100 protein-coding genes (2 of these 100 only partly in view) are annotated in these 111193 nt (G+C 73.5%); 38 read left to right on the top strand and 62 right to left on the bottom strand.

The window, feature by feature from the left end; translation table 11 throughout:
• Positions 1–514, bottom strand: partial view of a M6 family metalloprotease domain-containing protein gene (locus ACH4OW_RS09470; protein WP_398026295.1) — the 5' portion only. It extends 1511 nt beyond the left edge of the window; only the first 514 of its 2025 coding nucleotides appear in the window; its start codon is at positions 512–514; its stop codon lies off the left edge, out of view.
• Between the two features lie 121 nt (positions 515–635).
• Here ACH4OW_RS09470 and ACH4OW_RS09465 point away from each other — a divergent pair, with 121 nt between their 5' ends.
• Together ACH4OW_RS09465 and ACH4OW_RS09460 are read left to right on the top strand one after the other, a co-directional pair.
• Complete coding sequence (locus ACH4OW_RS09465) at positions 636–2063, top strand: tetratricopeptide repeat protein (protein WP_398026293.1); 1428 nt, start codon at positions 636–638, stop codon at positions 2061–2063.
• Between the two features lie 162 nt (positions 2064–2225).
• Positions 2226–2969, top strand: coding sequence for a thioesterase II family protein (locus tag ACH4OW_RS09460; protein ID WP_398026291.1), 744 nt, complete (start codon positions 2226–2228; stop codon positions 2967–2969).
• A gap of 9 nt (positions 2970–2978) precedes the next feature.
• On the opposite strand, the gene ACH4OW_RS09455 is transcribed toward ACH4OW_RS09460, so the two are convergent.
• The 12 genes from ACH4OW_RS09455 to ACH4OW_RS09400 form a co-directional block, all read right to left on the bottom strand.
• Positions 2979–3653, bottom strand: coding sequence for a hypothetical protein (locus tag ACH4OW_RS09455; protein ID WP_398026289.1), 675 nt, complete (start codon positions 3651–3653; stop codon positions 2979–2981).
• 49 nt (positions 3654–3702) lie between these two features.
• Entirely contained in the window at positions 3703–4941 is a 1239-nt protein-coding gene (locus tag ACH4OW_RS09450; protein ID WP_398026287.1) for a cytochrome P450, read from the bottom strand.
• A gap of 20 nt (positions 4942–4961) precedes the next feature.
• Positions 4962–6203, bottom strand: a complete 1242-nt coding sequence (locus tag ACH4OW_RS09445) for an MAB_1171c family putative transporter (RefSeq protein WP_398026285.1) — start codon at positions 6201–6203, stop codon at positions 4962–4964.
• An 8-nt stretch (positions 6204–6211) separates the two neighbouring features.
• On the bottom strand, positions 6212–6736 hold the full coding sequence (locus ACH4OW_RS09440; RefSeq protein WP_360123642.1) for a hypothetical protein: 525 nt from the start codon (positions 6734–6736) through the stop codon (positions 6212–6214).
• 173 nt (positions 6737–6909) lie between these two features.
• Positions 6910–7413 (bottom strand): XRE family transcriptional regulator, encoded by a 504-nt coding sequence (locus tag ACH4OW_RS09435; RefSeq protein ID WP_360123639.1) that lies wholly within the window; start codon positions 7411–7413, stop codon positions 6910–6912.
• Between the two features lie 286 nt (positions 7414–7699).
• Positions 7700–8878: an Ig-like domain-containing protein gene (locus ACH4OW_RS09430; protein ID WP_398026282.1), complete on the bottom strand. Its 1179-nt coding sequence runs from the start codon at positions 8876–8878 to the stop codon at positions 7700–7702.
• 223 nt (positions 8879–9101) lie between these two features.
• Positions 9102–10736 carry an amino acid permease gene (locus tag ACH4OW_RS09425; protein WP_360123633.1) on the bottom strand — a complete coding sequence of 545 codons (1635 nt, stop codon included), beginning with the start codon at positions 10734–10736 and terminating at the stop codon, positions 9102–9104.
• Positions 10733–12202, bottom strand: a complete 1470-nt coding sequence (locus ACH4OW_RS09420; protein ID WP_398026280.1) for an aldehyde dehydrogenase family protein — start codon at positions 12200–12202, stop codon at positions 10733–10735. The genes ACH4OW_RS09425 and ACH4OW_RS09420 overlap by 4 nt, the downstream gene beginning before the upstream one ends.
• 195 nt (positions 12203–12397) lie before the next feature.
• On the bottom strand, positions 12398–13972 hold the full coding sequence (locus ACH4OW_RS09415; protein WP_360123627.1) for an AMP-binding protein: 1575 nt from the start codon (positions 13970–13972) through the stop codon (positions 12398–12400).
• A gap of 440 nt (positions 13973–14412) precedes the next feature.
• Complete coding sequence (locus tag ACH4OW_RS09410) at positions 14413–14718, bottom strand: putative quinol monooxygenase (RefSeq protein ID WP_360123624.1); 306 nt, start codon at positions 14716–14718, stop codon at positions 14413–14415.
• A 123-nt stretch (positions 14719–14841) separates the two neighbouring features.
• Positions 14842–15123, bottom strand: coding sequence for a hypothetical protein (locus ACH4OW_RS09405; RefSeq protein ID WP_398026277.1), 282 nt, complete (start codon positions 15121–15123; stop codon positions 14842–14844).
• A 58-nt stretch (positions 15124–15181) separates the two neighbouring features.
• On the bottom strand, positions 15182–15604 hold the full coding sequence (locus tag ACH4OW_RS09400; RefSeq protein WP_360123621.1) for a hypothetical protein: 423 nt from the start codon (positions 15602–15604) through the stop codon (positions 15182–15184).
• Positions 15605–15769: 165 nt separating this feature from the next.
• Between ACH4OW_RS09400 and ACH4OW_RS09395 the strand changes: the two genes are divergently transcribed.
• Positions 15770–16231, top strand: coding sequence for an SCP2 sterol-binding domain-containing protein (locus ACH4OW_RS09395; protein ID WP_360123618.1), 462 nt, complete (start codon positions 15770–15772; stop codon positions 16229–16231).
• Between the two features lie 323 nt (positions 16232–16554).
• Positions 16555–17070 carry a lytic polysaccharide monooxygenase auxiliary activity family 9 protein gene (locus ACH4OW_RS09390; protein ID WP_398026274.1) on the top strand — a complete coding sequence of 172 codons (516 nt, stop codon included), beginning with the start codon at positions 16555–16557 and terminating at the stop codon, positions 17068–17070.
• Positions 17071–17174: 104 nt separating this feature from the next.
• On the opposite strand, the gene ACH4OW_RS09385 is transcribed toward ACH4OW_RS09390, so the two are convergent.
• Positions 17175–17822, bottom strand: coding sequence for a response regulator transcription factor (locus ACH4OW_RS09385; protein ID WP_360123612.1), 648 nt, complete (start codon positions 17820–17822; stop codon positions 17175–17177).
• Positions 17807–19069, bottom strand: a complete 1263-nt coding sequence (locus ACH4OW_RS09380) for a sensor histidine kinase (RefSeq protein WP_398026272.1) — start codon at positions 19067–19069, stop codon at positions 17807–17809. Before ACH4OW_RS09380 ends, ACH4OW_RS09385 begins: the two co-directional genes overlap by 16 nt.
• 185 nt (positions 19070–19254) lie before the next feature.
• Between ACH4OW_RS09380 and ACH4OW_RS09375 the strand changes: the two genes are divergently transcribed.
• Both ACH4OW_RS09375 and ACH4OW_RS09370 read left to right on the top strand, forming a co-directional pair.
• Positions 19255–19695 carry a hypothetical protein gene (locus tag ACH4OW_RS09375; protein ID WP_398026270.1) on the top strand — a complete coding sequence of 147 codons (441 nt, stop codon included), beginning with the start codon at positions 19255–19257 and terminating at the stop codon, positions 19693–19695.
• Between the two features lie 43 nt (positions 19696–19738).
• Complete coding sequence (locus tag ACH4OW_RS09370; RefSeq protein WP_360123603.1) at positions 19739–20545, top strand: SDR family oxidoreductase; 807 nt, start codon at positions 19739–19741, stop codon at positions 20543–20545.
• A 36-nt stretch (positions 20546–20581) separates the two neighbouring features.
• Here the strand turns inward: ACH4OW_RS09370 and meaB are convergent, their stop codons facing one another.
• The 3 genes from meaB to ACH4OW_RS09355 are packed head-to-tail and all read right to left on the bottom strand — an operon-like array spanning position 20582 to position 25734.
• Entirely contained in the window at positions 20582–21616 is a 1035-nt protein-coding gene (gene meaB, locus ACH4OW_RS09365; RefSeq protein WP_398026267.1) for a methylmalonyl Co-A mutase-associated GTPase MeaB, read from the bottom strand.
• 9 nt (positions 21617–21625) lie between these two features.
• Positions 21626–23851, bottom strand: coding sequence for a methylmalonyl-CoA mutase (gene scpA / locus ACH4OW_RS09360; RefSeq protein ID WP_398026265.1), 2226 nt, complete (start codon positions 23849–23851; stop codon positions 21626–21628).
• Complete coding sequence (locus ACH4OW_RS09355) at positions 23851–25734, bottom strand: methylmalonyl-CoA mutase family protein (protein ID WP_398026263.1); 1884 nt, start codon at positions 25732–25734, stop codon at positions 23851–23853. Before ACH4OW_RS09355 ends, scpA begins: the two co-directional genes overlap by 1 nt.
• A 247-nt stretch (positions 25735–25981) precedes the next feature.
• Between ACH4OW_RS09355 and ACH4OW_RS09350 the strand changes: the two genes are divergently transcribed.
• Positions 25982–27247, top strand: coding sequence for a DUF4185 domain-containing protein (locus tag ACH4OW_RS09350; protein ID WP_360123591.1), 1266 nt, complete (start codon positions 25982–25984; stop codon positions 27245–27247).
• 13 nt (positions 27248–27260) lie between these two features.
• Here ACH4OW_RS09350 and ACH4OW_RS09345 read toward each other — a convergent pair whose 3' ends face one another.
• From ACH4OW_RS09345 to ACH4OW_RS09320, 6 genes are all read right to left on the bottom strand, one after another.
• On the bottom strand, positions 27261–27662 hold the full coding sequence (locus ACH4OW_RS09345; RefSeq protein ID WP_360123588.1) for a VOC family protein: 402 nt from the start codon (positions 27660–27662) through the stop codon (positions 27261–27263).
• A gap of 89 nt (positions 27663–27751) precedes the next feature.
• The gene (locus tag ACH4OW_RS09340; protein WP_398026260.1) at positions 27752–29437 is read right to left on the bottom strand and encodes a CocE/NonD family hydrolase; all 1686 of its coding nucleotides are present in this window, start codon (positions 29435–29437) and stop codon (positions 27752–27754) included.
• Positions 29438–29599: 162 nt separating this feature from the next.
• Positions 29600–31177 carry a GMC family oxidoreductase gene (locus tag ACH4OW_RS09335; protein ID WP_398026258.1) on the bottom strand — a complete coding sequence of 526 codons (1578 nt, stop codon included), beginning with the start codon at positions 31175–31177 and terminating at the stop codon, positions 29600–29602.
• Positions 31178–31257: 80 nt separating this feature from the next.
• The gene (locus ACH4OW_RS09330) at positions 31258–31827 is read right to left on the bottom strand and encodes a hypothetical protein (RefSeq protein ID WP_360123580.1); all 570 of its coding nucleotides are present in this window, start codon (positions 31825–31827) and stop codon (positions 31258–31260) included.
• Entirely contained in the window at positions 31824–33449 is a 1626-nt protein-coding gene (locus tag ACH4OW_RS09325) for an ATP-binding protein (RefSeq protein WP_398026256.1), read from the bottom strand. Before ACH4OW_RS09325 ends, ACH4OW_RS09330 begins: the two co-directional genes overlap by 4 nt.
• Positions 33446–34153, bottom strand: coding sequence for a response regulator transcription factor (locus tag ACH4OW_RS09320; protein WP_360123574.1), 708 nt, complete (start codon positions 34151–34153; stop codon positions 33446–33448). Before ACH4OW_RS09320 ends, ACH4OW_RS09325 begins: the two co-directional genes overlap by 4 nt.
• Before the next feature lie 186 nt (positions 34154–34339).
• Between ACH4OW_RS09320 and ACH4OW_RS09315 the strand changes: the two genes are divergently transcribed.
• On the top strand, positions 34340–35089 hold the full coding sequence (locus ACH4OW_RS09315; RefSeq protein ID WP_360123571.1) for a polysaccharide deacetylase family protein: 750 nt from the start codon (positions 34340–34342) through the stop codon (positions 35087–35089).
• Positions 35090–35162: 73 nt separating this feature from the next.
• Here the strand turns inward: ACH4OW_RS09315 and ACH4OW_RS09310 are convergent, their stop codons facing one another.
• The 3 genes from ACH4OW_RS09310 to ACH4OW_RS09300 form a co-directional block, all read right to left on the bottom strand.
• A complete protein-coding gene (locus ACH4OW_RS09310) occupies positions 35163–35576 on the bottom strand; it encodes an SsgA family sporulation/cell division regulator (protein ID WP_360123568.1) in 414 nt (137 codons plus the stop codon).
• Positions 35577–35674: 98 nt separating this feature from the next.
• Positions 35675–37273 (bottom strand): PH domain-containing protein, encoded by a 1599-nt coding sequence (locus ACH4OW_RS09305; RefSeq protein ID WP_398026253.1) that lies wholly within the window; start codon positions 37271–37273, stop codon positions 35675–35677.
• Positions 37270–37788 (bottom strand): PH domain-containing protein, encoded by a 519-nt coding sequence (locus ACH4OW_RS09300; protein ID WP_398026251.1) that lies wholly within the window; start codon positions 37786–37788, stop codon positions 37270–37272. Before ACH4OW_RS09300 ends, ACH4OW_RS09305 begins: the two co-directional genes overlap by 4 nt.
• A gap of 97 nt (positions 37789–37885) precedes the next feature.
• On the opposite strand from ACH4OW_RS09300, the gene ACH4OW_RS09295 reads away from it, so the two are divergent.
• The gene (locus tag ACH4OW_RS09295) at positions 37886–38491 is read left to right on the top strand and encodes a TetR/AcrR family transcriptional regulator (RefSeq protein ID WP_360123559.1); all 606 of its coding nucleotides are present in this window, start codon (positions 37886–37888) and stop codon (positions 38489–38491) included.
• A 10-nt stretch (positions 38492–38501) separates the two neighbouring features.
• Here the strand turns inward: ACH4OW_RS09295 and ACH4OW_RS09290 are convergent, their stop codons facing one another.
• The 3 genes from ACH4OW_RS09290 to ACH4OW_RS09280 all read right to left on the bottom strand — a co-directional run bounded on the left by ACH4OW_RS09290 (position 38502) and on the right by ACH4OW_RS09280 (position 40883).
• Positions 38502–39254, bottom strand: a complete 753-nt coding sequence (locus tag ACH4OW_RS09290) for a class I SAM-dependent methyltransferase (protein WP_398026249.1) — start codon at positions 39252–39254, stop codon at positions 38502–38504.
• 90 nt (positions 39255–39344) lie between these two features.
• Entirely contained in the window at positions 39345–40313 is a 969-nt protein-coding gene (locus tag ACH4OW_RS09285; RefSeq protein ID WP_398026247.1) for an aldo/keto reductase, read from the bottom strand.
• Positions 40314–40469: 156 nt separating this feature from the next.
• On the bottom strand, positions 40470–40883 hold the full coding sequence (locus ACH4OW_RS09280; RefSeq protein WP_398026245.1) for an SsgA family sporulation/cell division regulator: 414 nt from the start codon (positions 40881–40883) through the stop codon (positions 40470–40472).
• 177 nt (positions 40884–41060) lie between these two features.
• On the opposite strand from ACH4OW_RS09280, the gene ACH4OW_RS09275 reads away from it, so the two are divergent.
• Positions 41061–42566, top strand: coding sequence for a sigma factor (locus tag ACH4OW_RS09275; RefSeq protein ID WP_398026243.1), 1506 nt, complete (start codon positions 41061–41063; stop codon positions 42564–42566).
• 23 nt (positions 42567–42589) lie between these two features.
• Here ACH4OW_RS09275 and ACH4OW_RS09270 read toward each other — a convergent pair whose 3' ends face one another.
• Positions 42590–42904, bottom strand: coding sequence for a GNAT family N-acetyltransferase (locus ACH4OW_RS09270; RefSeq protein ID WP_360123544.1), 315 nt, complete (start codon positions 42902–42904; stop codon positions 42590–42592).
• Between the two features lie 173 nt (positions 42905–43077).
• Here ACH4OW_RS09270 and ACH4OW_RS09265 point away from each other — a divergent pair, with 173 nt between their 5' ends.
• Entirely contained in the window at positions 43078–44247 is a 1170-nt protein-coding gene (locus ACH4OW_RS09265) for a WD40/YVTN/BNR-like repeat-containing protein (RefSeq protein ID WP_398026240.1), read from the top strand.
• Positions 44248–44276: 29 nt separating this feature from the next.
• On the opposite strand, the gene ACH4OW_RS09260 is transcribed toward ACH4OW_RS09265, so the two are convergent.
• The 5 genes from ACH4OW_RS09260 to ACH4OW_RS09240 all read right to left on the bottom strand — a co-directional run bounded on the left by ACH4OW_RS09260 (position 44277) and on the right by ACH4OW_RS09240 (position 49964).
• The gene (locus ACH4OW_RS09260) at positions 44277–45011 is read right to left on the bottom strand and encodes a class I SAM-dependent methyltransferase (protein ID WP_398026238.1); all 735 of its coding nucleotides are present in this window, start codon (positions 45009–45011) and stop codon (positions 44277–44279) included.
• A gap of 275 nt (positions 45012–45286) precedes the next feature.
• On the bottom strand, positions 45287–45793 hold the full coding sequence (locus ACH4OW_RS09255) for a MarR family transcriptional regulator (protein WP_360123535.1): 507 nt from the start codon (positions 45791–45793) through the stop codon (positions 45287–45289).
• Positions 45794–45996: 203 nt separating this feature from the next.
• On the bottom strand, positions 45997–47628 hold the full coding sequence (locus ACH4OW_RS09250; RefSeq protein ID WP_398026236.1) for an FUSC family protein: 1632 nt from the start codon (positions 47626–47628) through the stop codon (positions 45997–45999).
• A gap of 131 nt (positions 47629–47759) precedes the next feature.
• Positions 47760–48764: an acyl-CoA dehydrogenase family protein gene (locus tag ACH4OW_RS09245; protein WP_398026234.1), complete on the bottom strand. Its 1005-nt coding sequence runs from the start codon at positions 48762–48764 to the stop codon at positions 47760–47762.
• 12 nt (positions 48765–48776) lie between these two features.
• The gene (locus ACH4OW_RS09240; protein WP_398026232.1) at positions 48777–49964 is read right to left on the bottom strand and encodes an acyl-CoA dehydrogenase family protein; all 1188 of its coding nucleotides are present in this window, start codon (positions 49962–49964) and stop codon (positions 48777–48779) included.
• Positions 49965–50042: 78 nt separating this feature from the next.
• Here ACH4OW_RS09240 and ACH4OW_RS09235 point away from each other — a divergent pair, with 78 nt between their 5' ends.
• The 3 genes from ACH4OW_RS09235 to ACH4OW_RS09225 are packed head-to-tail and all read left to right on the top strand — an operon-like array spanning position 50043 to position 52715.
• Positions 50043–50852: an SDR family oxidoreductase gene (locus ACH4OW_RS09235; protein WP_398026230.1), complete on the top strand. Its 810-nt coding sequence runs from the start codon at positions 50043–50045 to the stop codon at positions 50850–50852.
• 22 nt (positions 50853–50874) lie between these two features.
• On the top strand, positions 50875–51501 hold the full coding sequence (locus tag ACH4OW_RS09230) for a TetR/AcrR family transcriptional regulator (protein ID WP_360123520.1): 627 nt from the start codon (positions 50875–50877) through the stop codon (positions 51499–51501).
• Positions 51502–51557: 56 nt separating this feature from the next.
• Positions 51558–52715 carry an acetyl-CoA C-acetyltransferase gene (locus ACH4OW_RS09225; protein ID WP_360123517.1) on the top strand — a complete coding sequence of 386 codons (1158 nt, stop codon included), beginning with the start codon at positions 51558–51560 and terminating at the stop codon, positions 52713–52715.
• A gap of 48 nt (positions 52716–52763) precedes the next feature.
• Here the strand turns inward: ACH4OW_RS09225 and ACH4OW_RS09220 are convergent, their stop codons facing one another.
• The 5 genes from ACH4OW_RS09220 to ACH4OW_RS09200 all read right to left on the bottom strand — a co-directional run bounded on the left by ACH4OW_RS09220 (position 52764) and on the right by ACH4OW_RS09200 (position 56661).
• Positions 52764–53075, bottom strand: a complete 312-nt coding sequence (locus ACH4OW_RS09220) for a hypothetical protein (protein WP_360123514.1) — start codon at positions 53073–53075, stop codon at positions 52764–52766.
• A 127-nt stretch (positions 53076–53202) separates the two neighbouring features.
• Positions 53203–54258: an NAD(P)H-dependent flavin oxidoreductase gene (locus ACH4OW_RS09215; protein WP_398026637.1), complete on the bottom strand. Its 1056-nt coding sequence runs from the start codon at positions 54256–54258 to the stop codon at positions 53203–53205.
• Positions 54255–55040 (bottom strand): CoA-transferase subunit beta, encoded by a 786-nt coding sequence (locus tag ACH4OW_RS09210; RefSeq protein WP_398026227.1) that lies wholly within the window; start codon positions 55038–55040, stop codon positions 54255–54257. The genes ACH4OW_RS09215 and ACH4OW_RS09210 overlap by 4 nt, the downstream gene beginning before the upstream one ends.
• Positions 55037–55897 carry a CoA transferase subunit A gene (locus ACH4OW_RS09205; RefSeq protein ID WP_398026635.1) on the bottom strand — a complete coding sequence of 287 codons (861 nt, stop codon included), beginning with the start codon at positions 55895–55897 and terminating at the stop codon, positions 55037–55039. Before ACH4OW_RS09205 ends, ACH4OW_RS09210 begins: the two co-directional genes overlap by 4 nt.
• Positions 55898–55908: 11 nt before the next feature.
• The gene (locus ACH4OW_RS09200) at positions 55909–56661 is read right to left on the bottom strand and encodes an enoyl-CoA hydratase family protein (protein WP_398026225.1); all 753 of its coding nucleotides are present in this window, start codon (positions 56659–56661) and stop codon (positions 55909–55911) included.
• Between the two features lie 97 nt (positions 56662–56758).
• On the opposite strand from ACH4OW_RS09200, the gene ACH4OW_RS09195 reads away from it, so the two are divergent.
• The 3 genes from ACH4OW_RS09195 (at position 56759) to ACH4OW_RS09185 (ending at position 59390) form a co-directional block, all read left to right on the top strand.
• Entirely contained in the window at positions 56759–57589 is an 831-nt protein-coding gene (locus tag ACH4OW_RS09195) for an SDR family oxidoreductase (RefSeq protein ID WP_398026223.1), read from the top strand.
• Complete coding sequence (locus ACH4OW_RS09190; RefSeq protein WP_398026221.1) at positions 57579–58529, top strand: SDR family oxidoreductase; 951 nt, start codon at positions 57579–57581, stop codon at positions 58527–58529. The genes ACH4OW_RS09195 and ACH4OW_RS09190 overlap by 11 nt, the downstream gene beginning before the upstream one ends.
• A gap of 84 nt (positions 58530–58613) precedes the next feature.
• Positions 58614–59390, top strand: a complete 777-nt coding sequence (locus ACH4OW_RS09185; RefSeq protein ID WP_360123499.1) for an SDR family oxidoreductase — start codon at positions 58614–58616, stop codon at positions 59388–59390.
• Between the two features lie 11 nt (positions 59391–59401).
• On the opposite strand, the gene ACH4OW_RS09180 is transcribed toward ACH4OW_RS09185, so the two are convergent.
• Together ACH4OW_RS09180 and ACH4OW_RS09175 are read right to left on the bottom strand one after the other, a co-directional pair.
• Positions 59402–60148: an N-acyl homoserine lactonase family protein gene (locus ACH4OW_RS09180; RefSeq protein WP_360123496.1), complete on the bottom strand. Its 747-nt coding sequence runs from the start codon at positions 60146–60148 to the stop codon at positions 59402–59404.
• Between the two features lie 248 nt (positions 60149–60396).
• The gene (locus ACH4OW_RS09175) at positions 60397–61200 is read right to left on the bottom strand and encodes a DeoR/GlpR family DNA-binding transcription regulator (RefSeq protein WP_398026218.1); all 804 of its coding nucleotides are present in this window, start codon (positions 61198–61200) and stop codon (positions 60397–60399) included.
• Between the two features lie 273 nt (positions 61201–61473).
• On the opposite strand from ACH4OW_RS09175, the gene ACH4OW_RS09170 reads away from it, so the two are divergent.
• Positions 61474–62595 (top strand): hypothetical protein, encoded by a 1122-nt coding sequence (locus ACH4OW_RS09170; protein WP_398026216.1) that lies wholly within the window; start codon positions 61474–61476, stop codon positions 62593–62595.
• A gap of 49 nt (positions 62596–62644) precedes the next feature.
• Here ACH4OW_RS09170 and ACH4OW_RS09165 read toward each other — a convergent pair whose 3' ends face one another.
• Positions 62645–63529 carry a class II fructose-bisphosphate aldolase gene (locus ACH4OW_RS09165; protein ID WP_398026214.1) on the bottom strand — a complete coding sequence of 295 codons (885 nt, stop codon included), beginning with the start codon at positions 63527–63529 and terminating at the stop codon, positions 62645–62647.
• 431 nt (positions 63530–63960) lie between these two features.
• Positions 63961–64875, bottom strand: coding sequence for an SIS domain-containing protein (locus ACH4OW_RS09160; RefSeq protein ID WP_360123484.1), 915 nt, complete (start codon positions 64873–64875; stop codon positions 63961–63963).
• A gap of 337 nt (positions 64876–65212) precedes the next feature.
• On the opposite strand from ACH4OW_RS09160, the gene ACH4OW_RS09155 reads away from it, so the two are divergent.
• Positions 65213–66616 (top strand): sugar porter family MFS transporter, encoded by a 1404-nt coding sequence (locus ACH4OW_RS09155; RefSeq protein ID WP_398026212.1) that lies wholly within the window; start codon positions 65213–65215, stop codon positions 66614–66616.
• A 156-nt stretch (positions 66617–66772) separates the two neighbouring features.
• Positions 66773–67606: a nucleotidyltransferase domain-containing protein gene (locus tag ACH4OW_RS09150; protein WP_398026210.1), complete on the top strand. Its 834-nt coding sequence runs from the start codon at positions 66773–66775 to the stop codon at positions 67604–67606.
• Positions 67607–67622: 16 nt separating this feature from the next.
• Here the strand turns inward: ACH4OW_RS09150 and ACH4OW_RS09145 are convergent, their stop codons facing one another.
• The 4 genes from ACH4OW_RS09145 to ACH4OW_RS09130 form a co-directional block, all read right to left on the bottom strand.
• Positions 67623–67922 (bottom strand): YciI family protein, encoded by a 300-nt coding sequence (locus ACH4OW_RS09145; protein WP_398026208.1) that lies wholly within the window; start codon positions 67920–67922, stop codon positions 67623–67625.
• Positions 67923–68051: 129 nt separating this feature from the next.
• On the bottom strand, positions 68052–68585 hold the full coding sequence (locus tag ACH4OW_RS09140; protein WP_398026206.1) for a hypothetical protein: 534 nt from the start codon (positions 68583–68585) through the stop codon (positions 68052–68054).
• A gap of 315 nt (positions 68586–68900) precedes the next feature.
• The gene (locus ACH4OW_RS09135; protein ID WP_360123469.1) at positions 68901–69116 is read right to left on the bottom strand and encodes a ferredoxin; all 216 of its coding nucleotides are present in this window, start codon (positions 69114–69116) and stop codon (positions 68901–68903) included.
• Between the two features lie 5 nt (positions 69117–69121).
• On the bottom strand, positions 69122–70312 hold the full coding sequence (locus ACH4OW_RS09130) for a cytochrome P450 (protein WP_360123466.1): 1191 nt from the start codon (positions 70310–70312) through the stop codon (positions 69122–69124).
• A gap of 95 nt (positions 70313–70407) precedes the next feature.
• Here ACH4OW_RS09130 and ACH4OW_RS09125 point away from each other — a divergent pair, with 95 nt between their 5' ends.
• On the top strand, positions 70408–71043 hold the full coding sequence (locus tag ACH4OW_RS09125) for a TetR family transcriptional regulator (RefSeq protein WP_398026203.1): 636 nt from the start codon (positions 70408–70410) through the stop codon (positions 71041–71043).
• 6 nt (positions 71044–71049) lie between these two features.
• On the opposite strand, the gene ACH4OW_RS09120 is transcribed toward ACH4OW_RS09125, so the two are convergent.
• The gene (locus tag ACH4OW_RS09120; protein ID WP_398026201.1) at positions 71050–71607 is read right to left on the bottom strand and encodes a GNAT family N-acetyltransferase; all 558 of its coding nucleotides are present in this window, start codon (positions 71605–71607) and stop codon (positions 71050–71052) included.
• Positions 71608–71720: 113 nt separating this feature from the next.
• Here ACH4OW_RS09120 and ACH4OW_RS09115 point away from each other — a divergent pair, with 113 nt between their 5' ends.
• Positions 71721–72479 (top strand): endonuclease V, encoded by a 759-nt coding sequence (locus ACH4OW_RS09115; RefSeq protein WP_398026199.1) that lies wholly within the window; start codon positions 71721–71723, stop codon positions 72477–72479.
• A 48-nt stretch (positions 72480–72527) separates the two neighbouring features.
• On the opposite strand, the gene ACH4OW_RS09110 is transcribed toward ACH4OW_RS09115, so the two are convergent.
• A complete protein-coding gene (locus tag ACH4OW_RS09110; protein ID WP_398026197.1) occupies positions 72528–73736 on the bottom strand; it encodes a saccharopine dehydrogenase family protein in 1209 nt (402 codons plus the stop codon).
• A gap of 208 nt (positions 73737–73944) precedes the next feature.
• Here ACH4OW_RS09110 and ACH4OW_RS09105 point away from each other — a divergent pair, with 208 nt between their 5' ends.
• Together ACH4OW_RS09105 and ACH4OW_RS09100 are read left to right on the top strand one after the other, a co-directional pair.
• Positions 73945–74874: a dihydrodipicolinate synthase family protein gene (locus ACH4OW_RS09105; protein WP_398026195.1), complete on the top strand. Its 930-nt coding sequence runs from the start codon at positions 73945–73947 to the stop codon at positions 74872–74874.
• Positions 74871–76346 carry a sialate:H+ symport family MFS transporter gene (locus ACH4OW_RS09100; RefSeq protein WP_398026193.1) on the top strand — a complete coding sequence of 492 codons (1476 nt, stop codon included), beginning with the start codon at positions 74871–74873 and terminating at the stop codon, positions 76344–76346. The genes ACH4OW_RS09105 and ACH4OW_RS09100 overlap by 4 nt, the downstream gene beginning before the upstream one ends.
• Here the strand turns inward: ACH4OW_RS09100 and ACH4OW_RS09095 are convergent.
• Both ACH4OW_RS09095 and ACH4OW_RS09090 read right to left on the bottom strand, forming a co-directional pair.
• Positions 76322–76756 carry a protein-tyrosine phosphatase family protein gene (locus tag ACH4OW_RS09095; protein ID WP_398026191.1) on the bottom strand — a complete coding sequence of 145 codons (435 nt, stop codon included), beginning with the start codon at positions 76754–76756 and terminating at the stop codon, positions 76322–76324. The two genes, ACH4OW_RS09100 and ACH4OW_RS09095, sit on opposite strands and share 25 nt — an antisense overlap.
• A 14-nt stretch (positions 76757–76770) precedes the next feature.
• Complete coding sequence (locus tag ACH4OW_RS09090; protein ID WP_360123447.1) at positions 76771–77508, bottom strand: MgtC/SapB family protein; 738 nt, start codon at positions 77506–77508, stop codon at positions 76771–76773.
• Between the two features lie 231 nt (positions 77509–77739).
• On the opposite strand from ACH4OW_RS09090, the gene ACH4OW_RS09085 reads away from it, so the two are divergent.
• The 4 genes from ACH4OW_RS09085 (at position 77740) to ACH4OW_RS09070 (ending at position 83665) form a co-directional block, all read left to right on the top strand.
• Positions 77740–78957: a CaiB/BaiF CoA transferase family protein gene (locus tag ACH4OW_RS09085; RefSeq protein ID WP_398026188.1), complete on the top strand. Its 1218-nt coding sequence runs from the start codon at positions 77740–77742 to the stop codon at positions 78955–78957.
• Positions 78958–79009: 52 nt separating this feature from the next.
• Complete coding sequence (locus tag ACH4OW_RS09080; RefSeq protein ID WP_398026186.1) at positions 79010–80164, top strand: acyl-CoA dehydrogenase family protein; 1155 nt, start codon at positions 79010–79012, stop codon at positions 80162–80164.
• Between the two features lie 79 nt (positions 80165–80243).
• Complete coding sequence (locus ACH4OW_RS09075) at positions 80244–81458, top strand: acetyl-CoA C-acetyltransferase (protein WP_398026184.1); 1215 nt, start codon at positions 80244–80246, stop codon at positions 81456–81458.
• Positions 81459–81490: 32 nt separating this feature from the next.
• A complete protein-coding gene (locus tag ACH4OW_RS09070) occupies positions 81491–83665 on the top strand; it encodes a 3-hydroxyacyl-CoA dehydrogenase NAD-binding domain-containing protein (RefSeq protein ID WP_398026182.1) in 2175 nt (724 codons plus the stop codon).
• Between the two features lie 91 nt (positions 83666–83756).
• Here ACH4OW_RS09070 and ACH4OW_RS09065 read toward each other — a convergent pair whose 3' ends face one another.
• Entirely contained in the window at positions 83757–84485 is a 729-nt protein-coding gene (locus ACH4OW_RS09065) for a MerR family transcriptional regulator (protein ID WP_398026180.1), read from the bottom strand.
• A 428-nt stretch (positions 84486–84913) separates the two neighbouring features.
• Between ACH4OW_RS09065 and ACH4OW_RS09060 the strand changes: the two genes are divergently transcribed.
• Positions 84914–86416 carry an amino acid permease gene (locus ACH4OW_RS09060; RefSeq protein WP_360123429.1) on the top strand — a complete coding sequence of 501 codons (1503 nt, stop codon included), beginning with the start codon at positions 84914–84916 and terminating at the stop codon, positions 86414–86416.
• Positions 86417–86455: 39 nt separating this feature from the next.
• On the opposite strand, the gene ACH4OW_RS09055 is transcribed toward ACH4OW_RS09060, so the two are convergent.
• A complete protein-coding gene (locus tag ACH4OW_RS09055) occupies positions 86456–87946 on the bottom strand; it encodes an MFS transporter (protein ID WP_398026178.1) in 1491 nt (496 codons plus the stop codon).
• A gap of 112 nt (positions 87947–88058) precedes the next feature.
• Positions 88059–89060 (bottom strand): sphingomyelin phosphodiesterase, encoded by a 1002-nt coding sequence (sph, locus tag ACH4OW_RS09050; RefSeq protein WP_398026176.1) that lies wholly within the window; start codon positions 89058–89060, stop codon positions 88059–88061.
• Positions 89061–89160: 100 nt separating this feature from the next.
• On the opposite strand from sph, the gene ACH4OW_RS09045 reads away from it, so the two are divergent.
• Positions 89161–92346, top strand: coding sequence for an NACHT domain-containing protein (locus tag ACH4OW_RS09045; RefSeq protein ID WP_398026174.1), 3186 nt, complete (start codon positions 89161–89163; stop codon positions 92344–92346).
• A gap of 56 nt (positions 92347–92402) precedes the next feature.
• On the opposite strand, the gene ACH4OW_RS09040 is transcribed toward ACH4OW_RS09045, so the two are convergent.
• Complete coding sequence (locus tag ACH4OW_RS09040; protein WP_360123417.1) at positions 92403–93914, bottom strand: M1 family metallopeptidase; 1512 nt, start codon at positions 93912–93914, stop codon at positions 92403–92405.
• A 113-nt stretch (positions 93915–94027) separates the two neighbouring features.
• Here ACH4OW_RS09040 and ACH4OW_RS09035 point away from each other — a divergent pair, with 113 nt between their 5' ends.
• The 3 genes from ACH4OW_RS09035 to ACH4OW_RS09025 all read left to right on the top strand — a co-directional run bounded on the left by ACH4OW_RS09035 (position 94028) and on the right by ACH4OW_RS09025 (position 99340).
• Complete coding sequence (locus ACH4OW_RS09035) at positions 94028–96118, top strand: Xaa-Pro dipeptidyl-peptidase (protein ID WP_398026171.1); 2091 nt, start codon at positions 94028–94030, stop codon at positions 96116–96118.
• Positions 96119–96221: 103 nt separating this feature from the next.
• Positions 96222–97535 (top strand): M14 family metallocarboxypeptidase, encoded by a 1314-nt coding sequence (locus ACH4OW_RS09030; protein WP_398026169.1) that lies wholly within the window; start codon positions 96222–96224, stop codon positions 97533–97535.
• Between the two features lie 65 nt (positions 97536–97600).
• Positions 97601–99340 carry a BCCT family transporter gene (locus tag ACH4OW_RS09025; RefSeq protein ID WP_398026168.1) on the top strand — a complete coding sequence of 580 codons (1740 nt, stop codon included), beginning with the start codon at positions 97601–97603 and terminating at the stop codon, positions 99338–99340.
• Positions 99341–99396: 56 nt separating this feature from the next.
• On the opposite strand, the gene ACH4OW_RS09020 is transcribed toward ACH4OW_RS09025, so the two are convergent.
• Positions 99397–100578, bottom strand: coding sequence for a hypothetical protein (locus tag ACH4OW_RS09020; protein WP_398026166.1), 1182 nt, complete (start codon positions 100576–100578; stop codon positions 99397–99399).
• Positions 100579–100694: 116 nt separating this feature from the next.
• A complete protein-coding gene (locus ACH4OW_RS09015; protein ID WP_398026164.1) occupies positions 100695–101657 on the bottom strand; it encodes an FAD-dependent oxidoreductase in 963 nt (320 codons plus the stop codon).
• Between the two features lie 138 nt (positions 101658–101795).
• On the opposite strand from ACH4OW_RS09015, the gene ACH4OW_RS09010 reads away from it, so the two are divergent.
• From ACH4OW_RS09010 to ACH4OW_RS09000, 3 genes are all read left to right on the top strand, one after another.
• Positions 101796–102833, top strand: a complete 1038-nt coding sequence (locus ACH4OW_RS09010; protein ID WP_360123407.1) for an oxidoreductase — start codon at positions 101796–101798, stop codon at positions 102831–102833.
• Between the two features lie 272 nt (positions 102834–103105).
• Positions 103106–105103 carry an FUSC family protein gene (locus ACH4OW_RS09005; protein WP_398026162.1) on the top strand — a complete coding sequence of 666 codons (1998 nt, stop codon included), beginning with the start codon at positions 103106–103108 and terminating at the stop codon, positions 105101–105103.
• Between the two features lie 184 nt (positions 105104–105287).
• A complete protein-coding gene (locus ACH4OW_RS09000; protein WP_360123401.1) occupies positions 105288–105515 on the top strand; it encodes a hypothetical protein in 228 nt (75 codons plus the stop codon).
• Positions 105516–105560: 45 nt separating this feature from the next.
• On the opposite strand, the gene ACH4OW_RS08995 is transcribed toward ACH4OW_RS09000, so the two are convergent.
• The 3 genes from ACH4OW_RS08995 to ACH4OW_RS08985 form a co-directional block, all read right to left on the bottom strand.
• Complete coding sequence (locus ACH4OW_RS08995) at positions 105561–108023, bottom strand: Tex family protein (RefSeq protein ID WP_398026160.1); 2463 nt, start codon at positions 108021–108023, stop codon at positions 105561–105563.
• 200 nt (positions 108024–108223) lie between these two features.
• Positions 108224–108961: an SAM-dependent methyltransferase gene (locus tag ACH4OW_RS08990; protein ID WP_398026158.1), complete on the bottom strand. Its 738-nt coding sequence runs from the start codon at positions 108959–108961 to the stop codon at positions 108224–108226.
• A gap of 98 nt (positions 108962–109059) precedes the next feature.
• Complete coding sequence (locus tag ACH4OW_RS08985) at positions 109060–109929, bottom strand: hypothetical protein (protein WP_398026156.1); 870 nt, start codon at positions 109927–109929, stop codon at positions 109060–109062.
• A 156-nt stretch (positions 109930–110085) separates the two neighbouring features.
• On the opposite strand from ACH4OW_RS08985, the gene ACH4OW_RS08980 reads away from it, so the two are divergent.
• Both ACH4OW_RS08980 and ACH4OW_RS08975 read left to right on the top strand, forming a co-directional pair.
• Entirely contained in the window at positions 110086–111054 is a 969-nt protein-coding gene (locus ACH4OW_RS08980) for a GlxA family transcriptional regulator (protein ID WP_398026154.1), read from the top strand.
• A 47-nt stretch (positions 111055–111101) separates the two neighbouring features.
• On the top strand, positions 111102–111193 hold the 5' portion of the coding sequence (locus ACH4OW_RS08975) for a DJ-1/PfpI family protein (protein ID WP_398026152.1). It continues 547 nt past the right edge of the window; the window shows 92 of its 639 coding nt (coding positions 1–92); it begins with the start codon at positions 111102–111104; the stop codon falls past the right edge of the window.

Genomic DNA, 111193 nt, shown 5'->3' with positions numbered 1-111193 from the left:
TCCGGTAGACACCGAACGACGTCAGCTCGACGCCGAGCCGGCCACCGGAGTCCTCCATCCAGTACTCGTTGATGGTGTGGCCGCGGTTGAGCTTGCCCGGCTTGTTGAGGAAGTCCCGGTAGAAGGCGGGGACCTCGGCGCGCGGGATGTCGTGGGCGCTGGACTGCGGGTTGCCGAAGACGGACGACCCGGCGGGCCTGGTGACGCTGAAATCCTCGTCCGGGTAGTCCAGCAGGACGAGTGCGCCCCTGAACATGCGTTTGGTGGGCTTGACGGCGGGGTCGGCCCAGTTGGTCCCGGGGACCGCGCGGTACTCCGACCAGGTCATGTCGTCGGGATTGCGCCAGTTCTGCGGGTCGATGGGCTGTACGAGCGGGGGCCGGGCCGCGGCCTCGGGGGCGGCCCGCGCGGGACCGGCGGCGACGGCGGCCAGTACACCGATGAGGAGAGCGAGAACGCCCAGTCTGCCGGTCCTGCCGCGGTATGCGCGGGCCGGTCTGCGGGGAAGGAACAAGGCGCACCTCTTGTCTGTGGTCTCAAGTCCGGGACGTGACAGGGTGGTCGAACAAAATTCCTACCTCCGACAAGGTAAGGGTGGGGGAGGAGTGACGCCAGAGTGTCGGGAGGAGCCGAAGATGCGACGGACAGCGAGCGACCGGCACGGCCACGCGATGTCCCTGACCGGTACGGAAGCCGCGACCCACTACGACAACGCCCTCCGCGAACTGCTCTTCTTCCGCGGCGAGGTCGCCACCGCCTCCCAGGCGGTGCTGGCCTCCGCGCCGCAGTCACCCATGGGCAACGCGCTGGCGGCCTACCTCGGCCTGATGGGTACGGAGGAGAAGGACGCCACGGCCGCCAGGGAAGCGTTCACACGGTTCACGGCCGGCGTGCGCGACGAGGACCTCACACCCCGCGAGCGGCAGCACATCGCGGCGGCCGGCGCCTGGCTGGACGGTGACATCCACCGCGCAGGGCAGCTCCTCGGCGAGCTGACCGTCGCCTTCCCCCGCGACGCCCTCGCCCTCGCCGTCGGCCACCAGATCGACTTCCTCACCGGCGACGCCGCCCGCCTGCGCGACCGCGTCGGCGGCGCGCTGACCGCCTGGCCGGAGGACGACCCGCACTACGGCCACATCCTGGGCATGTACGCCTTCGGCCTGGAGGAGTCGGGACACTACACCCGCTCCGAGGAGGCCGGACTGGCCGCCGTCGAACGCAACCCGCGCGACGTGTGGGGCATCCACGCGGTGGTGCACACGTACGAGATGCAGGGCCGGTTCGCCCAGGGCATCCGCTTCCTGGACGCCCGCGCCGACGACTGGGCGTCCGGCAACTACCTGAACGTGCACAACTGGTGGCACTACTGCCTCTACGCCCTCGAAGCCGGCGACACCGGCAGGCCGCTGGAGATCTACGACGCCGTACTGCACCACGAAGCGTCGCAAGGGCTCGCGATGGAACTCCTCGACGCCTCCGCCCTGCTGTGGCGCCTCCTGCTGTCCGGCCGGGAAGCCGGCGCCCGCTGGACACGCCTCGCCGACGCCTGGGCCGCCCGCCAGGACCCGCCGTACTACGCGTTCAACGACGTGCACGCCGTCATGGCGTACGTCGGAGCGGGCCGCACCGCCGACGCCGAACGCCTCGTGGCGGACCGGGCAGCCTGGCTCGGCCGGGCCGGGACCGGACTGTCCAACCACGCCATGACCGCCGCGATCGGCCTGCCGGTGTGCCGGGCCCTCATCGCCTACGGGCAAGGCCGGTACGGACAGGCCGTCGACCTGCTCGCCCCCATCCGCTACCGCCTGAACACCTTCGGCGGCAGCCACGCCCAGCGCGACGCGGTCCAAAAGACGCTCCTGGAGGCCGCGATCCGCGCCGGGCGCGACGACACGGCACGCACGCTGCTGAGCGAACGCATCGGCCTGCGCCCCGTCTGCCCGTACAACTGGCTGGCGCAGGCGCGCCTCGCCGACCGGATCGGCGAGTCCGCGAAGGCGGCCGCCGCCCGCGCCCGGGCCGCGGCACAGGCGGCACCGGGGGCAGCGGCACTGGCCGGCTGACGCGCGGCGTACGCGTCCCGCCGGCCGGAGAGTGCGGACGTCTGATCCCTTCCCGGCTGGCCCGGCGACCCCCTGACGGGTCATCCTGGACCCGTCCGCCGGCGGCCCGCCGCCCGCGGGCGAACGGTTCGACCACCGGCCCACCAGCACAGGAGCACGTACATGACGGGGAAGCCCTCTTGGATACGGGACGTGCGCCGCGGCCCGCGGCCCGCCGCCCACCTCATCTTCTTCCCGCACGCCGGGGGCTCGGCCTCCTACTACCGCCCGTTCGCCGCCCACCTCGACGACCGGTTCGACGTCTCCGCGATCCAGTACCCGGGGCGCCAGGACCGGTGGAACGACCCCTTCGTCACGTCCGTGGAGGGCCTCGCCGACGAGGTGGTCGCCCGCCTGAGCCCCGGCGACACCACCCCGCTGGTGCTTTTCGGCCACAGCATGGGCGCGTGCGTGGCCTTCGAAACCGCCCGCAGGCTGGCGGACCTGGGCCGCCCCGCGCCCCGCAGGCTCGTCGTGTCCGGGCGCCGCGCGCCCTCGATGCCGCGAGAGGAGTACCTCCACCTGGGCACCGACGAGCAACTCCTCGCCGAGGTCGCCGGCTTGGCCGGCACCGACAGCCAGCTGCTCGGCGACCCGGAGATCGTGCGGATGATCCTCCCGGCCGTCCGCAACGACTACCGCGCCGTCGAGCTGTACCGGCCCCCCGCCGACAGCGTGCTCGACATCCCGCTGCTGTGCCTCAACGGCGACGCCGACCCCCGGGTGACCCGCGAGGAAGCGACCGCCTGGAAGGCCCACACCGTCGCCGGCTTCCACGAGGAGACCTTCACCGGCGGACACTTCTACCTCGCCGACCACACGGCCGCGGTATGCCGTTCGGTGGAACGCTTCACGTTCGGGCAGTGAGCGGCCGTCTCAGGGGCGGGACTGGCCCCGGAGCCGCTGCCAGGTGAAGCTGTCCAGGTAATCCCCGGGGCGGAGTTCGGAGAGCGGTGAGCCGTCGGCGGCCAGGCAGCGGATCAGGGGCCGGGTGGCGGCCGGACCAGACAGTGCCTTGCCCGGGGCGGCGGTGCCGGGCAGCGGCGGGAACCTCCAGACGACGATGAGCGATCCGTGCGCGGGTACCTCGACGCGCCGGCCGCCCGCCACGAGGTGGTCCACTTCGGCGGCCACGTGCAGCTCCGCGCAGCCGATGAGCGGGAGGGCGAGAGGCGCGACGTCGTGCAGGTGCGCGACATGGGCGCGACTCACCACACTGCCGGTGCCGGCGACTTCCACCATGCCGGCCTGACCGGGTTCGCCCGCTTTCCGCCGCCGTCCGGGCAGCGGGTCCGCCGTTCCGCTGCTGCCGCCCACGTACGTCCAGTCCCGCCCGCAGCGTTCGAACAGCAGCGTATGGGAGGTCGCGTGGGCGGAACGGGGACGCCGGACCAGCCAGAGGCCGGCGACACCAGCGGCGGTGTCGAGGTCGCCGGAGACCACGGTCAGCAGTCGGCGGGGCGCCCGACAGGGCTGGAGAGGGCGCCCGTTGAGCAGCCGGTGTAGCAGTCGCGGCGTGACACGTTCCGCCCGGTGGGCCGGCGAGTGCATGGCCGCACCGTAGCCGGGAACGGCGGTCGGGGTCGGTCGGGGGGCGATGTCAGGCCACGTACTCGTCATCCTCGGCCGCGGCCGTTCCGAAGGTGACCGGTAGGTGGGCCAGGCCGCGCATCAGGCGGGTGTGGCGCCATTCGAGGTCGGTGGCGGGGACGGCGAGGCGCAGGTCCGGGAAGCGGGTGAGGAGGGTGTGGAAGGCGATACGGGCTTCCAGGCGGGCCAGCGGGGCGCCGAGGCAGTGGTGGGGGCCGTGGCCGAAGGAGAGGTGGCCGGCGGGGCGGCCGGGGTCGAGGGTGTCGGGGTCGGCGAAGTGGGCCGGGTCGCGGTTGGCGGCGCCGGGGGACACCATGACCACGTCGCCGGCGGCGATCTCGGCGCCGCCGAGGGTGAGCGGTTCGGCCGCGTACCGGAACGTCGCCGTGGTGATCGGGGAGTCGTAGCGCAGGAGTTCTTCGACGGCGTCCGGTATGAGCGAAGGGTCCCGGCGCAGCCGGGTGCGCAGTGCGTCGTCCCGCAGGAGGGCGAGGGTGCCGTTGCCGATCAGATTGGTGGTGGTCTCGTGGCCGGCGACGACCAGGAGGACGGCCAGCGAGACCAGTTCGGCCTCGCTCAGCCGGTCGCCCTCGTCGCGCGCGGCGATCAGGTCGGTCAGCAGGTCACGGCCGGGCGCCCCGGCTTCCGCCGCCCCGGCGTCCGGGCTGCCGCCGTCGGCGCGTTTGGCCGCGATCAGCTCCGTCATGTAATCGCTGATCGTGTGCGAGGCGGCGTCGACGGTGTCCGGGTCGCCGGCCGCGAAGAGGTCGTTGGACCAGCGGCGCAGCGCGGCGCGGTCCTCGCGGGGGACGCCGAGCAGGTCGCCGATGACCTCGATGGGCAGCGGGACGGCGAAGTCCTCGACGAGGTCGGCGGTGCCGCCGCGGGCGGCCAGCCGTTCCAGCAGGCCGTCCGTGAGTTCGGCGATGCGCGGTTCCAGGCGGGCCACCGCGGCCGGTGTGAACGCCTTGACGGCCAGTTTGCGCAGCCGGGTGTGGTCCGGCGGGTCGGTGGCCAGCATGGTGGCGCTGACGGCCGGGGCGAGGTTGCGCTTGGACGGCTTGTCGGCGAAGTAGCGGGTGGTGTCCTTGGAGAGCCGGGGGTCCGCCATCGCGGTACGGGCCTCGGCCCACCCGGTGACCAGCCAGGTCGCACCGTGCGGCCCGGTCCGTACGCGCTGGACGGCGCCGCGCTCGCGCAGCGCGGCGAGCAGCGGGTACGGGTCGCGGAAGAACTCCGGTGACTCCATGGGGTGACTCATGTGAAACCTCAGATTCCTGCGGCGGGCCGGGACGGCGCCGGCGCGGGGCCGGTGCCGGACGCGGCGAAGGCGTGCGAGACCCGGCGCAGCCAGCGGGCCTCGTCGATCAGGTTCGTCAGTTCGGGGCGGGTCAGGGACGCGTCCTCGACGCTGACCGGGTGTGCGGGGCTGCCGCCGCTCTGCCGGGCTTCCAGGGCCGCCGCCAGCACGGCCGCCTCGATCCCGGCGTCCAGCCGCCGGTCGTCCGCGCCGCCGGCCCGCAGCCGTCGTTCGGCGGCGCGGCGGACCTCGTCGCTGCGGTGCGGGCGCAGCGCCAGCATGCCGTCGCGTATCTCGATCACCCGGCGGTAGAGCCGGAACTCGGGGTCGGGCGCCGCGTACCGGTTGTCGGTGGCGGTCAGCTGGATCTCCGGTACGGCGGCGGTCAGGGCGGCCCACAGCGGGTGCAGTCCGCGGTGCAGGCGCCACAGGAGGACGCGCCGCCAGGGCCAGGCGAGCGCCGGGCCGATGGCGGGCAGCAGGACGCCTATGACCATCAGCAGGCTGCAGATCGCCGGCAGGCCGACGCTGAACGTGCAGGTCGCGGGGGTCACCAGGGAGGTGCACAACTGCTCGGGCGGCAGCCAGGAGGCGTCGGTCCACAGCCCGACCACGTGGACGATCTTGTAGCCGATGTAGACCATGCCCAGCGCGCAGCCCGCCGCGATGACGCGCAGCCCGTAGCGGAGGCCGGGGCGCGGCGCGTGCCGGGAGTAGCGCAGTGCCTGGCACAGCAGGTCGACGATGGCGGCGCCGAGGTGGGCGGTGAACACCAGCACGTAGAGGTTCAGCAGCGGTTCGGTGCGCGGCAGCTCGCCGAAGGTGGGTGCGCCGGGGGAGTCGTCCATCGGCGAGGAGAGGAACAGGACGGCCATCGCGACCAGGACGACGGCCAGCGAGACGAGCCGGTGGCGGGCCTTGCGGTCGGCGGCGGGCGGTTCCTCGTTGAAGCGCAGCAGCAGGATGGAGATGCAGGTGGCGGCGGCCAGTGTGCTGCAGTTGCCCAGCAGCCGGCCCAGTTTGGGCGTGATGACGCTCAGTGCGTCACCGACGCCCGGTGTCAGGAACACCAGCGAGGCGCCCAGGCCGGTCAGGAAGCCGCACAGCGCGCCCAGGCCCTGCGGCCGCGGGCTGCGGAGCAGCGGCCGTGCCTTGTAGGCGGCGGCCAGCAGCAGCACGGCCGCTATGGAGAGGAAGAGAACGTTGACCATCTGGGGTTCTACCGTCGCTTGGGAGAGCCGAAGACGTCGTCCATGCGGCTGAGGACCTCGGCCTGCTGGGACGTCGCCGGGCGGCGGGCGGGGGTGCGGTCGGCGCGCCGCAGGATCAGCGAGGCGATCAGCTCGGCTTCCTGCTCGTCCTGGTCGCTGTAGTGGCTGCGGCCCAGTACGGATTCCACCGCTGCGGGGTCGAGGTCGGGCACGAGGGAGTGCGCCACTTCGCCGGGGAGCAGGTTGGAGTGGCCGCTGAGCATGTGGCCGACCTCGTGCAGCACGATGTGGTCGCGGTGCAGCGCGGTGGTGGCCGCGTCGTAGAAGACGTAGTCCGCCCGTGCCGTGGCGATCCACAGGCCGCAGGGTCCGGCGGGCGGGGTGACCTGCGGCTCCAGGTGGATCGGCCGGCCGCGCTGTTCGGCGAGCCGGTCCAGGAAGGCACCCAGCTCGAAGGGGCGCGGGATGTGCAGTCCTCGCAGCCGGTCCGAACAGTCGGCAAGCACACGGTCCGGTCGCCGTGTGAACTTCATGGCGTGCTCTCCTTCGGCCTCGCCCATGAAAGGTACACGTGCCAGTCTCATGCAGCGCCGGATGGCCCCTCCCGAACGGTGTCGTGTGCGCGCCGTCCTGACCTGCGACAACGGGACGGCGTCCCGGCGGCAGCGCGGATCGGTGAGGGACGTAAGTCGGCAAGGGTCATGAATCAGCGGGCGGTACGCCAGGTTTCTTCCGCTTTGGCCGCCGGACCGGCCGCGGCGCCCCCGACGTCGGGCAGCCCCTCCAGCTTCCGCACCCGGTCGATCATCTCCAGGACCGCCGTACGGGACTCCGCGGACATGTCCATGAAACGCGCGGCCATCGCGATGACCCCCGCGTCCTGCATGGCCTCCAGCAGCTCCGGAGGTTGCCCGGCACGGTCGGCGGGCGCGCCGCCCGTGCCCGCGTCCCGCTGGTCGTGGAAGTGCGCGGCCGGTACGCCGAAGTACTCCGCCAGCGCTTCGATGTGGCGCTTGGTCGGGTTGTCCCGCTTGCCCTTGCGCAGCTGCCAGATGTAGTTGCCGGAGATCACCTGCTCGCCGGCCCTGATGTTGATCTCGGTGGCGACGTCGTTGGCGGAGAGTGCTTTGCCCCGCTCACGACTTCGTTCCCGGAACAGCCGGTCCAGCTTTTCGGCCAGGCTGACCGGCTCGCGGTCCTCGTCCCCCATCGCGCCGCGCTCCCTTCAAGGCCAAACGTGAGACTTCCACTGTAGTGGTCCGATCGCCGGGCGGGTCCGGGCTCCCGCCCGGGTGGGCTGGCACGCGCCGCCCGGAGCCTCTATTCTTCACACCTGAGTCAAAGACTCTGGTGTGACGCGGGGCGGGCAGTTCGGACCGGCACGGGGGTGTGGTCCGAACGCGTCCGCAAGCACGGGCGGGGCCCGCCCCGTCAGGGGTGAGCCCCACCGTCACGCTCGCGCACTCAGGCGCCGGAGCGCCCGTACCGCGCCGCCGTCACTTCACGGCGCTGCGCTGCTGCCACTGCTCCCAGCTCTCCTGCCAGACCTCGAGGCCGTTGCCGACGTCGGTCTTCTTCGTGCTGGTGGTGTTCTTCACCTCGACGGTGGAGCCGATCGAGAGGAAGTCGTACGCCCGCTTGGCGTCCGAGGTGGTCATGCCGAAGCAGCCGTGGCTGTTGTTGACCACGCCGAGCGACTTGTTCCAGGGTGCGGAGTGCAGGAAGGTACCCGAAGCGGTGAGATGTGTCACCCACTTGGAGTCGAGCATCCACTCGTTGCCGTGGCCGATCGTGGAGGAGTCCATCGTCTCGGCGGCGTTCTTGCTGCGTACGGTGTGCACGCCGCCGCGGGTCGGGTCCTGCGGGGAGCCCGCGGAGCCGGTGATGGTGCCGACGGCCTTGCCGCCGTCGTACAGGGTCATGCTGTGCGACGGGACGTCGATGACGGCCTTGTGGTCGGGGCCGATGGTGAACCCGAAGTCGTAGTCGCGCGCGAACCAGCCGCCGTCCTTGCCGGAGTCGATGCCGCCCAGGCCGCCCTTGACGGACACCTTGGTGCCGGCCGGCCAGTACGTCTTGGGCCGCCAGTCGATGCGGTCCTTGCCGCTCCAGTCCCGCACCCAGCCCCAGGCGCCCTCCACCTGCGGCTGCGTGGTGACCTTGAGCGCCTTCTGCACCTCGGCGCGCTGTTCCTTGGCGACCTTGTGGTCGAAGAGGATCGAGATCGGCATGCCGGTGCCCACGGTCTGCCCGTTGGACGGGGTGTTGGTGAGCTTGTTGACCTTGTCGGCCTTCTCGGTGGTGAAGGTCGAGTCGGCGGACGACTCCTTGCCGTCGCCCGACTTGGTCGTGGTGTGCACGGTGTACGTGGTCCCGGGCTTGACCTTGCCGTCGGACGTCCACGACGAGCCGTCGCCGGACAGCTTGCCGCCGACCTTGCCGCCCTTGTCGTCCTTGGCCTCGACCGAGGTGAGGCTGCCGCCGTCGACCTTGACCGATATCGGGGAGCCGAGCTTGGCCGACTTGCTGCCCGCCGCGGGGGTCACGGTCACCTTCGCCGCCGGCTTGTCGTCCGACGTCTGCGAGCCGCCGTCCGCTCCACACGCGGTCAGCAGCGCGGCCCCCGCCAGGGCGGCGGACAGCAGGACTGTGCGACGGGCTGATCTGACGTGCACGAGCGGTTCCCTCCAAAGCAACACAAGTGGCTGTGGCGGGAACCTCCCGGCCTCCGGCGCGGTCGCGGGGACCGCCGGGGCCGGTTTTCGGCAACCGCCGTACATGCAGACGGGTGATACCGCATGATCGGTTGCCTGGAGAAACGGATATTTGTGTCACGGAACGGTACAGGCATGCGTCGAACTGACGGAAGGTGTGATTCCGCCTTTTGGGCGGGACGCGTCAGGAAGGGGCGGGAGCGGCCGGCCCCGCCGGGTCCTCGGGCTCGTCGTCCGGGGCGTCGGCGGCGTGCCCGGCAAGGACGCAGGTGCGCTTGCGCTGGACGAACCAGTAGTACGTGAAGCCGCCGACCGCGACGATGCCGACGAACAGGAACGCGCCCCAGCGCAGATACCAGTGCTGGGGGCCGGTCGCGTTGTAGACCTCGGGGCGCGGCCAGGCCAGGTTGGTGGCCATCGCGGTGCCCCAGAGCACGGCGAGGACGTTGACCGGCAGCCCGAGCCTGCCCAGCGAGAACTTGCCCTCGGCCGGCTTCCACTGGCCGCGCAGCCGCCGGACCAGCAGCGGCACGGTCACCATCAGATAGGCCACGTAGATCATGATGATCGCGATACTGGTGATCACCGAGAAGATCTGCGGCTGGTTGATGTTGATCAGCAGGATGCAGAGCGCGATGCACCCGATGATCACCGCGGGCGCCACCGGCGTCTGGAAGCGCGGGCTGACCCGGGCGAGCAGCGAGGCGGCCGGCAGGTTGGTGTCCCGGGCCATCGCGAACGCCAGCCGGATGCCGGCGGTGTGCACGGCCAGCGCGCACACCGTGATCGCGATCACCACGCACCACAGCATGACCTGGCCCACGGTCGGGCCGAGCGTGCTGAGCACGACGTACTGGAGGCCGTCCACGGACAACTCCTTGGCGTGCAGGTCGGGCGTGGCCAGCAGCGCGAACAGCAGGATCAGCCCGCCGATGAGGAACGAGGCGAACAGGGCGCGCAGGATCGCGCGCGGCGCGTTGCGGCCCGGGTCCTTGGACTCCTCGCCGAGCGACGACGCCGTGTCGAAGCCGTACATGACGTAAGCGGAGGCGAGCGACGCGGTGAGGAAGGCGCCGAGGTAGCCCAGCGACTGGCCCTGGTCCAGCCCGTACGTCTCGGTCACCGCGCTCGGCGGGCGGGTGATGTGCGCGCCCAGCAGCACGATCAGCGCCAGCGCCGCGATCAGCTCGATGGCCACGCCGGCGGAGTTGATCTGGGCCATCAGTTTGACGCCGAAGGCGTTGATCAGCGTCGTGAAGACGACGAGCGCGGCGCCCAGGAGCACGGCGTTGGCGGCGTGGTCGGTCCGCCCCGAGCCGTCGCCGACGAACTGGAAGAACGAGGAGATCTGCGGCAGCGTCACCTGGTAGGCGAGGGCCACGGCGGCCAGCGACACCATGGTCGCCGTCATCATCATCCAGCCGCCGAGCCAGCCGACGTGCGGGCCGCCCAGCTGCTTGGACCAGTTGTAGACCGAACCGGCGACCGGGTAGCGGGCGGCCAGCTCGCAGAAGCACAGGGCCACCATCAGCTGGCCGCAGAAGACCATCGGCCAGGACCACCAGTAGGCGGGGCCGCCGTGGTTCACACCGAAGTAGAAGAGCTGGAAGGTGCCGGTGAGGATCGAGATGTAGCTGATGCCGGCCGCGAAGGTGTGGAAGTTGCCGAGGGTGCGTTTGAGTTCGGGCTTGTAGCCGAGTTCCGCGAGCGAATCGTCGTCGCTGGCGCTGTCGGCCGCGTCGCCCGGCGCGGTGCCGTCGCCGTTCCCGTCCGCCTTCCCGCCGTCCGGCGCCTCCGCCGCCGGCCCGGTGCCGCTCACTCGAACCACCGCTGCGGACGGGGCGCGGTGTTGTGCCAGACGTGCTTGGCCTCCTGGTACTCCGCCAGCCCGGCCGGCCCCAGCTCGCGCCCGACGCCGGACTGCTTCATGCCTCCCCACTCGGCCTGCGGCACGTACGGGTGGAAGTCGTTGATCCACACGGTTCCGGCGCGCAGCCGGGAAGCCACCCGGTGGGAGCGCTCCGCGCTCTGCGTCCACACGCCGGCGGCCAGCCCGTAAACGGTGTCGTTGGCGAGCGCCACGGCCTCGTCCTCGCTGCGGAAGCGCTCCACGGTCAGCACCGGACCGAACGATTCGTCGTGCACCACGGACATCCCGGGGGAGCACTCGTCCAGCACGGTCGGCAGGTAGTAGTACCCGTCCTGTAGGCCCGCGTCGTCCGGGCGCGCGCCGCCGCAGCGCAGCACCGCGCCCTCGGCCAGGCCCGCCGCCACGTACTTCTCGACCTTGTCGCGGTGCCCGGCGGAGATCAGCGGACCGGTGTGGGCGTCCTCGTCGAACGGCCCGCCCAGCCGGATCGCGCGCGCCCGGCGCACCAGCTCGTCCACGAAGTCGTCGTGCAGCCCGTCCTCGACCAGCAGCCGCGCACCGGCCGAGCAGACCTGCCCGGAGTGCAGGAACACCGCCATCAGCGCGTAGTCGACGGCGGTGTCGAAGTCGGTGTCGGCGAAGACGATGTTGGGGTTCTTGCCGCCCAGCTCCAGGGCGACCTTCTTCACGGTGGGCGCGGCGGCGGCCATGATGCGCCGCCCGGTGACCAGGCCGCCGGTGAAGGACACCAGGTCCACCCGCTCGTCGGTGCTCAGCGGCGCGCCGGCGGTGGCACCGGCGCCCAGCACCAGGTTCGCCACCCCGTCCGGCAGCCCGGCCTCGGTCAGCGTGCGCATCAGCAGGATGGCGGTGTGCGGCGTCAGCTCGCTGGGCTTGAGGACGAACGTGTCGCCCGCGCCGACGGCGGGCGCGACCTTCCACGCGGTCTGGAGCAGCGGGTAGTTCCACGGCGTGATCAGCGAGCAGACGCCGACCGGCTCGTACACCACCCGGCTGTCGATCTCCGGCTGGCCGGTGTCCACCACCCGGCCGTCGTTGCCGGCCGCGACGAGGTCGCCGAAGTACCGGAAGCAGTTCGCGATGTCGTCCATGTCGTACTGGCTCTCCACGAACCGCTTCCCGGTGTCCAGGGACTCGGCGCGCGCATACCTGTCCTTGTCGCGTTCCAGCAGGTCGGCGACGCGCAGCAGAAGCCGCCCGCGCTCCGCCGCCGGGGTGTGCGGCCACGGCCCGTCGTCGAAGGCGGAGCGGGCCGCGGTGACGGCGGCGGCCGCGTCGGCGGCGCCCGCCTCGTCGACGGTGGCGACCAGCGTGCCGTCCGCGGGGCAGCGGATCTCGCGCACCTCCCCGTCGGCAGCGGCGGTCCACTGACCGCCGATGAACAGCTCCGGCATGGGTGAGCCTCCGTGCCTGTGCTCGCGGACGGGCGGCCCGGCCGGACAGCCCTCGGTAACGATCTCCGTACCGAGCGTAGGCGCGGCGGGGTGCGCACGCATGGCGCGCTGCTCCGGGTGGCTTCCCGCAGCGGCCGCACATGCGGAGGACCGGCCCCGCCGCCAGGAGGCGGGGCCGGTCCGGGGCGCGGCGGGTCAGGCGGCCGTGCCGGTCGCCAGCGCGCGGAGCTGCTTCTTGTCCGGCTTGCCGGCGTCCGTCAGCGGCAGCTCCTCGACGAACTGGATGTGGGCGGGCTCGTACATCGCGCCGCGCGCCTCGCGCACCATCGCGCGCAGCCCGTCCTCGTCGACGCGCTGGCCGGCGGCGGGCACCACGGCCGCGTACACCTGCTCCATGCGGTCCTCGTCCCGTACGCCGAAGACGGCGCTCTGCAGGACCTGCGGGTGCGAGTTGAGGAGGTCTTCCAGCTCGGTGGTGTACACGTGGCCGCCGACCACGACGATCATGTCCTTGATCCGGTCGACGATGGTCAGGTAGTCCTCGTCGTCCAGGAAGCCGATGTCGCCGGTGTGCAGCCAGCCGTCGCGGAGCACCTCGGCGGTCAGCTCCGGCTGCTTCCAGTAGCCCTGCATGATGCTCGCGGAGCGGACGCAGATCTCGCCGTGCTCGCCGCGCGGCAGGTCGCGGCCGTCCTCGTCGCGGATCGCCACCTCCACGGTGGGCAGGATCCGGCCGGCGGAGCGCAGCCGCTCCGGGTTGTCCGGGTCGTGGTCCTTGGCGGGCAGCACGCTGATGCCGCCGGCCTCGTTCTGCCCGTAGAACTGGACCAGCACCGGGCCGAAGCGCCGGATCGCGTCGGCGATGCGGGCGGGGGAGGACTGGCAGCCGCCGTAGGTCAGGCAGCGCAGGCTGGACGTGTCGGTGGTGGCCGCGTCCGGGTGGTCGGTGAGCTGGTAGAGCAGCGGCGGCAGCAGGAACAGGTGGGTGATGCGTTCGCGCTCGACGGTCGCGAGCACCTCGGCCGGGTCGAAGTCCTCCAGGAGCACGACGATGCCGTGGTTGCGCAGGGTGACGTCGGCCATCATGCCGCCCGCGTGCGCCAGCGTGGTGCACACCAGGAGGCGGGACGGCTCCTCTTCCGAGGGGCGCTCCCAGATCGCCTTGGCGTCGCCGGCGTCCTCGTCGTTCTCGGCGACGAAGGAGCGGACCTGCGCGTAGGTGGTGCAGATGCCCTTGGGGTGGCCGGTGGTGCCGCCGGTGTGGCGGATGCTGCAGACGTCGTCCGGCTGCGTGTCGCTCGGGAACGGCTCGTCGCTCTGCGCGGACGCCAGTTCCAGCAGGTCGGTGCCGGACTTCGCGGGGCCCAGGGTCAGTACGGTGTCCACCGGTGCCTGCGCGGTCAGTTCGGCGGCGCGCTCGTCGTAGCGGGGGTCGACGATCAGCGCGCTGGTCTCGACGTCCTTGACGATGGTGGCCTGCACCTCGGCCGAGAGCTTGTTGTAGAGGTGGTTGACCCGGCAGCCGACGAGGTTGGCGGCGTAGCGGGCGGCGAGGGTCTCGGGCAGGTTGCCGCTCAGCAGTGTGACGGTCTGTCCGCGGCGGATGCCCTGCTCCCGCAGCGCGCGGGCCATGCGGTTCACGAGGGCGCGGAACTCACCCGCGGTGACGCGTCGCCCTTGGTGCACCAGCGCCTCGCGCCCGGGGTCGGTCCCCAGGGCGTCGAGGGCCTCCTCCACGTAGGTGCGGAAGTCGTGCGCGGTGTCGGGCATAGGTGATTCCTCCTTGATTCCGGGGCACGGCGGGGTAGTTAGTTGCCCCGGACAACCATTTCCATGCTAACGGTCGTCGATCAAGGGTTCCAAGTTGGCGCGAACGCGCGTTGGCCGGCCTTTTACCGAGGCGCGGACATCCGGCCAACAGTGCCGGTCCGATAGGGGTGTTCACGCGGGCCGCGTGGCGTCCCAGCCCTCTTTCGGCCCAGGGAAGCGCAGGTCACAGCCCTGTCTGGTGGCCGAATACCCCTTGCCGGAATGGCCGATAAACGGGGGGTCGAACCGCGCGGAAGGTATACGGGCGGCCGTCGGCGCGCATTCCCGGACGAAGGCTGCCCGCAAGGAATGCGCGCCGTGCGGAGCGCCGTCCTTCTTTGGCAGAACAATTGACGGAGTGTTTGCCGTTCTTTTGCGAACGATGGGCCGGCGGTGTGGCCTCACAGCGTGGATTTGCCCGGGTCGCCCATCGGGACGGCGTCCAGGACGGCGACGTCCATCGGGGCGGCGAGCAGGCCGGTCACGCCGGCGGCGATCTCGCTGAGCGCCGCGCCCCGGGAGTGGGCGTCCAGCGCGGCGCCGTCCGCCCAGTTCTCGACGACCACCACGCGGTCGGTGCCCGCGTGGACCGCGTACAGCAGGCAGCCGTCCTCCTTGTGGACGGCGGGCGCGTGCGAGCGGAAGACGTCGAGCGCGGCCTCCAACTCGCCGGGCTTCGTCCTGATCGTGGCGACTACGACCGGCATACCTGCAACCTCCAGGGCGAACGGAATGTCGGACGAACCTATCCCACCGCGCCCCCGTGCCCGTAACGGCAGGTCAGGAAGGCGGACGTGGCGTCGGACCGGGTGCCGTGCCGACGGTCGTCCTCAGAAGGGAACCTCCACGCCGATCTCCCGCAGCCGGACCAGCGCCCAGTCCATGCACTCGGCCGCCGAAGCGCCGTCGGCCCGCAAGCCGCCCTCGACCGGCCCGTTCGAGGCGAGGAAGGTCCACGCCGGACGGCCCTCGCTCATGCGCAGCGTGTCAACGCGGATCATGGCGTCGATCCCCTGTTCGCCGAGCCACTCCAGGATGAGCGGCGTCAGCTCCTCGATGCCGCTGTGCCGGTCCGCCTCGGGCCGCCGTCTCCTCGCCTCACTCGTGGCCATGACCCTACTGAGCGTCACATCGTGCCGTGCCGGTGCCTGGCGGCTCGGGTTCGCCCGGTTACCGCTCCGGGTCGGGGTCCGGTTGGATGTCCGAGATGCGCAGGGTGTCCAGGTCGGACGTGACGAGCAGGTGGGTGTGGCTCGGGTGGTCCGGGCTGCCCCAGGTCAGGCGGACGCGGGACCACGCGCGGCCCATGGCGGCGTCGTTGTAGGTGACGCGCCAGGCCCTGGGAGTGTCCTTGGCGCGTAAGACGCCGTCGGCGTGCTCCTGCCGCTCCCACTGGTCCAGACGTGACTGGAGTTCGGCGGTGAGGTAGTGGCCGCGCAGCGCCTCGGCCAGCTTTCCCCGGCCCTCGTCGTGCACGGCGTCGAGGTAGCTGCCGTAGAAGTCGGCGACCCGGTCGACTGCCGACTCCGTACTGCCGCTGCGCACGGGTACTCCGGCCTGGTCGGCGTCCGGTGTGGTGGCGGACGTGGACATGGCGTTCTCCCCTCTTCCCGGTTTTCCCCGACGAGTATCCGCGGGGGCCGCCGCCAATCGGCCGGGAACCGGCCACGGCCGCCGGACGATGCCCCCCCGCGAGGCGGCGCCCGGTGTCGTACATGCACCATGCAGGGGGAAGAACCGTGACATGAGGAGAGTGCCGTGGCCCAAGACGTCGAAGCGCTGCTGGCCGAGCTCGACTTCGCGAGCGTCACGCCCGAGGAGTTCGCGCGGATCGTGAAGGGGCTGTCCGGCAAGGAGATCGGCCGGCTCGCGCGCGGGGAGCTGCGGGAGCGGGTGCTCGGCGAGGTCTTCGGGCGGATGGGGCGGCAGTTCCGCCCGGAGAACGCCGGCGCGTTGCGCGCGGTGATCCGCTGGCGGATCACGGGGGAGTGGGAGGCCGTCTACGAGACCACGCTCGCGGACGGCGTCTGCACGGTCCGCGAGGGCACCGGCGAGGAGGAGCCGCGGCTGACGCTGGCCATGGGGGACGCGGAGTTCCTGCGGCTGGTCTCGGGCAACGGCAATCCGGTGACGATGGTCCTGACCCGCAAGGTCAAGGTGTCGGGCGACCTCGGGCTGGCCGCCAACATGAACCGGTACTTCGACATCCCCAAGGTGTGAGGCGGCGTTGGTGACCCGCCCGCGGCCTGGTCGCGGGCGGGTGGCGGTGGGGTTGCCGGTACGGGAGAGGTGGGACGCGTTGATGTCCAGCCTCTTGACCGTTGCCTGACAATCAGTAAAGTCTAGACCAATTGGCGAGCGGGAATCCGGCCTTCCCCACGTAGTCGGCACTGCACACCGGGCGGCCGCGGTCCTCGCACGTCGGCACCACACCTTCGCGTCACCCACCCCCACCAGCGAGGCCCTCCCGGGACCCGGCACACGGCGCGGCGGCGCCGGTACGCGCCCCGTCCCGCGCGGGCCTCCACCGTGAAGGAGTCGACATGCACCAGAAGAGAAAGATCGCCACGGCCGTCGGCGCCGCGCTGGCTCCGCTGCTCGTCGTGACCCTGCCGGCGAGTTCGGCCAGTGCGCACGGCTATGTGAACGCCCCCGCCAGCCGGCAGGCCCAGTGTGCGGCGGGCACCGTCTCCTGCGGGCCCATCAAGTGGGAGCCGCAGAGCGTCGAGGGGCCCAAGGGCCTCAAGAGCTGCAGCGGCGGCAACGCCCGGTTCAGCGACCTCGACGACGACAGCAAGGGCTGGAAGGCCACCTCCGTCGGCGCCTCCCAGAACTTCACCTGGCGGCTGACGGCCCGGCACCGCACCAGCACCTGGCAGTACTTCATCGGCGGCCGCAAGATCCACGAGGTCGACGACCACGGCGCCCAGCCGCCCGCCACCGTCACGCACAACGTCAACTTCCAGGGGATCAAGGGCAAGCAGAAGGTGCTCGCCGTCTGGAACGTCGCGGACACCTCCAACGCCTTCTACGCCTGCATAGACGTCAACATCCGCTGACGCCGGACCGGGGAGGCGGGCCCGCGCCCGCCTCCCCGCCCCGCAGCCGCCCCGAAGCCGCCCCGGCGGCGTACCGGCGGCCACGGCGGGCTCTGAACGTGCCCTCAGGGGTTGTTCAGGTACGTGAGGACGGCGAGGACGCGGCGGTTGCTGTCGTCGTCATCGGCGATGCCCAGCTTGCCGAACATGGAAGTGGTGTACTTGCTGATGGCGCTCTCGCTGAGGAAGAGCCGCCGGCCGATGGCCTGGTTGGAGAGCCCCTCGGCCATGAGGCCGAGCACGGAGTGCTCGCGTTCGGTGAGCTGCCCGAGGCGCCGGTGCGAAGACCCGCCGGCCAGCAACTTGGCGATGACGGCCGGGTCCATCGCGGTCCCGCCGGCCGCGACGCGCTCCAGGGCGTCGACGAACTGGTCGGCGTCGAACACGCTCTCCTTGAGGAAGTAGCCGATGCCGCCCGCGCCGTCGGCCAGGAGTTCGCGGGCGTAGAGCTGCTCGACGTGCTGGGAGAGGATCAGAACCGGCAGCCCCGGCACCTCGCGGCGGGCGGCGAGGGCCGCGCGCAGGCCCTCGTCCGACTGGGCCGGCGGCATCCGGACGTCGACGACGGAGACGTCGGGACGCCACGTCAGCAGCGCGTCCAGCGTCTCGGGCCCGGTGGCCGCGGTCGCCACCACCTGGTGCCCGCACGCCTCGATCAGGCGGACCATCCCGTCGCGCAGCAGGTAGAGGTCTTCGGCTACAACGATTCGCATGGCACCATCATCCTCACCCGCGTCGGGCCGCCCGCCGGGCTGCTGATTTCCAGGGCGCCGTCGAAGGCGGCGAGGCGGCGCCGCAGCCCCGCGAGTCCGCCGCCGGCCCGCTCGACGGCCCCGCCCCGGCCGTCGTCCTCGACGTCGGCGACGATGCCGGAGTCGGTCCCGGCCAAGGTGATACGGGCCCGGGTCGCCTGGGCGTGCTTGGCCGCGTTGGTCAGCAGTTCGGTGATGCCGAAGTACACGGCGGACTCGATCGGCGGGTCCAGGTCGGGCAGGATGTCGGTGCTGACGTCCGCTTCGAGCGGGCTGTCCAGGGCGAAGGCGCGTACCGCCTCGGCGAGTCCCCGTTCGTTCAGCACCGGCGGGTTGATCCCCCTGACCAGTTCGCGCAGCTCGGACAGCGACGTGGCGGCCCCGGCCCTGGCTTCCCGCATCAGCGCCTTGGCCTGGGCGGGGTCGGTCTCCATCAGCTTCTCCGCGGTCGCCAGGGACAGGCCGAGCGCGACCAGGCGGGCCTGCGCCCCGTCGTGCAGGTCGCGCTCGATCCGGTGGATCTCCGCGGCCTGCGCGACGGTCGCGTCCGCGCGCTGGGCCGTCAGCTCGTCCACCCGCTCCGCCAGCGCCATCGTGGGCGAAGGGCCCAGGAACCGTACGGCCACCGGCTCGACGGGCCGCCAGGCGTACGGTGCGCCGCACACGGCCACGACCAGGCCGAGCGCCCCGAGCGCGTACCGGGCGGGCGGCGGGGCCTGCGCGGACCCGAGGACCGCCAGGACGGCCCCGGCCGGCGGCACCGCCGCGAGCACGCCCGCCGTGAACGGGGCGACCACCGTGAAGCGCAGGTCGCGCAGGTTGGCCGGATCGCGCCACCGGACCCGCCACCGCTGGTCCAGGAGGGCGTCCCGGCGGGTGCGTTCGTAGGAGAACCCGTTCCACCAGTACCCGGTGGACATGCGCACGACCGGCGGGGCCTGCCGGTACCCGGCGGGGACGACGGTGGCCGTCCACCGCGCGACCAGGTGGCGGACCAGCCGGCACACCGGGCGGGCCAGGACGAGGGTGCCGGCGCACACCAGCACGACCGGCCCCACCCACGACCACGGGTTGCCCGGCCCCCACCACACCCCCAGCGCCACGGCGGCGGCCCACACGGCAGGGACCAGCAGGGTGACCGCCGCCACGACGCACGCCCGCACGAACCCCACGCAGGCGCCGGCCACCCACGCCATCACCCGTCTCATGACTCTTCCTCCTTCTTCACGACCCCGTCCGGTGTTCTCACTGTGCACCGCACGGAGCGTGCCGCCGCCCGGATCGGCCCTGGAGTGGGTCCAGCCCCACCCACTCGTAGGCCCAGGCCCATACCGCCCCGCCCGCGCCCTCCATAACTTCGACCTCACACCGGAAAACGGAGGAAGAGAGAAACATGGAAATCGTCAGCGACAGCACCGCCGGGGCCGCTCGGCCCGGCCACGCACCCGATCGGCGGGCCCTCGGCACGGTGAAGGGCCTCGTCGCAGCCTATGGCGCGCTGAGCGCCGCGGTCCTCGCCGTGGTCGTCGTCCTCGCGGTCAACGGACGGGAGGTGACCTCGTTCATGTGGGGCAGGTCGGCCGGGGTGCTCGCGAGCGCCGCCGTGACCTACTGGCTGACCGTCCTCGCCGCACGGGGCGCACGGTGGGCCTATGTGCGCATACGCGTCATCTCGGTCGTCGTGCCGGTGGCGATCGTCGTCATCGACACGCTTCCCGGCGTGCTGCCGGCGTGGTTCGTCGCGATGCAGATCGCCTGCGCCCTGGCCATCGGCGCGACCGCGTTCCTCCTCAACGGGCCAGGGCTGCGCGCCGCCTTCCCCAAGTCCCGCTGACCCCGGAGCCCTTGGCCGCCCGTGGGCCTGCACAATGATCAGCATGACGGAGACGACGGAGACGACGGGTACGGAGCGGGGCGCGGGCGGCGCCGGGCTGCTGGACGGCAAGGTGGTGCTGATCACCGGTGCGAGCCGCGGCATCGGCGCCGCCGCGGCCCGGCTGTTCGCGCGCGAAGGGGCCTCGGTGGTGCTGACCGCGCGGAGCGGCGCCGACCTGGCCGCGGTGACCGAGGAGGTGCGGGCGGCGGGCGGTACCGCGGACCACGTCGTCGCGGACCTGGCGGACCCGGCCGCCGTACAGCGCGCGGTGGACACGGCCGTGGAGCGCCACGGGCGCCTGGACGGCGCGTTCAACAACGCGGGCATGGGCATCCCGCACGCCCCGCTGGCCGAGATACCGGAGGCGGACTTCGACCGGATCACCGCCGTCAACCACAAGGGCGTCTGGCTGGCGATGGCCGCCGAGATACGGGCGATCACCGCCACCGCCGGCACCGGCGCGATCGTCAACAACAGCAGCGTGGGCAGCTTGAAGCCGTCGGCCGGACTCGGCCTTTACGGCGCCTCCAAGCGGGCCGTCAACAGCCTCACCCAGACCGCGGCCGTCGAGTACGGCCCCCAGGGCATCCGCGTCAACGCCATCGCCCCCGGCACCACCATGACCGCCATGATCGAGGACTGGGCCGCCCGCGAACCCGGCGTCCTCGACCGGCTCACCTCCCGTACACCGCTGCGCCGCGCGGCCGCCCCGGAAGAGGTGGCGCAGGCCGCCGCGTGGCTGCTCAGCGACCGCGCGTCGTTCGTGACGGGTGCGGTCCTGCCCGTCGACGGCGGCCTGACCATCTGAGGGCCCGTCGTCACGAGGCGCCGGCCGGCCGCGGTCTCACGGCTCGTCCGGCGCCTCGAACGCGTCCAGGATGCGTTCCGCGGCGAGCGTCGCCGTCAGGGTGCCCGCGCGTACCTCCCGCTCCACCTCCGGGGCCACGTCCCGTACGCCGGGGTGGTTCCGAAGCCGGTTCAGCAGTTGCTCGCGCACCATCGACCAGGTCCAGTCGACCTGCTGGTCGCGCCGCTTGGCGGCCAGCGCGCCGGTGGACTCCAGCAGCTTGCGGTGCTGCTCCACGCGGTCCCAGACCGTGTCCAGGCCGGTGCCCTCGCGGGCGCTGCACGTGAGGACCGGCGGGGTCCAGGCGGCGTCCGGGGGCTGGAGCAGGCGCAGTGCGCCGGACAGTTCCCTGGCCGCCGACTTGGCGTCGCGCTCGTGCGGCCCGTCCGCCTTGTTGACCGACACCAGGTCGGCCAGCTCCAGTACGCCCTTTTTGATGCCCTGGAGCTGGTCGCCGGTACGGGCGAGGGTGAGCAGCAGGAACGTGTCGACCATGTTGGCGACGGCCGTCTCGGACTGGCCGACGCCCACCGTCTCGACGAGCACCACGTCGTAACCCGCGGCCTCCATGACGACGATGGACTCCCGCGTCGCCCGCGCCACCCCGCCGAGCGTGCCCGAGGTGGGGGAGGGACGCACGAACGCCGCCGGGTCGGCGGCCAGCCGCTCCATCCGCGTCTTGTCGCCCAGGATGGAGCCGCCGGTCCGGCTGGACGACGGGTCGACGGCCAGCACGGCGACCCGGTGCCCGGCCTCCGTCAGCTGGGAGCCCAGCGCGTCGATGAAGGTCGACTTGCCGACTCCGGGCACGCCGCTGATGCCGACCCGCCGGGCCGTGCCGGAGTGCGGCAGCAGCTCGACCAGCAGCCGCTGCGCGAGCGCCCGGTGGTCGGCGCGGGTGGACTCCACCAGCGTGATGGCGCGCGCGATCCAGGCCCGGGAGCCCTCGCGCACGCCCGCCGCGTACTGGTCGACGTCGATGGTCGGTCGCTTGCGGGCCCTGGCGGGCCCCCGGGGGGTCTCAGGCGTCAACGTACCGGCTCACAGGTCGTGGCCGAGGACCCCGGCGAGGTCCTTGACCAGGTCGTACGCGGCATCGGGGATGACCGTACCGGGCGGGAAGACGGCCGCGGCGCCCGCTTCGTGGAGCGCCGGGATGTCGCCCGGCGGGATCACCCCGCCCACCACGATCATGATGTCCTCCCGGTCCTGCGCCGCCAGTTCCTCGCGCAGCGCGGGCACCAGCGTCAGGTGTCCGGCGGCCAGCGAGGAGACGCCGACGATGTGCACGTCCGCCTCCACCGCCTGCCGGGCGACCTCCGCCGGCGTCTGGAACAGCGGGCCGACGTCCACGTCGAAGCCCAGGTCGGCGAAGGCGGTGGCGATCACCTTCTGGCCGCGGTCGTGGCCGTCCTGGCCCATCTTGGCGACCAGGATGCGCGGCCGGCGCCCCTCGGCCCGTTCGAACTCGGCCACCAGGTCCCGGGTCCGGTCCACGCCGGAGGACGGGCCCGCTTCGTCTCGGTACACACCGGAGATCGTACGGATCTGGCCCGAGTGGCGCCCGTAGACCTTCTCCAGTGCGTCGGAGATCTCACCCACGGTCGCCATGGCACGGGCCGCGTTCACGGCCAGCGCCAGCAGGTTGCCCTCCATGCCCTGGCCGGGACCGGCCTCGGCGGCGGCGGTCAGCGCGCGCAGCGCGTCCTGGCAGGCCGCCTCGTCGCGCTCCTCGCGCAGCCGCCGCAGCTTGTCGATCTGCTGCGCGCGCACCGCGGAGTTGTCGACCTTGAGGACGTCGATCTGCTCGTCGGTGTCCACCCGGTACTTGTTGACGCCGATCAGCGCCTGCCGCCCCGAGTCGATCCGCGCCTGCGTACGGGCCGCGGCCTCCTCCACGCGCAGCTTCGGGATGCCCGCGTCGATGGCCTTGGCCATGCCGCCGGCCGCCTCGACCTCCTCGATGTGCTGCCAGGCCCGGCGCGCCAGGTCGTGGGTGAGCTTCTCGACGTACGCGCTGCCGCCCCAGGGGTCGATGACCCGGCAGGTGCCCGACTCCTGCTGGAGGAAGAGCTGCGTGTTGCGGGCGATTCGGGCGGAGAAGTCGGTGGGCAGGGCGAGTGCCTCGTCCAGCGCGTTGGTGTGCAGCGACTGGGTGTGGCCCTGCGTCGCGGCCATCGCCTCCACACACGTCCGCGTGACGTTGTTGAACACGTCCTGCGCGGTCAGCGACCAGCCGGAGGTCTGCGAATGGGTGCGCAGGGAAAGGGACTTGGGGTTCTTCGGGTCGAAGCGCTGGACCAGCTTGGCCCACAGCAGCCGGGCGGCGCGCAGCTTGGCGATCTCCATGAAGAAGTTCATGCCGATCGCCCAGAAGAAGGACAGCCGCGGCGCGAAGGAGTCCACGTCCATCCCCGCCTCGATGCCCGCCTTCAGGTACTCCACGCCGTCCGCGAGGGTGTACGCCAGCTCCAAGTCGGCCGTCGCGCCCGCCTCCTGGATGTGGTACCCGGAGATGGAGATGGAGTTGTAGCGCGGCATCTTCTGCGAGGTGTACGCGAAGATGTCGGAGATGATCCGCATCGAGGGGCGCGGCGGATAGATGTAGGTGTTGCGGACCATGAACTCCTTGAGGATGTCGTTCTGGATGGTCCCGGCCAGCTTCTCCGGTGGTACGCCCTGCTCCTCGGCGGCCACGATGTAGAGCGCGAGGACGGGCAGCACCGCGCCGTTCATCGTCATCGACACCGTCATCTTGTCCAGCGGGATGCCGGAGAACAGCTGCCGCATGTCGTAGATGGAGTCGATGGCCACGCCCGCCATGCCGACGTCACCGGTCACCCGCGGGTGGTCGCTGTCGTAGCCGCGGTGGGTCGGCAGGTCGAAGGCGACCGACAGGCCCTTCTGGCCGGCCGCCAGGTTGCGCCGGTAGAAGGCGTTGGACTCCTCGGCGGTGGAGAAGCCCGCGTACTGCCGGATGGTCCACGGCTGGTTGACGTACATGGTCGGGTACGGGCCGCGCAGGTACGGCGTGATCCCCGGGTACGTACGCAGGAAGTCCAGCCCGGCCAGGTCCTCGCCGGTGTACAGCGGCTTGACGTCGATGCCCTCGGGCGTCTCCCACACGAGGTCGTCGACGCTCTTGCCGGTGGCCTCCTGGACGGCGGCCGCCCACTGTGCCGCGTCGCCCTCCGGAACCTGCGGCTCGCCCAGTTCGACCGTGCTGAAGTCCGGGATGGCGCCCGCCTGCCCTGTCGCGTGCTCCATCACGCCACCTCCATGACATCCAGGGCCGAGGTCAGCACCCCGACCGCGTCGCAGCCCGCGAAGACGAACGCGTCCACTCCGGCTCGTTCATATGCTTCCCGCCGCTCGCCCGGTTTCCCGGCCAGCAGCACCTGCCGTGCGCCCGCCGCCTTGAGGGACGCCGCGACGTCCTCCGCCTGTTCGGCGTACAGCGCGTCGCTCGAACACAGGCAGGCGATACCCGCGCCGCTGGCCCGGAACGCCTCCGCCGCCGACTCCGCGTCCACCGACACCGGGTCGTGCACCGGCTCGATGCCGCCCGCCTGGAGGAGGTTCGAGGCGAAGGTGGCGCGCGCGGTGTGCACGGCGGCCGGGCCGAGCGCCGCGAGGAACGCCTTCGGGCGGCTGCCGGTGGCCGCCAGCCGCGCGTCCGAGCGGGCGCGCAGCGCCTCGTACGCCTCGTCCCTGCGCACCCGCGGCAGCCCGCCGCCCGCCGGCACGGGCGCGGGCTCGCGCTCCACCGGCGGCTCGGCCAGGAACGGGAACTCGCTGACGCCGGTGACCGGTTCGCGGCGGTGCGCGAGGTCCGCCGACCGCTTGCGCCAGGTCGAGGCCAGCCGCTCGCCGACCATCCCGGAGGCGAGCGCCGCGGCCTGTCCGCCCGCGGCCTCGATCTCCTGGAACCAGCCCCAGGCCGCGCGGGCCAGCTCGTCGGTGAGCCGTTCCACGTACCAGGAGCCGCCCGCCGGGTCGATCACCTTCGACAGGTGCGACTCCTCCAGCAGGATCGACTGGGTGTTGCGCGCGATACGGCGGGCGAACGCGTCCGGCAGCCCGAGCGCGTCGTCGAACGGCAGGACGGTGACGGCGTCCGCGCCGCCCACCCCCGCCGAGAGGCCCGCCACGGTGGTGCGCAGCATGTTCACCCACGGGTCCCGACGGGTCATCATGACCGTCGAGGTCACCGCGTGTTGCCGCTGCGCACGCGCGGCGCCGCACGCCTCGGCGACCCGCGACCACAGCCGCCGGGCGGCCCGCAGCTTGGCGATGGTCAGGAACTGGTCGGCGGTCGCCGCGTACCGGAACTCCAACTGCCCGCAGGCGGCCTCCATGCCGAGGCCGGCCGCGGTCAGCTCGCGCAGGTAGGCCACGCCGGTGGCCAGTGAGCAGCCCAGTTCCTCGGCGGCCGAGCCGCCCGCCTCGTGGTACGGCAGCGCGTCCACGGCCAGCGCGCGCAGCCGGGGCGCCTCGCCGGCGCAGCGGCGGGCCAGTCCGGCGGCCGCCTCCAGGTGCCCGGCCAGGTCGTCCGCGCGGCCGGTCCTGGCCACCAGGCCCAGCGGGTCGGCGCCCAGGCCGCCCGCCGTCTCGGAAGGGGCCACGCCCTTGCCTTCGCAGACCCCGAAGAACGCCTCGGCCGCCGCGGCGAAGTCCGCGCCGGCGTCCAGGGCGACGGCCGCCAGGTCGAGATAGACGCCGTCGAGCGCCGTGGCCAGGTCCGCCACGGGCACCCCGCCGTCGCCGACGGCCAGCCACAGCGACGTGACGCCGTTCTCCAGGTCGGCGAGGACCGCCTCGTTGGCGCGCCGCGGGTCGGCCAGGGCGTGGCGCTGCCGTACGTCCCAGCCCGCGACGGTGCTGCCCTGGGCGCGGCCGGCCCGTACGAACGGCGGGAAGCCGGGGCGGCCGGTGGCGGCGGCAGCGGCGGGCGCGTCGTCGGCGGTGTAGAGCGGACGGATCCGGATGCCGTCCTGGAGGGCGGTGGCGAGCGCGTCTTCGGCGGCGGCGCCGGTCGCCTCCGCGGCGCCCGATTTGCGCAGGACGCCTTCGACCAGGCGCTGCCACTGCTCGCGGTCCGCGTCGGCGAACGCGGCGGCCAGAGGGAGTTCGGGGGACTGGGCGGTCATGGCAGCAGGCTAGGCGAACGGTCGTTAGCCAGAGCAGGGCATCGGGCTGTGACCTTGCACTCGTTGACCTGGGATTGCTCCATTGGGAAGCTCTACGATCGCCTTCCCGGCCGTCTCGCTACCCGCGAGTAGCCACTTTCGGCACCCAAATCGCCGCATTCTTGGCACTTCCCGGTGTTCCGCGATCGCCGCACGACCGCTTCTGTACGGTGGGCGCCCCGCCACCGGAGCGAGGAGGGACCCGCCCATGCGCGTGCCGCCGATGGGGCGAACCGCCGTCGTGGCGGCGGTGCTCGCCCTGGTCGCCGGCGCGGTCGTCCTGCTCGCGCTCCCGGACCGCGGGGCGCCGGCGTGCACCGGGCGGAAGATCACCTCGTGGGCGGCCGAGTCCCGCTTCACCGGCGAATTCACCCGGTACGGCAACGACAACACCCGCGTGGACGACTGGACCGGCGGCGACGGCACGCATTCGGTACGGCTGCCCGACGGGCGGACGCTCTGGCTCTTCTCCGACACCTTCCTCGACCGGGTACAGCCACCGCCCAACCCGCTGGGCCAGGCCCGCCCCTGGCGCTCCGCCGACACCGGCCGCGCCCCCGGACTGACGCACAACTCGCTGGTGGTCATGGACCCTTCGGGCCGACTGGAGCGGACGCTGACCGGCGGCACCGGCGCCGGCCCCGCGCCGTTCTTCCCCGACCTGCCGGACGGCTGGCGCTGGCCGGTGCGGGCCCACGTGGAGCCGCGGGCACCCGGGTCCGCCGAGCAGGTGGTGCGCGTCCTGCTGTGGAACCGCACACCGGGCCGGGACCCGTGGGTCTTCGGCGTCCCCCGCGCGACCGAGGTCGCCACCCTCTCCCTGCCGGACCTGCGGCTGGAGGACATCACCCAGGTCGTCGCCCAGAACCACGTACCGGACCCCTCGCACCGGGTGCTGTACGGCACCGCGTCCGTGACGGACGGCAGGTGGACGTACGTCTACGGCGGCGACGACGGCCCCGTGCGCGCGAGTTCCAACGCCTACCTGGCCCGCGTGCCGACCGGGCGGCTCGGGGAGGCGGCGGCCTGGGAGTTCTGGGACGGGCGGGACTGGCGGCCGGAGGCGGACCGGGCGGCCCCGGTGATCCGCGAGGGCCCGGGGCGCGGCGTGGGCAGCTCCTTCACCGTCGTACGGGACGGCACCACGTGGGTCCTGCTGTCGATGGACACCCCGGGCGCGGACGGCGACGGGCTGTCGGCCGTCACCACGTACTGGTCGTGCTCGGCCCAGGGCCCGTGGCACGGGCCGGCCGGGCGCGTCACCCCGCCCCGGCCGGCCGACCCCACCGGACAGCACCGCGTCGCCGCCTACAACCCGCAGGCCCACCCCGAGTTCACCGGCCCCGGCGGCCTGCTGCTCAGTTACGACGTGAACTGGCTCGGCCCGCCCGGCGCCCCCTCCGTCGCCCAGGTCAACGGCGACGTCGAGCTGTACCGGCCGCGCTTCCTGCGGCTGCGCCTGGGGCGGGGGTGAGGCGCGCCGCGGGTCAGTCGGTCTTCGGCCCCGAGTTCAACGAGCAGCGCAGGGAGAACGGGTGCCCGGCCGGGTCCGCGTACAGCCGTACCTCGTGCGGGCCGGTGTCGTCCTTGGTGTCCAGCGGGCGCGCGCCCAGGCCCACCACCTTGCGTTCGGCGGCGTCCATGTCCTCCTCGTCGACCAGCAGGTCCAGGTGGGCCTGGAGCGAGCTGTCGGGGCGCGGCCAGGTCGGCGGCGTCATGTTCAGGTCGCGGCGGAAGGACAGGTGGGTGCGGTTGACGGCGATCACCTCGACCCGGTCGGGCAGGTGCTCGGTGCGGATCTCGCCTTCCAGGATCTTGGAGTAGAAGTCGGCCAGCTTCTCCGGCTCGGAGCAGTCGAGCACGATCACGGCCGCCTTGACCAGTCCCATGTCTTCTCCTCGGCCCTCTGGGCCCTCGGCAGGGCACCGTCGCCGGTGCCGGCCGCGCGGCGCGCGGACCGGGGCGACGAGTACCGCGCTCACGCCGGTTCAGTCCCCGCGGTCATCAGGGGCAGGACCAGGGCGGAGGGGCGGCCCGGCGTGTGGAAGACCTCGAACCGTACCGGGCGGCAGGCGACGGCCGAAGCGACCGGCTCGCCGGTCCCGTGGTGGCGCGCGAACCGCGGGAAGGCGCCGCCCGCCACCTGTACGCGCAGGCTGTGCCCGCGCAGGAACCGGTAGCCGGTGGGGTGCAGTTCCACCCGGGCGGCCACCACGCCGTCGGCGTCCGCCGCGGGCGAGCCGGGGCGCAGCCGCAGGATGCCGTCGGTGACGTTGCGGGAGACGCCGGCCCGGTCCACGTCACACAGCCGTACGAAGACGTCGCCGTGGCCGGAGTCCGTGCGGACGTGGACCACCGCCGACACCGGGCCGATCAGGTCGAGGTCGCGGGGCAGCGGGCTGCCGGTGAAGAGCAGTACGTCCGGCCGCCGTTCGACCGCCGTGTTGTCCTGCTGCCGTATCTCGCCCGGCAGGAGCAGCGGGCCGCCCGTGGACGGGGTCGGGTCGGCGCCGTGGTACGTGAAGCGGTCGGGCGGGCTGTCCGGCGGCACGGCCCAGTCGAGGCCGCCGTCCGGCTGGAGGTGCAGCGGAGTCGGTACGGACTGCGGCGGCGGCCACCGGTCGAAGTCCAGCCAGCGGCCCGCCCGCTGGAGGTAGAGCCGGACCGGCGACTGGTGCAGCTGCGTGCTGTCGCCGGCCAGCCGGGCGCTGAGCCAGGACACGTGGTCGGTGAGCGTGGCCTTGAGCGCGTTCCGGTCGTGGGCCCACGGCCCGATCGTGATCCGCGAGCGGTGCCCGGCGGCGGTGAGCGCCGTGAAGTCCCGCAGCTGGTACGGCAGGAACAGGTCCCACCAGCCGGCCACCATGCTGGTCGGCGTGGTCATCCGCAGCGCCGCCGCGCTGTGGTCGATCGGCGCCCAGAAGTCGTCCCCCGGCTCCGCGTGCGCGCTGACCTCGCGCAGGAAACGCTCGGGCCGCCCTATCGCGGCGAGATCGGTCTCGCCGACCGGCAGCCGGCGCATCGCGCGCTGGACCCGGCGGTCGTGCAGCGGGTTGGGCAGCAGACCGCCGAGCGGCGCCTCCTCCTGGGTGCCGGTCGCCGAGGACCACACCAGCATGTTGTGCAGCGCCAGTACCCCGCCGGGGTAGAAGGCGGCGGGGAAGTCGGAGGTGGTGATGCCCAGGCACATCGCCTCCAGGGGCGGGTCGAGGTACGGGCCGATCGCCCACTCCGCGTGCCCGAGGTAGCTGGCGCCCGCGGTGGCCAGCCGCCCGTCGCACCAGGACCGTTCGCGCAGCCACTTCGCGGTCGCCAGGCCGTCGTCCTTCTCGTGCACGAAGGCACGGAACTCGCCGCCCGAGCCGAAGACGCCGCGTACGTTCTGCGCCACGACCTGGAAGCCGCGGCGGGCCAGCACGCCGGCGAACAGCTTGATGTCGGGCTTGTGCTTGCCGTACGGGGTGCGCAGCAGCACCACGGGCAGCGGCCCGGCGCCTCGCGGGCGGTAGCGGTCGGCGAGCAGGACCGTGCCGTCCGGCATCGGTACGCGCAGGTCGCGGACGCACTCGGTGTCGGGCGTGACGGGCTCGGGCATGTCCAGGTACCGGTCGACCAGCCGGCCGAACGCCCGCCCCGTCCTCTCCCGCAGCGCGGATTCCGTCATCGCGGCCTCCCGTTGTCCGTTCCGGCCCGCGGTACCGGCGGGTGCGTCACGCACGGTCCACGGGCGTCACTTCCTGTGCTGTTCCGGGGCGTGCCCCGGGTGGTCCAGTGTCCGGCCTTCCGGGCGGATGCGCACACAGACACCCGCCCCCGGGCTCGCCCGTCAGCCGCGTAGCAGGTCGGCGGCCCGCTCCGCGATCATGACCGTGGGGGCGTGGGTGTGCCCCCGCGTGATGGCGGGCATGACCGAGGCGTCCACGACGCGGAGGCCCGCGACACCGCGTACGCGCAGACGGGGGTCGGTCACGGTGTCCTCGCCGGTGCCCATCCGGCAGGTGCCGACCGGGTGGTACAGGGTTTCCGCGATGGCGCGCACCGTCTCCTCCGCCGCGGCGTCGTCCTGCCCGCCGGGCCACGGCTCCAGGGGCTTGGTGACGTGCGGGGCCAGCGCCCGCGTCGCGTACAGCCGCTCGGCGAGGCGCACCCCGGCCAGCAGGCGCCGCAGGTCCGCTCCGGCCGTCAGATAGCCGGGGTCGACGAGCGGCGGCTCGTCCGGACCGCCGCCGAGGGTGATCCGGCCCCGGCTCTCCGGGCGGAGCAGGATCACCCCGATCGTGACGCCGTGTTCGGTCGGCGCCTCCAGTCCGTGTTCGACGAACGGCACCGGCGCGAAGATCAGCTCCAGATCCGGTGCCGCGGGGCCGGGCCCGCTGCGGCAGAACGCGACGGCCTCGCCGATGTTGGAGGTCAGCGGGCCGCGCCGGGCCAGGAGGTAGCGCGCGATGTTCGCGGGGGTGTCGGCGCCGGTGAGCGTGCGGGGCAGCGCGGTCCGCATCAGGACCGGTACCGACAGGTGGTCCTGGAGGTGGCGGCCCACGGCGGGGAGATCGGCCACCGGCTCGATGCCCGCCTCCGCCAGTTGGTCGGCGTCGCCGATGCCGGAGCGCAGCAGCAGGTGCGGGGAGCCGACCGCGCCCGCCGACAGGACGACCTCGCGGCGGGCCCTGATCCGGCCGCCGGGCACCTCGACGCCGTACGCCCGGCCGTCCGCGACCAGCACCCGCTTGACCTCCTGCCCCGTGACGACCCGCAGGTTGCGGCGGCGCAGGGCCGGGCGCAAATAGCCGTCCGCCGCGCTCCACCGGCGCCCGCGCCGCTGGGTGAGCGGGGTGGGCGCGCAGCCGCTGTTGTCCGGCCCGTTGGGTTCGGCCGACCGCGTCAGGCCGGTCTCCTCGCAGGCGTCGAGGAAGGCGCCGGTCAGCGGGTGCGCGGAGCGTGCCGGGGAGATCCACAGCGGGCCCGCCGTGCCGTGTGCCGTGCCGTCCCGCGGCCCGGTCCAGCGCTCGGCGCGCCGGAAGTAGCGGGCCACCTCGTTCCAGGACCACTCCTCGCCCGCCGTCTCGGCCCAGCCGTCGTAGTCGTCGCGGTGCCCGCGTACCCACATCATCGCGTTGAGCGACGAGGAGCCGCCGAGGGTCCGGCCGCGCGGCCAGTACAACTCGCGTCCGTGCAGGCCCGCCTGGGGCGTCGTGGTGAAGTTCCAGTCGTACGGCGTCCGGAAGAGCTTGGGGAAGGCCGCCGGGACGCGGACCTCCTGCCTGCGGTCGGGTCCGCCCGCCTCCACCAGCGCGACCCGTACCGTCGGGTCCTCGGACAGCCGGGCCGCGAGGACGCACCCCGCGGACCCGGCGCCGACGACGACGTAGTCGTATACCTGGTCGTACACCTCTGCGCCGGCCATCCGAGCGCCCTCCCGATGCCGCAACCGCCCGCCGAACCCCCGTGCCTGCCGGTGATCGTAGGGGAGCGGCGGGTGCCGCGTCAGCCGGCCGGTGCCGGGGAGGAGGTGGAGCCGGGCTGGATGAACGGGAAGGCGTTGCTGCCGCCGCACACCATCGGCCCGACCCTGATGTTGTCGCCCACCAGCGTCACCTGGACGTCCGAGGGGCGCCGGCCGCCGGGTACGGAGGCGTTGGCGGCGGTGCACACCAGCTGGCTCATGGAGGGGGTGTCGAGCCGCTTGGCGTTGGTGGGCAGGTGGACGGTGACCGCGCCGTCCCGCGTCTCGGCGGTGACCCGGCCGGGGAGCACGGGCAGCACGTTGGAGAGGCCGCGCTGCCGTTCGGCGTCGTTGGGGCCCGCCAGCAGCAGGTTGATCGCCTCTTCGGGGCCGACCGGCGCGGTCGCCGGGCGGCTCGCGGGGCGCAGCCCGGTCGGGCCGAGGAAGTACAGCTGGACGTCGGGCGCGGGTTTGCCCGGCGCCTTGAGGCCGTGGGCGGGCTCGCCCGCGTCGATGACGCCGGTCGGCGCGATGCCGCAGCCGGCCAGGGCGCCGATCAGCAGTCCGCCCAGCGCGACGCGCCGGGCCCGTACGGAGTTCGGGGTGCTCATGCCTCGTCCGCCTTCTTCGCCGGGCGGTCGCCGTCGCCGTCCGCCCCGTCCCGGCCGCCGTCCGCGCCGGCCGGACCGCTTTCCGTACGGCCGGCGGACTCCCGCGACGGCTCCCCGGCCGTCCCGGCGCCGCCGCCCGCCTCCTGCTCGTGCAGCGGCAGCTCCACCGTGAACACCGCGCCGCCCTCGGGGTCGTTGGCGGCGTGCATGGTGCCGCCGTGCAGCCGTACGTTCTCCATGGCGATCGCCAGGCCCAGCCCGCTGCCCTCGGAGCGGGCGCGCGCGGAGTCCGCCTTGTAGAAGCGGTCGAAGACGTGCGGGAGCACCTCGGGGTCGATGCCGGGGCCGCTGTCCGTGATCTGGATCACCAGCCGCCCGTCGCCCGGCTCCGGCGCCCGCAGCAGGACCCGTACCGGCTCCCCGCCGTGGTGCAGCGCGTTGCCGACGAGGTTGGCCACGACGACGTCCAGCCGCCGCGGGTCCAGCCGCGCCCGTACGCCGTCCGGCAGTTCGGTGCCCACCCGGCCCTGCCAGGCCCTGGCCTGGAGCGTCTTGCGGATCGTCTCGGCGACGTCCACCTCGTCCAGGTGCAGCGCCGCGGCCCCGGCGTCGAAGCGCGAGACCTCCATCAGGTCCTCGACCATCCGCGCCAGCTTCCCGGTCTCCTGGCTGATCAGCCGGACGGCGGAGGCGGTGTCCGGGTCGAGGGAGTCGGCGTCCTCGTCGAGCACGTCGGTGACGGCGGTCATCGCGGCGAGCGGGGTGCGCAGCTCGTGCGAGACGTCGGCCGCGAAGCGCCGGGAGTTGGCCTCCATGCGGCGCAGGTCCGCGACGCTCTCCTCCAGCTTGGCGGCCATGTCGTTGAACGTCCTCGACAGGTCGGCGAGTTCGTCGGCGCCCTTGACCTCCAGCCGGGTCTCCAGTTTGCCCTCGGCGATCCGCCCGGCGGCCTGCCGTAGCCCGCGCACCGGGCGCAGCACCCCGCGGGCCGCGAGCAGGGCCGGTACGACGGCCAGGCCGAGCACCGGCAGGGCGCCGCGCTGCGCCGCGCTCACCAGCGCCTCGACGTTGGCCTCCTCGGCGTACAGCGGGAGCTGGGCGTAGACGGAGAGCGGGGACGCCACGCGGTTCTCGGTCTGCGACTGCATCACCGGCATGCCGATCAGCAGCCACGGGGCGCCGTCCCTGTCCACCCGCTGGAACGCCGTCACATGCCGCTTCTCGACCGACTCGCGCAGCTCGCCGGGGACGACGACCGGGTTGCGCAGGGTGTCCCGGTCCTTCTCGGCGAGGCCCTTGTACTGGACGTAGACGTCCCAGTCCCTGGCCTTGCCGGAGCGGTCCAGCTGCCGGGTGAAGTCGTCCACGTCCGCGCGGGTCGGCGGCACCGCCAGGTCGGGGGCGAGCGAGTTGACCTGCCCCCTGAGGTCCTTGATCGCGGTGTCCTGGGAGCGCTGGAGGATGGCGTTGCGGGCCTCGCGGTAGGTCAGTGCCGCGGTGGTCAGCGCGCTGACCGCGGCGACCAGCAGGAACGCGACGACGAGCCGGGCCCGCAGGCCGCGCGGCAGCGAGCGGGGGAGTACGGAGAACCGCGGCCGGGCGGCGGGCCGTGGGCGCTTCACAGGGGGCCGAAGCGGTAGCCGAAGCCGCGTACGGTCTGCACGTACCGGGGGCTGCGCGGGGTGTCCTCGATCTTCGTGCGCAGCCGCATGACGCACGCGTCCACCAGCCGCGCGTCCCCGTGGTAGCTGTGCTCCCACACGTGCTCCAGGAGCTGCTGGCGGCTGAATACCTGCCCGGGCGTCGCGGACAGGAACAGCAGGAGCTTCATCTCCGAGGGGGCCAGCGGCAGGTCGGCGCCGGCCTTGGTGACGACCAGTCCGGCGCGGTCCACGGCCAGTTCCCCGTACGTCTCCACGGGGGCCGGGCCCGGCTCGGCGGGTCCGGCGTCCCCGTCGGCGGGCAGCGCGGTACGCCGTAGCACCGCGCGGATGCGCGCCTCCAGTACTTCGCCCCGCGCGGGTTTGACGATGTAGTCGTCGGCCCCGGCCTCCAGTCCGAGCACCACGTCCAGGTCGTCGCCGCGGGCGGTGAGCATGATGATCGGGAGCTGGCGGTCGGCGCGGATGCGCCGGCACACCTCGAAGCCGTCCTTGCCCGGGAGCATCAGGTCCAGCAGCACGATGTCGGGGCGGAAGGACGGCAGGACGTCGAGGCCGTCCTCGCCGCTGGCGGCGGCCGCCACCTCGTGGCCGCGCCGGCGGAGCGCGAGGGTGACTCCGTCGCGTACGGCGGCGTCGTCCTCGATCAGAAGTACTCGGGGCATGGCACCAGTATCAATAAGTTTCATGATGGATCGGTAACAGGCGGATCCTGCCAGCAATTCTTCGCATCTGTCCTGATGCAAGGCAGTAGACGCGCGAGTGCACCGCAGGGGGAATCGTACGGCGCCGACGGTGGCGCCCGTACGCGTGTCCGCGGTGGCGCGCACGGCAGTAGGGACGGGATACGCATGGCACGGCACGGCAGGCGGAGCGGGATCATCGGAGTGACCGCGGTGGCGGCGGCCTCGCTGGGGATCGCGGGCTATCTGACCTTCGGGCAGTCCGGCGCCACCTCCGAGGCGCACGCCGGCACCGGCGAACAGACCGCGCCCGTCATCGATCCGAGCATCGAGCACGCCTCCGACCGCCCCGGCAAGAGCCTGAACATCACCATCGACGACGGGCCCGACCCGGTCTGGACGCCGAAGGTCCTCAACGTACTGGAGAAGAACGGCGTCAAGGCCACCTTCTGCATGATCGGCCCGCAGGCGAAGGCCCACCCGGACCTGGTCAAGAAGGTGGCGGCGGCGGGCCACAAGCTCTGCGACCACACCATCAGCCACAACACCGGCATGGACCACCGGCCGGAGACCTACCAGTCGAAGCAGATACTCGACGCGCAGCAGATGATCGAGAAGGCGGCGGACGGCCCGAAGGTCGAGTACTACCGGGCGCCGGGCGGCGCCTTCACGCCGTACAGCAGGAAGACGGCGGCGGACCACGGCATGCGCCCGCTGGGCTGGAACGTGGACAGCAAGGACTTCGAGCGGCCGGGCACCGAGGCCATCGTCAAGACCGTGCGCCGCGAACTGCACAACGGCCCGACCGTCCTGTTCCACGACGGCGGCGGGAACCGCGCCCAGACGGTCGAGGCGCTGGACCGGCTGCTGCCGTGGATGAAGCAGCAGGGCTACGGGTTCGGGTTCCCGAAGCGCTGAGCGCCGGCGTCACCACCGCGGCCGGCGCGCGGGCCGGTGCCGGGCCCCCGGGAGGCCGGGGCCGGTACCGGCCTCACGCGCCGCCGAGCAGCTCCGCGAGACCGCGGTCCACGTCGAGGTGCTGCTGCTCGCGCCCGGCGGGCACGGCCTGGTACGTACGGTCGAGGAACCGGCGCAGGTCCGCGGTGACCACCTGGACCATGGCCACGCCGTCCTCCACGTGGAACTCCAGCACCGTCCGGTCCCGGCCGAGCGGGCGCACCCGTACGTCCCCGGTGCCCGTCGGGGACTGGAGGCCGTCGGCGAGCAGTTCGCGGGCGAAGGCCCAGTCGACCGCGGCCCCGTCCAGGGAGATCTCCGGAGGGAAGGAGATCCGCACCGCGAGCGGGTCGGCTGGGTGGTAGTGCAGGACCGCGGGCACGGCATGCGAGCCGGGCGCGGTCGCGATGAGACGTACCTGTACGGCTTGGTCGATGGCACTGGGCACCGCGGCTGCTCCCTTACGGCTGTCGGATCGAGGACACCTGGCTTACGCCATGTAGGACGGTGTGCCCGCACTCGCCGTGCACGTGACAGGGGTGTGATCTATGTCATGTCCAGGTCGTCCTGGTTCACGTGCAACGCGTGGGTTGACAGGTTTCCGCGATGGCGCCCGTGACGCGATTTCCTCCGGCCGCCCACCGGGCCGTGGCCCAGGAACTCTTCCAGGATTCCGGGCGCCGCGGCAGCCGCCAGCGCCGGTGCGCCGGCCGCCGGCAGATCGCGGACGTGATAGCCGTCCTCGCCGGCGGCGACCGCCGCGGTGAGGGTGACCAGTCCGCTTCGCCGGCTGAACGGCGTGCTGGAGAACGTCCAGGCCGCCACCGCCTCGCGCTGGAGCACGACGGTCTCCCGGCTGAACGTGCCGGAGCGCATGACGAGGTACCGCCCGTGGACCCCGTGCCCCAGGCTGCGGTACGCGTCCCCGGCCAGCCACAGCACGACCGGCATCGACACCAGCGCGAACGCCCAGGCGCAGTGGAGCAGTACGGGAGTCAGGAGGACGCCGAGGACCGCGAGGACCAGGGTGCCGGGGAGCGTGACGAAGAGCAGGCCGCGCGTACGGCGCCGGCGCAGGGCCGCCTTCGGGTGGGCGCGCAGCCCGGCGGTGGGGAAGTCCGCGCGGAGCGTCCCGGACGCCGTGCGTACCGCCTCCGTACGCGGCGCGGGCGGCAGCAGGACGCTGCGCTTGCGGTTCTCCTCCCGGTTGCCCAGGCCGCCCGCCACCGCGCGGACCGTGGCACCACCGCCCGCCCGCAGCAGCAGTGGCTCCCGCAGCGTCACGCCGCGCAGCCGCCCTCGCTCGATGGTCACCGACCGGGTGGTGAACAGGCCGCGGCGCACCCGCAGCGTACGCGCGTCGGTCCATTCGAGACGGAAGTTCCACCACCCCTCGACGTAGAGCGCCAGGGCGCCGACCGTGCCGAGGGCGATGACGGCCAGCAGTGCGAGCGGGACCGTCACCCAGAGCGCACTGGCCCCGAACTCGTCGAACGCGTCGCGGACGATGCCCAGTTTCCACGGCTCGATACCGGCGCCGTCCAGCACGCGGTAGACGCCCCCGGCGGCGGCGAAGACACCGCCGATCACCCAGAAGGTGAGCGGCGCGTACCGCAGCCAGCGCCAGTTGATGCGGGAGACGACCGGGTCCTCGTCCGCCGCCCGGGCGCCGGCGCGGGCGAGCAGCGCGCTCCGCAGCCGCTCCGCGTCGGCCGTCGCCAGCGCCTCCAGCGAGAGTTCACCGCCGCCTTGCGACGAGCCCGCGGTACCGGCCCGCAGCACGGTGACGCCGAGCAGCCGGTGCAGCGGCGAGGCCGTCAGGTCCACCGTGCGGATGCGGTGCAGCGGTACGGACCGCAGCCGCCGGGTCAGCACCCCGCTGCGCACCTCGAACGCGTCGTCGGTGAGGCGGTAGTCCGTACGGGCCCAGCGGACCAGGCCGATCACGGTGAGGACCGCGAAGCTGCCCGCGATGGCGGCCAGCGTGATCCAGGCGCCGGCCTCGATCCGGCCGCCGGTGGCCAGCGCGGTGAGCGCGAACGAGCCGAGGGGGGCGGCCAGCCAGCCGCAGTGCACCAGCAGGGTGCGCCGGTCGAGCCTGCGCCAGTGCCGCGCGGTGCCCGGTGCGAGCGGTGCGGTGGTCACGCGGCATCACCCGGCACCGCCTGCGCGGCCTCGCCGATCCGCCGCGACAGTTCTTCGGCGTCCGCGTCGGACAGCCCGGCTATCTTCACGTCGCCCGCGGTGGAGGCGGTGGTGACGGTGACGGTCGCCAGCCCGAAGCGCTGCTGGAGCGGGCCGCGCACGGTGTCCACGGTCTGTACGCGCGACAGCGGCGCGATCCGCCGCGTCTGCCGGAACCAGCCGCCCGCCGCGTACACCGCGCGGTCGCCCAGCTCCCAGGCGTGCACGGAGTACCGCCACCGCGGCATCACCAGCAGGTAGCCGAGCGCCGGCAGGACGAGCACGACCAGCAGGAGCGGGCCGAGCCAGGGGAGGGCGCCGGGGAAGAAGAGCACCGAGCAGACGGCCAGCGCGAGCGCGGTGAGCAGCATCGGCCCGCTCAGGGTCAGCAGGGCCTGCACGGTCCACCAGCGGCGGGCGCGCGGATCGACCCGGTTGCGCGGTGGCCGCAGGATGGGTGCGGCGGGTGCGGACATGGGGAGCCCCGTTCTTTTGCAAGTCATTCGTATTGAGTAGCGGTACGTTATAACGGTACGAGCGACTTGTAAAAAGAGAAGGCGAGGCTACGGTCACGTGCCGAAGAAGGTGGACCACGAGGCGCGACGCCGGGAGATCTCCGAAGCGCTGTGGCGTATCGCCAGGGACCGGGGCCTGGAAGGCGCGAGCCTGCGCGACGTCGCCGCCGAGGCCGGCATCTCCCTGGGCCGGCTCCAGCACTACTTCCGCACCAAGGACGAGATGCTCGCCTTCGCGCTGCGCTACATCGAGTCCCTGGCCCAGCAACGCATCCGCGAACGCATCGAGGCGCTGGACGAGGAACCCACGCCCCGCATCGTGCTCCGCGCGTGCCTGACGGGCATGCTGCCCCTGGACGAGCAGAGCCGCACCGGCTTCCTGGTGGGCGTGGCCCACTTCCACCGGGCCGTGCACGACGCGTCACTGCGCACCGGCGCCCGCGACGGCATCCCCAAGCTGCGGGACTTCTTCGCCGACCAGCTGCGGCAGGCGGCGGAACGGGGCGAGGTGCGGCCCGGACGGGACCCGGGCGGCGAGGCGATGGTGCTGATCAGCCTCGTCGACGGGCTCTCGACGTACATCCTGCTGGACGTCCTCACCCCCGAGAAGGCCGTCCGGCTCCTGGACATGCACCTGTCGCAGCTGTTCGACGGGACGGGCTGAACCCGCCCGGTCAGCGGTGGCCGGCCCGGAGCCTGAACGTCATGGCGGTGGCGGCGTCACCGGCGGCGTTGCCGTCCGCGTCCGTGACCGACACCGTGCTCAGCCCGGCCGCGGCGGCGAGCTCCTCGAACCCGGAGCGGGTGTACCAGTGCAGCAGCCACGGCCGCTCCTCCACGGTGCTCCCGCCGTCGCCGTGTCGTTCGTAGCGCAGCAAGGAGGTCCGGGTCCGCAGTGTCTCGTCGCGTTCCTCGGACACCAGGGAGAACCGCAGCTCGGCGCCGTCGTCGGCGGTGGCCGTACGGACCCGGCCGATCTGGTCCGCCGGGCTGGGCGCCGGCACGTGCAACGGCACCAACGCGCAGCCGCCGTCGAGCAGATGGCCGCGGATGCTCCGCAGGGCGGCGACGGCGGTGCCGTCGTCCGGCAGCAGGTTGAAGGTCGGCCCGGCCAGGAAGACCGCCCGGTACCGGCGCGGCAGGCTGAGCGCTTCCATCCGCTGGTGGTGGACCGTCACGTCGATGCCCGCCGCTTCGGCCCGGCGGCGGCAGCGCTCCAGCATGTCCGCCGAGGAGTCGACGCCTTCGACGTCCAGGCCCTGCCGGCGCAAGGCGAGCAGCGGGTCGCCGTCCCCGCAGCCCAGTTCCAGCGCCGGGCCGCCCGCCTCGCGCACGAACTCCGCGTACGGCCCGGGATCGAAGGAGAAGGATTTCAGCGGGGCGAAGGACTCCGCGACGATGCCGGTGTAGAAATCGGCCGCGTCCATGTGTGCCCGCCCTTTCGCCGTCCGATGATCCCGGCGCAGGCTAGTGCCCGGGTGACCGGCGCCACCAGCGAATAAAAGCAGCCCGCCGGATCAGTAGCGGCCGCCCTCGGCCGCGGGCAGGGCGTCGAGTTCGGCCAGTGCGGCGGGCGGCAGGGCGAGGTCCGCCGCGCCGGTGTTGTCCACCAGGTACTTGGGGGTCTTGGTGCCCGGGATCGGAATCACGTACTGCCCCTGGGCGAGTACCCAGGCGAGGGCGACCTGCGCGGGCGAGGCGCCGTACTGTTCCGCGATGGCGCGGACCTTGCCCACCAGCGCCAGGTTGGCCTTCAAGGCGTCCTGCTGGAAGCGCGGCAGCCGGCGGCGGAAGTCGTCGTCCGACAGCTCGTCGAAGGAGGCGATGCTGCCGGTCAGGAAGCCGCGGCCGAGCGGCGAGAACGGCAGGAAGGCGATGCCCTGTTCCTCGCAGTACGGCAGTACGCCGTCGAGCGCCTCGCGGGTCCACAGCGACAGTTCGGACTGTACGGAGGCGACCGGGTGCACGGCCTGCGCGCGCCGGATCTCCTCGACGGTCGGCTCCGACAGGCCGATCTGGCGCGCCTTGCCCGCCTGTACGGCCTCGGCCAGCGCGCCCCAGCTCTCCTCGACCGGCACTTCGGGGTCCACCCGGTGCAGCTGGTAGAGGTCCACGTGGTCGGTGCCCAGGCGCCGCAGGCTCGCGTCGATGGAGCGGCGGATGTGCTCGGGGCGGCCGTTGTGCACCAGCCCGCTCGTGTTGTCCGGCGTGATCTCCCCGGTCTCCAGCCCCACCTTCGTCGCCAGCACCACCCGCTCCCGGTGGCCGCCCGCCAGCGCGCGGCCCACCAACTCCTCGTTGGTGTAGGGGCCGTAGACGTCGGCCGTGTCGATCAGCGTCGCGCCGAGGTCGACCGCCTGCCGGATCACCGCCACGGAGGTGGCGTCGTCCCTGCCTTCCGGGTCGTAGGCGTGGGTCATGCCCATGCAGCCCAGGCCGATGACGCCGACCTCGGGGCCCTGGCTGCCGAGCGTGGTGGTGCGCATGCTGATGCTCCTCGAAGAGAGTGCCGTGTTCGGGTACGGCGTTCACTCTTCCTGCTGGAGCGCACTCGAAGTCAAGCGTCGTCCCACGCAGCCGTACGCGGGCGTACGCGCCGGAAAGCCGCCGGTGCCACGCCCCGGCCGAGGCGGACCGGCCGCCTACGCCTCCCGCAGCAGGTCCGCGAGGTCGGCCTCGAAGTCCAGGTGGCGGGCCTCGTGGCCCAGTGCGACCACGCCGTACGACCGCATCAGGAACCTGCGCAGGTCACGGGCCTCGAACTGCACCATGGCCAGGCCGTCGGCGGTGTGGAACTCCAGCATCGTGCTGTCCGGGCCGCACGGCCAGATGCGCACGTCGCCTTTGCCGGACGGCTCCCGCAGGCCCGCCGCCAGCAGGTCGCGGGCGAACGTCCAGACCACCTCCGCCCCGTCCAGCGACGCGGCCGGCGGGAAGACGACCCGCACGGCGAGCGGGTCGCCGCTGTCGTAGCGCAGCCGCGCGGGGACCTCCCGGGACCGGGGTGCGGTCCCGATGAGACGTGCCTGGACGGCTTGGTCGATGACGTGGGGCATCGCCGGCTCCCTCTGTGCTCGTGTGCGGGTCTCTGTCTCTACGACCCCTAAGACGCGTGGTGCATTACGGCAGTGCACCGAATTGCCGCGTGAGGTGTGTCACGAACTTTTGATTGCGGGGATATGTGCTCCTTACGCTTACGGATTCCACCCGATGCGGTCAGGGGTTGTTCGTTCATGTCCGATGCATCCGCGGTATCCGAGGCGTCGGCGGCGGACGCGTACACCAGGCTGTACGAGCACGAGCACCCCCGGCTGGTCCGGTACGCGCGCTCCCTGACCACGAACTCCTGGCTCGCGGAGGACCTCGTCGCCGAGGCGCACTTCCGCGTCTGGCGCCGCATCCAGGCCGGCCACCGCATCGACAACGTCCCCGCCTACCTGCGCACCACCATCCGGCACCTGGCCTCGGCCGTCGGCGCGGACGCCGCCCGCGAGACACCGCGGGACCCGGGGGACGGCCAGGCGTGGCCGGAGGCCGGCCCGGCGGCCGGGAACACGGACCCGGCGCAGCGTGTCGCCTACACCGATCTTCTGGCCCGCATCATGGGGCAGCTCCCGCAGCGCTGGGTCACGGCCCTGTGGCTGGCGGAGGTCGAGGACCAGCCGCTGGACGCGGTCGGCAAGGCCATCGGGGCGGGCAAGGGCGCGACGGCCGTCCTGCTGCACCGCGCCAGGGAAGGCATGCGGCAGGCGTTCCTGAGCGCGGTGCCTGGCACGCCGGACAACCCGGCCTGCGAGCGGCACTGGAACCGGATGCCCGCTTTCGTACGGGGCGAGGCCACCGCGAAGCAGGCCGACGGGGTCACTGACCACGCCGCGGGCTGCGCCGACTGCCGCGCCCGGATGGCCCTGCTGACCCGGGCCAACCACCGGCTGCCCGCGCTCACCGGGCCCGCGCTGCTGGTGCTCCTCGCGGGCGGCTCGGCGAAGTTCCTGCTGCCGTTGGCGGGCGCCGGAGCCGCCGCGGCGGCCGGCGGGCACCCGGCGGGGGCCGGGGCGCTCACCTCCGTACAGAAGGCCCTCGCGTCCGTGCAGAAATCCGTGGGGCACCTGCTGCGGGGGCAGTTCGGCCAGGCCGGGCCGGTGGCGGCCACCGTCGCGGGGGTCGGCGTGGCGGTGGTCGCCGGCGCGGCGGTGGCCGCGGGCATCGCGCTGACCGGCCACGACGCACCGCCGGCGGCGGGGCACCGAGCCGTCGCCGGGCCGGCGGAGCCGTCCGGTGGCGGTGCCGCGAAGCCGGAGCGCGGGGCCGGGCGGGCGGCGCCGAGTGCCACGGCGGAGCGCACGCCGACCTCCTCGCCCGCCCTGCCGTCCCGCTTCCCGGACGCGTCGCCCGCGTCTCCGCAGGGTCCGGGGGCACCGGCCGCGACGCCGTCGGTCCCGGGGGCGCCCGTGCCGTCCGCGACCGGACGGCCCGGGCTGGCCGGCAGCCCGGCACCGACGCAATCCGGGCCGACCGCCGCACCGACACGGCCCACCGCCGCACCGACGCCCGCGCCGACCCGCAGTCCCACGCAGCGGCCCACGCCGACCCGCGTCCCCACGCCCACGCCGACCACCTCGCCGTCCCCGTCCGCGCACTGCCGCTGGGCCTGGTGGGGGCCGGTCCCGGTCCGGATCTGCCACCACGGTGATGCGCGGGCCGATCCGCGGGCCGGGGCGCGCCCTGTCAGCCCGTGACCTGCCTCAGTCCCTGGCCTGCCTCAGTCCGTGACCTGGCTGCGGTTCTCGTAGACGAGGTCCCGGTACTCGGGGTGCCGGTCCATCCAGCCCGCGACGAACGGGCACACGGCCAGCACCCGCAGCCCCTCCGCCCGTGCCGCGTCCAGCGCGTGCCGGGTCAGCGCCGAACCGACGCCGTTGCCCTCGTACACCGGGTCGACCTCGGTGTGGACGAGGGCGATGAGCCCGGCCGCGCGCAGATAGGCCGCCACGCCCGCCAGCTCCCCGCCGAGCCGGGCCTCGTAGCGGTGGGCGTCGCGGTCGTCGGTCACCGTCACCGGAGCCGGCGCGTTCATGAGGGTTTCTCCTGCCGGTCCATCGCGGCCTCCTCGTACGTCGCCCGCGGGCGTTCCGCACCCCCTGTGCAGAACAGTAGGAGGGCCGGGCGGAGCACGCGAGGCGAGAGTTCGGGCAGCCGTTGCCCGGCGTCTCTGGACGAGGCGCCCGGGCTGGGTTAGCTTCCAGCCTCATGAGGGTCAAGGGGAAGTCGGGACAGCCAGGACGGCCGGGGCGGACGAGACACAAGCGCGTGCTGTGGGCGGTGGCCTGCGCCGTGGCGCTCGGTGCCGCGAGCACCGCTCCCGTCTCCGCACAGCCGCAGCGCACCGCGGCACAGGCGGCAGCCGCCGCGCAGGCCGCCGCGCGACCGGACGCGGTCGCCCGGTGGCGCGGCGGCTGGGATCTCAAGGACAGCGACTCGGACGCCCGTTTCCGCGGCCTGGCCGCCGTCAGCCGCAGCACGGCCTGGGTCGCGGGCACCGGCGGCACCGTGCTGCGCACCGTGGACGGCGGCGACCACTGGAGCGACGTCTCCCCGCCGGGCGCCGGGGCCCTGGAGTTCCGCGACGTCGAGGCGTTCGACGCGCGGCAGGCCGTGGTCCTGGCGGCCGGCGAGGGCGAGGCGTCCCGCGTCTTCCGTACGGACGACGGCGGCGCCACCTGGACCGAGAGCTTCCGCAACACCGACCCGCGCGCCTTCTACGACTGTATGACGTTCTTCGACGGCAGCCACGGCATCGCGCTCGCCGACCCGGTCGACGGCACCTACCGCATCCTGTCCACCGCCGACGGCGGCCGGAACTGGCGGGTGCTGCCCACGCGCGGCATGCCGGCGGCCCAGCCGGGCGAGGCGTCGTTCGCCGCCAGCGGCCAGTGCCTGGTCAGCTCCGGCGCGTACGACGCGTGGTTCGCCACCGGCGGCGCGGCGAAGAGCCGGGTCCTGTACTCCCCGGACCGCGGCCGCAGCTGGACCGTCTCCGAGACGCCGGTCCCGGCAGGCGACCCGGCGCGCGGGGTCTTCGGCCTGGCCTTCCGCGACCGCGAGCACGGCCTGGCGGTCGGCGGGGACTACCGCACCGGCAAGCCGTCCCCGAAGGCCGCGGCGGTGAGCGCCGACGGCGGCGCCAGCTGGCAGGGCTCCGCCAAGCCCCCGAAGCGCTACCGGTCGGGCGTGGCCTGGCTCCCGCGCAACACGCGCGTCGCCCTCGCCGTCGGCCCGACCGGCAGCGATGTCACCCTCGACGGCGGCCGCTCCTGGCACGGCTTCGACGACGGTTCGTACGACACCGTGGACTGCTCCGCGGACTTCGGCTGCTGGGCGGCGGGGGAGGACGGGCGTATCGCCAGGCTGGAGCCGTGATGCCGCGGGTTCCCTGGCCCGCTGCCCTGTCAGCGGGCCCGCGCGGACAGCGCCAGGGCGTGCGGCGCCGCCAGGTACCGCGCGAACAGTGACGCGCTGCCGTCGGCCGCGGTGCGCGGCGGCTGCCAGGAGACGTCGGTGAACCCGGCCTCCACGAGCGCGCGCTCGTACGCCTCGCGCGACCAGTAGTAGGCGGTCACCTGGAAGTTTTCCTCGCCTGCCCTGCTGTGCACGCCGACGGGGTCGCCGTCCCGCAGGTGCGGGTCCGCCACGGTGAGGTCGAAGCCGTAGGGCCGGTAGTAGTGGGGCACCGTCGCGAAGTCCGGGTTGAGCGTGGCGGCGACGAAGCGGCCGCCGGGGGCGAGGGTGTCGCGGGCGGCGGCGCACAGCCGGGTGAGCGCTTTCGGGGTGGCGGCGTACGACAGCGCGTACACGGCCACGGCCAGGTCGAACGCCCCGGAGAGGGCGGCCGCGGTGTCCGTGTCCTGGACGAGGTAGCGCACGCCGAGGGGCTCGACCTCCTCGCGGTGCCGGGCGTGCGCGATCATGCCGGGGGACCGGTCGACGCCGAGCACGCTGCCCGCGCCGCTGCGGGCGAAGAAGCGGGCGTAGTGCCCCGAGCCGCAGCCGAGGTCCAGGACCCGGCGGCGGTCGACGCCGTCCGCCGCGGCGAGGACGGACGGCATCTCGATGTGCCGTCTGAAGGGCAGCTCGTCGATGCTGCGCTCGTGCAGGGCGGCCAGTCCGTCGAATTGGGAAGTCATGAGGCTGCCTCGGGAGACGGGTCGCCGGGCGACGGGGGACGGTGGGCGGGCAGTGCGCGGGCGGCTGGTGCGGCCGTGCCCCGGCCGGCGGGCGCCAGCGGAGCCAGTTGCGGAACGCATCATTCCGCAGTCCGCGCGCGGTCTCCGAGAAGTGTCGGCCGAACGGCCGGTACGCCACTCGCCCTGCCCAGGCGCCACCGTCTCAGAGGGCGCTCGCGCGCGCCGGCTGCCGGGCCGGCGGCATCACCCGTCCGGCGTACGGGGCGGGCCGTTTCTCAGTCCAGCAGGCTCCCGAGCCGCCCCTCCAAGAGGACCAGCAACTCGCTCAGCCCATCGGCGAGTTCATCCTGGCGGCGCGCGTCGATGCCCTCCAGCAGGCCGGCTTCGTACCGCAGTTGCTCCGGCAGCAGCCGGTCGATGACCGCGAGGCCCTCGTCGGTGAGAGAGAGGTGCGAGACCCGCCGGTCCCGCTCGTCGGGGCGCCGTGCGACCAGCCCGCGCGTCTCCAACTGCCGTACCCGCTTGGTGACCGCGGCCCCCGAAGCGAAGGTCTCGCGGGCGATCCGGCCGGGCGTCAGCTCGCGGTCCATCCGCCGCAGCGTCCCGAGGATGTCGAATTCAGGGCGGGTCAGGCCCTCCCGGCGCAGCGGCGCGTCGGCGGCCTGCTGCAACAGCGCGGAACAGCGGTTGAGCCGTCCGATCACCGCCATCGGACCGGTGTCGAGCCCCGGGTTGACCCGCTGCCACTGGCGCAGCACCCCCGCGACGATGTCCTCGGTCACACGCACCTCTTCTTTCCGGGCTCTCCCGGCCCCCGTCGGCGTCGTCGTGTCGCGCACGGCGGTCCCCGGGCGGCCGTACGGGCCCCGCGCCGCGCCGCGCCCGACAATTCTGCCTGGTGCCGGGCACGGGAGCCGACCGGGGCGGTACGGGTACGGGCGGGGCGTGCCGGGCGGCGGGCGTCCGGCCGGGGCCGGGCACCGGCTCAAGCGGCCGGCGCGGGATCGGACAGCCGGCGCACGACCCGGGCCAGGGTGCGGTGCCCCTGCTGCTCGGCGGGCACGACGCGCTCTTCGGGCACGGCGCGCTGCCACCACTCGCCGGCCGACACCTCCACCGCCTCCCGCAGCTCCACCAGGCTCGCGGCGAGCCGGTCGCGGGCCCAGCCGGCCTCGTGCGCGTCGTCGGCGTCCAGCAGCCGCAGCACAGCGGCCTCGGCCGCGGCCACCCGGTCGAGCGCCGCCTCGATGCGGTCGGCGGCGCGGCGGTTGGTGACCAGGACGCAGCAGGCCAGGCCCACGGCCGCGCCCACGACGGTGTCCGTCCAGCGGTCGGCGACCAGCGTGTGCGCGGGCAGGTGGCTGCCGAACTCGGTGAGGAGCAGGGCCATCGGGGTGACCCATACCGACCCGAGCCAGTAGTTGCGGGTGATGCTCGCCTCCGCGCAGAACTGGAAGGTCAGTGCCAGCAGGATCATCGCCAGGTGGCCGGTGTGGATCAGCGGCAGCAGTGCCGTGAAGAGCAGCAGCCCGAGGAGATTGCCGATGGTGCGCTGGAGGGCCCGCTGCCACGACAGGGTGGTGTTCGCCTGGAAGATCGACGCAGCGGTCACCACGGCCCAGTACGGGTGGCCGACGCCGACCGCCATCGACGCCCAGCCCGCCAGCGTGCAGCCCGCGGCGACCCGCGCGCCGATGGGCAGCAGCGGTGAGCCGGGAGCGAGCCGGGAGAGGACGGTGCGCAGGCCGCGCGGACGGCCCGGCGCCGGCCGGCGCGCGGCTTGCGCGCCGGTCAGCGCGACGTCCGGCAGCGGCCTGCCCCGGCGCAAGTCACGAGCCCACACCGCGTGACGCTCGGCCTCCGCCGTGTCCGTCTCAGGGGCCGCGAGGGCCGACTCGGCGCGTACGAGCAGGCGCTCCAGCCCCGAGCGCGCGGCCATGGCGGCGGGTGTCCGGGCCGGGACCTGGAACAGTGTGTGCCAGGCGGCGTTCACCGCGGCCGCGGCGGCGTGCCGGGCGCCGGCGGCTTCGTCCACCCGGTCGCTGCGCAGCAGGGAGGCTGCCGCCTCCAGCGCGCGCGCCGTGGCGATCCGCTCCGGCCCGCGCGGCCGGACCAGCGCGGGCGCCATGCACACCAGCCAGGCCAGTGCGCCGGCGCCGAGCGCCAGGGACAGGTGGAAGGGCACCTGGCTCATCCGCTGCGGCACGAAGAACGCGGACGCCGAGATGAACGTGAAGATCAGGTTTCCCGGCGGGCCGATGCGCGTCGCGTCGCAGGCCGTCTTGTGCACGGCGGCGACCAGCGAGGCCAGGAGTACGAGCAGGGGCACCGAGGTGGTCAGGGACGCCGCGGTCAGGGCGACGCCCAGGCTCGCGACCATGCCGAGCACGACCCACGCCAGGGTGCGGGCGCGCGCGGCGTACGGCAGGCCGTGCGCGTACAAGGCGCACATCGCCCCGGCCGAGGTGTAGAGGACCAGGTCCAGGCGGCCCAGTGCGAGCAGCAGGAAATCGGGGATGCCGAGGGCGACGACCGCGCTCAGCGCGGGCTTGTGCCAGATGTCGACGGGGCGGCGCAGCAGCACCGTGCTCCGGACGGGCAGCGGGCGGGCGCGCACCGCGCCCGTGCTCCCGGCCGTGGCCGCCGCTCTCTTTCCCGTAGGTCTGGCGTGTTTCCCCATGCCCAAAACCTTAACAGGTGTTTTACTAGTAAAAGATTTGCGCTCGTGTGGTTCACCCGCCGTGTGGTTCACCCGCCCGCCGCGGGGGAGGGGAGCACCCGGGCCCGGCACTCCGCCGGGGTACCCCAGGCGCCGCGCAGAGCGCGCGCCTTGCGGATCCACAGGGAGAGGTCCAGCTCCTCGGTATAACCCAGTGCGCCGTGCAACTGGAGCGCGGCCCGCGCCGCCGCATAGGCGGCCTCGCCCGCTGCCGCCTTCGCCATCGCGATGCCGATCCCCGCCTCCCGGCCGCCCGCGAGGTCCACCGCGGCGCCGTACACCAGCGGCTCGGCGAACTCCAGCCCCAGCAGCACGTCCGCCAGCCGGTGCTTCACCGCCTGGAACGAGCCGATGGCGACACCGAACTGGGTGCGCTGCTTCACGTACGCCACGGTGTCGTCCAGCAGGCGGCGGCCGAGCCCGAGCGCCTGCGCCGCGGTCAGCAGCCGCGCGAGGTCCGCGGCGTACGCGGCGGCGGCCCGCACGGCCGGGCCGCTCGCCACGACGGTTCCTCCGTCATTCCCGCACCGCACCAGCCGCCGGGCCGGATCGACCGAGGGCTGGACCGGCCCGTACCCGCCGGGCCGCCGCAGCGTGCCGCCGTCGGCGACGAAAGTGACATCGGCGGCCGCCGCGTCGAGCGCGTACGGCCCGCGCGCCAGGTCCGCGTACGACACCACCGCGCCCCCGGCCGCGATGGCGGGCAGCCAGGCCCCGGCCGGGTCCGCGTCGCCGAGCCGGTCCAGCAGTACGGCCGCGGCCACGGTCTCCACCACCGGGCCCGGCACGGCGTGCCGCCCCGACTCCACCAGGCCCACGACCAGCTCGACCGGCAGGAACCCGGCGCCGCCGCACCCCTCCGGCACGGCCAGCCCGAACAGCCCGGCCTCCGCGAGCCGGCGCCACACCGCGCGCCCGGGGCCGCTGTCCCCGGTGCCCCAGGCCCGCACGGCGGCCGGGGTGTCCGCCGCTGCCAGCATCCGGCCGAGCGTCCGCCCGAACTCCGCCTGCTCCGCGTCCAGCAGGAACCGCATCCCTCGACTCCCTCACGGGTCCGTGCCGTCGCGGCGCCGGCCCTTCGGCAGGCCCAGCAGCCGCTCGGCGATGATGTCGCGCTGGATCTCGTTCGTGCCCGCGTAGACCGGGCCGGCCAGCGCGAAGACCCAGCCGTCGGCCCAGCTGCCGTGGGCCGGTGCCTCGCCGGCGCGGTCGGCGAGTTCGCCGCGCGGGCCGAGGAGGTCGAGTGCGGTCTCGTGCAGGGCGATGTCGAGCTCCGACCAGAAAACCTTGGTGAGGCTGGCCTCGGCACCCGGTGTGCCGCCCGCCGTGAGCCGCGCGGCCGCGGCGTAGGCGGACAGCCGGTAGGCGCGGGCGCCGATGAGCGCGTCGGCGACGCGGTCGCGCAGCGCGGTGTCCGCCGGGTCGGCGGTCTCCCGCCACAGGGCGGCGAGCCGGTCGGCGGCGGCCGTGAAGCGCCCGGGGGCGCGCAGCGTCAGCCCGCGCTCGTTGCCCGCCGTGCTCATGGCGACCCGCCAGCCCTGCCCCGGCTCGCCGATCACGTCCTCGTCCGGCACGAAGACGTCGTCGAGGACGAGTTCGGCGAAGGCCGGCTTGCCGTCGAGGCGGCCGACCGGCCGTACCGTCACCCCCGGCGCCGCCAGGTCGAACATCAGGTACGTCAGGCCGCGGTGCGGCCGGTCCGCGCCGGGGTGGCTGCGGAACAGCCCGAAGGCGCGGTCCGCGAAGGCCGCCCTGGAGGACCACGTCTTGTGCCCGCGCAGCAGCCAGCCGCCCTCGGCCCGCACGGCGGACGACCGCAGCGCGGCGAGGTCGGAACCGGCGCCGGGCTCGGACCACGCCTGCGCCCATACGGTGCGCCCGTCCGCCATCTCCGGCAATACGCAAGCCAGTTGGCCGGCCGTGCCGTGCTCGAAGAGCGTGGGGGCGAGCAGGCTGATGCCGTTCTGCGAGACGCGGCCGGGGGCCTGCGCCGCGTGGTACTCCTCCTCGAAGAGGAGCCGGCGGACCGGCGACGCGCCGCGCCCGCCGTACGCCTCCGGCCAGGACACCACCGACCAGCGTCCTGCGCGGAGTTCGCGCTCCCACTCCCGGTGGGCGGCGAAGCCCTCCGCCGTCTCCAGGGAGGGCAGCGGTACGGCGGGCACGTGGGCGGCCAGCCAGTCCCGCGCTTCCCGCCGGAACTCCTCGTCCTCCACGGTGAGTTCGAGATCCATCGAGCGGCCTCCCTGCGGTGGCGGCGGGCTCCTCCGGGGCCGTTCCCTAACAAGTGTTTGGTAGGTTAGCGTACGGGCATGACGCCCGAGAAGCCTCCGGCGACGCTCTCGCCACCCCCGTACGTCCCCGGGCACGGCCTGCTCGCCGGCCGGACGGCCGTGGTCACCGCCGCCGCGGGCACGGGCATCGGCGGCGCCACCGCCCGCCGGCTCCTGGAGGAGGGCGCGGACGTGGTCCTCTCCGACGCGCACGCCCGGCGCCTGAAAGAGACCGAGACGGCGCTCGCCGCGGAGTTCGGCGCCCGGCGGGTCGCCGCACAGCCCTGCGACGTCACGGACGAGGTACAGGTCACCGCCCTCTTCGACTACGTCGAACGGCGGCACCGGCGGCTGGACGTCGTCGTCAACAACGCCGGACTCGGCGGCACCGCCGACCTGGTGGAGATGACCGACGAGCAGTGGGCCGCCGTCCTGGACGTCACCCTGAACGGGACCTTCCGCTGCACCCGCGCCGCCCTGCGCCGGATGCGGGCCGCCGGCACGGGCGGCGCCGTCGTCAACAACGCCTCGGTCGTCGGCTGGCGGGCCCAGCGCGGCCAGGCGCACTACGCCGCCGCCAAGGCCGGCGTGATGGCGCTGACCCGCTGCGCCGCCGTCGAGGCCGCCGCGTACGGGGTCCGCGTCAACGCCGTCTCGCCCAGCCTCGCCGTGCACCCGCACCTGGCGAAGGTGGCGAGCGAGGAACTGCTGGCCGCGCTGACCGCACGGGAGGCGTTCGGACGCTCCGCCGAGCCCTGGGAGGTCGCCAACGTCATCGTCTTCCTGGCCAGCGACTACGCCTCGTACATGACCGGCGAGGTGGTGCCGGTCAGCAGCCAGCACGCGTGAGCGGGGAGGCGACAATGGGCCGGTGCCCACCGCAAAGAAGCCCGGGAAACCGGCCGCCGTGAACCCGCCGTCGCCCGCCCGCCGCCGTGAACTCCTCGCCACCGCCGCCGAGGTGTTCGCCGAGCACGGCTACAACGCCACGACCGTACGCCGGATCGCCGACGAGGCCGGCCTGCTCGCGGGCAGCCTCTACTACCACTTCGACTCCAAAGAATCGATGCTGGACGAGATCCTGCGCACCTTCCTGGACGAGCTGTGGGCCGGCTACGACGCCGTGCTCGCGGCCGGACTCGGCCCCAGGCAGACCATCGAGGCCCTGGTCACCGAGTCCTTCCGGGAGATCGACCGGCACCGCGCCGCCGTCGCCATCTACCAGAACGAGTCCAAACAGCTCGCCGGCCGCCCCCGCTTCGGCTACCTCGCCGACTCCCAGCGCAAGTTCGAGAAGGCGTGGCTCGGCACGCTGGAACGCGGCGTCGCCGACGGCGTCTTCCGCACCGACCTCGACGTCCGGCTCACCTACCGGTTCGTTCGCGACACCGTCTGGGTTGCCGCGAGCTGGTACCGGCCGGGCGGCCACCACGGCCCGGAGGAGATCGCCCGCCAGTACCTCTCGATGGTGCTGGACGGCATCGCCGTACGGGACTGACCGCACAGCGCCCCCGCACAGAGCACCGCGCACGCCCCTGCGACCGAGGAGCCGGCATGGCCGAGGCCTACATCATCGACGCGCTGCGCACCCCCGTCGGCAAACGCGGCGGCGGACTCGCCGCCGCGCACCCGGCCGACCTCGGCGCGCACGTCCTCAAGGCGCTGATGGAACGCACGGACGTGGACCCGGCCGCCGTCGACGACGTGGTCTTCGGCTGTCTGGACGCCGTCGGCCCGCAGGCCGGCGACATCGCCCGCACCAGCTGGCTGGCGGCCGGGCTGCCCGAAGAGGTGCCGGGCGTCACCGTCGACCGGCAGTGCGGCTCCTCCCAGCAGGCCGTCCACTTCGCCGCGCAGGCCGTGCTCTCCGGCACCCAGGACCTGGTCGTCGCGGGCGGCACCCAGAACATGTCGATGATCCCCATCGCCTTCGCGAGCCGCCGCGCCGCCGAGCCGCTCGGGCTCGCCGAAGGCCCGTTCGCCGGCAGCGCGGGCTGGCGCGCCCGCTACGGCGACCGGCCGGTCGACCAGTTCCACGGCGCCGAACTGATCGCGGACAAGTGGGGCATCTCGCGCGCGGACATGGAGGCGTACGCGCTGCGCTCGCACCGGAGGGCCGTACGCGCCGCCGACGAGGGGCGCTTCGCGCGCGAGCTGGTCCCGTACGGGGACGTGACGGCCGACGAGGGCCCGCGGCGCGACACCTCGGCGGCGAAGATGGCGGCCCTGCCGCCCGTGGTGCCCGGCGGCCGGCTCACGGCCGCCGTCTCCTCCCAGGTCTCCGACGGCGCCGCGGCCCTGCTGCTGGCGAGCGGGCAGGCCGTACGGGACCACGGGCTGACGCCGCGCGCCCGCGTCCACCACCTGTCCGTACGCGGCGAGGACCCGATCCGGATGCTGTCCGCGCCGATCCCGGCCACCGCGCACGCGTTGAAGAAGACCGGGCTGGGCATCGGCGCCGTCGACCTGGTGGAGATCAACGAGGCGTTCGCGCCGGTGGTGCTGGCCTGGCTGGAGGAGACCGGCGCCGACCCCGCCCGGGTCAACGTCAACGGCGGTGCCATCGCCCTCGGCCACCCGCTCGGCGCGACCGGCTGCCGGCTCATGGTGACGCTGCTGCACGAGCTGGAGCGCACCGGCGGGCGCTACGGCCTCCAGACGATGTGCGAGGGCGGCGGCCAGGCGAACGTGACCGTGATCGAACGGCTGTGACCGGCCGGGCGCGGCGCCGGGCCCGGGCTCGCGCGGGCCCGGCGGGTGTCAGCAGGCCCGGTTCTTCACGTACAGGGCGCGCGGGCCCCGGTCCGTGCCGTACCGGACGTCCTTCGTCGCGGCCTTGGGGAGGCGGCCGTTCACGGCGGGCCTGGCCGGGACGACGATCGTGTAGCAGGCCGGGCGCTGCGCGCACAGGTTTTTCAGGCGGACGAACCGCTGGTGGTCCTTGGTGAAGTACTTCATGACCTTGGCGCACTGCGGTGCCCGCGGCGCGGCCGCGGCCTGCGACGCCGTCGCCAGCCCGAGCGTGGTGCCGAGCGTCGTCGCCACGACGGCCGTGGCGAGGAACTTGCGCATGTGATCTCCCCCGAGAGAAACCTTCGCCCGCGGCAGGTCCACAGGCGGCCTTCAGTGGTCATTCTCCACCGTAGTCCGGCGAAATCCAGACCGGTGTTCGGGTCGGTTGCCCGGCCGGCCGGCCCGGTCAGCCCGGCCCTTGCGGCCCCAGCCGGTCCAGCGTCGCCGCCGCCTCGGCCATGATCCGGCCGACCAGTTCCGCACACGTCGGCAGGTCGTCGATGAGGCCGGCCACCTGCCCCGACGCCATCACCCCGGCGTCCGTACGGCCCTCCACCATGGCGGCCCGCAGCATCATCGGCGTGTTCGCGGCCAGCAGCACCTGGCTCCAGGTCAGGTCCCTACCGCGCTTGGCGGCCAGCCCGTCGCGCACCAGCCGGACCCAGCCCGTACCGGTCTGCCTGCGGAACGCCGCCGCGTGCCGCACGGCCCGTACCAGCGCCGCCGGGCGCCCGGACCGTTCGAGCGCGTCGACCAGATCCGTGCGCAGCATCCGGTGCGGCAGCCCGTCCACCGCCCGCGTCACGGTGACGTCCCGGACCGACGCCGCCAGGTAGCGCGCCTTGACCGCGGCGGGCACCGTGCTGTCGGACGTGAGCAGGAAGCGGGTGCCCATGGCCACGCCCGCCGCGCCGTACGCGAGGGCCGCGACCAGGCCGCGCCCGTCGCAGAAGCCGCCGGCCGCGACGACCGGGATGTCCACCGCGTCCACGACCTGCGGCAGCAGGACGGTGGTGGCCACGTCGCCGGTGTGCCCGCCGCCCTCGCCGCCCTGGACGACCACCGCGTCGGCGCCCCACGCGGCGACCTTCTCCGCGTGCCGCCGCGCGCCCACCGTCGGCATGACGACCACCCCGGCGTCCTTGAGCCGGCCGATCAGCTCCCGCGAGGGCGCCAGCGCGAACGAGGCGACCCGTACGCCCTCCTCGACGATGATCCGCACGCGTTCCGCGGCGTCCCCGGCGTCCGCGCGCAGGTTGACGCCGAAGGGCCGGTCCGTACGGGCGGCGACCTCGCGGACCGCGGCGCGCAGCCGACCGGGGGACATGGTGGCCGACGCCAGGATGCCCAGCGCGCCCGCCTCGGCGGTGGCGGAGACCAGGCGCGGTCCCGCCACCCATCCCATGCCCGTCTGGACGACCGGGTACCGGACGCCGACGAGGCCGGTGAGCGCGGTGGTCAGGGGCGGCACGGCGGCACCTCGCGGTCGCGCAGCCCGTCCGGGTCCACGGTCTCGCGGATCAGCCGCAGCTCGGCGGCGGTGGGTTCGCGGGTGTACGGCACGCCGCCGGCCGGCTCGCGCAGCGCGAAGCCGGTGGCCGCCCGCACGTCGCCGATCCCGACGCCGGGGTGCAGCGACCGGACGCGCATGGTGCGGTCCGGCGTCTCGAAGTCGAACACGCCGAGGTCGCTGACGACCTCCGCGATGCGGTGGTAGCGGGTGGCGGACGGGCCGGCCGCGGCGGCCCGGTCGTACCCGACGCCGCACACCATGTCGACCCGCGCGACGAACGTCCGCTTCGAGTGCTTCGGCACCCAGTAACCGACCGGGTTGTTGAGCGTGTTGACGGGCGCGCCCCGCACGCCCAGCAACTGCCGGTCGGGGCGTGCCCAGTCCCCGATGCAGGAGATGTTCTGGTTGCCGTACCGGTCGATCTGGCTCGCGCCCATCATGACGTGCCGGCGCCCGGTGGCGACCAGCGCCAGATGCCGCCGGTAGGGCAGCCAGCCCTCCGTCACCGCCGATCGCGCGCCGGCCGCCGGCACGTCGCCGACGAGCAGCGCCTCGCCGTCGGTCAGCAGGAGGCCGGGGGAGAAGGTGAGCTTGGCCAGCCGCGCGCCGATGGCCGGGACGGTGCCCATGGGCGCGGCGAGGACCTCACCGGCGCCGCGCCACGCCTCGGCGCACGCGAGCACGCAGTATTCGGCGCGGGTGACGGCCCCCGGCCCGGTGCCGGCGCTCATGAGTGCTCCTCCGCGGTCTCGCCGGCGAAGGCCGCGACCGCGGCCCGGTAGTCGTCCTCGTCACCGGACAGGAAACGCTTGGCGAACGCGGCCCAGCTGTCCGCGTCCGCTGCCGCCCGGACGTACGCCCGCTGGAACGCCTCGTCCCTGCCGTAGTCCGGCGCGCACGAGGTGAAGTGCGCGCCGCCCGGCGCCTCGACGACGCCGCTGACGAACATCCGGCTGACCAGCAGCGTCTGCGGGCCGCCCGCCCGGGGCAGCTCCCCGTCCGCCACGACGCGCTCGCACGACACGTACGCCGCGTCCGCCGCCTCGCAGAACAGGTCGTCGAAGTACGGGTCGGGCCCCAGGTACTGCCCGTTGCCCCGCGCGTCCGCGCGGTTGAGGTGCACCAGCGCCGCGTCCAGGCGCAGCGCCGGTACGGCGGTCAGCTCCTCCCCGTCCGCGTACGGCGACGTGACCGTGCGGAGGTGCGGGTTGACCCGCAGCACGTCGGACCCCAGCCCGGCCCGTACCGGCATGAACGGCAGCCGCTGGCCCGCCGCCACCAGCCCCCACATGAACATCGCCTCGTCCAGTTCGGTCAGTGCGAAGGCGGCGCGCTGCCGTGCGGCGCGGTAGTGGGGCTCCAGGGGGACCGAGTCCAGCGTGACGAAGGGCGTGACCAGGCGGCGGATCTTCCCGGCGGCCGCCAGCAGGCCCACGTCGGGGCCGCCGCACGAGACGACCGTGAGGTCGGTCAGGCCGGAGCGGAGCAGGGCCCGCACCAGGGCCATCGGCTTGCGGCGCGAGCCCCAGCCGCCGATGCCGACCGTCATGCCGCTCGCCAGCCGGGCCGCCACGTCGTCGGCGGTCATCGTCTTGTCGCTCAACCGGGTCCACCTCCGGACGTGAAGGCGTCGCGGTGCCGGTCGGCGACGCCGCTGAGGTTGGCCTCGAAGGTGAAGCCCTGCTCGAAGCGGTAGCTGCGGCGTACGTCGACCGGGTCGATGCCGTTGAGTGCGGCCTTGGCCAGCCGCAGCAGGTAGCCGTCCTTCGCGGCGATCTCGCCGGCCAGCGCGAGCGCCGCGGCCAGGACCTCGCCGCGCGGCACCACGTCCCACACCGCGCCGTGCCGCCGGAGCTCGGCGGCGGTCACGGTGCGCGAGGTGAAGTAGAGGGTGCGCATCAGGTGCGGCGGGACGAGACGGGCGAGGTGGGTGGCCGCGCCGAGCGCGCCGCGGTCCAGCTCGGGCAGCCCGAACGTCGCGTCCTCGCTCGCCACGATCGCGTCCGCGTTGCCGACCAGCCCGATCCCGCCGCCCAGGCAGTACCCCTGAACGGCGGCGACGACCGGGACCTCGCAGTCGTAGACGGCCGCGAACGCCTCGTAGCAGCCGCGGTTGGCGCCGATCAGCGCGGTGTGGCCCGGCGTCCGCTGCATCTCCTTGAGGTCCACGCCCGCGTTGAACCCGCGGCCGGCGGCGGCGAGCACCACACACCGGGTGCCGGGGTCGCGGCCGGCCGCCCGCAGCGCGTCGGCGAGGTCGAACCACTCCTGTACGGGCAGGGCGTTGACCGGCGGCCGGTCGACGGTGACGAGTGCGATGCCGTCTTCGGGGCGTGCGGTGGAGACACCCATGGGCGGATCAGCTACCTTTCCACCAAACGTTTGTTAGGTGCCGGCTGCCTGAGAAGGTAGCAGCGCGGCGCGCCCAGCGGGAGTCCGGAGGTGCCGATTGGCGCTCAGCATCGACCTGTCGGGGCGCGTCGCCGTCGTCACCGGCGGCACCCGGGGCGTCGGCGCGGGCATCACCCGGGCCCTGCTCACGGCCGGCGCGCGGGTCGTCGCCTGCGCACGCCGCCCGCCGGAACGGCCGGTCGCGGCGGCGGACGGGCGCACCGCCGCCTTCGAACCGGTGGACGTGCGCGACCCGGACGCGGTCACCGCCTGCCTCGACCGCGTACGGGCCCGCCACGGACGCCTCGACGTCCTCGTCAACAACGCGGGCGGCACGCCGTACCGCCTGCTCGGCGACTCGTCGCCCCAACAGGCCGCCAGAGTCCTGGAACTCAACCTGACCGCGCCGCTGACCGTGTCCCTCGCGGCGCGCGCCGTCATGGCGCGGCAGGAGACCGGCGGTTCGATCATCATGATCGGCAGCGTCAGCGGCACCCGCCCCTCACCCGGCACCGCCGCCTACGGAGCCGCCAAGGCGGGCCTGGAGAACCTCGCCCGCACCATGGCCGTCGAATGGGCCCCGCACATCCGCGTCAACACCCTCGTCCTCGGCATGGTCCGCACCGAACTCTCCCACCTGCACTACGGCGACGCGGACGGACTCGCCGCCGTCGGCCGCACCGTCCCGCTCGGCCGGCTCGCGACGCCCGGCGAAGTCGGCGAACTGTGCGCCTTCCTGGCGAGCGACCGGTGCGCGTACGTGAGCGGCGCGAGCCTCACCGTGCACGGCGGCGGCGAACGCCCGGCCTTCCTGGAAGCGGCCGGGCGACCTCCCGACACCCCGGCCCCACCCCGAACAGCCGACCCGGAGGACGCAGATGAACGATGACCACCCGACCCCCGGCCCCTCCGCCGGCCTCTGCGCAGGGCGCGTGGTGGCCGTCACCGGCGCCGGCCGCGGCCTGGGCCGGGCCCACGCCCTGGCCTTCGCCGCCGAGGGCGCCCGCGTCGTCGTCAACGACCTCGGCGTGCGGCCGGACGGCACCGCGGGCGAACGAGCGGGCGGCCCCGCCGACGAGGTCGTCGCGGAGATCCGCGCGGCGGGCGGCGAGGCGGTCGCCCACGGCGGGGACATCGCCACGGCACACGGCGCCGCCTCGCTCGTCGCCACCGCCCTCGACACCTACGGACGCCTGGACACCCTGGTCAACAACGCGGGCTTCGTCCGCGACCGGATGCTGGTGAACCTGACCGAGGACGAGTGGGACGCCGTCGTACGCGTCCACCTCAAAGGCCACTTCCTGCCGCTCCGGCACGCCGCGGCGCACTGGCGCGCGGAGGCGAAGGCAGGCCGCCCGCCGCGCGCCCGCGTCGTCAACACCACTTCGGGGGCGGGCCTGCTGGGCAGCGTCGGCCAGGGCAACTACTCCGCCGCCAAGGCGGGCGTCCTCGGCCTGACCCTCGTGGCCGCCGCCGAACTGGGCCGCTACGGAATCCAGGTCAACGCCGTCGCACCGGCCGCCCGCACCCGCATGACCGAGCGGGCCTTCGCCGAGAGCATGGCGGCGCCGGCGGACGGCGCCTTCGACGCGATGGCACCGGACAACGTCTCCCCGCTCGTCGTCTGGCTCGGATCCACCGCCTCACAGGGCGTCACCGGCCGCGTCTTCGAAGCCGAAGGGGGACGCATCACCGTCATGGAAGGCTGGCGCCGGGGCCCCACCGACGACAAGCGCACCCGCCGGACTCCGGCCGAAGCAGGCCAAACCGCCCGCGAACTCCTCTCGGCGGCCACTCCACCCGAACCGGTGTACGGGGCACAGAGGTAGGTTGACGAGGCCCGCGCCCCGTACCGGACGAGTCCTGCGTCCGTACCGGCCGACCTGTTCGACCCCGCCCCCGAGGAGCCGACCATGCCCCGTACCTGCCTCGTCACCGGAGCGGCCTCCGGCATAGGCCGGGCCACCGCCGACCGCCTCCGCTCGGCAGGGCACACCGTGCTCGGCGCCGACCTGCAGGACGCCGACATCCGCGCGGACCTCGCCACCGCCGAGGGCCGCGCCGAACTGGTCGCACGCGCCGGGGAGCTGACGGGCGGCCGGCTCGACGCGGTGATCGCCTGCGCCGGAATCGCCGCCTTCGACCCGCTCACCGTCAAGGTCAACCACTTCGGCGCGGTGGCCACCCTAGAGGGACTGCGCCCGCTGCTCGCCGCGGGCACCGACCCGCGCGCGGTCGTCGTCTCCTCGGTGGCCTCCGTGCACCCGTGCGACCCCGCCATCGTCGACGCCGCGCTGGCCGGGGACGAGCCGGCGGCGGTCGCCGCGGCGCAGGCCGCCGTCGACCGCGGCGAGGGGTACCTCGTCTACGGCTCCTCGAAGGCCGCCCTCGCGCGGTGGGTCCGCCGCGCCGCGCCCACCGACGGCTGGGCGGGCGCCGGCATCCCGCTCAACGGCGTCGCGCCTGGCACCGTCGTCACCCCCATGACCGCACCCATGCTCGCCGACCCCGACACACGCCGCGTCGTCGACGCCAGTGTGCCGATGCCGCTGCACGGCCACGCACGCCCCGAACAGGCCGCCCCGCTGCTGACATGGCTGGCGTCGCCCGAGAACTCGCACGTCACCGGCCAGATCGTCTTCATCGACGGCGGCGCCGACGCCGTCCTGCGCGGCGACGGCACCTGGTAGCCGCGCGGCCGCTACCGGCATTCGGACGGCTCCCACACCGAACAGTCGTGGGCGAACAGCACCCGGCGCGGACCGAAGGCGGCCAGCCGCTCCAGCCACGGCCGGCAGGAGGGGAGCGGGGCGGCCACGCCGTCCAGGGCGGCCCGGCGGGCCAGGTGCTCCGCCGCGAAGTCCGAGGCCCGGTCGTGGGCCTGCCCGGCGAGGACGACGGTGCCGCCGGGCCGCTCGACGACGAGCGACTGGTGCCCCTCGGTGTGCCCCGGTGTCGGTACGACGCGGACGCCGGGCCACACCTCGGCCTCGCCGTGGAGTTCCTCGTAGACGACACCGGGGAAGTCGACGAGCGCGTCGACGGTGTAGCCGTCCTGGCGGGCCAGGGCCAGTTCCGTCGCCTGCACCAGAATGGTCCGGCCGCTCAGCAGCGGATTGCCGCCGCAGTGGTCGAAGTGGAGGTGGCAGTTGACCACCAGGGTGACGTCCGCGAGCCGGTGCCCGGCCGCGGCCAGCGCCGCCTCCAGGGACCTGCGCCGCGGCCGGTAGTGCGCCTCGGTACCGGGGTCGGCGGCGCCGATCCCCGTGTCGAAGAGCAGCAACCCGGCGTCGTGCCGCACCAGATAGGCGAGCACCGGCTCCACCCGGGGCTCCGGACCGCCCGTCTCGGACGGAGGACGTACGAAGTAGCCGAGATCAAGCCTGCGAATCCCCCGCACCGGAGCGTTCGCGGCGGATTTTCCCCGTGCTGCGTTCCCGATAGCCATCCGCCCATCGTGAGCCGACGCCCCACGCCACGCGGGGGTGTCCGCCGAGAGCGGACGGGGCGAGCGGGAGGGGGTGGGGCGGGTGGGAGTGGAGGGGGCGCGCAGGCGTGGAGGGGGCGGGCGGGCGTGGAGGGGCGGGTGGGAGCGGACGGGGCGCGCAGGCGTGGAGGGGGCGGGCGGGGGCGGGCGTTCGGGGGCGCGTACCGCGGTTCTTCGCCTCCCGCGCCTCCCGCGCCTCCCGCCCCCGCTCAGTCGTGCGCTGCCGTTCTGGCGGCTACCACCCGCAGGCCCCGTTCGCCGAACTCCCGCCGTACGGCTTCCTTCGCGCCGCTGTCGGTAATGAGGGTGTCGAACACGTCGGCGTCACCGACCCGCGCGAAACAGCGCTCGCCGATCTTCGAGGAGTCGGCGACGACCACCGCGCGCTGCGCCCGCTCGGCCATCAGCCGGTTGACCCGGGCCTCCGCCTCGTCGTGCACGGTGGCGCCCAGCACCGGGTCTATCCCGTTGGCGCCGATGAAGGCGATGTCCACGGAGATCTGCTGGAGCACCAGCTCGCTGAACGGGCCGACCAGTTCGAAGGACCTGGAGTGCGCCACCCCGCCGGTCAGCACGATCTTGATCTGCGGCCGCACCGCGAGCTCGTTGGCGATGTTCAGGGAGTTGGTGACGATGGTCAGATGCGGCTGCGGGCCCGCCTCGGCGAAGTCCGGGCGAGTGGCCAGCACCCGCGCGATCTCCGTGGTCGTGGTGCCGCCGCTCAGGCCGACCACGTCCCCGCGCTCGACCAGCTTCGCGGCGGCCTGCGCCACCGCCTCCTTCTCGTCGGCGCGGTGCGCCCGCTTGTAACGGATGGGCAGGTCGTACGCCACCGAGCTGAGCACGGCGCCGCCCCGGGTGCGGGTCAGCAGCTGCTGGTCGGCGAGGGCGTCCATGTCGCGCCGCATCGTCGCGGCCGATACCTCCAGCTTGGTCGCGGCCTCCTCGACCTCCACCCGGCCGCGTTCGCCGAGCAGCTCAAGGAGGGCGTTCATCCGTTCATGGCGGTTCATGGCGCGAGCCTAAGTCCTTTCCGGCGGCCTACGTGATATCCGGTGGGCCCCGTGCCCGAGGGTGGCGCGCAAACGCTTACGCGTTGAGTGCCGCGCCGAGGCAACCTCGTACGGCGCCCGTGCATCCTCCTCCCCGACGGTGCGGAACGCCGACACCGCGTACCCACCGCGCACGGGGCCGTCCACGCCCTGGCCGGGACCGGCAGGGCCCCGGGCCCCGCCCCGGCCCCTGCCCGCACCGAGCCCGATACCCCCGATACCGAGGAACCGCGCATGCACGACGCCCGTGACGCCCATGTCGCCCGTGACGCTCACGACAACCACGATGCCCGCGACGTCCGCGACGGACTGCGGACCGAGTTCGAGGCCGGCCCCGACGCCGCCGACCGGCTCTCCGACGAACTGCTCGCTCTCCTCGGAGTCACCGGCACGGAAGAGGCAGAAGAGGCAAAAGAGGTAGGAGGGACAGAAGAGGCAGAAGGGGCGGAGGAGTCGAAAGCGGTTGAGCGGGGCGCGGCGCCGGAGGCGGCCGGGGCGGGCGACGAGGACGGGGAGGACAAGGAGGACAAGGAGGACGGGGAGTGGCCGAAGTCGGTCGGCGCGGTGGCCGTCCGGCGGGACGGCGTACTGGTCGGCCTGGGCAACCTCGTACAGCCCGTCGACGACGAGCCGATCGCCTGCCTGGACGCCACCTTCGTGGAGCTGGAACGCCACCGGCTGGCCACCGGACGCTACCCGGCCGACCTCACCGGCCCCGGCTCCCCGGAGGACGCCGCGCTGATGGAGCGGCTGCTGTCCGCCGCCGCCCCGCAGGCCCGCGCGCTCGGCTTCACCTCGCTGGAGTGGAGCGGGCTGGACACCGGCACGGGGGGCCGTGCCGCGGCCGCCGTGGGCGCTGAGGTGGTCGCCGTACTCGGCCGGTACTGGACCGTGCCGCTCGACTCCTGGCAGCCCCCGCGCGACCTGCCGCCGCTGGACGTACGCCGCGCTCCGCACCCGCTGCCGGCCGACGTCGTGGAGCGGTACCTCGGCCTCTACACCGCGGCCAACCCGGAGGCGTACTGGGTCGCCGACGAGCTGGCGGACTACCTCGCGGGCAGCGGGGACGACACCCTGCTCGTCCACGCGCAGACCGCGGACGGCACGGTGACCGCCCAGCTCGGCGCGGTGGTCGAAGGGCACCTGGCGTACGCCGACGAACCCGTCCACCTCGACTCCGGCCCGCGGTACCTCCTCGCCCTCCTCGACCACCTGGTCACCTGCCTGCGGGCCGAGCACCCCGCCGTGACCGGCCTGGTCGTCCAGGAGCTGGACGACCAGGCGACCGCCGAAGCCCTCGCCGGCGCCGGCGCCGAGGTCACCACGCAGTGGCAGGCGTACAAGCTCCCCCTCTGACCCGCCGCCGTCCGCGGCCCTCATCCCTCACCCCTCATCCCTCACCACCTCACCCCTGCACGGTCGTCTCCGCGGCCGCCTGCTGGCCGGGGACCGTCGTCGGTGCGCCCAGCACGCCGAGGAGCCGCGCGGCTTCCCGGGCCACCGCCTCCCGCGCCGGCTTCACATACTTGCGGGAGTCGACGAGGGCGGGGTCCGCGCCGAGGGTGTCGCGGACGGTGCGGGTGAAGACGGAGACCAGGTGGGTGGAGATATTGATCTTCGTCATGCCGGCGGCGATGGCCCGGCGCAGCTCGTCGTCGGGCACCCCCGAGGAGCCGTGCAGCACCAGCGGCACCGGCAGCTTCTCGTACAGGGCCGCGATCAGCCGCTTGTCCAGCACGGCCGTGCGCTCGTGCATCGCGTGGGACGAGCCGACGGCGACGGCCAGCGCGTCCACCTTGGTCGCCCGGACGAACGCCAGCGCCTCGTCGGGGTCGGTACGGGCGCCCGGCGCGTGCACGCCGTCCTTCCCGCCGACCTCGCCGAGCTCGGCCTCCACGTAGGCCCCGCGCTCGTGGCACCAGGCGGTCAGCTCCGCCGTCGCCGCGACGTTCTCCTCGTAGGGGAGGGCCGAGGCGTCCACCATCACCGACTTCACCCCGGCGCCGACGCCCTCGCGCACCAGCGCCGCGTCGGTGATGTGGTCCAGGTGCACGGCGACCCGGGCGGTGGACGCCTCGGCGAGCGCGAGGGTGGCGCGGACGATGGGCAGCAGGCTGCCGTGGTAGCGGACGCAGTTCTCGCTGATGCCCAGGATGACCGGGGAGCCGGTGCGCTCGGCGGCCGTGACGAGCGCTTCGGCGGTCTCCAGGTGGATGACGTTGAACGCCGCGGCGCCGGCCCGCGCCTCACGGGCGGCGGTGACGATCGACGAGGTGGGAACGAGGGGCATGGGGTCCTGACTCCCTTGCGGGCCGTGGTGATTGCCAGCAGCCGGATGGTCGCCGGCAGCTGAGTGAACGTCGGCGGGTGGACGAATGTCGGTAGGTGGTGGTCGCCGGCGGGTGGACGAATGTCGGTAGGTGGTGGTTGCCGGCGGGTGGACGAATGTCGGTAGGTGGTGGTTGCCGGCGGGTGGGCGAATGTCGGTAGGTGGGTGGTCGCCGGCACGTGGGCGAACGCCGGCAGGTGGGGGACGGGACGGCGGGCCGGCGCGCCAGCCCGCCGCAGGCTCCGCCGCCGCGGGCTATCGCGCCGCGGGCCCCGCCACCCCCAGCTATCCCGCCGTGGGCACCGCCGCCGCGGGCTATCCCGCCGTGGGCTCCGCCCCCGTGAGTTATCCCGCCGTGGCCCCGCCGCCCCCGGATACCCGGCTGCCCCCGGCTACCCCGCCGCGGGCTCTGCCGCCGTGAGCATGACCGAGCGGGTCAGGCTGCGCGGGTTGTCGGGGTCCAGGCCGCGGGCGCGGGCCCGCTCCAGGGCGATGCGCTGCACCAGCACCAGATCGGCCAGCGGGTCGCGGTCGTGGTGCACGAACTGCGCGCCGGTCCGCGCGACATCCGCCTCCAGCCCCTCCGGCACCGGGCCGAACACCCAGGTGACGCGGCCGGGGGCCGCTATCGAGATCGGGCCGTGGCGGTACTCCATCGCCGGGTAGGACTCCGTCCAGCTCTGCGACGCCTCCCGCATCTTCAGCGCCGCCTCGTTGGCCAGCCCGAACGTCCAGCCCGTGCCGAGGAACGAGAACTGCTCGGCGTCCACCCACTCCTTGTCCACCGGCGCGGCCAGCGCCTCCTCCGCGTCGCGCACCGCGCCGGACAGGTCCTCGCCGAGGTGGGCCCGCAGCAGGGCCAGCGCCGTCGTCGCGAACCGCGTCTGGACCACGGACTTCTCGTCGGCGAACGGCAGCGTGACGGTCGCGTCCGACAGGCCGGTGGCCGGGGTGCCGGGGTCGCCGAGCACCGTCACGGTCGGGATGCGCCCCTTGACCTGCTCCAGGAGGCGCAGCACCTCGGTCGTGGTCCCGGAGCGGGTGATCGCCACGACGGCGTCGTACGCGCGGCCGGCGCCGAGGAACGCCTCGGAGGCCGCGAAGGCGTCCGTCACGCCTTGCCCGGCGCCCTCGCGCAGCGCCGCGTACGCCTGCGCCATGAACCACGAGGTGCCGCAGCCGACCACGGCGACCCGCTGTCCGGCACGGGGCAGCGGCCCGTCGGCGCCGCCGCCGATCCGTGCCGCCTCCCGCCAGGTGTCCGGCTGGCTGCGCAGCTCCTGCTCCATGTACGAGGTCTCGCTCACGACGCCTCCAGAGTTCCTGCGTGAACTTGCAACAAGTTGCTCGCTTGCAAGCAACTCTACGCACGCCCTGCGGCGTAATCCATCCTTCGTACGAGTGGGACTGCCTCTTGTGCGGGAAGGGATGGGGCGCCAACACGCGTTCTTCGCAGGAGGTATGCAGGGGTTATGCAGGAGGTATGGAGGAGGTGCGGTCACCTAGGGCGACTGTTGACACATGCGTGAAAGGAGTCGAATACTCGCAGGATCACTCAAGCAGCCGCAACGAGGCGGCGGCCGACGGACAGCGCGTCCAGCACGACAAGGCCGTTCCGCCGCCAGTCGTCACAAAGGACTGCCCATGTCCATTGCAACGCGCTCCAAGCAGCCATCACTGCCCGCCCGGGCCCCCCGCCGCACCGGCCGGCTCTTCGCCCTCACCGGTGCCGTCGTCGGCGTCATCTACGGCTACGACACCGGTAGCATCTCCGGCGCCCTGGTGTTCCTGAGCAAGGACTTCCACCTCAGTGACACCGAGAAGGGCCTGGTCAACAGCATCCTGGTGTTCGGCTCGATCCTGGGCGCGCTGATCGGCGGGAAACTCGCCGACGCGCTCGGCCGCAAGGCCGCCATGCTGATCGTCGCGGGCTCGTACACGGTGTTCGTCGTGCTCTCCGCCCTCGCACCGAACGTCGTCGTCCTGGACGCGGTCCGCTTCCTGCTCGGCGTCGCCATCGGTATTTCCATCGTCGCGGCCCCGCTCTACATCGCCGAGTCGACCCCGGCGCGCATCCGCGGCGCGTCCGTGGCCGCCTACCAGGTCGCCACGGTCGCGGGCATCGCCCTCACCTACTTCGTGAACTGGGGGCTCTCCGCGGGCGGCCACTGGCGGCTGATGCTCGGCCTGTCCGCGATCCCGGCCGCGCTCGTGCTGATCCCGCTGTTCCGGCTCCCGGACACGCCCCGCTGGTACGTCCTCAAGGGCCGGATCGAGAAGGCCGTCGAGGTCATGGAGCTGACCGACCCCGACGTCGACCCCCGCGCGGAGACCGAAGCGGTGCGGGCCGCCCTCGCGGCCGAGAGCGGCGGCTCGCTGCGCTCGCTGCTGCGCAAGCCGTACGCCCGCGCCGCGCTCTTCGTCGTCGGGCTCGGCTTCTTCTGCCAGATCACCGGCATCAACGCCGTGACGTACTACAGCCCGCAGATCTTCGAGGAGCTGGGCTTCACCGGCGACGGGCAGAACTTCCTGCTGCCGTCCTTCGTCCAGCTGGCCTCACTGGCCGCGACGGTCCTCGCCATCCTCATCATCGACCGGCTCGGCCGCCGTGTCGTGCTGCTCTCGGGCATCACCACGATGGTGGTCATGCTCGCCGTCCTGTCCGCCGTGTTCGGCTTCGGCGACCCGGAAGGCGCCGCCCTCTGGATCGGCTTCGGCGCCATCCTGCTCTTCACCGCCGCGTTCAACTTCGGCTTCGGCTCCCTGATCTGGGTGTACGCCAGCGAGGCGTTCCCCGCCCAGCTGCGCTCCACCGGCGCGTCGGCGATGCTGACGGCCGACCTGGTCGCGAACCTCCTGATCGCGCAGTTCTTCCCGTCCCTGATGTCCTGGGCGGGCGCCGCCACGACCTTCGCGTGCCTCGGCCTCCTCGCGCTCGGCGCACTCGCCTTCGCCGCGGCCACGGCCCCCGAGACCAAGGGCCGGCACCTCGAAGAGATCCAGGGGTACTGGCTCAACGGCGGCAGCTGGCCGACCCCTGCTCCGTAAGGCCCCTGTTCCCTAGGGCCGGGCCGGTCGCGTACGCTGCCGCCCATGGGCGTTTCCTGATCGGACGGACGAGGTTCGCGGGTGCCGCCCGGCGTGTTGCCGCCGGGCCCGGTGCCTTCTGTCCGTATGCCTTTCCCCGTTCAGGAGATTCCGCCCATGCAGCGCTCCACCGCTTCGCATTCCCCCGCCCTCGACCGCCGTATCGCCCGCCTGCGCGAGCTGGCCGAGGCCGAACCCCGGCTGGAGGGCGTGCTGCTCTACGGCTCGTGGACCCTCGGCGAGGCCGACGCCCACTCGGACATCGAGGCGTACCTGTATATACGGGACGCGCACGCCGAGGACTTCGACGGCCGGGAATTCCTCGGCCGGCTGGCCCCGCTGAAGCTGGCGTACACGAACATGTACGGCATCCTGGCCGTCGTCTTCGACGATCTGATGCGCGGCGAATTCCACCTGGTGGCCGCCGGGCCCGGCATCGAGGAGGTCCCGGCCTGGCGCGGGATGGTGCACCTGCCCGACCCCGGCGCCGCCGTCCTGCTCGACCGCAGTGGCCGGCTGACCGCCGCGGCCGCCCGGCTCGCCGACCCGTGCCCGCCCGAGCCGGGCCCGACGGCCCAGCAGCTCGCCGACGAACTCGCCAACTGGACGCTGATGCTCGCCCATGTCCTAAACCGCGGCGAGACGGCCCGCGCACACGCACTGCTGCACACGGTCGTCGCCCCGCAGCAGCTCCAGCTGTGCCGGTTGCTGCGCGGCTCCACCACACACTGGCTGACCCCCAGCCGCGCTCTGGAACAGGACCTGCCGGCCGTCGACCGCGACCGCTACACCGCGACCACCGCTCCCGCCGTCCTCCCTGCCGTACGGACCGCGGCGCGGCGCAGCTGGCAGTGGAGCCGCGAACTGGCCGGCGAGGCGGCGGCACGCTGGGACACCCGGCTGCCGGCCGTGCTGCACGAGGAGATCGGAGCGCTCCTGGACCGCGGCTGAGCGGCCCGGCACCGCCTCAGGAAGGCAGCTGCTCCTTGTACGCCTCCAGCGCGGGTGCCGTGGTCGTCGCCACGAACTCGGTGATCCGGTAGTCGCACACGCCCGCGAGGGCGAACGGGTCCTCCGCGACGATCGCCTCCGCGGCCGCCCGGTCCGCGACGGACGCGATGATGAGGCCGCCGTCGCGCGGCACCTTGCGCCCGGCGGCGAGGAAGTGCCCGGCGGCGTAGTTCCGCTCCAGCCACTCCACATGGCCGGGCAGGGCGGCGTCGACGCGTTCCAGTGGGGCGGTGTAGGTCAGCTCAAGTACGAACATGCGTGCCATGCTATGCGGCGTCCGCGACGCCGCCCGGCGGCGGCCGCCGCTCCCTGACCGGTCCGGGAGGTGGGGGTCCGGCGGGGCGCGGCGGCCCGTGGCGTCGTCGTATGTGCGGCCGCCGGGCTGTCAGGACTGGTCGTTCTGGCGGCGGCGCAGGAAGTAGGTGCCGCCGATCGCAGCCGTGGCCAGTACCGCGGCGCCCGCGACGATCTCCGTCGTGTTGGAGTCCTCGCTGGTGCCGCCGGCGCCCGTGCGCACCTTGCCGTGCGGCAGCTTGGCGTCGGTCTTGAAGCTGGTGTGCCATGCCGTGCCGTCGGGGCACTTGCCGTCCACGCCCCACGTCGTGTAGCGGCCGACGTGGTTGGGGCCGCCGGAGACCTGGGACGCCACCCGGGCGGTGCCCCGGAACGTGGAGCGTGTCCCCGGGTGCCGGTCCGCGACCCGCTTGAGGTGGATCGTCCCGCTGGCGAAGCCCTGCGAGGTGGCGGCGATGCTCCGGCCCTTGCACGGGTCGCAGGTGACGGTGATCGTGACGGCGCCGCCCGGGCCCACCAGGTGCGGGCTGGCCGAGGCGACGGGCTTGGCGAACGCGGCGCCGGCCGAGAGGCCCAGGGTGGCGACGGTGAGGCCGGAAGCGGCGATGACGCGAGTGGAGCGCATGGTTGATCCTCCGGCAGCGCGGAGGCGGCGCGGGTGCGCCGCGGCAGGATCGGATGGATCCGCGCTGACGCATCCGAGATAAGCCTCGGCGCGCCGCCCCCGCCCGGTGAGGCCGCGTCAGGTAAGGTGCCGCCCCCCGGCGTGTCGCCCCCTGCCGGGCGGCGTCGCGGCAGGTCACTGCGCCGTCCCGCGGCCGGCGAGCTGTCCGTGTGCGGCGGGGGCAGACGGGTGAGGGCGGCCGCGCCGGGTAGGCCGTTCGGTGCCGGGCACGCGCCGCACGGCACGGGAGCCGCCGCCCGGCCCCGTACCGCACTTCTAGGGGCGCGGTCCGACGACCGTGTCGCCGTCCCGGACGAGGATCGCCGCGGCCGGGCAGGAGTCGGCCGCGTCCAGGGCGCGCTCGTCCTCGGGGATCTCCTCGCTCAGCGGCCGGGCGTGCGGCCCGTCCAGGACGAAGAGGTCGGGGGCGATGGCGGCGCACATGCCGGACGCCATGCACTGCTGCCCGTCGATGCCGGCCTTCCAGGTCATCCGGCTCACCACCCCACCGGCATCACGCGCGGGCCGCGGACCAGCATCTGGTCCTTCCACACCACGTCGCCCGCCACGTGCAGCCCGGGGAAGCGGGTGATCAGGGCGATCAGCGCCTCCTGGAGCTCCAGCCGGGCCAACGGCGCCCCGAGGCAGTGGTGCACGCCGTGGCCGAAGCCGAGGTGCTGGTTGCCGTCGCGGGCGATGTTCAGGGTGCCCGGCGCGTCGAAGCGGAGCGCGTCGCGGTTGGCCGCGCCCACGGCGACCAGTACGGGTTCACCCGCGCGTACCAGCGTGCCGCCCACCTCGATGTCCTCGGTGGCGTAGCGGGGGAAGCCGGCGCCGCTGCCCAGCGGGACGAAGCGCAGCAGTTCCTCGACGGCGCCCTTCACGAGCGCGGGGTCCGCGCGCAACCGCTCCAGCTCGCCGGGGTGGTCCAGCAGGGACAGCACGAAGTTGGGGATCTGGGTGGCCGTCGTCTCGTGGCCGGCGACCAGGATGCCGACGCACAGGTCGGTCAGCTCCAGCTCGGACAGCCGGTCGTTCACGTCCCGGGCCTCGATGAGCGCGGTCATGATGTCGTCCCGGGGCTCCGCCCGGTGTTCCGCGATCAACTTCGCCATGTAGGCGCGCAGTTCCTCGCGGTTGGCCTCGAACTCCTCGGCCGTCAGCGAGCTGGTGGACAGCGCCGCGTCGCTCCACTCGCGGAACTTGGGCCGGTCCTCCTCGGGCACGCCGAGCATGCGGCAGATGACGGCGACCGGGATGGGCAGGGCGTAGCGGTCCACGAGGTCGACGGGGGGCCCGGCGGCCTCCAGCTCGTCGACCAGACCGTGCGTCAGCTCGCGTACCCACGGCCGGAGTTTCTCCACCTGGTGGACGGTGAAGGCCTTGGCGACGAGCGTGCGCAGCCGGGTGTGGTCCGGCGGGTCCATGCTCAGGATGCCGCTGTCCCGCTGCCCCTCGGACTGCCGCGGCTCGTCGCGGTTGAGGCCCTCGGCGCGGCTGAAGCGCCGGTCGCCGAGGACCAGCCGGGCGTCGGCGTAGCGGGTGGCGAGCCAGGCCGGTTCGCCGTACGTCATCTGCACCCGGAGTAACCCCGGCTGGTTGCGGACCTGTTCGTAGGTGTCGGACAGGGACAGTCCGTCGGGTTCGTTGAAGGGGTAGGAAAGGGGCGTCGTGCCGGCTGTGGTCACCAGGGCCTCCCACGTGTAAGCAGCTGCTTACAAAGTAGAGGGATCTTCTTGGTACGGTCAACGGTCCTGCACCAGCGCTGGAGAGGAGTACGCGCATGGCCGGGTACGAGCCGGAGGCCGGGCCGGCGAACGCGCCGATAACCGGGTGCGGAACGCGCCGCCGCGGTGCGCAGGGCACCCGGCTGCTGCTCCTGGAGGCGGCGGCCGCGCTGTTCGCCGAGCGCGGCTACGAGCGGGCGACCGTACGCGACATCGCCGAGCGGGCCGGGGTGAACCAGGCCCTGCTCTTCCGCTACTTCGGCTCCAAGAAGGCGCTCTTCGGCGAGGTGGTGGCGCTCGGCGGCCGGGAACAGCTGCACAGCACGCCGCCCGCGGGGCTGTTCGAAGCGGCCCTGCGCGGCATGCTCGGCCACCGCGGGGAGGAGCCGGGGGACCGGGCCCTGGAAACGTTTCTGCGGTCCATCGGCGACAGCGACGAGATCACCACCGCGGTACGCGAGATGGGCGACGACTACGCGCGGGTGCTCGCCACGCTGAGCACCGCCGACGACCGCGGGCTGCGCGCGGACCTCGCCCTCTCCTGGATGCTCGGGATCGGCCTGATGCGGGTGGTCGTCGGCAAGCAGCCGCTGGCCGACGCCGACCCGGACACCGTGTGCGCGCTGGTCACCGGCGCACTCGGCACCCTCCTGGAGGACCTGCCGCCGTCCGCGCCGCCGCCCACCGCGTGAAAAGGCTCAGCGCGCCCGCAGTTCGCGCCACTCCGGGGCGAGCACCGACCAGACCTCCAGGTCGTGGCGTACCCCGCCGCGCGCGTAGCTCTGCCGCAGGATTCCGTCGCGCACCAGGCCCAGCCGCTCGGCCAGCTTGGTGCTCGCGGTGTTGCCCGAGGCCGCCACCCACTCCACGCGGTGGATGCCGCGCTCCTCGACCGCCCAGTCGACGATCACCCGGATCGCGCGGGTGACCAGCCCGCGTCCGACGGCGGTCTCCTCCAGCCAGCAGCCGACCTCGCAGGTGCCGGCGGCGGCGTCGAAGGTGCGGAACAGCACGCCGCCGACCAGCTTGCCGTGCACCCAAATGCCGTACAGCCGGCCGCTGTCGGCCGCCGCCTTGTCCGCGTAGGTCTGCAGGAACGCCCGCGCCGAGCCGAGGTCGGAGCAGACGTCCGCCAGGCCGATGAAGCGGCCGATGTACTCCCGGCCGCGGTCCATGTGCGCGAGGTACTCCTCGGCGTGGTACGGCTCCAGGGGCCGCAGCTCGGCACCGTCGTCGCCCAGCGATATCGCGAACATTCCCGCTCCCCGTTTTTCCGCGCGCTCCGTGATCCGTGATCCGTGCCGCATCGTCGCACATGTGTACCTCGGGCGCCCGGCCATTACCGCCCGTTCGGTACCGTGATCCCACCATGACGAACGACGGCACGATCTCCCTCGAAGACGAGCTGGCCCACTGGCCCACCGGCGAGGCCGAGGCCCTCGCCGTACAGGACCGGCTGCGCACGCACGTACGCCGCGAGCACTCCGGCCCGGAACCCGGCTTCGCGGGCACGCTCGTCGGCGTGGACGTCGCCTACGACGACGAACGCGACCTGGTGGCCGCGGCGGCCGTCGCCCTGGACGCGGTCACGCTCGAAGTCGTCGAGGAGGCCACCGCCGTCGGCCGGGTCGCCTTCCCGTACGTGCCGGGGCTGCTGGCCTTCCGGGAGATCCCCACCGTGCTGGACGCCCTCGGCCGTCTCCGCCGCACGCCGGACCTGGTGGTCTGCGACGGGTACGGGCTCGCGCACCCGCGCCGCTTCGGCCTGGCCAGCCACCTCGGCGTGCTCACCGGCCTGCCCGCCATCGGCGTCGCCAAGAACCCCTTCACGTCCCGGTACGAGCTGCCCGGCGTGGAGCGGGGCGCGTCCTCGCCGCTCCTGGACGGCCGCGGGCCCGGCGGCGGTGCCGGCAGCCCCGGCGAGGCGGAAGAGGAGGAAGTGGTCGGGCGGGTGCTGCGGACGCAGAAGGGCGTGAAGCCGGTGTTCGTGTCCGTGGGCCATCGCGTCGACCTCGACCGGGCCTGCGCCCACACCCTCCACCTCACGCCCAAGTACCGCATCCCGGAGACGACCAGGGCCGCCGACGCGCTGTGCCGCCGCGCCCTGTTGCAGGCGCGCGCAGACTGACGTACCGCCGGCGGCCGCCCGCTCGGACTGCTCGGTCAGGCCGCCCGCTCAATCCGCCCGGGACGGCGCCTTGGCGGCCACCCGGAACGTCATGCCCGCCCGCCGGAGCCGACCGGTCAGCGCTTCCCCCATCGCCACCGCCGGGGTGACCTGCCCGCACGTCTCCGGCAGGTCGTCGAAGGCCAGGCTCAGCGCCGACTCGGCGAGCATCTTCGCCGTCTCGTCGTAGCCCGGGTCGCCGCCCGAGACCTCCGTCAGGACGCGCCGCCCGCCGCCCTCGCCGACGAAGCGCACGCTGAACGTGCTGCGGGCCCGCCGCTCGTCGCTCGGCCCGGTGCCCGGCGCCAGGCGTGCGGACAGCCAGCGGCGCGCGGGCGGCACCTGCGCCACCGCGCACGCGGCGCCCGCGCCCAGCGCGCCGCCCACCGCGACCGGCAGCTGTTTCACGGCGGCGAAGTGGCGGTAGCGGAAGTCGGGTCCGTACTGCTCCAGTCCGGCCGCCGAGCGCGCGACCATCTGCGGGTCGAGCGTCGGCAGCGGCAGGGCCCACGCCCGCACGGCGCCGTTGCGGTAGGGGCGGCCGAGAGGGGCCCGCACCGTACGGTCCGCCGGCTGCGGTTCCAGGCGCTGCCGGTCGCGGGCGGCGCGCAGCATGCCCAGCGGACGCGAGGCCGCCGCCAGCGCGGAGGCCAGCGTGCCGCCCGATATGGCCCCGGTGGTGTGGACGAAGCCGTCGACGCGCAGCGGCACACCGGACGGCAGCTGCCCGACCGTGAACCGCGCGCCGAGGTCCGCCGGTACGCAGTCGAAGCCGCAGGCGTGCACGAGCCGGGCACCCGAGTCGCGCGCCGCCGCGTCGTACCGCACATACGTCCGGTCGACGAACTCGGCCTCGCCGGTCAGGTCGGCGTAGTCCGTACCGGCCTCCGCGCAGGCGGCGACCAGCGGGTCCCCGTAGGCGAGGTACGGCCCGACGGTCGTGGCGAGCACACGGGTGCCCGCCGCGAGCGCGCGTAGCGACCCGGGGTGGTCGGCGTCGGCGCACAGCAGCGGCAGTTCCGCGCAGGCCGGGTCGATGCCGGCCAGCTCCTCCCGCAGCCGCTCCAGCTTCGCGCGGTCGCGGCCGGCCAGCGCCCAGCGGCAGCCGGCGGGCGCGTGCCGGGCCAGATAGGCGGCGGTCAGCCGCCCCACGAAGCCGGTGGCGCCGAACAGCACCAGGTCGTGGGGTCGTGCTGCGGTGTCCTGCCGTCGCGCCATGCTCGCCTCCGCCTCGGATCACGGCCGTACCGGCCGGTAGGGCGCAACGCTAGGCAGGGGCCGGTCCGCCGTCAACGAACGCCCGTCCGGGACGGCGGAGTGCGCGGTATTGACACGCCTGGGCGGCTGGACCAGATTCACCCGCAGGTCCGCCAACATGGGACGTCCGACGTCCGGAATGCGAGTGTGCGCAGAAAGCTGGTCACCGATGTCCCTCCCCGCGCCGCTCACCGGTGTCGTCCCCCCGCTGTGCACCCCGCTCACCCCCGACGGGCGGGTCGACACCCGTTCGCTGGCCACGCTCGCCGCCCGGCTCGCGGGCGCCGGGGTGAGCGGGCTGTTCGTCCTCGGCTCCAGCGGGGAGGCCGCCTACCTGACCGACGCGCAGCGCCGCACCGTCGTCGAGACGGTGGTCGAGGCGGCCGCCGGCCGGCTGCCCGTGCTGGCCGGGGCCATCGACATGACGACCGCCCGGGTCCTCGAACACGCCCGTACGGCCCGGAGCCTGGGCGCCGACGCGGTCGTGGCCACCGCCCCCTTCTACACCCGCACCCACCCCGCCGAGATCGCCGGCCACTTCACCCGCGTACGCGAAGGGGCGGACCTCCCGCTGTTCGCTTACGACATCCCGGCGGCCGTGCACACCAAGCTGCCCCTCGGCACGGTGCGCACGCTCGCCGCCGACGGCGTGCTGGCCGGCTTGAAGGACAGCAGCGGCGAGGACGGCGCGCTGCGCCGCCTGCTCGTCGGCATGCCCGCCCGCAACCCGGGCTTCTCCGTGCTCACCGGGTCGGAACTCACCGTGGACGGCGCCCTGCTGGCGGGCGCGCACGGCGTCGTCCCCGGCCTGGGCAACGTCGACCCGGACGGCTACGTACGCCTCTACGCGCACGCGGCGGCGGGCCGCTGGCGCGAGGCCGCCGCCGAGCAGGACCGGCTCGCCGCGCTCTTCGCGCTGACCGACGCGGGCGACCCGGCGGTGATGGGCCGCAGCTCCTCAGCACTGGGCGCCTTCAAGGCGGCCCTGCACCTCCTGGGCGTCATCGACTGCCCGGCCACCGCGCCGCCGCAGCTGCCGCTGGACGAGGCGGCCGTGGGCCGGGTCCGGCGCTGCCTGGAGGAAGCCGGGCTGCTGTGAGGACGCGCTCCTCGAAGGGGGGCGGGCGGGCGCCCTGGTACCGGCAGGTGACGCCCCGCCAGTGGAAGGCGATGGCCGCCGCCTGGGTCGGCTACCTCCTGGACGGCTTCGACTTCGTCCTGATCACCCTCGTCCTGACCGAGATCGCCGGCACGTTCGGCCTGAGCACGGCCGGCGCGGCCTCCCTGGTCTCCGGCGCGTTCGTCACCCGCTGGCTCGGCGGGGCGCTCCTGGGCGCGCTGGGCGACCGGTACGGGCGCAGGCCCGCGATGATCGCCAGCATCCTCCTCTACTCGCTGGGCACCTTCGCCTGCGGCTTCGCCTGGGACTACACCAGCCTGTTCGCCGCCAGGCTGGTCATCGGCCTGGGCATGGCGGGGGAGTACAGCGCCAGCGCCACGTACGTCCTGGAGACCTGGCCGGCCCCCCTGCGCAACCGGGCCTCCGGCTTCCTCATATCCGGCTACGCGGGCGGCACGATCCTCGCGGCCCAGCTGTACCAGTGGGTGGTGCCCAACTGGGGCTGGCGGTGGATGTTCTGGATCGGGGTGCTGCCGGTGCTGGTCGCGCTCTGGGTACGCAGGTCCCTGCCGGAGGCCGACGACTGGAGTACCGAGGTGGGGGCCGCCGCAGAGCGCCCCAATCCCTTCCGGCCGCTGTTCGCCGGGCGCGCGCGGCGCCGACTCAACTGCGCGCTGGCAGTCGTCGCGTTCGCCGCGCTCTACTGCGTTTTCACCCCGGCAGGGACGGGCTACGTGCCGTGGCTGGCGGCGCTCGCCGCGCTCTGCCTGACGGCGTTCGCCGTACAGCTCGGCGGCCGGCGCGGCTGGGTGCTGTACGTGGCCCTGACGGTCACCGTCTTCTGCGCGTTCCTCTACAGCTGGCCCGTCCAGGCGCTGCTGCCCACCTACCTCAAGACCGAGCTGGGGTACGCGCCCGCCGAGGTCGCCGACGTGATGTTCTACGCCGGGTTCGGCACCATGGCGGGCTGCTGGCTGGCCGGGTTCGCGGGCGACCGGTTCGGCACCCGCCGCGCTTACGCGGGCACCCTGCTGGCCTCCCTGGCGTTCGTCTTCCCGGTGTTCGCCGTCCGGGACAGCCTGGTCGCGCTGGGCATGCTGCTCTTCGTCCTGCTCGCCCTCGGCCAGGGCATCTCGGGCATTCTGCCGAAGTACCTCGCCGGGCACTTCCCGACCGCGACCCGCGCGGCGTCGCTGGGCTTCGTCTACAACGTCGGCGCACTCGGCGGCGCCGTCGCCCCGGTGCTCGGCGCCCGGCTCGCCGAGAGCATGCCGCTGGGCCGGGCGCTGGCCCTGCTCACCTTCGGGCTGACGCTGCTGGTCGTCGTCCTGGTCGGCGGCGACGTCCCGCTGCGGCTCGCCCGCCTGCTGGACCGCGGGGCCGCCGGCGACCACTTGGCACCCGCGGAGCCGGACCGCCCGGCCCGTCAGCGCCCGAAGCGCCGTACGTAGCGCCGCTGCCAGGGTGTTTCGACGGCCCGGCGGTCGTAGCCGCGGCGTACGAAGTCCACCGCCCCGGCGGCCGGCACGCCGTCCAGGACCGCGAGGCAGGCCAGGGCCGTGCCGGTCCGGCCGCGGCCGCCGCCGCAGGCCACTTCTACGCGTTCGGCCGCGGCGCGTTCCCACGCCTCACCGAGGACGTCGCGGGCCCGCGCGTGATCGGCGGGCAGCCGGAAGTCGGGCCAGCGCAGCCAGCGGGCCTCCCAGGGCACCTCGGGCGGCTCCTTGCCCAGCAGGTACACCGCGAAGTCGGGCGCCGGCCCCTGCGGCATCGGGTGGCGGAGCCCGCGTCCCCTGACCAGCCGCCCGGACGGCAGCCGCAGCACGCCCGTGCCGGTGTCCTGCCACGGCGAAGTCGTCATCCCGCTCCCCTCCGTCACTCCGTACGGTCCGATTCCTGCCCCATCGACACCCCGCGCACCCCGTCCAGCTCGGACAGCCGCTCCACGAGCGGGTGCGCCGAGGCCGTGCCCTCCAGGCGCAGCAGTACCTCGGCCGGCACCCGGTCGTCCGAGCCCGTCTCCACCTGGACGTCGGTCACCAGGAAACCGCTGCTGGTGCACATCTCCAGCATCCGCCCCAGCAGGCCGTGCTGGGCACGGTAGCTCAGGCGCAGTTCGAAGCGTTCGACGGACGGCGAACTCTTCCGGCCGGAGAACAGCTTGGGAAAGCCGCGTACGACGAGGAAGTGGACCAGGGTCGCGCCGACGGCCAGCAGCGGCAGGCCGCCGCCGCAGGCCATGCCGATGGCGCAGGTGAGCCAGATCGTCGCGGCGGTCGTCAGCCCCCGTACGGCGTCCTTCTTCACGAAGATCAGACCGCCGCCGATGAAGCCGATGCCCGAGACGATCTGCGCGGCCACCCGGGACGGGTCCAGCGCGACGCCGTCCGTGCCCAGCAGCGCGTAGAAGCCGTGGACCGAGACCTCCATGAACAGCGCGCTGCCCACGCCGACAAGGGTGTGGGTGCGCAGCCCCGCGCTCTTCTGCTGCACCTGTCGTTCCAGCCCGATGAGGGAGGAGAGGAGCAGCGCCAGGGCCAGTTCGGCGAACTGGCGGAGGCCCTGGCCGTGGCTGATGTCGAACAGCTGGGATGCGAGGTGCGTATGAGGCATCCGGCCATTGTCCCTCCGCGACCGCCGCGCGGGCCGTTGCCCGCGGCCGGAGCGCGCCGTCGGCGGAGTGGCGGGTGAAGGCCCCTGGCGGCGGTGGGAGTTGAGCGCCGCCGCCACGGGGTTTTTCCCGGCGGGCCCGCGCCGTGGGGGCTTGTGGAAAGTGGAACACGTTCTTAACATCGCGAGTGTTACATCAGAAGTGTCACAGTGCTGCGGAGCTCAGGGGGCCCGATGGCAGGGACAGGAAACGGCCCGCTGAGCGGGGTGCGCGTGGTGGAGCTGGCCGGGATCGGCCCCGGCCCGTTCGCCGCGATGCTCCTGGCCGACCTCGGCGCCGACGTCGTACGCGTCGACCGGCCGGGCGGGGCCGGCCTCGGCATCGACCCGGCGTACGACGTCACCAACCGCAACAAGCGCTCCGTGCTCGTGGACCTGAAGTCCCCCGAAGGGCCGGGGCAGGTGCTGGACCTGGCCGAGCGCGCCGACATCCTGATCGAGGGGTACCGCCCCGGCGTCGCCGAGCGCCTCGGCGTCGGCCCGGACGCCTGCCTGGCCCGCAACTCCCGGTTGGTGTACGGGCGGATGACCGGCTGGGGCCAGCAGGGGCCGCTGGCCGGCACCGCGGGCCACGACATCGGCTATATCGCCGTCACCGGCGCGCTCGGCATGATCGGGACGCCCGGCGGGCCGCCCGCCGTCCCCGCCAACCTCCTCGGCGACTACGCGGGCGGCTCCCTCTACCTGGTCGTCGGCGTCCTGGCCGCGCTCCAGCACGCCCGTAGCGAGCACGGCCGGGGCCAGGTCGTGGACGCGGCCATCGTCGACGGCACCGCCCACCTCACCGCGATGATCCACGGCATGCTGGCCGCCGGCGGCTGGCAGGACCGGCGCGGCGCCAACCTCCTGGACGGCGGGGCGCCGTTCTACGGCACGTACGAGACCGCCGACGGCCGCCACATGGCCGTCGGCGCGCTGGAGCCGCGTTTCTACGCGGAATTCGTCCGGCTGCTCGGCATCGAGGACGACGTGCCGGCGCGCGACGACCCGGCCGCCTGGGAGGAGCTGCGGACCGCCATCGCCGCCCGGTTCAGGACCCGCACACGCGAGGAGTGGACCGCCGTCTTCGCGGCGTCCGACGCCTGCGTGGCGCCCGTGCTCTCCCTGCGCGAGGCGCCGGACCACCCGCACCTCGCCGCCCGCGGCACCTTCGTCGACCACGGCGGCATCACCCAGCCCGCCCCCGCGCCGCGCTTCTCCGCCACCCCCGGCGCGGTCCGCAGACCGCCGGCCCGGCCCGGCGCCGACACGGCGGACGTCGCCCGCGACTGGGGCGTCCCGGCACTGGCCGACCGCAGGGAACCGGCCGGCGGCGCGTCCGCAGGACCGGCCTGGCGCGACGGCACCCGCGCGACGGACGGCCGCGCCGGACCGGGGCGCACGGCCGGCTGACGGCCACCGACCCGCCGCTGACCCACCGCCGGCCCCGAGGAGGCCCGTCACGATGACCGCGCAGCTCAAGCGCCAGATCTTCACCGAGGACCACGAAGCGTTCCGCCGGACCGTACGGACCTTCCTCGAACGGGAGGTGACCCCGCACTACGAGCAGTGGGAGAAGGACGGCATCGTCAGCCGCGACGCCTGGCGCGCGGCGGGCAAGCAGGGCCTGCTGGGCCTGGCCGTGCCCGAGGAGTACGGAGGCGGCGGCAACACCGACTTCCGGTACGCCGCCGTGCTGGCCGAGGAGTTCACCCGGGCCGGCGCCGCCGGGCTCGCCGTCGGCCTGCACAACGACATCGTCGGCCCGTACCTCACCCAGCTCGCCACCGACGAGCAGAAGCGCCGCTGGCTGCCCGGGTTCTGCAGCGGCGAGACCGTCACGGCCATCGCCATGACCGAGCCCGGCGCGGGCTCCGACCTCCAGGGCATCCGCACCACGGCGGAGGACCGCGGCGACCACTGGGTCCTGCACGGCTCCAAGACCTTCATCTCCAACGGCATCCTCGCCGACCTGGTGATCGTCGTCGCCAAGACCACCCCCGAGGGCGGCGCCCACGGACTGAGCCTGCTGGTCGTCGAGCGCGGCATGCCGGGCTTCGAGCGCGGCCGCAACCTGGACAAGATCGGCCAGAAGGCGCAGGACACCGCCGAGCTGTTCTTCGACGGCGTACGGGTGCCCAAGGAGAACCTGCTCGGCGAGCCGAACGGCGCGTTCGTCCACCTGATGACCAACCTCGCGCAGGAGCGGATGGGCATCGCGGTCGCAGGCATCGCCGCCGCCGAACACCTCCTGGAGATCACCACGCGGTACGTGAAGGAGCGCGAGGCCTTCGGGAGGCCGCTCGCCAAGCTCCAGCACATCCGCTTCGAGATAGCCGAGATGGCCACCGAGTGTGCCGTGACGCGGGAGTTCCTCGACCGCTGCATCGTGGACCACTCGGACGGGCAGCTGGCCGCCGTGCATGCTTCGATGGCCAAGTGGTGGGCCACCGAACTGCAAAAGCGGGTCGCCGACCGCTGTCTGCAACTGCACGGCGGCTACGGCTACATGAGCGAGTACCCGGTCGCCAGGGCCTTCACCGACGGACGCATCCAGACCATCTACGGAGGCACCACCGAGATCATGAAGGAGATCATCGGCCGCTCCCTCCTCGGCTGACCTGCCGGCCCACGGGCCCGTGGCGCCCCGTACTCCCACTCCCGCCGCACCGAACCAAAAGCTGGAAAGGCTGCTCCCCTTGACTTCCGAAGCGTACGTATACGACGCGATCCGCACCCCGCGCGGCCGCGGCAAGGCCAACGGCGCGCTGCACGGCACCAAGCCGATCGACCTCGTCGTCGGCCTCATCCACGAGATCCGCGCCCGCTTCCCCAGCCTCGACCCGGCCGCCATCGACGACATCGTGCTCGGCGTCGTCGGACCGGTCGGCGACCAGGGCTCGGACATCGCCCGCATCGCGGCCATCGCCGCCGGGCTGCCGGACACCGTCGCGGGCGTCCAGGAGAACCGCTTCTGCGCCTCGGGGCTCGAAGCGGTCAACATGGCCGCCGCCAAGATCCGTTCCGGCTGGGAGGACCTGGTGCTCGCGGGCGGCGTCGAATCGATGTCGCGGGTCCCGATGGCCTCCGACGGCGGCGCCTGGTTCGCCGACCCGATGACCAACCACGACACCGGCTTCGTCCCGCAGGGCATCGGCGCCGACCTCATCGCCACCATCGAGGGCTACTCCCGCCGCGACGTGGACGAGTACGCCGCGCTGTCCCAGGAGCGCGCCGCCGCCGCGTGGAAGGACGGCCGCTTCGCGCACTCCGTCGTCCCCGTCACCGACCGCAACGGCCTGGTCGTCCTCGACCACGACGAGCACCTGCGGCCCGGCACCACCGCCGACTCGCTGGCCGGCCTCAAGCCCTCCTTCGCCGCCATCGGCGACATGGGCGGCTTCGACGCGGTGGCCCTGCAGAAGTACCACTGGATCGAGAAGATCGACCACGTCCACCACGCGGGCAACGCCTCCGGCATCGTGGACGGCGCGGCGCTGGTCGCCATCGGCTCCCGCGAGGTGGGCGAGCGCTACGGCCTCACCCCGCGCGCCCGCATCGTCTCCGCCGCGGTCTCCGGCTCGGAGCCCACGATCATGCTCACCGGCCCCGCGCCCGCCTCCCGCAAGGCGCTGGCCAAGGCCGGGCTCACCATCGACGACATCGACCTGGTCGAGATCAACGAGGCGTTCGCCGCGGTGGTGCTGCGCTTCGTGAAGGACATGGGCCTGAGCCTGGACAAGGTCAACGTCAACGGCGGGGCCATCGCCCTGGGCCACCCCCTCGGCGCCACCGGCGCGATGATCCTGGGCACCCTCGTCGACGAACTGGAGCGCCGGGACAAGCGCTACGGCCTGGCCACCCTCTGCGTCGGCGGCGGCATGGGCATCGCCACCGTCGTCGAGCGCGTCTGACCCTCGTCCGCACCCACTACGGAGTACGCACCATGAGTGAACCCACCACCATCCGCTGGGAACAGGACGAGACCGGCGTCGTCACCCTCGTCCTCGACGACCCGGACCAGTCGGCCAACACGATGAACGCGGCCTTCAAGGCGTCGCTGACCGCCGTCGCCGACCGCCTGGAGGCCGAGCGGGACACCGTACGCGGCGTCATCTTCACCTCCGCCAAGAAGACCTTCTTCGCCGGCGGCGACCTGCGCGACCTGATCGCCGTCACCCCCGAGCACGCCGAGCGTGCGTTCGAGACGGGGCAGGGCATCAAGCGCGACCTGCGCCGCATCGAGACCCTCGGCAAGCCCGTGGTCGCGGCCATCAACGGCGCGGCCCTCGGCGGCGGTTACGAGATCGCGCTCGCCTGCCACCACCGCGTCGCCCTGGACACCCGCGCCACCAAGATCGGCCTGCCCGAGGTGACCCTCGGACTGCTCCCGGCGGCCGGCGGCGTCGTCCGTACGGTCCGGCTGCTGGGCATCGCCGACGCGCTCCTCAAGGTGCTGCTCCAGGGCACCCAGTACAACGCCGCCCGCGCCCTGGAGAACGGCCTGATCCACGACGTGGCGGCCACCCCGGAGGAACTGATCGAGAAGGCGCGGGCGTTCATCGACGCGCACCCGGAGTCCCGGCAGCCCTGGGACGCCAAGGGCTACAAGATCCCCGGCGGCACCCCGGCGCACCCGAAGTTCGCCGCCAACCTCCCCGCCTTCCCGGCCAACCTGAAGAAGCAGCTGAACGGCGCCCCGTACCCGGCACCGCGCAACATCCTCGCGGCGGCCGTCGAGGGCTCCCAGGTCGACTTCGAGACCGCGCAGACCATCGAGGCGCGCTACTTCGTGGAGCTGGTCACCGGCCAGACCTCCAAGAACATGATCCAGGCGTTCTTCTTCGACCTCCAGGCGGTCAACTCCGGCGCCAGCCGCCCCAAGGACGTCGCGCCGCGTACCGTCGGGAAGGTCGCGGTGCTCGGCGCCGGCATGATGGGCGCGGGCATCGCGTACGCCTGCGCCAAGGCCGGCATCGAGGTCGTCCTCAAGGACGTCTCCCAGGAGGCGGCCGAGAAGGGCAAGGCGTACTCGGAGGGTCTGCTCGCCAAGGCGCTGAGCCGTGGCCGTACGACCGAGGCCAAGCGGGACGAACTGCTCGCCCGCATCACCCCGACCGCCGACCCGCAGGACCTGGCCGGCTGCGACGCCGTCATCGAGGCGGTCTTCGAGGACACCTCCCTCAAGCACAAGGTGTTCCAGGAGATCCAGCACATCGTCGCCCCCGACGCGCTGCTGTGCTCCAACACCTCCACCCTGCCCATCACCGGCCTCGCCGAAGGCGTCGAGCGCGACGCCGACTTCATCGGCCTGCACTTCTTCTCGCCCGTCGACAAGATGCCGCTGGTCGAGATCATCAAGGGCGAGCGGACCGGCGACGAGGCGCTGGCGCGCGCCTTCGACCTGGTGCGCCAGATCCGCAAGACGCCCATCGTCGTCAACGACTCGCGCGGCTTCTTCACCTCCCGCGTCATCGGCCACTTCATCAACGAGGGCGTGGCGATGGTCGGCGAGGGCATCGAGCCGGCCTCCGTCGAACAGGCCGCGGCCCAGGCCGGCTACCCGGCCAAGGTCCTCTCCCTGATGGACGAGCTGACCCTCACCCTCCCGCGCAAGATCCGCGACGAGACCCGGCGGGCCGTCGAGGCGGCCGGCGGCACCTGGCAGCGGCACCCGGCCGACACCGTCATCGACCGCATGGTGGACGAGTTCGGGCGTCCTGGCCGCAGCGGCGGCGGGGGCTTCTACGAGTACGGCGAGGACGGGAAGCGGGGCGGCCTGTGGCCTGGCCTGCGCGAGCACTTCACGAAGGCCGGCGCCGCGATCCCGTTCCGGGACATGCAGGAGCGGATGCTGTTCGCCGAGGCCCTGGACACCGTCCGCTGCTTCGAGGAAGGCGTGCTGACCTCCGTCGCGGACGCCAACATCGGCTCCATCCTGGGCATCGGCTTCCCCGGCTGGACCGGTGGCGTCATCCAGTACATCAACGGCTACGAGGGCGGGCTGCCCGGCTTCGTGGCCCGCGCCCGCGAACTCCAGGCCGCGTACGGGGACCGGTTCGCGCCCCCGGCGCTGCTGGTGGAGACGGCGGAACAGGGCAAGACGTTCGGCGACGCGTGACGCACGGGTGACGCGGACCGGCCCGCCGCGGCCGGTCCGCACACCGCAGGCGACTCCTGCCGCACCCGGGCCGTGCCCGCCGGGCGCGCGCTCACTCCTCGGCGTACGTCGCCCGCAACTCTTCCCGCATCGACCGCTGGAAGGCCGTCACCAGCGCCTGCACCACCATCGGCTGCATGTGGGCGGAGAGCGACTTCATCGACTCCACCTGCTCCGGGTCCGACTCGCGGGCCCGGTAAGGGCCCCACACCTCGTCGTGGAAGAGCCGGGTCAGCTCGCGCGCCGCCGACCGCGTGTGGTCCAGGACGACATCGCGGGCGGCGAGCAGCGTCTCCAGCGAGATCGGTACGTCCAGCAGCCGGACGCCCAGGTGGAGGACGGCCGGATCGACCCGGAACGCGCCGGGGACACCGGTGCGCTCCAGGACGTCCATCGCGGCCAGCCGGTCGATGTCGTCCTCGCTCAGCGCCCGGCCCGCGCGGCGCTCCAGCTGGGCCAGGGTCGCCTCCTGGGAGGAGTCCGGCGACCAGGAGGCGACCAGCGCCCGGTGCAGGGCCAGGTCGTGTTCGCTGAGGTCGGCGGGGAGCTGGGCGAGGTAGCGCTCGATGGCGGCCAGCGTCATGCCGTGGTGCTGGAGCTCCTCGATCAGCGCGAGCCGGGAGAGGTGGGCGGCGCCGTACCGGCCGACGCGGCGCGGGCCGATCGCGGGCGGGGGCAGCAGGCCGCGGGTGCTGTAGAAGCGGACGGTGCGCACGGTCACGCCCGCGCGGGCGGCCAACTCGTCGACGGTGAGCGTCTCTTCCCCGGTCTCGGTGGCCATGCCGCGCCTCACTTCCCTCGCTGCGTCCGCGCGTCCGCCGCGCCCCGGTGCCCGCCGCGCTCCCGTGGCGCGCGGTCCGTGTTCAACAGTATTGCTGTCTCACCATCCCTGTGAAACCTCCCGGCAGGTCACCCGCGCTTCACCGTTCCGTCGGTTTCCGGCCATGCCCGGCCGGAATGCTCTCCCTCCTTCGCTCTCCTGAGTGAGCGGTGATGACCGGAGCGTGGCGAATTGCAAGCCCTTCGCGCATCCCGTCGACAGGTCATTCGGGACATATGCGGACCGATTATTGATGGCTCATACACGCTGTGATCCAGGACACAGACGAGGGGGCGGCTCTGGGGGAAGGTGTGCCGTCGGCCGGACTCGCGTGACCCGTGGGGCCGGTGACGGCTCCATCGCCTGCCCGAAAGCGAGATGAACCAGCTGTGAGCACGGAAACCGTCCAGGAAGAAGCCAACAGGCCACCGGGCGGGGGGAAGGCGCCGACCGCCCAGGACGCGGGGGACGCCGGGTACAGCAAGGGCCTCAAGGGCCGGCACGTCAACATGATCGCGATCGGCGGGGCGATCGGCACCGGCCTGTTCCTGGGCGCCGGCGGCCGGCTGGCCTCCGCCGGACCCGCGCTCGCCGTCGCGTACGCGGTCTGCGGCCTCTTCGCGTTCTTCGTCGTACGGGCCCTGGGCGAACTGGTGCTGCACCGCCCGTCGTCGGGGTCCTTCGTCTCCTACGCGCGGGAGTTCCTGGGGGAGAAGGGCGCGTACGTCGCGGGCTGGATGTACGTCGTCAACTGGTCGACGACCGGCATCGCCGACATCACCGCCATCGCGCTCTACACCCACTACTGGAGCCTGTTCACCGCCATCCCGCAGTGGGTGATGGCGCTGATCGCGCTCGCGGTGGTGCTGGCGATCAACCTCATCTCGGTGAAGATCTTCGGTGAGATGGAGTTCTGGTTCGCGATCATCAAGGTCGCGGCGCTGGTCGTCTTCATGTTCATCGGGATCTTCCTGCTGGCCACCCGGCACCCGGTGGGCGGCGACACCCCTGGCCTGAGCCTGATCACCGACCACGGCGGCTTCTTCCCGAGCGGCCTGCTGCCCGTGGTGATCGTGCTCCAGGGCGTCGTCTTCGCCTACTCGGCCGTCGAGCTGGTCGGCGTCACGGCCGGCGAGACCAGCGAGCCGCAGAAGGTCGTCCCCAAGGCCGTCAACTCGATCATGTGGCGGGTGGGCATCTTCTACGTCGGCTCGGTCGTCCTCCTCGCGCTGCTGATGCCGTGGAACAAGTACACCGGCTCCGAGAGCCCCTTCGTGACCGTGCTCTCCAACGTCGGCGTGCCGGCCGCCGGCGACGTGATGAACCTCGTCGTGCTCACCGCCGCCATGTCCAGCCTCAACTCCGGCCTCTACTCGACCGGCCGCATCCTGCGCTCGATGTCGATGGCCGGCTCGGCGCCGAAGTTCGCCGGCCTGATGAACCGCAACCAGGTGCCGTACGGCGGCATCATGCTCACCTCGGCGGTGTGCGTACTGGGCGTGGGGCTCAACTTCCTGCTGCCCGAGGACGCGTTCGAGATCGTGCTGAACATCGCGGCGCTAGGCATCATCAGCACCTGGTGCACGATCATGGTCTGTCACATGGTGTTCGTCCGGCGCTCCAAGGCGGGCCTGGTCGAACGCCCCCGCTTCCGGCTGCCGGGCACGCCCGTCACCGACATCGCGACTATCGTCTTCCTGGTCGGCGTCATCGTCCTGATGGCCTTCGACAGCGAGGGCGTCGGACGGCAGACCGTCATGCTGGTGCCGGTCATCGCCGCCGCGCTGTGCGTCGGCTGGTTCGCGGTACGCGGCCGGGTGAACCGGATCGCGGCCGAACGCGAGCAGGGCACGGCGGCCGTTCCCGGGCCGCGCGACGGCCGGCAGTCGTAACGGCCGCCGCCCGAGGCGCGCCCCCGCCGGGGGTGCGCCTCAGGCGCCCGCCCCTGCCCTGTCCGCACGTGCCGCGCGGTCGGCCGCGCGCCGGATGACCGTGGTCAGGATCGTGACGACGCAGGTCAGCGCCACCGAGATGAGGGTGGTCCACATCGCGGCACGGGCGTGGCCCGCGGCGCTCGGCGCCGCGCCGGCCAGGGCGAAGAAGGCCGCCCCGATGACCGCCACACCGGCGGCCCCGCCGAACTGCTGCGCGGTGGTCAGCACCCCGGCCCCGGTGCCGGCCCGCTTCGGCGGTACGCGGACCAGCGAGGCCCCGATCAGCTGCGGGAGCGTCAGGCCGTTGCCCAGCCCGGCCACCGCCATCGTGGCGACGACCCACGGCAGCACCCCGCGGTCCGGCTGTACGTACAGGACGAGGCTGAGCGCGGCCAGGCCGGTCACCGTCACGACGCTGCCCAGCTGCAAGATGCGCAGGCCGAAGCGCTGGACCAGCGCCCGGCTCAGCAGCGCGCTGCCGGCGAAGCACACACCGGTCGGCGCGAAGGCCAGCCCGGCCTGGAACGGGCCCAGCCCGAAACCGCCCTGGAGCAGCAGCGTCAGGGTGAACATCACGCTCGCCCAGTACGCCATGAAGGCCGCGCCCGTCACCACACCGGCGAGGTAGGAGCCCTCGCGGAAGAGCGTGAGGTCGAGCACGGGATCGCCGCCCCTGGCGGCCAGGGCCCGCTGCCACAGCACGGTGGCCAGGCCCACGGGCACGGCGGCGGCCAGGCAGATCCACGTCCAGACCGGCCAGCCGGCGGTCCGCCCCATGGCCAGCGGAACGAGCACCAGGCCCAGCGCCAGCGCCACGCCGCCCGCGCCGGGCAGGTCGAGCCGGGCCCTGCGGGCGGGGCGCACCGACGGCAGGTACCGCAGGGCCAGCAGGGCGGCGACGGCGCCGATCGGCACGTTGATCAGGAACAGCACGCGCCAGCCCAGCCCGAGGATGTCGGCGTCCAGCATCAGGCCGCCGAGCACCTGGCCGGCGACCGAGGCCGTACCGCCGGCGACGCCGTACCACGCCATCGCCCGGCCCCGCGCGTGCACCGGGAACGAGGCGGTGACCGTGGCGAGCACCTGCGGCACCATCACGGCCCCCGCGAAGCCCTGGAGCAGCCGGAAGCCGATCAACTGCCCCGGGCTCGTGGCGATGCCGCACAGCAGGGAGGTCACCGCGAAGGCGACCAGGCCCGCGACGAACGCGCGCCGGTACCCGAACAGGTCGCCGAGCCGACCGCCGGTGATCATGCCGCTGGCGTACGCGAAGGCGTAGCCGCCGACGATCAGTTCCAGCGCCGCCGGTCCGGCGTGCAGGTCTCTCTCGAACGACGGCGCCGCCACGTTGACCACGAAGAAGTCGAACTGGGCCATGAACCAGGCGGACAACAGGACGGCGAGCAGCGGTCCTGGGCGCGGGGCGGAGACGGACGTGGGGGAGGGCCGCGCGGACGTGGCCACGGGATCAGCGGAGGTCTCGGTCACTCCAGCATCCTGGACCCACTGTATCCAGGAATGCAAGTGGTGCCTGCCGCATGTGCCCCTTACACACCCCTACCGCCGCACACCCCTCCCACCCGGTCCCCGTGCGGACGGTTCAGCCCGCGGCCAGCGGATAGTGATCGGAAAGGTTGCTGTAGGCGTACTCCTTGCCCCAACTCGACACCGTCCAGGGCGCGGAAGTCTCCTTGACCACCTCGTTGCGCCAGGCGGCGGGCCGCGCGTGCCCGCGACGGTGCAGGACGTAGTCCAGGTCCTCGCGCGGGTCGTCCGGATAGCGGAACTTCGCCACGGAGTTCTCCCGGGTGTCGAAGGAGTACGGGTGCCCCGTACGCGCGTCGGCCGCCACGAGCCCGGCGTCGGCGAGCATCGAACCGTATTCGGGCCCGTGCGCGTCCACATTCAAGTCGCCCGCGACCATGACCTGTTCGTCCGCCGGAATGTTCTTGGCATCCAGAAAAGCGTCCAGCTCCTTGAACTGCTTACCCCGTACGGTGGCCGCTTCCCCCGCCTTGCACCCCGGATCGGTCGACTGGGCGTGCGTACCGACCACATGCACCTTGGCGCCCCGGACATTCAAAACGGCATACGCGAAACCCTTGTTGGACCAGTAATCCGCCCCACAAGCATCCTTGTACACATACTGCTCCTTGTGCAGCACCGGCCACTTGCTCAGGAGCATGACGCCGCCGTCCTCCGGAGTGGTGGCGGAATAGGCGCCACCAGTGGCGTCCCAGCCGCTCTTCCCGCGCCCGACCACCGGCGTCCGGTACGGATACTGCTTCGCCGCATACGACGCGAGCGCCTCCGAAGAGGAATTGTCGAAGGCTTCCTGGAGCGCGACGACATCCTGCCCCTGGAAGAAGTCGGCGGACGCGATCGCCTTGGCCCGGTGGTCCTGTCCCCAATTGGGGTAAAGGTTCTTGCTCATCAGGAAGACGTTGTAGGAAAGCACCTTCAACGCGGGTGCCGAGGCCACGGCTTGGCCTCCGGTCACCGGAGCGGCCGACGCCGCGGGGATCGTGGCGAGAAGCGCCGTCGCGGCCAGCGCTGTGCAAACAACGGCCCGGCGGTGGCGGCCCGGCGTAAAGTGCTGCATGGAAACTCCCGGTCATGGGGGTGGGGCGTGATCCGCCGGACATCAAATCAGCTGCGTTTACTTCTGCATGACCGGCAGATGGTGCCGAGGTGGACAGACCGTGGCGCATGGGGGAGCGATGCCGGGAACGTTCTGCTACGCCGACGCCGTCAAGCTGCTCGGAGGCGCGGACAGCCGCGTGGTGACCGCGCTCGACCGGCTGACCGGCGGCGCGCTCCTCGTGGCGACCGGCGGCGGCAGCGCGCTGGCGCTGAGCCTCTTCGACGCCCGCGGCGAACTGGCGCGGCTCAGCGGCCAACTGGTCAGCGGACTGGCGGACCGGCTCGGCGGACTCGGCCGCTTCGACCGCGCCGAGCGGCTGACCGCGGCACACAAAGTCATCGTCCTCACCGCCTACTTCGAAGCGCTGAGCGGCACGGCACTGCCCTTCGACGCGGACGAACTGCGGTGGGACAGGGCTTCCCAGGCGGCCGTCGCGACGGGGGAGCCGGCGGGCTCCGGACGGCTTCGCGCGCTCGTCGGCATGCTCAACGAGAGTGACGTACCCGGCGATTCGGTGCCGGTCAACGGGGAGGAACCGGCGGACACGCTACGGCGCTTCTACGGCCGCCTGGCGGAACGGCTGACGGACTACGTCGAGAGCCTGGACGTCTGGGCGCGCCTCGGCCGCGCGCCCCGTGAGTCCTTCGTGCGTACCGTGCGCGACGATGTCACCGCGGCGGCGCTGCGCGGATACGAGACCCATCTGCGCCGCCTGGCCGCGGACTGCCCCGAGGTCGCCTTCTGGGCCAACCGCCTGGACCACGGCGCGACCCGGGCCGGGGTGCGGGACCTGCACACCGGCCTGGCCGGCCTGGAGCGGGTGCTCGCCCGGCTCGCCTCCGGCACCCCGCCCGGCGACCGCCGGGACGCGCTGGCCAGGCGCTACCGCAGACACCTCACACGCCCCATCGTCGCGACCGGCGACGCGCCGGAAGGGCTCACGATCCCCTCGCTGGCCGCCGCGTACCTCACCCCCCGCTACCGGGTCGCCTCCGTCACCCGGGCCGCCCGGCTGGACCAGGAGTCCTGGTGGGCGTCGCTCCCGCCGCGCGAGGACCTCGAAGACTTCCTGGTCGGCCACCTGGCCTCCGTACGGGCCGTCGAGTGCCCGCTGATCGTGCTGGGCCAGCCGGGCTCGGGAAAGTCCGTGCTCACCAAGGTGCTGGCGGCCCGGCTGCCGGCCGGCGACTACCTCACGGTCCGGGTGGCCCTGCGCGACGTGCCGGCCGACACCGACGTGCAGTCCCAGATCGAGTACGCGGTGCGGGACGCCACCGGCGAGGAACTGTCCTGGCCCGGCCTCGCCAGGTCGGCCGGCCGCGCGCTGCCGGTCGTCCTGCTCGACGGCTTCGACGAACTGCTCCAGGCGACCGGCATCGGCCAGACCGACTACCTGGAGCACGTCGCGCGCTTCCAGGAGCGCGAGGCCGACCAGGGGCGGCCGGTCGCGGTGATCGTCACCAGCCGTACGGCCGTCGCGGACCGGGCCAGGATCCCGCGGCCGGGCGCCGTCGCCCTGCGGCTGGAGGAGTTCGCCGACGACCAGATCCGGCAGTGGCTGGCGGTGTGGAACACCCACAACGCCGGCCGCCTCGCGGAACGCGGCCTGTCCCCGCTGCCGCCGGAGGCGGTGCTGCGGCAGCGGGACCTGGCGGCCCAGCCGCTGCTTCTGCTGATGCTCGCCCTCTACGACGCGACGGACAACGCCTTCCAGCGGCACGGCGCCGAACTGGACGAGGCGGACCTCTACGAGCGGATCGTGCAGGGCTTCGCGGAGCGCGAGATCCACAAGACACGCCCGGAGCTGGACGCGGGCCCGCTGCGCACGGCCGTCGAGGGCGAACTGCTCAAGCTGTCCGTCGCCGCCTTCACCATGTTCAACCGGGGACGGCAGTGGGCCACGGAGGAGGAGCTGTCCACGGACCTGGTCGCGCTGCTCGGCGACACCCTCCCCGCCCGCCCCGGCACGGATTTCCGGGCCCCGCCGACACCGGGCCAGACGGTCGTCAGCCGGTTCTTCTTCATCCACCAGGCACAGGCGGTGCGCGCCGGAATCCGGCTCACCACCTGCGAGTTCCTGCACGCCACCTTCGGGGAGTTCCTCGTCGCCCGCGTCATCGTGCGGGAGCTGGAAGACCTCGCCCTGGTCGCCGCGACCCGCAGCCGGCTCGCGGCCGACGACGGGTTCCTGCGCGCCGTGCTGTCCTTCGCGCCCCTGACGATGCGCCGCAAGGTCGTCGAATTCCTGGACCGGCTGCTCGGACGGCTGCCCGGGGACCGCAGGCACCTGCTGCGCGGACTGCTGCTCACCGCCTTCCACGGCGCCCTCGCCCCGGCGAGGGACACCGGCCGCGACGGTTACGGGCCGGAACACGTGACCGTACCGGCGCGCCACGCCGCGTACTCCGCCAACCTGCTGCTGCTCATCGCGCTGGTAGGCGCCCCCGAGCCGGTCACCGGCCGCGAACTCTTCCCGCGCGCCCCCTTCCCCGTGCCGGAGTGGCGCGCACACGCGCTGCTGTGGCGGTCCCAGTTCACCAGCGAGGGGTGGCACAGCCTCGCCGTGAGCCTGCGCCTCGAACGGGAGTGGCGCGAGGGCGACCGGGAGGTGTCCGTCAGCCTGGGGCCGTGGATCCCGAGCGACCCGGACGGCTTCTGGATCGCCGTCTTCCCGCCCGGTGACGAGCGGCGCAGGCTGCTCGGCTGGCGCCGGATACGGATGGCGGACCTGCGCCTGGAGAGCTACTTCACCTGCGACTCGGCCGAGGACATCATCTGGCACGGCCTCGCGCCGCTCACGCAGACCCTGGACGGGGCGGACCTGGCGTGGCCCGACGACGTGGAGGCCACCAGTGCCTTCGGGGTGCTCTCCGAGGAGCAGGCCGTATCGGCCACGCACGCCATGCTCCGGCTGTGGCTCACTTCCAGCAGTGCCTGTGACGGCGCCGAACTCCAGCGCGCTTACGGGGACTGCCTGCGGGTGATCGCGGGCAGCCGCCCGGAGGAGGAAACGACGTCCCGGAGTGCCCTGCTGGCCCGGGTGCTGCGGCAGCTCGCGGCCGATCGCGAGCGGCTCGCCACCGCTTTCCTGGAGCTGTTGCGGGAGGAATTCACCTCGGGGCTTTTCGCCATCGACGGCACGTACCGTGCCGGGCACCCCGAGGTGCGGCAATGGGAGGCCGAAGCGTTCGGAGACGCCGGTGACGGTGGTACGCAGCCCCGGTCGGTACCGGCGCCGGACTGACGCGCGCAGGGCCCCGGCGTGGTGCGCCGGGGCCCTGTTTCACGTCACCGTGCGGGTCAGTGGTCGTGCTCGTGGTCGTGGATGTTGTTCGTCGCCTGGATGGACTTCCAGGACTTGGGCTGGGCCGGGGACTTGGCGGGGGCCAGGGCGCGGGCGCCGAGGGTGGCCTTCGCCGAGGCGGCCGCGGGCTTGGCCGGCTGGTAGAGCCAGGTGTCGAACAGCTCGGCGAGCGGCTGGCCGGTCTTGCGCTCCGCGTACGTCACGAAGTCCCGCACCGAGGCGTTGCCGTACTGCTTGTCGGTGGGCCAGGACTTCAGGAGCCCGAAGAAGGCCCGGTCGCCGACCTTGTTGCGGAGCGCCTGGAGCGCGAGCGCGCCCCGGTCGTACACCGCGCCGTGGAACTGGTTGTCCGGGCCCGGGTCGCCCGGCTTGACCGTCCAGAACGGGTCGTCGGCCGGGTGCTGGGCGTAGACGTAGTCGGCCAGCTCCTGGCCGGTGCCCTCGCCCTCCTTCTCCGACCAGAGCCACTGGCTGTAGCGGGCGAAGCCCTCGTTGACCCAGATGTCCTTCCAGTCCTTGAGGGAGACGCTGTCGCCGTACCACTGGTGGGCGATCTCGTGCACCACGACGGAGACGTTGGTGCCGTTGGCGAACGCCTCCTTGCCGTAGAACGGGCGGGTCTGCGTCTCCAGCGCGTACCCGGCCTTGACGTTCGGCACGTACCCGCCGACGGAGTTGAACGGGTAGGGGCCGAAGACCGACTCCAGCCACTCCGTGACCTCGGTGGTGCGCTCGATGCTCGCACGCGCCGAACCCTCGTAGGCGCCGAGGTCCTTGCTGACGGCGTTGATCACCGGCAGGCCGCTGGCCGTGGTGTCCTTGGTGACGTCGAACTTGCCGACCGCGAGCGTGGTCAGGTACGTGGCCTGCGGCTTGTCCGAACGCCAGTTGAAGCGCGTCCAGCCCAGCTTGGAGGACTGCGACAGCAGCACGCCGTTGCTCAGCGCCTGGTTGCCGTCCGGCACCGAGACCGAGATGTCGTACGTCGCCTTGTCGGTCGGGTGGTCGTTGCTCGGGAACCACCACACGGCGGAGGCCGGCTCCTGCGCGATCACGCCGCCGTCGGGCGTACGGTGCCAGGCGGAGAAGCCGTCGATCTTCAGCTCGGACGGCTTGCCCGCGTAGCGCACCACGACGCTGATCTGCTTGCCCTTCGGCAGCGGCGCGGACGGGGTGACCTCCAGCTCGTGCTTGCCGGAGGTGGCGTAGGCGGCCTTCTTGCCGTTGACGCGTATCTCGCTGACCTTGAGGCCGAAGTCCAGGTTGAAGCGGTTCAGGTCCTGGGTGGTGGTGGCGAGCAGCGTCGCCGTGCCCTCCAGGAGGTCTGTCTTCGGCTGGTACTTCAGGCGCAGGTCGTAGTGGGAGACGTCGTACCCGCCGTTGCCGCTCTCGGGGTAGTAGGAGTCGCCCACGCCCGGAGCGCCGGGTGTGTAACTGGCCGCGGAAGCCGGGATCGCCAGCAGCAGGCTGAGGGCGGCCGCACCCGGAACGATGAGTCTGTGACGCACAAAATCCTCCAACTGGTTGGGGAGGTGGAAGCCGTTGGGCTCGTCAGGTTGTCGGTAGTGCAGACCCTATGTACTCGGAACCTGCCCGTCATGTCCATGGCGCCATTTGACACATGACCGACATCGGGACGACACACGGCACTTCCGCAACGCCCCTCCCGGGACTTTCTTCACGTACTCCCGGCCCTCATGCGCACCCTTACGTACACGAGTTCCCCCGCGCTACCGTCCGCCCCGTGACCATTAGCGCGCGGATCACCCGCGTCCCCTGGAAAGCGCTCGTGGCGGCGGTCGCCGTCGCCCTGTTGACCACGCTCGCCGGACCGGCTACCGCCGCCCGGGCCGCCCCCGGCGAGTCCAGACCCGTGTACTCCTACGACCACGCCATACGCGAATCGGTCTGGGTGGACACCAGGATCGACGGCGACTCGGACGGACGGACCGACCGGGTCGCCGTGGACATCGTGCGGCCGCGCGAGCCCGCGCAGCAAGGCCGCAAGATTCCCGTGATCATGGATGCCAGTCCCTACTACTCCTGCTGCGGGCGCGGCAACGAAAGCCAGAAAAAGACCTACGACAGCACCGGGAAGCCGGTGCAGTTCCCGCTGTTCTACGACAACTACTTCGTACCGCGCGGCTATGCGACGGTCCTGGTCGACCTGGCCGGCACCAACCGCTCGGACGGCTGCGTGGACGTCGGCGGACGCTCCGACATCCAGTCCGCGCGCGCCGTCGTGGACTGGCTCAACGGCCGGGGCCGCGCCTACGACTCACGCACGGGCGGCAAACGCGTCACCGCGGGCTGGACCAACGGCGACACCGGCATGATCGGCAAGAGCTGGGACGGCACCATCGCCAACGGCGTCGCCGCCACCGGCGTCGAGGGCCTCAAGACCATCGTGCCCATCGCCGCCATCTCCTCCTGGTACGACTACTACTTCGCCAAGGGCGCCCCGCTGTACGACTCGGGGCCCGACGCGCTGGCCGACCGCGTCGACAGCCCCGAGGCGCGCCTGCGCTGCGCGGCCGTGCAGAAGAAGCTCGCCGAGGGCGCCCCGCGCACCGGCGACTGGACCCGGCTGTGGACCGAGCGCGACTACGTCAAGGACGCGGAGAACGTCACCGCCAGCGTCTTCGTCGTCCACGGCATGCAGGACCTCAACGTCCGCACCAAGCACTTCGGCCAGTGGTGGGACGCGCTCGCCGGCAACGGCGTCGAGCGCAAGATCTGGCTCTCCCAGACCGGCCACGTCGACCCCTTCGACTTCCGCCGGTCCGCCTGGGTGCCCACCCTGCACCGCTGGTTCGACCACTACCTGATGGGCTACGACAACGGCATCGACGACGAGCCGATGGCCGACGTCGAGCGCGCCCCCGACCGGTGGACCACCGACCGTGTCTGGCCCGCCGCCGGCACCTCGGCCACCACCGTACGGCCGCGCAACGGCAGCGCCCCCGGCGTCGGCGCACTCGGCACCCGGCGCGCACCGCACGGCGCCACCGAGACCTTCACCGACGACCCGCGCCTGAACGAGCAGGACTGGGCCGCGCAGATCGACACGTCCACCCCCGCCAAGGCCGGGTTCACCACCAAACCCCTGGCCAAGCCGCTGCGGCTGTCCGGCTCCGGCAAGGTGACCGTCACCGCCACCCCCAGCACCTCCACCGCCCACCTCTCCGCCGTCCTGGTGGACCTCGGCCCCGACACCATCCGCAACTACGGCGCCGCGGGCGAGGGCATCACCACGCTCGCCGACCGCACCTGCTGGGGCGCGAGCACCACCGGTGACAGCGCCTGCTACAAGGAGACGAAGGCCGACACGGTCAACGTCGGCCACACCGTCTTCAGCCGCGGCTGGGCCGACCTGGGCAACTGGGCGGACCCGGGCAAGGGCCGCCCGCTCACCCCCGGCAAGCCCTACACGATCACCCTCGACCTGGCCGCGAGCGACCACGTCGTCCCCGCAGGGCACCGGCTCGCGCTCATCATCGCCGGAACGGACGCCGACTTGATCGACCCGCCGCCCACGACCCCGCGCCTGACCCTGGACCTCGCCCGCACCGCCGCACGCCTGCCCGTCGTCGGCGGCGGCAAGGCGCTGGCCGCGGCCACGGCGGGAACCGGCGGCCCGGCTCGCGTCGCACCGGCGCCGCCGTACGGCGTGACGCCGCCGCTGCCGAGCCGCATACCGGACGTGCGCTGACGGCACGGGCGGGGCCTGGGCACCGCGCCCCGGCCCCGCCCGTACCCGCGACGCCCGCTCCCGCCACCCTCCGCCCCACCGTCCGACACCGGAGGCACCCCTCGTGACCACCCTCTCCCGCGGCCTCGCCCTCGGGGCGCTGGCCGCCGCGCTCACCGTGACCCTGCCGGCCTGGTCACCCGCCGGGGCCGCAGGGCCGCAGCCGCCCCGCACCGGCTTCGAGACCAGCAACGGCGCCCGCTGGACCACCCAGCCGGAGGAGCAGGACTTCCTCGCCGCCGTCGACCGGGCCAGCGACCGCGTCCGCACCGAACGGATCGGCACGACCGCGCAGGGCCGCCCGCTCCGGCTGGTACGCATCGGCGCGCCGGCACCCGCGGGCGCCGACCGCGTACGGCGCGGCAACGCGGTCCTGCTGATCTGCTCGCAGCACGGCGACGAGCCGTCCGGGCGCGAGGCGTGCCTGTCCACGGTCCGCGATCTCGCCTTCGCCCGGGACCGGGCCACCCGGCGCTTCCTGGAACACACGAGCGTGCTGGTCGTGCCGACCGCCAACCCCGACGGCCGGGCCGCCGACACCCGCGGCAACTCCGACGGCGTGGACGTCAACCGCGACCACCTCGCCCTGAAGACCGCAGAGGCGCGCGCGATGGCCGCCGTACAGCGCGACCACCGCCCCGACATCGTCTACGACCTGCACGAATACGGGCCCACCGCCCCGTACTACGTGAAGGACGTGCTGTCCCTGTGGCCGCGCAACCCGAACACGGCGCACGCGGTGCACCGGGAATCGGTCACGCTGTCCGAGAAGTACGTGCGGCCCGGCGCCGCGGCGGCCGGTTTCAGCACCGGCGTCTACGGCATCTGGACCGACCCGGAGACCGGCGAACCGGTCAAGCAGGTGGCCGGTGACGGCCAGGAACGCATCCTGCGCAACACCGCAGGGGTGAAGAACTCCGTCGGACTCCTCGTGGAGACCCGCGTCGACGCGCTGACCGACGCCGAGAAGGCCGACCCGGCGCTCAACAACCGCCGCCGGGTCACCTCGCAACTGGCGGGACTGAAGAGCCTGTTCGAATATGCGGGCGAGCGCAGGGCCCGTATCGAGTCCGCCACCACCCGGGCCCGGCTGGCCGGCTACGCCGACCGGGGACCGGTCTACCTCGGGGGCGCCGACAACGAACCGCCCGCGCCCGGAAAGGTCCTCGGCGACCCGCCCTGCGCGTACCGCCTCGACGCACGGCAGTACACCGACGTCAAGGACGAACTGGCGTTGCACGGCGTGTCCTTGCGGCGGGACGGGAAGGGCGGCGCCGTGGTGCCGCTGCGCCAGCCGATGCGCGCCCTGGTCCCGCTGCTGCTCGACGGCCGGGCCGAATATCACCTTACGGCCGCGACTCCGCTCAAGGGCTGCTGAACGCTTCCCACCGTGTGGTAGGGGGTAACGGGTAGGGAAAAACTGGCCAATTGAAAGGTCGACACGTGTCGGACACAGACAAGGACGCGGGCGACGGGGGAGGTGCGCCGGTGGTGGCCGACCTCCCCGGCGCGCCGCACCGCACCGGGCCCCCGCAGACCGACCGCGTGGTCTTCGGCGTCACCTCGCTGCTCACCCTCGCCTTCATCGTCTGGGGAGCCACCTCCACCGAGTCGCTCAAGAGCGCCTCGTCCGCGATGCTGGACTGGGTCATCGCGAACGGCGGCTGGGCCTTCGTGCTCTCCGCCTCCGGCTTCGTGGTCTTCGCCATCTGGCTGGCCGTCAGCAAGTACGGCCGGATCACGCTCGGGAAGGAGGGCGAGGAGCCCGAGTTCCGCACGGTGTCCTGGGTTGCGATGATGTTCAGCGCCGGCATGGGCATCGGCCTGATGTTCTACGGGGTCAGCGAGCCGCTGGGGCACTTCGGCACCCCGCCCCCGGGCACCGACCCCAAGGACGCGGCGCAGGCCATGGACACGGCGCTGGCCACCACGCTCTTCCACTGGACGCTGCACCCCTGGGCGATCTACGCGGTCGTGGGGCTGGCCATCGCGTACAGCTGCTTCCGGCGGGGGCGGCGGCAGACCATAAGCGCGGTGTTCACCCCGCTGATCGGCGAGCGGCGCGCCAACGGCTGGGGCGGGCAGGTCATCGACATCCTGGCCATCTTCGCCACGCTCTTCGGCTCCGCCGCCTCGCTGGGTCTCGGCGCGCTCCAGATCGGCAGCGGGATCAAGGTGCTCGGCTGGATGGACAAGGTCAGCACCACCCTGCTGGTGGCCGTCATCGCCGTGCTGACCGTCGCCTTCATCCTGTCGGCGGTCTCCGGCATCGCCCGGGGCGTCCAGATGCTGTCCAACATCAACATGGTGCTGGCGCTGATCCTGGCCGTCTTCGTCTTCGTCGTCGGGCCGACCATCCTCGTCCTGAACATGCTGCCGACCTCCATCGGCACTTTCATTGGCGAACTGCCGCAGCTCGCCGGCCGCACGGAGGCCAGCAGCGGCGACAAGGTCGGCGACTGGCTGCGCGGTTGGACGGTCTTCTACTGGGCGTGGTGGATCTCCTGGACGCCGTTCGTGGGCATGTTCATCGCCCGGATCAGCCGCGGGCGCACCATCCGGCAGTTCATCGGCGGGGTGATCCTGGTGCCGAGCGTGGTGAGCCTGCTGTGGTTCGCGGTGTTCGGCAGCTCGGCGATGCACCTCCAGGACGCGAAGCGGCTCTCCGGCGAGACCACGCCCGAGGGGCAGCTCTTCGACGTGCTGCACCAGTACCCGGCGGCCACCCTCACCAGCATCCTGGTCATGATCCTCGTCGGCATCTTCTTCGTCTCCGGCGCGGACGCCGCGTCCATCGTGATGGGCACGCTCTCCCAGAAGGGCTCCTTCGAACCGACCCGGCTCGTGGTGGTCTTCTGGGGTGTGGTCACCGGCGCGGTCGCCGCGATCATGCTGCTGATCGGCGGCGGTTCGGGCGACGCGCTCACCGGGTTGCAGAACCTGACGATCCTCGTCGCGGTGCCCTTCACCCTGGTGATGATCGCCATGTGCTGGGCGCTGATGAAGGACCTGCGCCGCGACCCGCTGATCGTCCGCGGGCAGAAGGGCGAGGAGGTCGTCGAACTGGCCGTCATCGCGGGCCACGAGCGCTACGACGGCGACTTCGAGATCCGCATCGGACCGGGCAACGGAGCCACCGGCCAGCCTTCACCGACCCCACCCGCCGAGGAGGGCAGGCCCTAGAACGCCGTACGGAGCGACTCGCCCGGGGAGGGCCGGCACGGTGGCCGGCCCTCCCCTCACACGTTTCCTGCCCTCCGTGCCGCGCGGCGCCGCCACAGCACGAAGCCCGTGCCGGCCGCCACCGCTGCCCCGCCGACCCCGGCGAGCAGTGCCGGACGCCCGGGGCCTTCCGTCTCCGGTGCCGCCTTGCGCTCGCCTGTGACGACGACCTGGCCGGTCCTCTTCACGCGTTGGTGGTGGCTGACGACGGTGACCGGGTAGCTGCCGGGGTCGAGATCCGGGCGGACGCGGGCGGTGGCGTAGTAGCGCGGATCGGACCCGTCGGCTGCCTTGCTGTCATCGCGCTTGAGCCGCACGGGGCGTTGGAAGGCGGGTGAGGTGGCGGTCAGCGCCGTCTCCTCGCCCGGGTCGGGGGACGCGTCCGTCCAGAGCACGTTGAACGTTCCGCCGGGCTTCGTGCGGTAGTGGTTCGCCGCATCCTCGGGGCTGCCGGAGAGGCCGAAGAAGAGCGGCCCGCGCGCCTTGCCGAGGTAGTCGGCATCGCCGGACCGCGCGGCGCGCACCGTGATCGGCCGTCGTTCGAGCACCTGCCCGGAAGGGCCGCTCAGCGTGACCGTGTAGACGCCGTCCTTCGCCTGCCGGGAGATTGCCGGAAGGGCGGAGAACAAGCGCGGGTTGTTCCAGTCCGACCCGTCGGGGTCGTGGGTGAGCGAGGCCGGTCCGTCGAACGCCTCGGAGCGCACGGTGAAGGTGTGACCGGTCTCGCCGGGGTAGAGGTCGTCGTAGGACACGGCGAGCGTTTCGCCGGGACGCTGGGCCCGGCCGGGTGACGCGGACACGGAGAATTCCGGCCGCTTGGCGGGCGCCACGCGTACGGTCGCCTTCGCCACCGTCCGCCCGCCCACCGCGACGAGGAGCGGGTGGCTGCCCGGCCGCGCGGACTCCGCGATGGCGGGCTTGGCCTGGAAGCTGTATTCCTTTTCGAGGTCCATCCAGTACGCGGTGAGCCGGACCGGCCCGGCGAAGGCCGGTGAGGAGGCGGTGGCCTCCTGCCGGGCATCCGGGCGGCCCAGGCCGCGCACGTTTACGGAGAACAACTCGCCCGGACGGCTGCCCGAGTCGGTGACGAACACGGTCACCCGCCGCTCGCCGCCGTCGGCCGCCGCGGGCGCGGCCGCCACCCCTCCGTACAGCACGGCTCCGGCCGCCACCGCCGCCATCACCCGTCCACCGCTCACAGCGCCCCCTTTCACCCGCAAGTTTCACCCGCAAGTTTCACCCGCAAGTTTCACCTGCAAGTTTCACCTGCAAGAGGGAGAAAACCTCCCCGGGGTTGTCCGCACCCGGGACGCGCTCACGGCGCTGTGTCCGCCGTCAGCCGCAGCACCTCGTCCGCGCAGCCCCACGCCACCGTGACGCCCGCGCCGCCGTGGCCGTAGTTGTGGACGCACAGGGCGCCGTCCGGCAGGCGTTCCGCTTCGAGGCGTACGGCGGCGCGGGCGGGGCGCAGGCCCACCCGGTGGGCCAGCACGCGGGCGTGTGCCAGTTTCGGGTGGACGAGCGCGCAGCGTTCGACGATCGCCCGGGCGGTCGCCGGGTCCGGTTCGCGCGACCAGGCGCCCTCCCGCGCCGTGCCGCCGAGCACCACTCCGTACGGCTGCGGCAGGATGTACGTCAGCGTCTCGGCGTGGCCGCCGGCGGCCACGAACCACTCCTCGACGCCGGGATTCTCCGCGATCACCACCTGCCCCTGGACCGGTCGCACCGCCACATCCGGGACCAGGTCGCGGGCGCCGAGGCCCGAGCAGTTCACGACCGTGCCGGCCTCGCGGGCGGCCTCCGCGAGCGAGGTGAACGGGCGGCGTTGCAGGGTCCCGCCGGCGGCCGCCAACCGCTGTTCCAGATACCGCAGATGGGTGGGCATGTCCACCAGCGGCATCCGGGCGCGCCACCCCTGGCCGAAGCCCCGCGGCAGCTCGTCCGGCGTGGCCCGCCGCAGCCCCGGCACCGCCGCGTGCCACCCGTCCGGGCCGTCGCCGGCCTCGGCCACCGTGCCCGGCACCATGCGTACGCCGGTCTCCGCCGGGCACGCCGCGAGTTCGGCGAGCACGTGCAGGGAGCGGACGGACCAGGCCACCGCCCGTTCTTCGGGCCGCACCCGGTAGGGCCAGCACAGGCCGCCCGCCACGGCGGAGGCGGTGTCCAGGGCCGGGTCCCGGCTGACGACCCGTACCGCGCGCCCGCTCTCCGCCAGCCCGACGGCGGCCGTCAGGCCGATCACTCCGCCGCCGATCACGATCACATCGCTCGTCGTCATATCCGGACGCTATCCGCTGCGTCCGCCGGGGGCGACGGGTCCGGCGGGGCGTGCGGAGGCGGATCCCGGAATGATCGCCTCCACCTGAATTGCCCGATGCCGGGCTCATATCGGCGGTTGCGTGGGGATACTCAGGACATGGTTGCGCACCACGCGACATTCGGACTGGCGCCCGCCACGCGCGCCGGAGCGGTCCTGTCCAACGGCGCGTACGAAGTCCACCGCGACTTCCTGGACTTCATCGTCGACGGCAGACCGCTCCTGCTGCGCCTGGCCGACCTCGACGCGGTCTCCCCGCTCGCCGCCGACCTGGGGCCGTCCATCTTCACCGCGCACGTCCGGCGGCTCCTCCTGGAAGAAGCGGCTCCGCTCGCCGGCGGCCGGTACGTCCTGTACGGGTGTCCGGAGTGCGAGGGGCTGGAGTGCGGGGCGGTCACCGCCGTCATCGAGCGCGACGGCGCCGACATCGTCTGGCGGGACTTCGCCTGGCAGACGGGAGAGGCCGCGGACCTGGCCCGCGACGGTTACCCGGGCATCGGCCCGTTCCGCTTCCACGGGGCGCAGTACCGGGCCGAACTGGAACGCCTGCTGGCCGGCGGCGGCCCCGCGCACGGCGCGGCGGCGGCCCGGCGCGTCCTGCTGGTCGGGCAGCGGGTCGCGCTGCCGGCCCGGCTGGCGGCCGCGCTGCGCGGCATCGGCATCGGCGCGGAGATCACCCGGGACGCGGCGGGCGCCTCGCCGGACGAACTGCGCTCGTACGGGGCGGTGGCCTTCGGGAGTGCGACGGGGGAGGCGGAGCGGGCGGCCGTGCGGGCCGCGTTCGCGGCGGCGGGCTCCTCCGCGGTGTTCGTGGACCTGCCGGTGCCGGTCGTCCCGCTGCTCGTCGCGCTCGTCGAGCAGGCGCTGGACCGCTGTCCGCAGGACCGGCGGCTGCTGCTGCGGCTGGCCGCCGTGCGCGGCGAGGTCACGGTCGCGGCGGCCGTGCCGTGCCGGGTCAGGCTCACCGCGTACCGCCTGGACCGCCTCTCGCGCACCAGGACGGCCGAGCTGTTCGAGGGGCAGGTGGCGGCGGGGACGCACCGCCTGGCGGTGGACGCGGGGGCGACCAAGGGGAGGGCGTACGTCGTCGCCAGGTCGGGCGGGAGCGTGCTGGTCGCGGCGGTGGCGGAGGCGTAGGCGCGGGGCGTACGGGTGCGGTGTGCCGGGGGCGCGTTCGATGCGGCCGAATGTGATCTTGACATTGCGGTAACCCGCCGGTCGTGATCCGTACGAATCCGGGCCTTAAGCTGGACATCGGCACCGTCGGCCGATGACGCCCCTCGGATCCCGCACACCCCCCGGTTCCCGTACGCCGTGTGCCGTCACTCCGTGAGGCGGAACGTACCGGTACAGAGGGGTACGTACAAGTAAGTTCGTTACGTCCCTCATCGGCCGTACCAAGGAGGCCCATGCCCCGCGCTCCGCGCGCCGTGCCCACCTGGCTCGCCCACCCGCTGCGCTGGCAGCGGCTGCCCGTCCCCTGGGTCGCCGTGGCCCGCGGCGCGCTGTGCGCCGGCCCGCTGCTCGGCGCGGGCGTCGCCACCGGCCACCCGGCGGCCGGCGTGCTGGCCGGGCTCGGCTCCATGCTCGCGGGCGTCAACGACCGCCCCGGCACCCGCCGCCGCGGCATCGTGCACATCGGCCTGCCCGCCCTGGCGTCGGCGCTCGGCATGCTGGTGGGCGCCACGCTGCAGGCGGCCGGCGCGGGCTGGTGGGTGGTCCCCGCGCTGTTCGCCGTCGGCTACGTCTCGGGAGCGGGCAGCGTCGCCGGCCCCGTGCGGTCCAACGCGGGCATGCAGATGCTGGCCAGCACCGTCCTCGGCGCGGGCATGCCGCTGTCCGGCGCCCCGTGGCTCAAGGCCCTCTACCTGCTCGCCGGCTGCCTCTGGCTGCTCCTGCTGCGCCTGGTCTTCCACCCGCCCCGCCCGGCCGGCGGGCCGCTCAGCGGGGAGCGGGCGGCCGTCGCCACCGTCTTCGACGCCCTCGCGGACGCGCTCGAAGCCGTCGGCGGGCCCGGCGCCGAAGCGGCCAGGCGCCGGCTCACCGCCGCCCTCGACCGCGCCGACGAGGCACTGCGGCTGCGCCGGCTGCTGCGCCGCCGCCCCCGCGCCGGCGAACGGCTGCTCGCCGAGCGGCTGGCCGCCGGCACCGCGCTGTGCGAGGCCAGCGTCGCGCTGCTGTGGGAGGCCAGACCGGTGCCGGCCAGGGTCGCCGAGAGCCCGCGCCGGTTCGCCGACGCGCTGCGCACCGGCCGCCCACCGGGCCGGCTCTCCGCGCCGGAGACCGGCTCCCCGGCCCGCGGCGCCTTCGACCGCGCCCTCCTGGAGGCCGCGGTCGTCTTCGCCCGTACGGAACCGCTGGACGCCGCCGGAGCCGACGGCGGTCCAGCGGCGATCTCGGGGGCCGTGCCCGCGCCGCCGCGCCGCCGGTTCGCCGCGCTCCGCCGGCCGGCCGGTGCCGCCGCCCGGCGCGGCCGCGGCATGTTCGGGCCCGCCGGGCGCGACTACGGCCTGCGGGTCGGCCTGTGCATCGCGGTGAGCGCGGCGGTGGCCCTCGCGCTCCGCGCCGAGCACTGGTACTGGCTGCCGGCCACCGTCACCTTCCTCGTCAAACCGGACCTGGGCCCGCTCTTCTCCCGTACGGTGAACCGTTTCGCCGGCACCGTCGCGGGCGTGCTGGTCTTCGCGGGGGCGGGCGCGGCGCTGCACGCGACCGGGTCCTGGTGGCCGGCGCTGGTCGCCGGGGCCGGCGGCGCGCTGCTGCCGTTCGCCACCCGCCACTTCGCGCTGCAAACCGTCGCGATCACCCTCATGGTGCTGTCGTTCGTGCACGTCAGCGGCGACCCGCAGGCCGCGCTGGAGCGGATCGTGGACACCTCGGCCGCCTGCGGCCTGGTGCTCGTCGTCGGCCACCTGCCGCGGCTCGGCGACCCGCGCCGCCGCGTCGGCCAGCGGGTCACCGCCGCGCTGCGCGCCATCGAGGCGTACCTGGCGGAGGTGCTGAGGACCGAGCCGGGACACGACAGGGGCGAGCGGCTGGTGCTGCGCCGGGCGGCCTACCGGGCGCTGGGGGAGGCCCGCGGCGCGGCCGAGACCGCGGCCGCCGAACTCCTCGCGGCACGCGGCCGCAACCCGGACTGGCTCACGGTCGTCACCGCCGCCGAACGCATCGTCGACGCGGCCACGGCCTGCGCCGTACGCCTCGACCACGGTGCCCGCCGCCCGACCCCGCAGGAGGCGCAGCGGCTGCGTGCGGCGCTGACCGCCATGGCGGACGCCCTGGAGGACCCGGCCAGGCCGGGACCGCCCGCGCTCGCGGCGCAGGTCCCGCCCGTACCGGACTGCGCGACGCTCACCGACGTCGCCGCCGAACTGGAACGCATCCGGGGCTACGCGGGCGCGGCCTGAACCCGCCCGCAGCGGGTACGCGGCGGACCGAGGACACGCGCGCCGGGTACGGCCGCCGCCGGCCGCCACCCGCTTGGCGCGCCGGGCATGCCGACGCGGCCGGGCCGGTGCGGTACTGGAGGGGCCGGGCGGCACCGCCACGGCGCCACCGAACCACCGATTCCAGCGCGAGCCGGGAGCCAGCATGGACGACATGTCGAAGAACCGCCCCGAACGGGAGCGACGGGCAGAGCGCGCGGCACAGGAGAGCGCGCCCGCCGCCCCGGACCGCAGCGCCGGGGAGGCCGCGGGCGTCGGGGAGAGCTACGTGGCGCAGGAAGACGGCCGCTGGGTCAGCCACGTGGCCCCCTCGGGCACCGGGAAGCACCGTCGGGCCCCCGGCCCGGTACCGCGCGAGGACCGGCCCGAGTGACCCGGGCGGCCGGGACCGGTCCTTACCGGTCCCGGCCGCGTCCGCTCAGCGCCCCCCGCGCTCCTTGCCCAGGAGACCCGCGCGGCGCAGCGCGTCGGCCATGGCGCCGTTCGCCGGGGCCGCGTCCCGCTGGCCGCCGCGGCGCTCGCTGCCGCCCTGGCGCTGCCGGGGCGTGCCGCCGCGCCGCTGCCGGCCTTCCCGGTCGCCACGGCCTTCCCGGTCGTCGCGACGGGCGTCGCGCGGGGCGCCCGCGCGCTGCCCGCCGTCGGCCGCGCCGCCGCCCTTGCCCGGCTCGTCGTCCAGCCGCAGCGTCAGCGAGATCCGCTTGCGCGGGATGTCGACGTCCATCACCTTGACCCGCACGATGTCGCCGGGCTTGACCACGTCGCGCGGGTCCTTCACGAACGTCTTCGACATCGCGGAGACGTGCACCAGGCCGTCCTGGTGGACACCGACGTCCACGAACGCCCCGAAGGCGGCGACGTTGGTCACCACACCTTCCAGGAGCATCCCGGCCCGGAGGTCGCCGATCTTCTCCACGCCCTCCTTGAAGGTGGCCGTCTTGAAGACCGGGCGCGGGTCGCGGCCCGGCTTCTCCAGCTCCTGGAGGATGTCGGTGACAGTCGGCAGGCCGAAGTTCTCGTCGACGAAGTCGGCCGGCTTCAGCGCGCGCAGCACCGCCGTGTTGCCGATCAGCGAGGACACCTCGCCGCCCGCCGTCTTCACCATCCGCCGCACCACCGGGTACGCCTCGGGGTGCACGCTGGACGCGTCGAGCGGGTCCTCGCCGTCGCGGATGCGCAGGAAGCCGGCGCACTGCTCGTACGCCTTCGGGCCCAGCCGCGCCACGTCCTTGAGGGCCTTGCGGGCCTTGAAGGGGCCGTTGGTGTCGCGGTGCGCCACGATGTTCTCGGCCAGCCCGGAACTGATGCCGGACACCCGCGACAGCAGCGGCGCCGAGGCGGTGTTGACGTCCACGCCGACGCCGTTCACGCAGTCCTCGACCACGGCGTCCAGCGAGCGCGACAGCTTCACCTCGGACAGGTCGTGCTGGTACTGGCCGACACCGATCGACTTCGGGTCGATCTTGACCAGTTCGGCCAGCGGGTCCTGGAGACGGCGCGCGATCGAGACGGCGCCGCGCAGCGACACGTCCAGGTCCGGCAGCTCCTGCGAGGCGAACGCCGAGGCCGAGTACACCGAGGCGCCCGCCTCGGAGACCATCACCTTCGTCAGCTTCAGCTCCGGCTGCGCCGCGATCAGGTCGGCGGCCAGCTTGTCCGTCTCGCGGGACGCGGTGCCGTTGCCGATGGCGATCAGCTCGACGTCGTGCTCCCGGGCCAGCCGCGCCAGCGTGGCCAGCGACTGGTCCCACTTCTGCTGCGGCACGTGCGGGTAGATCGTCTCCGTCGCCGCGACCTTGCCCGTCGCGTCCACGACGGCGACCTTCACGCCCGTACGGAAGCCGGGGTCCAGGCCCATCGTGGCGCGGGTGCCGGCGGGCGCCGCCAGCAGCAGGTCGCGCAGGTTGGACGCGAAGACCCGTACCGCCTCGTCCTCGGCGGCCTGCCGCAGCCGCAGCCGCAGGTCGATGCCGAGGTGGACCAGGACGCGGGTGCGCCAGGCCCAGCGCACGGTGTCCTTGAGCCACTTGTCGGCCGGGCGGCCGCGGTCGGCGATGCCGAACTTGTGCGCGATGGACTGCTCGTAGGAGGTGGTGCCCTCGACCGGCTCGGTGTCCGGCTCCAGCGCGAGGTCGAGGATCTCCTCCTTCTCGCCGCGCAGCATCGCCAGGACGCGGTGCGACGGCAGCGCGGTGAAGGGCTCGGCGAAGTCGAAGTAGTCGGCGAACTTCGCGCCCGGCCCCTCTTTGCTGTCGCCTTTGCCCTCTCGAACCTTCGCGACGACCTGCCCGCGCGTCCACATGCGCTCGCGCAGCTCGCCGATCAGGTCGGCGTCCTCGCTGAACCGCTCCGTCAGGATCGCCCGCGCGCCCTCCAGGGCGGCGGCCGGGTCGGCGACGCCCTTGTCGCCGTCCACGAACGCCGCGGCGGCGGCCGTGGGCTCCACCGACGGGTCGGCCAGCAGGCCGTCCGCGAGCGGTTCGAGGCCCGCCTCGCGCGCGATCTGCGCCTTGGTGCGCCGCTTGGGCTTGTAGGGCAGGTAGATGTCCTCCAGGCGGGCCTTGGACTCCGCGCCGCGGATCTGCGCCTCCAGCGCGGCGTCCAGCTTGCCCTGCGACCGTACGGACTCCAGGATCGCGGTCCGCCGCTCCTCCAGCTCCCGCAGGTAACGCAGCCGCTCCTCCAACGCGCGCAGCTGCGCGTCGTCGAGCATCTCGGTCGCTTCCTTGCGGTACCGGGCGATGAAGGGCACGGTCGAACCGCCGTCGAGCAGTTCGACCGCGGCCTTCACCTGCCGCTCCCTGACGCCGAGCTCGCCGGCGATCCTCGCTTCGATGGATCCGATGGTTCCGGACGCCCCGTTGGCCTCGGTGGATGCCGTCACGTTGATTCCTGCCCCGCCTTCCAGCGCTTGCTTGAGCCTGCATTGTGCAGGTTGCCGGGCCGCACTGTCGCGCGACCCGGGCCGCCGCGGCGAGGTGTGAGAAGCCGCACGCACCACGGGCGGTGCGTGCGGGGCGCACGGCCGGGCGCGGGGCGTGCGGGGCGCGCCGGGCGTGTCCGCGGCCCGGAAGAGACGGGCGCTCAGCCGGCCGTGCGGCGCAGGACCAGGCTGACGAAGCCCCAGCTGTCGCGGTAGCAGCGCAGCCATTCCGTACGGTGGGTGCCGGCCGCGGCGAGCGCTTGGTCGCGGTCGGGCCCCGCGGGGCGGTCCAGCGCCCACGAGGCGAGCGATCCCGTCCAGGACCATTCGTAGGCGTCCAGTTCCCGGCGGGTACTGACGTGCCCGTGTACGGGCGTCCACCCGTCGGCGGTGACGCGCTCCAGCGTGGTCGCCAGGTCGGCGAAGTCCCCGAGCATCTCCACGGCTTCGGCGGACGGCGTACGTTCCCAGAACCCGTCACCGACCAGCACGCGCCCGCCGGGAGCCAGGTGCCGGCGCGCTGCCGCCAGGGTCGGCAGCAGGCCGCCGAAGGCGTGCGCGGCCCCCACGCTGACCACCAGGTCGAACGCGTGCGGGGCGGCGAACTCCGCGGCGTCCCCGTGGTGCAGGACGAGCCGGCCGGCCACCCCGCGCTCCACCGCGGCCGCGCGGGCGTCCGCCAAGGCGAGCTCGCTGACGTCGACTCCTTCGGCCCGCAGCCGCGGGTACCGGGCCAGCGCGCGCAGCAGCCACTCCCCGCCGCCGCAGCCGAGGTCGAGTACGCGCTCGTCGCCACGCGGGACGCCGTGCTCCAGGAGGAGGCGTACCGAGTCGTCGTCGAGCGGCGACGCGACCGGGTGGCGGGCATGGGCGATCCGGGAGATCCGCTGACGGTCCATCGGCGCAGCCTGGCAGCGGCGACCGGCCCCGCGCACCCGGTTTTCCGTGCGCGGGACACCGGCGGGGCCCGGGCCCCCGTCTCGCCGCCCCGGCCGGATCAGCCCTTGCCGAGGAGGTCGGCGGGGAACGCGCCCGCCTCCACCGCGGTCTGGGTGAAGCCGGCGGCCAGCTCGGTGAGCCGGGCCACGCCCGCCGCGCCCAGGTGCTCGTACGGCGCCCGGTCCAGCCGGTCCGTGGTGTCCTCCAGGTCGGCGCGCAGCCGGATGCCCGCCTCGGTCAGCGCGCCCGCACCGTCCAGGAGGCCGCGCCCGCGCAGCCTCTCCTCCGCCGCCTGCCAGACCTCCAGCGACCAGCCGCGGGTCGCCAGTACCCACTTGCGGCTCGCGCCGCGGTCGCTGGCGGTGTGCGTGACCAGCGCCTCCACGCCGTCCAGCTCCGCGTCGAGCAGAGCCACCAGGTGGCCGTCGCCGCGGTGTTCGCGCAGCAGCGTCGCCGCGTGCCAGAAGGCGAGGTGCGGGGCCTCCGGGACCGGCAGGTCGGCATGCGAGGCGAACAGCGGCCGGGCGTGCCGGGTGCCCGCCTCCGCGGCGCGCAGCGCCAGCCGGGCCGCCTCGGCCATCTCCGGCGACTCCACCGCCGCGTCGCCCAGCAGCCGCCGCAGCGTGCGGTCGGCGGCCCGCAGCCGGGCGGCCAGCACGTCCTCCGGCGTGGCGACGGACCAGATCCGCGGCAGGTGCCGGGCGACGAGGTCGTACGAGAAGTTGTAGAAGGTCGCGGCGACGGTGCCCGGGCCCACCGGGCCCATGGCCGCGGACCGGGCGACGAAGTAGGCGGCGCCGGGGTCCTCCACGCCGAGCTCGGCGAGTTCGGCCGGCAGGTCCGGCGAGAAGTAGACGGTCGAGTGCAGCGGGTTGACGGCGTTGTGACAGCGTCGGCCGGCGCGTTCGGGAAGCGAGGTCGTGGTCATGCCCGCAGGTTACCGACCCGTTGGTATGGAGGGGAGGGCAGGCCCGTGACCGCTCCCGGCGGCCGCCCGGGCCTGCCCGCGCGGGCAGTCCCATGGCCGTAAAGGTGGGTTATTCGTCATTGCCGCCATCGGCGGCCCCCGCCCAGGATGGTCGCCATGGAACAGCGCGACGTGCTGATCGTCCTCTTCGACGGCGTGCAGAGCCTCGACGTCACCGGCCCCCTGGAGGTCTTCAGCCAGGCGGACCTGCGCACACCCGGCGCCTACCCGGTCCGCACCGCCTCGCTCGACGGCGCCCCGGTCCGCACGGGCAGCGGGCTGATGCTGACCCCCGACCTCGCGCTGCCCGCCGCGGGGCCGCCGCACACCCTGCTCGTGCCCGGCGGACGGGGAGCCCGCGAACCCGATGCCCGGCTGGTCGACTGGCTGCGGCTGCACGCGCCCCGGGCCCGCCGCAAGGTGTCGGTGTGCACCGGCGCGTTCCTGCTCGCCGCCGCCGGGCTGCTCGACGGCCGCCGGGCGACGACCCACTGGTCCCGGTGCGCCGAGCTGGCCGCCGCCTTCCCCGCCGTACGGGTCGACCCGGAGCCGATCTACGTACGCGACGGCGACGTGGCCACCTCCGCCGGAGTGACGGCGGGCATCGACCTCGCACTGGCCCTGGTGGAGGAGGACCTCGGCCGCGACCTCGCGCTGGCCGTCGCCCGCCACCTGGTCGTCTTCCTGCGCCGCCCCGGCAACCAGACCCAGTTCAGCGCCCAGCTCGCCGCGCAGACCGCGGACCGGCGCCCGCTGCGCGACGTCCAGCAGTGGATCACCGAGAACCCGGCGGCCGACCTGTCCGTCGAAACGCTCGCCGACCGCGCGGGTCTCTCGCCGCGGCACTTCGCCCGCGCCTTCCGCGCCGAGGTCGGCACGACACCGGGCCGCTACGTCGACCGGGTGCGCCTGGAGGCCGCCCGGCGCCTCCTGGAGGACACCGCCGACGGCATCGAGGGCATCTCCCGCCGCTGCGGCTACGGCACTCCCGAGGCGATGCGCCGCGCCTTCACGCGCACGCTCGGCGCCGCGCCCGCCGAATACCGCCGCCGCTTCCGTCCCGCGGCCCCGCCGCCGTTCCCCTGACCAACTGCCAGGCCCTTCCACCCCGCCCCGCCACCGAAAGGCACACCATGCAGATCGCCATCCTCCTCTACGACGGCATCACCGCCCTGGACGCCATCGGCCCGTACGAGACCCTCAGCCGCATCCCGGGCGCCCAGAC

The organism is Streptomyces sp. NPDC017056, assembly GCF_044332485.1.
Classification (GTDB): Bacteria; Actinomycetota; Actinomycetes; order Streptomycetales; family Streptomycetaceae; genus Streptomyces.
The sequence above is the reverse complement of the archived record's forward strand: the minus strand, read 5'-3'. Positions and strand labels throughout refer to the sequence as shown.

What these genes read in the sequence shown, in the direction of transcription:
- ACH4OW_RS09465 (WP_398026293.1), top strand. Translation starts at nt 636, where the DNA reads ATGCGACGGACAGCGAGCGACCGGCACGGCCACGCGATGTCCCTGACC.
- ACH4OW_RS09460 (WP_398026291.1), top strand. Translation starts at nt 2,226, where the DNA reads ATGACGGGGAAGCCCTCTTGGATACGGGACGTGCGCCGCGGCCCGCGG.
- ACH4OW_RS09455 (WP_398026289.1), bottom strand. Translation starts at nt 3,653, where the DNA reads ATGCACTCGCCGGCCCACCGGGCGGAACGTGTCACGCCGCGACTGCTA.
- ACH4OW_RS09450 (WP_398026287.1), bottom strand. Translation starts at nt 4,941, where the DNA reads ATGGAGTCACCGGAGTTCTTCCGCGACCCGTACCCGCTGCTCGCCGCG.
- ACH4OW_RS09445 (WP_398026285.1), bottom strand. Translation starts at nt 6,203, where the DNA reads ATGGTCAACGTTCTCTTCCTCTCCATAGCGGCCGTGCTGCTGCTGGCC.
- ACH4OW_RS09440 (WP_360123642.1), bottom strand. Translation starts at nt 6,736, where the DNA reads ATGAAGTTCACACGGCGACCGGACCGTGTGCTTGCCGACTGTTCGGAC.
- ACH4OW_RS09435 (WP_360123639.1), bottom strand. Translation starts at nt 7,413, where the DNA reads ATGGGGGACGAGGACCGCGAGCCGGTCAGCCTGGCCGAAAAGCTGGAC.
- ACH4OW_RS09420 (WP_398026280.1), bottom strand. Translation starts at nt 12,202, where the DNA reads ATGCCGGAGCTGTTCATCGGCGGTCAGTGGACCGCCGCTGCCGACGGG.
- ACH4OW_RS09415 (WP_360123627.1), bottom strand. Translation starts at nt 13,972, where the DNA reads ATGCCCGACACCGCGCACGACTTCCGCACCTACGTGGAGGAGGCCCTC.
- ACH4OW_RS09410 (WP_360123624.1), bottom strand. Translation starts at nt 14,718, where the DNA reads ATGCCGGTCGTAGTCGCCACGATCAGGACGAAGCCCGGCGAGTTGGAG.
- ACH4OW_RS09405 (WP_398026277.1), bottom strand. Translation starts at nt 15,123, where the DNA reads ATGGCCACGAGTGAGGCGAGGAGACGGCGGCCCGAGGCGGACCGGCAC.
- ACH4OW_RS09400 (WP_360123621.1), bottom strand. Translation starts at nt 15,604, where the DNA reads ATGTCCACGTCCGCCACCACACCGGACGCCGACCAGGCCGGAGTACCC.
- ACH4OW_RS09390 (WP_398026274.1), top strand. Translation starts at nt 16,555, where the DNA reads ATGCACCAGAAGAGAAAGATCGCCACGGCCGTCGGCGCCGCGCTGGCT.
- ACH4OW_RS09385 (WP_360123612.1), bottom strand. Translation starts at nt 17,822, where the DNA reads ATGCGAATCGTTGTAGCCGAAGACCTCTACCTGCTGCGCGACGGGATG.
- ACH4OW_RS09380 (WP_398026272.1), bottom strand. Translation starts at nt 19,069, where the DNA reads ATGAGACGGGTGATGGCGTGGGTGGCCGGCGCCTGCGTGGGGTTCGTG.
- ACH4OW_RS09375 (WP_398026270.1), top strand. Translation starts at nt 19,255, where the DNA reads ATGGAAATCGTCAGCGACAGCACCGCCGGGGCCGCTCGGCCCGGCCAC.
- ACH4OW_RS09370 (WP_360123603.1), top strand. Translation starts at nt 19,739, where the DNA reads ATGACGGAGACGACGGAGACGACGGGTACGGAGCGGGGCGCGGGCGGC.
- scpA (WP_398026265.1), bottom strand. Translation starts at nt 23,851, where the DNA reads ATGGAGCACGCGACAGGGCAGGCGGGCGCCATCCCGGACTTCAGCACG.
- ACH4OW_RS09355 (WP_398026263.1), bottom strand. Translation starts at nt 25,734, where the DNA reads ATGACCGCCCAGTCCCCCGAACTCCCTCTGGCCGCCGCGTTCGCCGAC.
- ACH4OW_RS09350 (WP_360123591.1), top strand. Translation starts at nt 25,982, where the DNA reads ATGCGCGTGCCGCCGATGGGGCGAACCGCCGTCGTGGCGGCGGTGCTC.
- ACH4OW_RS09345 (WP_360123588.1), bottom strand. Translation starts at nt 27,662, where the DNA reads ATGGGACTGGTCAAGGCGGCCGTGATCGTGCTCGACTGCTCCGAGCCG.
- ACH4OW_RS09340 (WP_398026260.1), bottom strand. Translation starts at nt 29,437, where the DNA reads ATGACGGAATCCGCGCTGCGGGAGAGGACGGGGCGGGCGTTCGGCCGG.
- ACH4OW_RS09335 (WP_398026258.1), bottom strand. Translation starts at nt 31,177, where the DNA reads ATGGCCGGCGCAGAGGTGTACGACCAGGTATACGACTACGTCGTCGTC.
- ACH4OW_RS09330 (WP_360123580.1), bottom strand. Translation starts at nt 31,827, where the DNA reads ATGAGCACCCCGAACTCCGTACGGGCCCGGCGCGTCGCGCTGGGCGGA.
- ACH4OW_RS09320 (WP_360123574.1), bottom strand. Translation starts at nt 34,153, where the DNA reads ATGCCCCGAGTACTTCTGATCGAGGACGACGCCGCCGTACGCGACGGA.
- ACH4OW_RS09315 (WP_360123571.1), top strand. Translation starts at nt 34,340, where the DNA reads ATGGCACGGCACGGCAGGCGGAGCGGGATCATCGGAGTGACCGCGGTG.
- ACH4OW_RS09300 (WP_398026251.1), bottom strand. Translation starts at nt 37,788, where the DNA reads ATGTCCGCACCCGCCGCACCCATCCTGCGGCCACCGCGCAACCGGGTC.
- ACH4OW_RS09290 (WP_398026249.1), bottom strand. Translation starts at nt 39,254, where the DNA reads ATGGACGCGGCCGATTTCTACACCGGCATCGTCGCGGAGTCCTTCGCC.
- ACH4OW_RS09285 (WP_398026247.1), bottom strand. Translation starts at nt 40,313, where the DNA reads ATGCGCACCACCACGCTCGGCAGCCAGGGCCCCGAGGTCGGCGTCATC.
- ACH4OW_RS09280 (WP_398026245.1), bottom strand. Translation starts at nt 40,883, where the DNA reads ATGCCCCACGTCATCGACCAAGCCGTCCAGGCACGTCTCATCGGGACC.
- ACH4OW_RS09275 (WP_398026243.1), top strand. Translation starts at nt 41,061, where the DNA reads ATGTCCGATGCATCCGCGGTATCCGAGGCGTCGGCGGCGGACGCGTAC.
- ACH4OW_RS09270 (WP_360123544.1), bottom strand. Translation starts at nt 42,904, where the DNA reads ATGAACGCGCCGGCTCCGGTGACGGTGACCGACGACCGCGACGCCCAC.
- ACH4OW_RS09265 (WP_398026240.1), top strand. Translation starts at nt 43,078, where the DNA reads ATGAGGGTCAAGGGGAAGTCGGGACAGCCAGGACGGCCGGGGCGGACG.
- ACH4OW_RS09260 (WP_398026238.1), bottom strand. Translation starts at nt 45,011, where the DNA reads ATGACTTCCCAATTCGACGGACTGGCCGCCCTGCACGAGCGCAGCATC.
- ACH4OW_RS09245 (WP_398026234.1), bottom strand. Translation starts at nt 48,764, where the DNA reads ATGCGGTTCCTGCTGGACGCGGAGCAGGCGGAGTTCGGGCGGACGCTC.
- ACH4OW_RS09240 (WP_398026232.1), bottom strand. Translation starts at nt 49,964, where the DNA reads ATGGATCTCGAACTCACCGTGGAGGACGAGGAGTTCCGGCGGGAAGCG.
- ACH4OW_RS09235 (WP_398026230.1), top strand. Translation starts at nt 50,043, where the DNA reads ATGACGCCCGAGAAGCCTCCGGCGACGCTCTCGCCACCCCCGTACGTC.
- ACH4OW_RS09225 (WP_360123517.1), top strand. Translation starts at nt 51,558, where the DNA reads ATGGCCGAGGCCTACATCATCGACGCGCTGCGCACCCCCGTCGGCAAA.
- ACH4OW_RS09220 (WP_360123514.1), bottom strand. Translation starts at nt 53,075, where the DNA reads ATGCGCAAGTTCCTCGCCACGGCCGTCGTGGCGACGACGCTCGGCACC.
- ACH4OW_RS09210 (WP_398026227.1), bottom strand. Translation starts at nt 55,040, where the DNA reads ATGAGCGCCGGCACCGGGCCGGGGGCCGTCACCCGCGCCGAATACTGC.
- ACH4OW_RS09205 (WP_398026635.1), bottom strand. Translation starts at nt 55,897, where the DNA reads ATGACCGCCGACGACGTGGCGGCCCGGCTGGCGAGCGGCATGACGGTC.
- ACH4OW_RS09200 (WP_398026225.1), bottom strand. Translation starts at nt 56,661, where the DNA reads ATGGGTGTCTCCACCGCACGCCCCGAAGACGGCATCGCACTCGTCACC.
- ACH4OW_RS09190 (WP_398026221.1), top strand. Translation starts at nt 57,579, where the DNA reads ATGAACGATGACCACCCGACCCCCGGCCCCTCCGCCGGCCTCTGCGCA.
- ACH4OW_RS09185 (WP_360123499.1), top strand. Translation starts at nt 58,614, where the DNA reads ATGCCCCGTACCTGCCTCGTCACCGGAGCGGCCTCCGGCATAGGCCGG.
- ACH4OW_RS09180 (WP_360123496.1), bottom strand. Translation starts at nt 60,148, where the DNA reads ATGGCTATCGGGAACGCAGCACGGGGAAAATCCGCCGCGAACGCTCCG.
- ACH4OW_RS09175 (WP_398026218.1), bottom strand. Translation starts at nt 61,200, where the DNA reads ATGAACCGCCATGAACGGATGAACGCCCTCCTTGAGCTGCTCGGCGAA.
- ACH4OW_RS09170 (WP_398026216.1), top strand. Translation starts at nt 61,474, where the DNA reads ATGCACGACGCCCGTGACGCCCATGTCGCCCGTGACGCTCACGACAAC.
- ACH4OW_RS09165 (WP_398026214.1), bottom strand. Translation starts at nt 63,529, where the DNA reads ATGCCCCTCGTTCCCACCTCGTCGATCGTCACCGCCGCCCGTGAGGCG.
- ACH4OW_RS09155 (WP_398026212.1), top strand. Translation starts at nt 65,213, where the DNA reads ATGTCCATTGCAACGCGCTCCAAGCAGCCATCACTGCCCGCCCGGGCC.
- ACH4OW_RS09150 (WP_398026210.1), top strand. Translation starts at nt 66,773, where the DNA reads ATGCAGCGCTCCACCGCTTCGCATTCCCCCGCCCTCGACCGCCGTATC.
- ACH4OW_RS09145 (WP_398026208.1), bottom strand. Translation starts at nt 67,922, where the DNA reads ATGTTCGTACTTGAGCTGACCTACACCGCCCCACTGGAACGCGTCGAC.
- ACH4OW_RS09140 (WP_398026206.1), bottom strand. Translation starts at nt 68,585, where the DNA reads ATGCGCTCCACTCGCGTCATCGCCGCTTCCGGCCTCACCGTCGCCACC.
- ACH4OW_RS09135 (WP_360123469.1), bottom strand. Translation starts at nt 69,116, where the DNA reads ATGACCTGGAAGGCCGGCATCGACGGGCAGCAGTGCATGGCGTCCGGC.
- ACH4OW_RS09125 (WP_398026203.1), top strand. Translation starts at nt 70,408, where the DNA reads ATGGCCGGGTACGAGCCGGAGGCCGGGCCGGCGAACGCGCCGATAACC.
- ACH4OW_RS09120 (WP_398026201.1), bottom strand. Translation starts at nt 71,607, where the DNA reads ATGTTCGCGATATCGCTGGGCGACGACGGTGCCGAGCTGCGGCCCCTG.
- ACH4OW_RS09115 (WP_398026199.1), top strand. Translation starts at nt 71,721, where the DNA reads ATGACGAACGACGGCACGATCTCCCTCGAAGACGAGCTGGCCCACTGG.
- ACH4OW_RS09110 (WP_398026197.1), bottom strand. Translation starts at nt 73,736, where the DNA reads ATGGCGCGACGGCAGGACACCGCAGCACGACCCCACGACCTGGTGCTG.
- ACH4OW_RS09105 (WP_398026195.1), top strand. Translation starts at nt 73,945, where the DNA reads ATGTCCCTCCCCGCGCCGCTCACCGGTGTCGTCCCCCCGCTGTGCACC.
- ACH4OW_RS09095 (WP_398026191.1), bottom strand. Translation starts at nt 76,756, where the DNA reads ATGACGACTTCGCCGTGGCAGGACACCGGCACGGGCGTGCTGCGGCTG.
- ACH4OW_RS09090 (WP_360123447.1), bottom strand. Translation starts at nt 77,508, where the DNA reads ATGCCTCATACGCACCTCGCATCCCAGCTGTTCGACATCAGCCACGGC.
- ACH4OW_RS09085 (WP_398026188.1), top strand. Translation starts at nt 77,740, where the DNA reads ATGGCAGGGACAGGAAACGGCCCGCTGAGCGGGGTGCGCGTGGTGGAG.
- ACH4OW_RS09080 (WP_398026186.1), top strand. Translation starts at nt 79,010, where the DNA reads ATGACCGCGCAGCTCAAGCGCCAGATCTTCACCGAGGACCACGAAGCG.
- ACH4OW_RS09070 (WP_398026182.1), top strand. Translation starts at nt 81,491, where the DNA reads ATGAGTGAACCCACCACCATCCGCTGGGAACAGGACGAGACCGGCGTC.
- ACH4OW_RS09065 (WP_398026180.1), bottom strand. Translation starts at nt 84,485, where the DNA reads ATGGCCACCGAGACCGGGGAAGAGACGCTCACCGTCGACGAGTTGGCC.
- sph (WP_398026176.1), bottom strand. Translation starts at nt 89,060, where the DNA reads ATGCAGCACTTTACGCCGGGCCGCCACCGCCGGGCCGTTGTTTGCACA.
- ACH4OW_RS09035 (WP_398026171.1), top strand. Translation starts at nt 94,028, where the DNA reads ATGACCGACATCGGGACGACACACGGCACTTCCGCAACGCCCCTCCCG.
- ACH4OW_RS09015 (WP_398026164.1), bottom strand. Translation starts at nt 101,657, where the DNA reads ATGACGACGAGCGATGTGATCGTGATCGGCGGCGGAGTGATCGGCCTG.
- ACH4OW_RS09010 (WP_360123407.1), top strand. Translation starts at nt 101,796, where the DNA reads ATGGTTGCGCACCACGCGACATTCGGACTGGCGCCCGCCACGCGCGCC.
- ACH4OW_RS09005 (WP_398026162.1), top strand. Translation starts at nt 103,106, where the DNA reads ATGCCCCGCGCTCCGCGCGCCGTGCCCACCTGGCTCGCCCACCCGCTG.
- ACH4OW_RS09000 (WP_360123401.1), top strand. Translation starts at nt 105,288, where the DNA reads ATGGACGACATGTCGAAGAACCGCCCCGAACGGGAGCGACGGGCAGAG.
- ACH4OW_RS08990 (WP_398026158.1), bottom strand. Translation starts at nt 108,961, where the DNA reads ATGGACCGTCAGCGGATCTCCCGGATCGCCCATGCCCGCCACCCGGTC.
- ACH4OW_RS08985 (WP_398026156.1), bottom strand. Translation starts at nt 109,929, where the DNA reads ATGACCACGACCTCGCTTCCCGAACGCGCCGGCCGACGCTGTCACAAC.
- ACH4OW_RS08980 (WP_398026154.1), top strand. Translation starts at nt 110,086, where the DNA reads ATGGAACAGCGCGACGTGCTGATCGTCCTCTTCGACGGCGTGCAGAGC.